The 110,875-nt window shown below is 63.0% G+C and carries 110 protein-coding genes, 1 tRNA gene and 1 pseudogene (2 of these 112 running past the window's edge); 64 read left to right on the top strand and 48 right to left on the bottom strand.

Annotated features, from left to right (window positions below):
* From NKH54_RS03255 to NKH54_RS03240, 4 genes are all read right to left on the bottom strand, one after another.
* Nucleotides 1-609, bottom strand: partial view of a glutamine amidotransferase gene (locus NKH54_RS03255; RefSeq protein ID WP_023670042.1) — the 5' portion only. It extends 153 nt beyond the left edge of the window; only the first 609 of its 762 coding nucleotides appear in the window; its start codon is at nt 607-609; its stop codon lies off the left edge, out of view.
* 79 nt (nt 610-688) lie between these two features.
* Nucleotides 689-1,690 (bottom strand): rhamnose ABC transporter substrate-binding protein, encoded by a 1,002-nt coding sequence (locus tag NKH54_RS03250; RefSeq protein WP_031203833.1) that lies wholly within the window; start codon nt 1,688-1,690, stop codon nt 689-691.
* 46 nt (nt 1,691-1,736) lie between these two features.
* Nucleotides 1,737-2,726, bottom strand: a complete 990-nt coding sequence (locus tag NKH54_RS03245; protein ID WP_353027707.1) for an ABC transporter permease — start codon at nt 2,724-2,726, stop codon at nt 1,737-1,739.
* Nucleotides 2,723-5,284, bottom strand: coding sequence for an ATP-binding cassette domain-containing protein (locus tag NKH54_RS03240; RefSeq protein ID WP_353027706.1), 2,562 nt, complete (start codon nt 5,282-5,284; stop codon nt 2,723-2,725). Before NKH54_RS03240 ends, NKH54_RS03245 begins: the two co-directional genes overlap by 4 nt.
* Before the next feature lie 242 nt (nt 5,285-5,526).
* Between NKH54_RS03240 and NKH54_RS03235 the strand changes: the two genes are divergently transcribed.
* From NKH54_RS03235 to NKH54_RS03205, 7 genes are all read left to right on the top strand, one after another.
* Nucleotides 5,527-6,759 (top strand): ROK family transcriptional regulator, encoded by a 1,233-nt coding sequence (locus tag NKH54_RS03235; protein ID WP_023701572.1) that lies wholly within the window; start codon nt 5,527-5,529, stop codon nt 6,757-6,759.
* Between the two features lie 265 nt (nt 6,760-7,024).
* Entirely contained in the window at nt 7,025-7,669 is a 645-nt protein-coding gene (locus tag NKH54_RS03230; RefSeq protein WP_023686131.1) for a 50S ribosomal protein L25/general stress protein Ctc, read from the top strand.
* Between the two features lie 21 nt (nt 7,670-7,690).
* Entirely contained in the window at nt 7,691-8,431 is a 741-nt protein-coding gene (gene pth, locus NKH54_RS03225) for an aminoacyl-tRNA hydrolase (protein WP_023701571.1), read from the top strand.
* 95 nt (nt 8,432-8,526) lie between these two features.
* Nucleotides 8,527-9,630: a redox-regulated ATPase YchF gene (gene ychF / locus NKH54_RS03220; RefSeq protein ID WP_023701570.1), complete on the top strand. Its 1,104-nt coding sequence runs from the start codon at nt 8,527-8,529 to the stop codon at nt 9,628-9,630.
* Nucleotides 9,631-9,839: 209 nt separating this feature from the next.
* Nucleotides 9,840-10,814: a magnesium/cobalt transporter CorA gene (gene corA, locus NKH54_RS03215; protein ID WP_023701569.1), complete on the top strand. Its 975-nt coding sequence runs from the start codon at nt 9,840-9,842 to the stop codon at nt 10,812-10,814.
* Nucleotides 10,815-10,892: 78 nt separating this feature from the next.
* A complete protein-coding gene (locus tag NKH54_RS03210; RefSeq protein WP_023670033.1) occupies nt 10,893-11,354 on the top strand; it encodes a MaoC family dehydratase in 462 nt (153 codons plus the stop codon).
* Entirely contained in the window at nt 11,351-11,815 is a 465-nt protein-coding gene (locus NKH54_RS03205; protein WP_023748156.1) for a MaoC family dehydratase, read from the top strand. The genes NKH54_RS03210 and NKH54_RS03205 overlap by 4 nt, the downstream gene beginning before the upstream one ends.
* Nucleotides 11,816-11,915: 100 nt before the next feature.
* On the opposite strand, the gene NKH54_RS03200 is transcribed toward NKH54_RS03205, so the two are convergent.
* The 5 genes from NKH54_RS03200 to petA form a co-directional block, all read right to left on the bottom strand.
* The gene (locus NKH54_RS03200) at nt 11,916-12,461 is read right to left on the bottom strand and encodes an adenine phosphoribosyltransferase (protein WP_013529989.1); all 546 of its coding nucleotides are present in this window, start codon (nt 12,459-12,461) and stop codon (nt 11,916-11,918) included.
* A 9-nt stretch (nt 12,462-12,470) separates the two neighbouring features.
* A complete protein-coding gene (locus NKH54_RS03195) occupies nt 12,471-13,616 on the bottom strand; it encodes an alpha-hydroxy acid oxidase (protein WP_023821603.1) in 1,146 nt (381 codons plus the stop codon).
* 186 nt (nt 13,617-13,802) lie between these two features.
* The gene (locus NKH54_RS03190) at nt 13,803-14,675 is read right to left on the bottom strand and encodes a cytochrome c1 (RefSeq protein ID WP_023670029.1); all 873 of its coding nucleotides are present in this window, start codon (nt 14,673-14,675) and stop codon (nt 13,803-13,805) included.
* Nucleotides 14,676-14,698: 23 nt separating this feature from the next.
* A complete protein-coding gene (locus NKH54_RS03185; protein WP_023683697.1) occupies nt 14,699-16,042 on the bottom strand; it encodes a cytochrome b in 1,344 nt (447 codons plus the stop codon).
* A gap of 16 nt (nt 16,043-16,058) precedes the next feature.
* Nucleotides 16,059-16,619, bottom strand: a complete 561-nt coding sequence (gene petA / locus NKH54_RS03180) for a ubiquinol-cytochrome c reductase iron-sulfur subunit (RefSeq protein ID WP_023670027.1) — start codon at nt 16,617-16,619, stop codon at nt 16,059-16,061.
* A 259-nt stretch (nt 16,620-16,878) separates the two neighbouring features.
* Between petA and NKH54_RS03175 the strand changes: the two genes are divergently transcribed.
* Genes NKH54_RS03175 through NKH54_RS03165 form a run of 3 tightly spaced genes read left to right on the top strand, consistent with a single transcriptional unit; the run spans nt 16,879 to nt 17,926 of the window.
* Nucleotides 16,879-17,154 carry a type II toxin-antitoxin system Phd/YefM family antitoxin gene (locus NKH54_RS03175; protein WP_023701566.1) on the top strand — a complete coding sequence of 92 codons (276 nt, stop codon included), beginning with the start codon at nt 16,879-16,881 and terminating at the stop codon, nt 17,152-17,154.
* Complete coding sequence (locus NKH54_RS03170) at nt 17,154-17,576, top strand: type II toxin-antitoxin system VapC family toxin (protein WP_352594782.1); 423 nt, start codon at nt 17,154-17,156, stop codon at nt 17,574-17,576. The genes NKH54_RS03175 and NKH54_RS03170 overlap by 1 nt, the downstream gene beginning before the upstream one ends.
* Before the next feature lie 5 nt (nt 17,577-17,581).
* A complete protein-coding gene (locus NKH54_RS03165; protein WP_023701564.1) occupies nt 17,582-17,926 on the top strand; it encodes a cupin domain-containing protein in 345 nt (114 codons plus the stop codon).
* Nucleotides 17,927-17,946: 20 nt separating this feature from the next.
* On the opposite strand, the gene NKH54_RS03160 is transcribed toward NKH54_RS03165, so the two are convergent.
* The 5 genes and pseudogenes from NKH54_RS03160 to NKH54_RS03140 form a co-directional block, all read right to left on the bottom strand.
* Nucleotides 17,947-18,255 carry a DUF6665 family protein gene (locus NKH54_RS03160; RefSeq protein ID WP_023701563.1) on the bottom strand — a complete coding sequence of 103 codons (309 nt, stop codon included), beginning with the start codon at nt 18,253-18,255 and terminating at the stop codon, nt 17,947-17,949.
* A gap of 1 nt (nt 18,256) precedes the next feature.
* Nucleotides 18,257-18,733 carry a GNAT family N-acetyltransferase gene (locus NKH54_RS03155; RefSeq protein ID WP_352594779.1) on the bottom strand — a complete coding sequence of 159 codons (477 nt, stop codon included), beginning with the start codon at nt 18,731-18,733 and terminating at the stop codon, nt 18,257-18,259.
* Between the two features lie 3 nt (nt 18,734-18,736).
* Nucleotides 18,737-20,620, bottom strand: coding sequence for an ABC transporter ATP-binding protein (locus tag NKH54_RS03150; protein ID WP_353027705.1), 1,884 nt, complete (start codon nt 20,618-20,620; stop codon nt 18,737-18,739).
* Between the two features lie 10 nt (nt 20,621-20,630).
* Nucleotides 20,631-22,525 (bottom strand): annotated as a pseudogene (locus tag NKH54_RS03145) (ABC transporter ATP-binding protein).
* A gap of 27 nt (nt 22,526-22,552) precedes the next feature.
* Nucleotides 22,553-22,960, bottom strand: a complete 408-nt coding sequence (locus tag NKH54_RS03140; RefSeq protein ID WP_353027704.1) for a hypothetical protein — start codon at nt 22,958-22,960, stop codon at nt 22,553-22,555.
* Between the two features lie 445 nt (nt 22,961-23,405).
* On the opposite strand from NKH54_RS03140, the gene NKH54_RS03135 reads away from it, so the two are divergent.
* Both NKH54_RS03135 and soxR read left to right on the top strand, forming a co-directional pair.
* On the top strand, nt 23,406-23,864 hold the full coding sequence (locus NKH54_RS03135) for a tRNA (cytidine(34)-2'-O)-methyltransferase (protein ID WP_353027703.1): 459 nt from the start codon (nt 23,406-23,408) through the stop codon (nt 23,862-23,864).
* Between the two features lie 146 nt (nt 23,865-24,010).
* On the top strand, nt 24,011-24,457 hold the full coding sequence (gene soxR / locus NKH54_RS03130) for a redox-sensitive transcriptional activator SoxR (protein WP_353027702.1): 447 nt from the start codon (nt 24,011-24,013) through the stop codon (nt 24,455-24,457).
* On the opposite strand, the gene NKH54_RS03125 is transcribed toward soxR, so the two are convergent.
* Complete coding sequence (locus NKH54_RS03125; RefSeq protein WP_023683688.1) at nt 24,454-24,711, bottom strand: hypothetical protein; 258 nt, start codon at nt 24,709-24,711, stop codon at nt 24,454-24,456. The genes soxR and NKH54_RS03125 overlap by 4 nt on opposite strands.
* A gap of 275 nt (nt 24,712-24,986) precedes the next feature.
* On the opposite strand from NKH54_RS03125, the gene hemF reads away from it, so the two are divergent.
* The 3 genes from hemF (at nt 24,987) to NKH54_RS03110 (ending at nt 26,819) form a co-directional block, all read left to right on the top strand.
* Nucleotides 24,987-25,901, top strand: coding sequence for an oxygen-dependent coproporphyrinogen oxidase (gene hemF, locus NKH54_RS03120; protein ID WP_353027701.1), 915 nt, complete (start codon nt 24,987-24,989; stop codon nt 25,899-25,901).
* Nucleotides 25,902-26,139: 238 nt separating this feature from the next.
* Entirely contained in the window at nt 26,140-26,400 is a 261-nt protein-coding gene (locus NKH54_RS03115; protein ID WP_352789604.1) for a DUF1344 domain-containing protein, read from the top strand.
* Between the two features lie 233 nt (nt 26,401-26,633).
* On the top strand, nt 26,634-26,819 hold the full coding sequence (locus tag NKH54_RS03110; protein WP_023670013.1) for a DUF1059 domain-containing protein: 186 nt from the start codon (nt 26,634-26,636) through the stop codon (nt 26,817-26,819).
* 6 nt (nt 26,820-26,825) lie between these two features.
* On the opposite strand, the gene NKH54_RS03105 is transcribed toward NKH54_RS03110, so the two are convergent.
* Genes NKH54_RS03105 through NKH54_RS03095 form a run of 3 tightly spaced genes read right to left on the bottom strand, consistent with a single transcriptional unit; the run spans nt 26,826 to nt 29,355 of the window.
* A complete protein-coding gene (locus tag NKH54_RS03105; RefSeq protein WP_353027700.1) occupies nt 26,826-28,097 on the bottom strand; it encodes a CCA tRNA nucleotidyltransferase in 1,272 nt (423 codons plus the stop codon).
* Nucleotides 28,094-28,726, bottom strand: coding sequence for a CoA pyrophosphatase (locus NKH54_RS03100; protein WP_023724971.1), 633 nt, complete (start codon nt 28,724-28,726; stop codon nt 28,094-28,096). Before NKH54_RS03100 ends, NKH54_RS03105 begins: the two co-directional genes overlap by 4 nt.
* Nucleotides 28,726-29,355, bottom strand: coding sequence for a DUF1285 domain-containing protein (locus tag NKH54_RS03095; protein ID WP_023670010.1), 630 nt, complete (start codon nt 29,353-29,355; stop codon nt 28,726-28,728). The genes NKH54_RS03100 and NKH54_RS03095 overlap by 1 nt, the downstream gene beginning before the upstream one ends.
* A 144-nt stretch (nt 29,356-29,499) precedes the next feature.
* Here NKH54_RS03095 and NKH54_RS03090 point away from each other — a divergent pair, with 144 nt between their 5' ends.
* The 4 genes from NKH54_RS03090 to NKH54_RS03075 are packed head-to-tail and all read left to right on the top strand — an operon-like array spanning nt 29,500 to nt 36,329.
* The gene (locus NKH54_RS03090) at nt 29,500-30,504 is read left to right on the top strand and encodes an AAA family ATPase (RefSeq protein WP_352534318.1); all 1,005 of its coding nucleotides are present in this window, start codon (nt 29,500-29,502) and stop codon (nt 30,502-30,504) included.
* Nucleotides 30,504-31,418: a DUF58 domain-containing protein gene (locus NKH54_RS03085; protein WP_023695816.1), complete on the top strand. Its 915-nt coding sequence runs from the start codon at nt 30,504-30,506 to the stop codon at nt 31,416-31,418. The genes NKH54_RS03090 and NKH54_RS03085 overlap by 1 nt, the downstream gene beginning before the upstream one ends.
* On the top strand, nt 31,415-34,240 hold the full coding sequence (locus NKH54_RS03080; RefSeq protein ID WP_353027698.1) for a DUF4159 domain-containing protein: 2,826 nt from the start codon (nt 31,415-31,417) through the stop codon (nt 34,238-34,240). The genes NKH54_RS03085 and NKH54_RS03080 overlap by 4 nt, the downstream gene beginning before the upstream one ends.
* Nucleotides 34,241-34,244: 4 nt before the next feature.
* On the top strand, nt 34,245-36,329 hold the full coding sequence (locus tag NKH54_RS03075) for a membrane protein (RefSeq protein WP_023741056.1): 2,085 nt from the start codon (nt 34,245-34,247) through the stop codon (nt 36,327-36,329).
* Nucleotides 36,330-36,373: 44 nt separating this feature from the next.
* Here NKH54_RS03075 and clpS read toward each other — a convergent pair whose 3' ends face one another.
* From clpS to NKH54_RS03055, 4 genes are all read right to left on the bottom strand, one after another.
* Entirely contained in the window at nt 36,374-36,679 is a 306-nt protein-coding gene (gene clpS / locus NKH54_RS03070) for an ATP-dependent Clp protease adapter ClpS (protein ID WP_023670006.1), read from the bottom strand.
* A gap of 133 nt (nt 36,680-36,812) precedes the next feature.
* Entirely contained in the window at nt 36,813-37,160 is a 348-nt protein-coding gene (locus NKH54_RS03065) for a hypothetical protein (RefSeq protein ID WP_023713954.1), read from the bottom strand.
* A gap of 155 nt (nt 37,161-37,315) precedes the next feature.
* On the bottom strand, nt 37,316-37,546 hold the full coding sequence (locus NKH54_RS03060; RefSeq protein ID WP_023670004.1) for a hypothetical protein: 231 nt from the start codon (nt 37,544-37,546) through the stop codon (nt 37,316-37,318).
* A gap of 39 nt (nt 37,547-37,585) precedes the next feature.
* Complete coding sequence (locus NKH54_RS03055) at nt 37,586-37,888, bottom strand: hypothetical protein (protein WP_023683677.1); 303 nt, start codon at nt 37,886-37,888, stop codon at nt 37,586-37,588.
* 258 nt (nt 37,889-38,146) lie between these two features.
* Here NKH54_RS03055 and NKH54_RS03050 point away from each other — a divergent pair, with 258 nt between their 5' ends.
* The 3 genes from NKH54_RS03050 to NKH54_RS03040 all read left to right on the top strand — a co-directional run bounded on the left by NKH54_RS03050 (nt 38,147) and on the right by NKH54_RS03040 (nt 40,767).
* A complete protein-coding gene (locus tag NKH54_RS03050) occupies nt 38,147-38,863 on the top strand; it encodes a response regulator (RefSeq protein WP_023670002.1) in 717 nt (238 codons plus the stop codon).
* Nucleotides 38,860-40,269 (top strand): ATP-binding protein, encoded by a 1,410-nt coding sequence (locus NKH54_RS03045; protein ID WP_023683676.1) that lies wholly within the window; start codon nt 38,860-38,862, stop codon nt 40,267-40,269. Before NKH54_RS03050 ends, NKH54_RS03045 begins: the two co-directional genes overlap by 4 nt.
* Before the next feature lie 93 nt (nt 40,270-40,362).
* Nucleotides 40,363-40,767: a YciI family protein gene (locus NKH54_RS03040; RefSeq protein ID WP_023691602.1), complete on the top strand. Its 405-nt coding sequence runs from the start codon at nt 40,363-40,365 to the stop codon at nt 40,765-40,767.
* A gap of 18 nt (nt 40,768-40,785) precedes the next feature.
* On the opposite strand, the gene NKH54_RS03035 is transcribed toward NKH54_RS03040, so the two are convergent.
* Both NKH54_RS03035 and NKH54_RS03030 read right to left on the bottom strand, forming a co-directional pair.
* Complete coding sequence (locus NKH54_RS03035) at nt 40,786-42,261, bottom strand: pyridoxal phosphate-dependent decarboxylase family protein (protein WP_023701549.1); 1,476 nt, start codon at nt 42,259-42,261, stop codon at nt 40,786-40,788.
* A 19-nt stretch (nt 42,262-42,280) separates the two neighbouring features.
* Entirely contained in the window at nt 42,281-43,366 is a 1,086-nt protein-coding gene (locus NKH54_RS03030) for a PLP-dependent cysteine synthase family protein (protein ID WP_353027697.1), read from the bottom strand.
* 202 nt (nt 43,367-43,568) lie between these two features.
* Here NKH54_RS03030 and NKH54_RS03025 point away from each other — a divergent pair, with 202 nt between their 5' ends.
* Nucleotides 43,569-45,599: a transcriptional regulator gene (locus NKH54_RS03025; RefSeq protein WP_353027696.1), complete on the top strand. Its 2,031-nt coding sequence runs from the start codon at nt 43,569-43,571 to the stop codon at nt 45,597-45,599.
* Between the two features lie 97 nt (nt 45,600-45,696).
* On the opposite strand, the gene choV is transcribed toward NKH54_RS03025, so the two are convergent.
* The 3 genes from choV to NKH54_RS03010 form a co-directional block, all read right to left on the bottom strand.
* Nucleotides 45,697-46,878 (bottom strand): choline ABC transporter ATP-binding protein, encoded by a 1,182-nt coding sequence (gene choV, locus NKH54_RS03020; protein WP_023669996.1) that lies wholly within the window; start codon nt 46,876-46,878, stop codon nt 45,697-45,699.
* Entirely contained in the window at nt 46,875-47,729 is an 855-nt protein-coding gene (gene choW / locus NKH54_RS03015) for a choline ABC transporter permease subunit (protein WP_023669995.1), read from the bottom strand. The genes choV and choW overlap by 4 nt, the downstream gene beginning before the upstream one ends.
* A 136-nt stretch (nt 47,730-47,865) precedes the next feature.
* The gene (locus NKH54_RS03010) at nt 47,866-48,801 is read right to left on the bottom strand and encodes a choline ABC transporter substrate-binding protein (RefSeq protein WP_023686157.1); all 936 of its coding nucleotides are present in this window, start codon (nt 48,799-48,801) and stop codon (nt 47,866-47,868) included.
* Between the two features lie 237 nt (nt 48,802-49,038).
* On the opposite strand from NKH54_RS03010, the gene NKH54_RS03005 reads away from it, so the two are divergent.
* The 10 genes from NKH54_RS03005 to NKH54_RS02960 all read left to right on the top strand — a co-directional run bounded on the left by NKH54_RS03005 (nt 49,039) and on the right by NKH54_RS02960 (nt 61,522).
* Nucleotides 49,039-49,650, top strand: a complete 612-nt coding sequence (locus tag NKH54_RS03005) for a thymidine kinase (protein ID WP_023683669.1) — start codon at nt 49,039-49,041, stop codon at nt 49,648-49,650.
* Between the two features lie 14 nt (nt 49,651-49,664).
* On the top strand, nt 49,665-50,843 hold the full coding sequence (locus NKH54_RS03000) for a glycosyltransferase (protein ID WP_023691608.1): 1,179 nt from the start codon (nt 49,665-49,667) through the stop codon (nt 50,841-50,843).
* A gap of 84 nt (nt 50,844-50,927) precedes the next feature.
* Nucleotides 50,928-51,311, top strand: coding sequence for a c-type cytochrome (locus tag NKH54_RS02995; RefSeq protein ID WP_023734985.1), 384 nt, complete (start codon nt 50,928-50,930; stop codon nt 51,309-51,311).
* Between the two features lie 321 nt (nt 51,312-51,632).
* Nucleotides 51,633-52,721, top strand: coding sequence for a hypothetical protein (locus NKH54_RS02990; RefSeq protein WP_023733373.1), 1,089 nt, complete (start codon nt 51,633-51,635; stop codon nt 52,719-52,721).
* Between the two features lie 27 nt (nt 52,722-52,748).
* Nucleotides 52,749-53,894 (top strand): hypothetical protein, encoded by a 1,146-nt coding sequence (locus tag NKH54_RS02985; RefSeq protein WP_023806017.1) that lies wholly within the window; start codon nt 52,749-52,751, stop codon nt 53,892-53,894.
* Nucleotides 53,895-53,953: 59 nt separating this feature from the next.
* Nucleotides 53,954-54,820, top strand: a complete 867-nt coding sequence (locus tag NKH54_RS02980; RefSeq protein ID WP_353027695.1) for a hypothetical protein — start codon at nt 53,954-53,956, stop codon at nt 54,818-54,820.
* A 21-nt stretch (nt 54,821-54,841) separates the two neighbouring features.
* Nucleotides 54,842-56,752: an ATP-binding protein gene (locus tag NKH54_RS02975; RefSeq protein ID WP_353027694.1), complete on the top strand. Its 1,911-nt coding sequence runs from the start codon at nt 54,842-54,844 to the stop codon at nt 56,750-56,752.
* 332 nt (nt 56,753-57,084) lie between these two features.
* Nucleotides 57,085-58,389, top strand: coding sequence for a DUF6638 family protein (locus NKH54_RS02970; protein WP_023823386.1), 1,305 nt, complete (start codon nt 57,085-57,087; stop codon nt 58,387-58,389).
* Nucleotides 58,390-58,405: 16 nt separating this feature from the next.
* Nucleotides 58,406-59,530 (top strand): DUF2333 family protein, encoded by a 1,125-nt coding sequence (locus NKH54_RS02965; RefSeq protein ID WP_023686165.1) that lies wholly within the window; start codon nt 58,406-58,408, stop codon nt 59,528-59,530.
* Between the two features lie 312 nt (nt 59,531-59,842).
* Nucleotides 59,843-61,522 (top strand): formate--tetrahydrofolate ligase, encoded by a 1,680-nt coding sequence (locus NKH54_RS02960; protein WP_023669985.1) that lies wholly within the window; start codon nt 59,843-59,845, stop codon nt 61,520-61,522.
* 74 nt (nt 61,523-61,596) lie between these two features.
* Here NKH54_RS02960 and NKH54_RS02955 read toward each other — a convergent pair whose 3' ends face one another.
* Nucleotides 61,597-62,235 (bottom strand): cysteine hydrolase family protein, encoded by a 639-nt coding sequence (locus tag NKH54_RS02955; protein WP_353027693.1) that lies wholly within the window; start codon nt 62,233-62,235, stop codon nt 61,597-61,599.
* Nucleotides 62,236-62,362: 127 nt separating this feature from the next.
* On the opposite strand from NKH54_RS02955, the gene NKH54_RS02950 reads away from it, so the two are divergent.
* Nucleotides 62,363-63,358 (top strand): helix-turn-helix domain-containing protein, encoded by a 996-nt coding sequence (locus NKH54_RS02950; protein WP_353027692.1) that lies wholly within the window; start codon nt 62,363-62,365, stop codon nt 63,356-63,358.
* Nucleotides 63,359-63,373: 15 nt separating this feature from the next.
* Here the strand turns inward: NKH54_RS02950 and NKH54_RS02945 are convergent, their stop codons facing one another.
* Entirely contained in the window at nt 63,374-63,931 is a 558-nt protein-coding gene (locus tag NKH54_RS02945; protein ID WP_352521370.1) for a sugar O-acetyltransferase, read from the bottom strand.
* A gap of 153 nt (nt 63,932-64,084) precedes the next feature.
* Between NKH54_RS02945 and NKH54_RS02940 the strand changes: the two genes are divergently transcribed.
* From NKH54_RS02940 to NKH54_RS02925, 4 genes are all read left to right on the top strand, one after another.
* Nucleotides 64,085-64,546, top strand: coding sequence for a membrane protein (locus tag NKH54_RS02940; protein ID WP_023669981.1), 462 nt, complete (start codon nt 64,085-64,087; stop codon nt 64,544-64,546).
* Complete coding sequence (locus NKH54_RS02935) at nt 64,543-65,934, top strand: FAD-containing oxidoreductase (protein WP_353027691.1); 1,392 nt, start codon at nt 64,543-64,545, stop codon at nt 65,932-65,934. Before NKH54_RS02940 ends, NKH54_RS02935 begins: the two co-directional genes overlap by 4 nt.
* 115 nt (nt 65,935-66,049) lie before the next feature.
* The gene (locus tag NKH54_RS02930; RefSeq protein WP_023683655.1) at nt 66,050-67,228 is read left to right on the top strand and encodes an MFS transporter; all 1,179 of its coding nucleotides are present in this window, start codon (nt 66,050-66,052) and stop codon (nt 67,226-67,228) included.
* Nucleotides 67,229-67,319: 91 nt separating this feature from the next.
* The gene (locus NKH54_RS02925; protein WP_023683654.1) at nt 67,320-68,375 is read left to right on the top strand and encodes a succinylglutamate desuccinylase/aspartoacylase family protein; all 1,056 of its coding nucleotides are present in this window, start codon (nt 67,320-67,322) and stop codon (nt 68,373-68,375) included.
* A gap of 1 nt (nt 68,376) precedes the next feature.
* Here NKH54_RS02925 and NKH54_RS02920 read toward each other — a convergent pair whose 3' ends face one another.
* Complete coding sequence (locus NKH54_RS02920) at nt 68,377-69,147, bottom strand: isocitrate lyase/PEP mutase family protein (protein ID WP_023683653.1); 771 nt, start codon at nt 69,145-69,147, stop codon at nt 68,377-68,379.
* A gap of 321 nt (nt 69,148-69,468) precedes the next feature.
* On the opposite strand from NKH54_RS02920, the gene NKH54_RS02915 reads away from it, so the two are divergent.
* Together NKH54_RS02915 and NKH54_RS02910 are read left to right on the top strand one after the other, a co-directional pair.
* Nucleotides 69,469-71,658 (top strand): anthranilate synthase, encoded by a 2,190-nt coding sequence (locus tag NKH54_RS02915; protein ID WP_023713961.1) that lies wholly within the window; start codon nt 69,469-69,471, stop codon nt 71,656-71,658.
* Between the two features lie 23 nt (nt 71,659-71,681).
* The gene (locus NKH54_RS02910) at nt 71,682-72,611 is read left to right on the top strand and encodes a cation diffusion facilitator family transporter (protein ID WP_196813681.1); all 930 of its coding nucleotides are present in this window, start codon (nt 71,682-71,684) and stop codon (nt 72,609-72,611) included.
* Between the two features lie 6 nt (nt 72,612-72,617).
* On the opposite strand, the gene NKH54_RS02905 is transcribed toward NKH54_RS02910, so the two are convergent.
* The 3 genes from NKH54_RS02905 to NKH54_RS02895 form a co-directional block, all read right to left on the bottom strand.
* The gene (locus NKH54_RS02905) at nt 72,618-73,004 is read right to left on the bottom strand and encodes a type II toxin-antitoxin system VapC family toxin (RefSeq protein ID WP_023724991.1); all 387 of its coding nucleotides are present in this window, start codon (nt 73,002-73,004) and stop codon (nt 72,618-72,620) included.
* The gene (locus NKH54_RS02900; protein ID WP_023724992.1) at nt 73,001-73,246 is read right to left on the bottom strand and encodes an antitoxin; all 246 of its coding nucleotides are present in this window, start codon (nt 73,244-73,246) and stop codon (nt 73,001-73,003) included. Before NKH54_RS02900 ends, NKH54_RS02905 begins: the two co-directional genes overlap by 4 nt.
* A gap of 65 nt (nt 73,247-73,311) precedes the next feature.
* Nucleotides 73,312-74,400, bottom strand: a complete 1,089-nt coding sequence (locus NKH54_RS02895) for a hypothetical protein (RefSeq protein ID WP_353027690.1) — start codon at nt 74,398-74,400, stop codon at nt 73,312-73,314.
* Nucleotides 74,401-74,500: 100 nt separating this feature from the next.
* On the opposite strand from NKH54_RS02895, the gene NKH54_RS02890 reads away from it, so the two are divergent.
* The 5 genes from NKH54_RS02890 (at nt 74,501) to NKH54_RS02870 (ending at nt 78,137) form a co-directional block, all read left to right on the top strand.
* Nucleotides 74,501-74,929, top strand: coding sequence for a DsrE family protein (locus NKH54_RS02890; RefSeq protein ID WP_023686179.1), 429 nt, complete (start codon nt 74,501-74,503; stop codon nt 74,927-74,929).
* A gap of 73 nt (nt 74,930-75,002) precedes the next feature.
* Nucleotides 75,003-75,782, top strand: coding sequence for an SDR family NAD(P)-dependent oxidoreductase (locus NKH54_RS02885; RefSeq protein WP_023686180.1), 780 nt, complete (start codon nt 75,003-75,005; stop codon nt 75,780-75,782).
* Between the two features lie 79 nt (nt 75,783-75,861).
* Nucleotides 75,862-76,170 carry a putative quinol monooxygenase gene (locus NKH54_RS02880; protein WP_023686181.1) on the top strand — a complete coding sequence of 103 codons (309 nt, stop codon included), beginning with the start codon at nt 75,862-75,864 and terminating at the stop codon, nt 76,168-76,170.
* 80 nt (nt 76,171-76,250) lie between these two features.
* A complete protein-coding gene (locus NKH54_RS02875; protein ID WP_353027689.1) occupies nt 76,251-77,339 on the top strand; it encodes an AbrB family transcriptional regulator in 1,089 nt (362 codons plus the stop codon).
* A 45-nt stretch (nt 77,340-77,384) separates the two neighbouring features.
* On the top strand, nt 77,385-78,137 hold the full coding sequence (locus tag NKH54_RS02870) for an SDR family NAD(P)-dependent oxidoreductase (protein WP_023733383.1): 753 nt from the start codon (nt 77,385-77,387) through the stop codon (nt 78,135-78,137).
* Nucleotides 78,138-78,288: 151 nt separating this feature from the next.
* Here the strand turns inward: NKH54_RS02870 and NKH54_RS02865 are convergent, their stop codons facing one another.
* Nucleotides 78,289-79,185 (bottom strand): LysR family transcriptional regulator, encoded by an 897-nt coding sequence (locus NKH54_RS02865; protein ID WP_352667083.1) that lies wholly within the window; start codon nt 79,183-79,185, stop codon nt 78,289-78,291.
* Nucleotides 79,186-79,331: 146 nt separating this feature from the next.
* Between NKH54_RS02865 and NKH54_RS02860 the strand changes: the two genes are divergently transcribed.
* The gene (locus tag NKH54_RS02860; protein ID WP_353027688.1) at nt 79,332-80,867 is read left to right on the top strand and encodes an MFS transporter; all 1,536 of its coding nucleotides are present in this window, start codon (nt 79,332-79,334) and stop codon (nt 80,865-80,867) included.
* Between the two features lie 10 nt (nt 80,868-80,877).
* Here the strand turns inward: NKH54_RS02860 and NKH54_RS02855 are convergent, their stop codons facing one another.
* The 3 genes from NKH54_RS02855 to NKH54_RS02845 are packed head-to-tail and all read right to left on the bottom strand — an operon-like array spanning nt 80,878 to nt 83,140.
* A complete protein-coding gene (locus NKH54_RS02855) occupies nt 80,878-81,192 on the bottom strand; it encodes a nuclear transport factor 2 family protein (protein ID WP_031192978.1) in 315 nt (104 codons plus the stop codon).
* Nucleotides 81,192-81,968 carry an esterase family protein gene (locus NKH54_RS02850; RefSeq protein WP_023741035.1) on the bottom strand — a complete coding sequence of 259 codons (777 nt, stop codon included), beginning with the start codon at nt 81,966-81,968 and terminating at the stop codon, nt 81,192-81,194. Before NKH54_RS02850 ends, NKH54_RS02855 begins: the two co-directional genes overlap by 1 nt.
* 5 nt (nt 81,969-81,973) lie before the next feature.
* On the bottom strand, nt 81,974-83,140 hold the full coding sequence (locus tag NKH54_RS02845) for an ATP-grasp domain-containing protein (protein WP_023804784.1): 1,167 nt from the start codon (nt 83,138-83,140) through the stop codon (nt 81,974-81,976).
* 482 nt (nt 83,141-83,622) lie between these two features.
* Here NKH54_RS02845 and leuA point away from each other — a divergent pair, with 482 nt between their 5' ends.
* The 4 genes from leuA (at nt 83,623) to NKH54_RS02825 (ending at nt 88,871) form a co-directional block, all read left to right on the top strand.
* Nucleotides 83,623-85,299: a 2-isopropylmalate synthase gene (leuA, locus tag NKH54_RS02840; protein WP_023683640.1), complete on the top strand. Its 1,677-nt coding sequence runs from the start codon at nt 83,623-83,625 to the stop codon at nt 85,297-85,299.
* Between the two features lie 193 nt (nt 85,300-85,492).
* Nucleotides 85,493-87,262 (top strand): tetratricopeptide repeat protein, encoded by a 1,770-nt coding sequence (locus tag NKH54_RS02835; RefSeq protein WP_353027687.1) that lies wholly within the window; start codon nt 85,493-85,495, stop codon nt 87,260-87,262.
* Nucleotides 87,263-87,365: 103 nt separating this feature from the next.
* Nucleotides 87,366-88,169 (top strand): alpha/beta fold hydrolase, encoded by an 804-nt coding sequence (locus NKH54_RS02830; RefSeq protein ID WP_023711105.1) that lies wholly within the window; start codon nt 87,366-87,368, stop codon nt 88,167-88,169.
* Nucleotides 88,170-88,253: 84 nt separating this feature from the next.
* Entirely contained in the window at nt 88,254-88,871 is a 618-nt protein-coding gene (locus tag NKH54_RS02825; RefSeq protein ID WP_353027686.1) for a hypothetical protein, read from the top strand.
* Here NKH54_RS02825 and NKH54_RS02820 read toward each other — a convergent pair whose 3' ends face one another.
* On the bottom strand, nt 88,872-89,798 hold the full coding sequence (locus NKH54_RS02820; RefSeq protein WP_023683636.1) for a metallophosphoesterase family protein: 927 nt from the start codon (nt 89,796-89,798) through the stop codon (nt 88,872-88,874).
* Nucleotides 89,799-89,869: 71 nt separating this feature from the next.
* Between NKH54_RS02820 and NKH54_RS02815 the strand changes: the two genes are divergently transcribed.
* Entirely contained in the window at nt 89,870-90,370 is a 501-nt protein-coding gene (locus NKH54_RS02815; RefSeq protein WP_353027685.1) for an NUDIX domain-containing protein, read from the top strand.
* Between the two features lie 16 nt (nt 90,371-90,386).
* On the opposite strand, the gene NKH54_RS02810 is transcribed toward NKH54_RS02815, so the two are convergent.
* Nucleotides 90,387-91,373: a glutathione S-transferase family protein gene (locus NKH54_RS02810; RefSeq protein ID WP_353027684.1), complete on the bottom strand. Its 987-nt coding sequence runs from the start codon at nt 91,371-91,373 to the stop codon at nt 90,387-90,389.
* Nucleotides 91,374-91,644: 271 nt separating this feature from the next.
* On the opposite strand from NKH54_RS02810, the gene NKH54_RS02805 reads away from it, so the two are divergent.
* From NKH54_RS02805 to NKH54_RS02780, 6 genes are all read left to right on the top strand, one after another.
* The gene (locus tag NKH54_RS02805) at nt 91,645-92,181 is read left to right on the top strand and encodes a GNAT family N-acetyltransferase (RefSeq protein ID WP_023686191.1); all 537 of its coding nucleotides are present in this window, start codon (nt 91,645-91,647) and stop codon (nt 92,179-92,181) included.
* Nucleotides 92,182-92,287: 106 nt separating this feature from the next.
* Complete coding sequence (locus NKH54_RS02800) at nt 92,288-93,049, top strand: 3-hydroxyacyl-CoA dehydrogenase (protein WP_023686192.1); 762 nt, start codon at nt 92,288-92,290, stop codon at nt 93,047-93,049.
* A 6-nt stretch (nt 93,050-93,055) separates the two neighbouring features.
* Nucleotides 93,056-94,222 carry a CaiB/BaiF CoA transferase family protein gene (locus NKH54_RS02795; protein WP_352838760.1) on the top strand — a complete coding sequence of 389 codons (1,167 nt, stop codon included), beginning with the start codon at nt 93,056-93,058 and terminating at the stop codon, nt 94,220-94,222.
* Between the two features lie 35 nt (nt 94,223-94,257).
* On the top strand, nt 94,258-95,028 hold the full coding sequence (locus tag NKH54_RS02790) for a HugZ family pyridoxamine 5'-phosphate oxidase (protein WP_352838790.1): 771 nt from the start codon (nt 94,258-94,260) through the stop codon (nt 95,026-95,028).
* Between the two features lie 153 nt (nt 95,029-95,181).
* Nucleotides 95,182-95,520: an ArsR/SmtB family transcription factor gene (locus NKH54_RS02785; RefSeq protein ID WP_023669951.1), complete on the top strand. Its 339-nt coding sequence runs from the start codon at nt 95,182-95,184 to the stop codon at nt 95,518-95,520.
* A 71-nt stretch (nt 95,521-95,591) separates the two neighbouring features.
* Nucleotides 95,592-96,386 (top strand): TrmH family RNA methyltransferase, encoded by a 795-nt coding sequence (locus NKH54_RS02780; protein ID WP_352838759.1) that lies wholly within the window; start codon nt 95,592-95,594, stop codon nt 96,384-96,386.
* A 38-nt stretch (nt 96,387-96,424) separates the two neighbouring features.
* On the opposite strand, the gene NKH54_RS02775 is transcribed toward NKH54_RS02780, so the two are convergent.
* Together NKH54_RS02775 and NKH54_RS02770 are read right to left on the bottom strand one after the other, a co-directional pair.
* Nucleotides 96,425-97,585, bottom strand: a complete 1,161-nt coding sequence (locus tag NKH54_RS02775) for a coiled-coil domain-containing protein (protein WP_023705954.1) — start codon at nt 97,583-97,585, stop codon at nt 96,425-96,427.
* 155 nt (nt 97,586-97,740) lie between these two features.
* Nucleotides 97,741-98,277, bottom strand: a complete 537-nt coding sequence (locus NKH54_RS02770) for a DUF1134 domain-containing protein (RefSeq protein WP_245259859.1) — start codon at nt 98,275-98,277, stop codon at nt 97,741-97,743.
* Nucleotides 98,278-98,668: 391 nt separating this feature from the next.
* On the opposite strand from NKH54_RS02770, the gene chpT reads away from it, so the two are divergent.
* Nucleotides 98,669-99,298, top strand: a complete 630-nt coding sequence (chpT, locus tag NKH54_RS02765) for a histidine phosphotransferase ChpT (RefSeq protein ID WP_023669947.1) — start codon at nt 98,669-98,671, stop codon at nt 99,296-99,298.
* 244 nt (nt 99,299-99,542) lie between these two features.
* A complete protein-coding gene (locus tag NKH54_RS02760) occupies nt 99,543-99,911 on the top strand; it encodes a response regulator transcription factor (protein WP_023669946.1) in 369 nt (122 codons plus the stop codon).
* 86 nt (nt 99,912-99,997) lie between these two features.
* Here the strand turns inward: NKH54_RS02760 and ctrA are convergent, their stop codons facing one another.
* Nucleotides 99,998-100,693, bottom strand: a complete 696-nt coding sequence (gene ctrA, locus NKH54_RS02755) for a response regulator transcription factor CtrA (RefSeq protein ID WP_006203583.1) — start codon at nt 100,691-100,693, stop codon at nt 99,998-100,000.
* Between the two features lie 449 nt (nt 100,694-101,142).
* Here ctrA and NKH54_RS02750 point away from each other — a divergent pair, with 449 nt between their 5' ends.
* Nucleotides 101,143-101,520: a flagellar export protein FliJ gene (locus tag NKH54_RS02750; protein ID WP_023669945.1), complete on the top strand. Its 378-nt coding sequence runs from the start codon at nt 101,143-101,145 to the stop codon at nt 101,518-101,520.
* Between the two features lie 109 nt (nt 101,521-101,629).
* Here NKH54_RS02750 and NKH54_RS02745 read toward each other — a convergent pair whose 3' ends face one another.
* Nucleotides 101,630-102,031: a winged helix-turn-helix transcriptional regulator gene (locus tag NKH54_RS02745; protein ID WP_023691645.1), complete on the bottom strand. Its 402-nt coding sequence runs from the start codon at nt 102,029-102,031 to the stop codon at nt 101,630-101,632.
* Between the two features lie 91 nt (nt 102,032-102,122).
* Between NKH54_RS02745 and NKH54_RS02740 the strand changes: the two genes are divergently transcribed.
* Entirely contained in the window at nt 102,123-103,052 is a 930-nt protein-coding gene (locus NKH54_RS02740) for an NADP-dependent oxidoreductase (RefSeq protein ID WP_353027683.1), read from the top strand.
* Nucleotides 103,053-103,118: 66 nt separating this feature from the next.
* Here NKH54_RS02740 and sciP read toward each other — a convergent pair whose 3' ends face one another.
* Nucleotides 103,119-103,394 carry a CtrA inhibitor SciP gene (sciP, locus tag NKH54_RS02735; protein WP_013529904.1) on the bottom strand — a complete coding sequence of 92 codons (276 nt, stop codon included), beginning with the start codon at nt 103,392-103,394 and terminating at the stop codon, nt 103,119-103,121.
* 257 nt (nt 103,395-103,651) lie between these two features.
* Between sciP and mnmA the strand changes: the two genes are divergently transcribed.
* A complete protein-coding gene (mnmA, locus tag NKH54_RS02730) occupies nt 103,652-104,842 on the top strand; it encodes a tRNA 2-thiouridine(34) synthase MnmA (protein ID WP_027049863.1) in 1,191 nt (396 codons plus the stop codon).
* A 63-nt stretch (nt 104,843-104,905) separates the two neighbouring features.
* On the opposite strand, the gene NKH54_RS02725 is transcribed toward mnmA, so the two are convergent.
* A complete protein-coding gene (locus NKH54_RS02725) occupies nt 104,906-105,865 on the bottom strand; it encodes a Gfo/Idh/MocA family protein (protein WP_023699712.1) in 960 nt (319 codons plus the stop codon).
* 236 nt (nt 105,866-106,101) lie between these two features.
* Here NKH54_RS02725 and NKH54_RS02720 point away from each other — a divergent pair.
* Nucleotides 106,102-106,178: transfer RNA gene (locus NKH54_RS02720), tRNA-Met, on the top strand.
* 309 nt (nt 106,179-106,487) lie between these two features.
* Here NKH54_RS02720 and NKH54_RS02715 read toward each other — a convergent pair.
* From NKH54_RS02715 to NKH54_RS02705, 3 genes are all read right to left on the bottom strand, one after another.
* Nucleotides 106,488-107,642, bottom strand: a complete 1,155-nt coding sequence (locus NKH54_RS02715) for a GNAT family N-acetyltransferase (protein ID WP_353027682.1) — start codon at nt 107,640-107,642, stop codon at nt 106,488-106,490.
* Entirely contained in the window at nt 107,639-108,631 is a 993-nt protein-coding gene (locus NKH54_RS02710; protein ID WP_023686296.1) for a sterol desaturase family protein, read from the bottom strand. The genes NKH54_RS02715 and NKH54_RS02710 overlap by 4 nt, the downstream gene beginning before the upstream one ends.
* Nucleotides 108,632-108,834: 203 nt before the next feature.
* On the bottom strand, nt 108,835-110,742 hold the full coding sequence (locus NKH54_RS02705) for a heparinase II/III family protein (RefSeq protein ID WP_353027681.1): 1,908 nt from the start codon (nt 110,740-110,742) through the stop codon (nt 108,835-108,837).
* 115 nt (nt 110,743-110,857) lie between these two features.
* Here NKH54_RS02705 and NKH54_RS02700 point away from each other — a divergent pair, with 115 nt between their 5' ends.
* A protein-coding gene (locus NKH54_RS02700; RefSeq protein WP_353027680.1) for a glycoside hydrolase family 5 protein crosses the window boundary here: on the top strand, nt 110,858-110,875 show its start. The gene runs 1,224 nt beyond the window's last position; 18 of the gene's 1,242 nt are visible here — the first part of the coding sequence; it begins with the start codon at nt 110,858-110,860; its stop codon lies off the right edge, out of view.

Here is a 110,875-nt window from a genome sequence, read left to right as displayed (position 1 = left end):
CCAGTCCGTGCCACGATAATGGCAGGTCGCCAGCAGCTGGGACGAGCCATCGCGCCTGAAATCGAGTTTGTTCATGCCGAGGATCGGCGGCAACGGGCCCGCGACACCGGCAAGGATTGGATGCGACGCCTGAAGGATCGACGGCTGCAGGCCTTGCGGCACTTCCAGCCCGTCCGAGAATGGCAGGCAGCGCACGGGCAGGATGTCCTCGACCGGGGTGTCGTGGAAACGCGCCGTGCCGAACATGCCCTGGAACCCCATATAGCCGCCGGCCAGCATCAGCCCGCCACCGCCTTCGACATAGGCCTTGAGGACGTCGAGGCGGTTGACGCCGATGCGCCCGGCGCGGGCCTCCGGCGTGACCAGCAAGGTCAGCGCGCCGACATCGGAGATCACCACCGCCTGGTATTCGGCCAGCGCGTCGAGGTCATACGGAAATTCGGCCGCGCAGCGATCGCCACCGATCTGCGTCACCGCTATGCCCTCTGCGGCAAGTGCGGCATTGAAGGCCGTCGCGCCGTTTACCCACGTCGCACTCGTCAGCACATCGCCGCCGGCGGCGACCGAGGTCGTCGCCGCGAAGGTCTCGCCTGCCAGCAAGAGTTTCATCGTCGCCCTCACGCTTTTCGACTGACAATTGAACGAGCGGGCGCCGGCTTGAACCGGCGCCCGCCGGGCCTTGGGAGGCTTAGAACTTAAACTCGGCCAGGTTTTCCGGCGTCACGATCTTGGCCGGGCCAAGGATCAGTTCGCCGCTGGCCCCGATCGTGTATTCGCCGAGCCTGCCCGCCGTGAACTTCTCACCTTCCTTGCCGGTGATCTTGCACTGCGCCAGCGCCTGGGCCGCCTGATAGGTCAGGTAGCCGAGATCGGTGACATTCCACCAGATATCCTGGGCAGAGCCATCCTTGATGTATTTCGAAATCAAAGTGGCCGGCGCAAGGCCGGTCAGCTTGACCTTGCCGATCATGCCGGCTTCCTCGAGTGCGCGCGCGGCCGCCGGAAGGCCAATGCCTGCCGGCACGATGATCACCTTGAGATCCGGAAACGCCTGCACCAGCGCCAAGGCCTGCTGCTGGTTGACCTGCTCGCTCTCCTCGCCATAGGCGACCTGCACCAGTTTCATCTTGGCGTATTTCGGCTCTGCCGCCATCTTCGCCTTCATGAAGTCGATCCAGGCGTTCTGGTTGGTCGCCGTCGGCGTCGACGACAGGATGGCGAACTCGCCTTCGCCGCCGCTGAGGTTGAATGCGCTTTCCAGCATCATTTCGGCCAGACTGTCGCCCTTCACCTGGTTCACGAACACCGCGCGCGCATCGGCCGCGACGTCGGAATCGTACGAGATCACCCGGACGCCTTGCTGAACGGCGCGCTTCAGCGCAGGCGCAACCGCATTGGCGTCGTTGCCGGCGATAGCGATGACCCCGACCTTCTGCGACACAAGGCTGTTGATGAATTCGATCTGTGCCTCGGCCGTCGCTTGCGACGGGGCAACCTGGGTGGCGGTGCCGCCAATTTCCTTCGCAGCCTCCTCGGCGCCGCCGAAAGCCACCTTGAAGTAGGGATCGGTGTCGAGCTTGGGCAGGAAGCCGACGGTCACCGGTTCCTTGGCGCATTCCTGGCTGTAGGCCAGCGAGGCCGGCGCAAGCAGAACCGCGGATGCGAGCAGGGCTATTCTAAACGCTTTCATTGTGTCTCCTCCGTCAGAATTCGGGCTTGAAGAAAGGGGCCCGAGATCACCCCTTGGTTTCGCGCAGGACGCGCGATCTTGACAGCCGCTCCTCCAGGGAGCGCCAGTAATTGCCGACCAGCAGCGAGCCGATCAGAAGCAGGCCGATGATCATGCCTTGAGCGTCGCCGCCGATCTGGTTGAGCGCCAGCACATTTCGGATGATGGCGATCAACAGCAGCGCCAGCATGACCCCCGTGAGCCGCCCCTTACCACCGAAGACGCTGACGCCGCCGAGCAGCACGATGGTGATGACATCGAGCTCCATGCCGAGCGCATTGTTGGCGCGGGCGTTGGAGAGGCGCGCGGTATAGACGATGCCGGCGATGGCTGCGACGACACCGGAGACGACGAATAGCCTCAGCACCATCTTGCGCGTGTCGATGCCGGAATAACGCGCCACTTCCGGACTGCCGCCGAGCGCGTAGATGCGCTTGCCGGTCGGCGTCTTCTGCAGCACCACCGCGAAGATCGGCGCCAGCAGCAGGAACGGCACGATGGTCCACGGGATTTGTGTGCCCGGCAGATTGCTGATGCCGAAATCGACGACCGCCGGCGGCAATATGTTGACCGAACCGGTGCCGAGCAGGATGTAGCCAATGCCCCGATAGAGCGCCATGGTGCCGAGCGTCACCACCAGCGACTGCAGCCCCAGCCCTGAAACCAGATAGCCATTGAAGGCGCCGAGCAGGCCGCCGAAGACCAGCGTCAGCGGAATGGCCGCCAGCGTCGGCACGCCGCCCTGGACGAGCAGGCCAAACACCACGGATGTCAGCGCCAGCACCGAGGCGATCGACAGGTCGATCTCGCGGGTGATGATGAGCAGCGTCATCGGCAGGATCAGCAACGCCTTTTCCGAGGCGCTTGCGGCCAATTGCGAGAGGTTGAAGCCGGAGACGAAATTCGGCACGAAGACCGCCGCATAGATAAAGACGGCGAGGCAGGCGGTCGCCAGCAGCAGATCCCAGAAGTCGATCGAGCGGATAAACTTTCTCATCTCGCCCTCGCCTGTCTCGCCTGTTCGGCGCGCCGCACGATGAAGGTGTCGATGCCGATGGCAACCAGGATCACCAGGCCATAGACGCCCTGCAGCCAGAGCGGATCGACGCGCACCAGCGTCAGCCCGTTCTTGATGACCAAGAGCGTGAGCGCGCCAAGGATGATGCCGAGCAGCGTGCCCGAGCCGCCGCGGATGGCGACGCCGCCGACCACCGCAGAGGCGATCACCGTGAGTTCGAAGCCGAGCGCGACGCGGGCATCGATGGTGGCGTAGCGCGAAGCCCACAGGGCGCCGCACAGGCCGCCTAGCAGGCCGGCCATGCCGAAGGCCAGCAGGATGCGCCGGTCGACCGGAATGCCGATCAGCCTTGCGCCGTCCGGGTTGGAACCGGTGGCAAACAGCTCGCGCCCGGTTGCGGTGCGATAGAGCAGCACATAGCCGGCGCACAGGATGACAATAGCGATGATGACGATCAGCGGCACGCCTGCGATCTTCAGCCCGGTCATGTCGAGCCAGGCTTGCGTGACTTCGTCGGCGCTGACCTGGTCGCCCGCCGCCCAGATCGAGTTGAAACCGCGGAAGATCGACATCGAAGCCAGCGTAACGACGATGGCCGGGATCTTTCCCCTGGTAACGACAAGGCCGTTGAGCAGTCCGGCAAAGCCGCCGACGGCGCAGGCGGTGATCAGGCCGATGCCGATGTCCAATCCGGGATAGGCCTGAACCATGCTGGCCGCCATATAGGCGGAGAGGCCGATCACAGCTGCGATCGACAGGTCGATGTTGCGGGTGATCAGCACCAGCATCTGCGCCAGTGCGGCGACAATCAGCAAGGCCGCGTCCATCGACACAGCGGTGAGGTTCGCCGCGCTCACCATGCGCGGGTTGATGATGGTGACCGGAATGGCGACGGCGAGCATCGCCGCAAGCAGGCCGAATTCCCGCCGCTTCAGAAAATCGAACGGTCCTTTTGCCTTTTCCTCCTCGGCGGCGCGTTCTATCTGCGCTGCCTGGCCGGCACGTTCATCGGTCCTGGTCGCCGATTCCAGTACCTTTTCCTGCGTGGCTTGCCCGCGCGAAAACTCAGCAGTCTGGCGGCCTTCGCGCAGCACGATAATGCGGTCGCACATGCCGATCAGCTCGGGCATCTCTGACGAGATCAGCAGGATCGCCATGCCTTGCGCGGCAAGGTCAGCGATCATTGCATGCACTTCCGCCTTGGTACCGACATCGATGCCTTGCGTCGGCTCGTCGAGGATGAGCACGCGCGGCTCGGTGCGCAGCCATTTGGCCAGCACCACCTTCTGCTGGTTGCCGCCGGATAACTCTTTCACCGGCTGCCCGTAGCCGGAAAAGCGCAGCTTCATGCGCTTCAGCCAGTCCGCCACCAGACCGATGGCGCGGTCGGTGCCGTAGAGACCGCGTTGTGCGGCCTTGTCGAGAACAGGTAGCACCGCATTGTCGAGGATGGAGAAATCCATCACCAGGCTCTGGCCCATGCGATCTTCCGACACATAGGCGATGCTCGCATCCATGGCGTCGCGCGCCGAGGCGAACTGCACGGGCTTGCCGTCGATCAGGATTTCGCCGGCGTCGGGCCGGTCGATACCGAACAGCACGCGCGCAATCTCGGTGCGTCCGCTGCCGACCAGGCCGCCAAGCCCCAGCACCTCGCCGGCGTGAAGCTTGAGGTCGATACCGGTAAAGCCGCCGGCGCGCGAAAGTCCCTTCCCCTCCAGCACCAGCGCGCCTGAGGCATGGCGCCGTTCGGGATAGAGGTCGGTGACTTCACGCCCGACCATCATGCTGATGGCGGCAGCACGGCCAAGCTCGGCCTTCGGCTTGACGCCGATCAGGCGCCCGTCGCGCAGCACCGCGATGCGGTCGGCGATGCGGAAGATCTCGTCCATACGGTGGCCGACGAACATCATCGCCACGCCGTGCAGCCTGAGATCGGCAACAACGGAAAACAGCCGCTCGACCTCGCGTTGCGACAATGCGGCCGTGGGTTCGTCCATGATCAGCACGCGGGCATCCAGCGACAGCGCGCGGGCGATCTCGACCAGTTGTTGTTCAGAGGTACGCAGTGTTCCCAGCCGCGTTGCCGCCGGCACATCGAGCCCGACGGTCGCCAGCACCTTGCGGGCGCCGGCCAGCATGGCGGCATTGTCGATGCCGCCAAAGCGGTCGCGCGGCATGTGGCCGAGATAGATGTTCTCCGCCACCGACAGATCGGGAAACAGGCCAGGATGCTGGTGCATGACCGCAATGCCGGCCGCCTGCGCGTCATGCGGCGAATGGAAGACGGCTGATTTGCCGTCAACCTCGACATGACCGCTGGTGGGAGAATGCACACCGGCCAGAAGCTTCACGCAGGTGCTCTTGCCGGCGCCGTTTTCGCCAAGCAGCGCCAGCACCTCGCCGGAGCGCAATTCGAAGGAGGCGTCCTTGAGCGCAATCGTGCCGCCGAAAGCCTTCGTCGCCTGAACCAGGGCAACAGGAACAGCCCGCACCACCGCAGCGTCGGCTTCGCTTTGTGTGCTCGAGTGCAGCACGTCTCCTCCCTGACTAGTTATTTTTTCAATTTGCTATATTAAATAGCGCAAAGGCGCAACGGCAAAATTGACTTCCATGGTTCCGACGCGCACTGTCGCCGCCAACATAGGCACCGCAGGGTGCGCTCGGCCGCAGGTGGTTTGCGGGCTTCGCGCCGGGAACGGGACATTTGGGGAGTGTGCGGGTTTTGTCAGGGAAAGGCAGCAATTCTGTCAAAGTTCGGCACTATAATGAGCGTTTCGTGCTCGACGCCATCCGTCGCCTCAAGGAAGCCTCCAAGTCCGATCTGGCGCGCGCGGCAAGCCTGACGCCGGCGGCCGTCGCTGCCATCGTCGACGGCCTGGAATCTTCCGGATTCGTAAAGCAAGTGGGAAAAAGGTTCGGGCAGCGCGGTTCGCCCTCCACGCTTTACCGGCTGACGCCGGAGCGCATCTACAGCGTCGGCATCAAGATCGGCCGGCGTGCGCTTGAAGCCGTTCTGGTCGACTTCGCCGGTGAAATCCGCGCAAGAGAGTCGCACGAATACCGCTTCCCCGATCCTGATTTGGTGCTGAAGGCCGGCAACATGGCGCTGGCCACCTTCGAAAAGCTGGTGGATGGGCTTGGCGATGCCAGCATCGTCGGCGTCGGCATTGCCTCACCCTATTTCCTCGGCGGCTGGAGCGAGGAACTCGGCTTTCCCGACGATCTCGGCAGCCGCTGGGAGGCGATCGACCTGACGACATGCTTTGCCACGCCGGCGAAGACGCCGGTGTTCGTGGAAAACGACGCCACGTCGGCGGCGCTGGCCGAACTTGTCCAGGGCGCCGGCGCCCGCTTTCGCGATTTCATGCACATCTCGATCGACACTTTTGTCGGCGGCGGCCTGGTGCAAGGCGGCAGGGTCCATACCGGGCCGCATGGCAACAGCGCTGCCCTCGGACCCTTGCCGGTCTCGCCCTCAAGCCTCGATTCGGTGGCGGCGAAGCCTGCGCGCTACCAGAGCCTGCTGCATCGCGCCTCGATCTATGTGCTGGTCAATCACCTGAGGTCGCGCGGCGTGGTGATCAATCGTGTGCGGGAACTCGATCCGTTGCCAGCCGAAGCGCGCGTGCCGCTGTTCGAATGGATCGACGATTGTGCGAGCGCGCTGGTCGAGGCGATCATCGCCATCACCTCCATCATCGACATCGAGGCCATCGTTCTCGACTCGATCCTGCCCAGGCCGATCCATCTCGAACTGCTGGCAAGGGTGCAGACCCAGTTCAACCAGGCCAGCGCAATCGGCATCGTGGCGCCGGAGATCGTGTCGGGGCAATTCGGCCCTGAGGCCTCCTCGATCGGCGCTGCCATGCTTCCGTTCTCGGCGCTGCTGGCGCCCGACAGCGGCGTGCTCATGATCGGCAAGGACCGGACGAAACTGCTGAGCGCTCTGTCCACGCTCGGTGGCGCCAAGGGAAACGGATCAAATCCGCCCACCGACCTGCCGGCCTGAGCGCAATGCGGCGCGCCCAACGCAGGCATCGGCCGCCCTTGCCCGCCATGGCTTGCACGCCTGCCCGCCTTCCGCTATAGAGCCGCCACCCGCGTAGACACCCTTGGAGGCAACGCGGCGGAAGGCTGCCTTCCCTTGTGATCCCGAACAAAGCTCCGCGTATGCGGTTTCTGGCATTCGGACATCCAGGCCTGGCGGCTTTCGACGTTTACGGTCCAGGCACACTGCCACCGCAAACGCTCCATAAAACGCGAAAGGAAATGCCATGAGCCACGATACTTACGAGCTCAAGGCCGAAGCGCGCGAACAGGTCGGTAAGGGGTCCGCCCGTGCAGTTCGCCGCAACGGTAAAGTGCCTGCAGTTATCTACGGCGACAGACAGCCTCCCCTGGCGATTGCGCTGAACTACAAGGACGTCTTCTACAAAATCCATGGCGGCGGGTTTTTGACCACGATCGCCACGATCGATGTCGACGGCAAGAAAATCCAGGTTCTGCCCAAGGATTTCCAGCTCGACCCGGTCAAGGATTTCCCGGTCCATGTCGACTTCCTGCGCATCGGCAAGGACACCGAGGTCAACGTCGACGTGCCCGTCCACTTCATCAATGAAGACAAGTCGCCCGGCATCAAACGCGGCGGCGTGCTCAACATCGTGCGTCACGAAGTCGAGTTCCACTGCCCGGCCAATGCGATCCCGGAATTCATCACCGTCGATCTCACCGGCGCCGACATTGGCGATTCGATCCACATCTCGGCGGTTACCTTGCCGGCCGGCGTCAAGCCGGTGATCTCCGATCGCGATTTCACCATCGCGACCATTGCCGGCTCCTCGGCGATGAAGCCGGAGACGGAAGAGACGGCGGAAGCGGCAGCCCCCGAAGCGGCGGCTCCTGCTGCCGAAGAGAAGTAATTTTCGGGCCCGGAGTTCACGATGCTTGTCTTTGCAGGCCTCGGCAATCCGGGCGCGAAATACGCTGATAACCGGCACAATGTCGGCTTCATGGCGGCGGACGCAATTGCCCGCCGCCATTCGTTTTCGCCCTGGTCGAAGAAGTTCCAGGGCCTGATCGCCGAAGGCACGATTGCCGGCGAAAAGATTCTTCTGATCAAGCCGCAGACCTTCATGAACCTGTCGGGACAGCCGGTCGGCGAAGCCCTGCGCTTCTACAAGCTCGGCCCCGAGGCGCTGACCGTCTTTTACGACGAGATCGACCTGCCGGCCGGCAAATTGCGGGTTAAGGTCGGCGGTGGCGCCGGCGGACACAACGGCATCCGTTCGCTCGACCAGCATGTCGGCAAGAACTTTCGCCGCGTGCGCATCGGCGTCGGCCATCCCGGCGTCCGGGAAATGGTGCAGTCCCATGTGCTCGGCGATTTCGCCAAGGCCGACCGCGAATGGCTGGACGTGCTGCTCGACACCATCGCCGACGATGCCGGGCTGCTGGCCAAGGGCGACGACAGTTCTTTCATGAACCGGGTGACGCTGGCCTTGCGCGACAAGCTAACGCCAACCGGCGACGACGACCGGCCGCCGCCAAAGGCGCCGAAGGCTGAGGGCCCGAAAGCTCAAAGCCACATCCGCCAGGCACGGCCACAGCAGGCGCCGGCCAAGCTGCCGGAAAGCGGCCCGATGGCCGCCATGCTGAAGAAACTGTTCGGCAAGAAGGACTGAGCGTCGACAGGATCGGGACCGCGGGGCTTGACGTTGCTCACTCCTATCGCCCATAGCCCTCATCAAATTTCTAGTTTCCCGATAGGACCGGACACATGGGTTTCAAATGCGGCATCGTTGGCTTGCCCAACGTCGGCAAGTCGACGCTTTTCAACGCGTTGACCAGGACGGCGGCGGCGCAGGCCGCCAACTATCCGTTCTGCACCATCGAACCGAACACCGGCGAGGTGGCGGTGCCTGATCCGCGGCTGCAGAAGATCGCCGCAATCGCCAAGTCTAAGGAGATCATCCCGACCCGCATCTCCTTCGTCGACATCGCCGGCCTGGTGCGCGGCGCCTCCAAGGGCGAAGGGCTGGGCAACCAGTTCCTCGCCAACATCCGTGAGGTCGACGCCATCGTGCATGTGCTGCGCTGTTTCGAGGATGACGACATCACCCATGTCGAGGGCAAAATCGACCCTGTCGCCGACGCCGATACGGTCGAGACCGAGCTGATGCTCGCCGACCTCGACAGCCTCGAGCGCCGCATCGTGCAGATCCGCAAGCGCGCCGGCAGCAAGGACAAGGAAGCAACCACCGTGCTGCCGATGATGGAGGCAGCACTCGAGCTCCTCCAGGCCGGCAAGCCGACCCGCATCCTGCTCAACGGCATTTCAGCGGAAGACCTGCGCATCCTGCAGGGACTGAACCTCTTGACCTCGCACCCCGTGCTCTATGTATGCAACGTCGCCGAAGCCGACGCCGCCACCGGCAACGAGCACACCAAAGCCGTGGAAAAGATGGCGACCGCGCAAGGCGCCGGCACCGTGGTGATCTCGGCCGCGATCGAGGCCGAAGTCGCCCAGCTCTCCGACGAGGAAGAGATGGAGTTCCTGTCCTCGCTCGGCCTCGACGAGCCTGGCCTCAACAAGGTCATCCGCGCCGGCTACGATCTGTTGCATCTCATCACCTATTTCACCGCCGGGCCGAAGGAGACGCGCGCCTGGACGATCCACAAGGGCGACAAGGCCCCGCAGGCGGCCGGCGTCATCCACACCGATTTCGAGCGCGGCTTCATCCGCGCCCAGACCATCGCCTACAACGACTACATCACGCTAGGCGGCGAAGTGGCGGCCAAGGAAGCCGGCAAGGCGCGCGACGAAGGCAAGGAATATGTGGTCCAGGATGGCGATGTCCTGCTGTTCAAGTTCAACACCTGAGACGCCGAGGCTCTCGCGGCTCGCGCGCTGACGGCGGCCGATCACGGCTTCGTCAAGTGGAGGAGCCGGCATGCCGCTTCGCTTGACTGCCCTTGGCACCGGGTCTATGGCCGTTTGCATGCGACTTGGCCGTCCCCGTGGGAACGGCGGCGCGTGCAAGACCCATCGCTATTAAACGAAACCTTGGGCTCAACCAACGGAGACCGGCGATGATCAAGGCCTTCGTCGTCGACAATGATCGCCTGCGCCTCGCCGACGATCTCGTGGCCAATGGCGATCAGGTCGTCTGGGCCGACCTTCTCAACCCGACCAAGGAAGAAGAAACAACGATCGAGACCTGGCTCGGCGTTGCCATCCCGACGCGCGAGGAGATGGAGGAGATCGAGATTTCGAGCCGCCTCTACATCGAGGACGGCGCCTACTTCATGACCGCCACCTTGCCGGCGCAGACCGAAATCGATGATCCCTTGATGTCACCGGTTACCTTTGTGCTTGCCGGCCCGAGACTGGTCACCATCCGCTATCATGAGCCGAAGGCGTTCAAGACCTTCCCCCTGCGCGCCGAGAAGGTGGCGACAGGCTGCACCACCGGCAACACCATCCTGATCGGCCTGCTGGAGGCGATCGTCGATCGCCTAGCCGATATTCTCGAACGCGCCGGCCGTGACATCGAGACGATCTCGCGCGACATCTTCGAGGCGCGGTCGACCAAGGTGAACAAGCGCAATCGCGATTTCCAGGAACTGCTCAAGGCCATAGGCCGCAAGGAAGACATTGCCTCCTCGATCCGCGACAGCCTGATCTCGCTGCAGCGCCTCACCGGCTTCCTTGCCCACGTCGCGACCCAGATCAAGATGAGCAAGGACGTCCGCGCCCGCATCAAGACAGTATCGCGCGACGTGCTGTCGCTCGCCGACCATGCCACCTTCCTGTCGCAGAAGATCTCGTTCCTGCTCGACGCGACGCTCGGCATGATCTCGATCGAGCAGAACGCCATCATCAAGATCTTCTCGGTCGCCGCCGTCATCTTCCTGCCGCCGACGCTGGTGGCTTCGATCTACGGCATGAATTTCGACGTCATCCCGGAGCTGAAATGGGAGCTCGGCTATCCCTTCGCCATCGGCCTGATGATCCTGTCGGCGATCCTGCCGTTCTGGTATTTCCGCCGCCGCGGCTGGTTGTAGGCCCAATAGAATTCGCTTGACCAAACGCCGCCCGGACGGCATCCGGATGCCCGGTGATCGTACAACCGGATTGAGATCATGACCGCAAAAAGCTGGGCCTACGAGGATTTCACCGAGGGCGCATCGATCGACCTCGGCGCCAAGCAGGTGAGTGCGGCCGAAATCATCGAATTCGCCACCGAATTCGACCCGCAGCCGATGCATCTCGACGAAGCCGCCGGCAAGGCCAGCATCCTTGGCGGCTTGGCCGCCTCCGGCTGGCACACCTGCGCGATCTTCATGCGCATGCTGTGCGACGCCTTCCTGCTCGACTCGACCGCGCAAGGCGCGCCCGGCATCGACCAGGTCAAATGGAAGAAGCCGGTGCTGGCCGGCGACACACTGGCCGGCAGCACCAGCGTGCTTGCCAGGCGCCTGTCGAAATCCAGGCCTCAGCTCGGCCTCGTCACCTTGCGCAGCGAACTGTTCAACCAGCGCGGTGAAAGCGTCTTCGAACTTGAGAACACTGTCATGTTCTTGACCCGCGAGGCCGGCGCATGAGCCTCGACGCGTTCTTCCGCATCGGCGATACCATCAACCTCGGTTCGCACACATTCGAAACCGAGGCGATCAAGGCGTTCGCCTGCAAATACGATCCACAGGTCTTTCATGTCGACGAGGAGGCGGCGAAGAAAAGCGTGTTCGGCCGCCTCTGCGCCTCAGGCTGGCACACCGCGGCCACCTGGATGAAGCTCAATCTCAAAAATCCTATGGACGCTTCTCAATGGACCGGACCCGGCCCGGTACCAGAATTCGGCCCCTCCCCCGGCTTCAGGAACCTGAAATGGCCAAAGCCGGTCTATGCCGGCGAAACCGTCACCTTCACCCGCACGGCCGTCTCCCACCGCCCGCTGGCCAATCGCCCCGGCTGGCGGCTGCTCGCGCTGCGCTCGGAAGGATTCGATTCGACGGGCGACAAGGTGCTGGAGTTCGACAGCGCGGTGCTGGTGAAGGCTGGGTAGGGCTAGGGTTTAGGCAGTAGGGATTAGGCAGCAGTGGGTGCTGCGCCTTGCACGGAATGCGGAGCTTCCTCCCTACTCCCTACTCCCTACTCCCTACTCCCTAATGCCCCTCAAACCCGATCAACGTCCGCACCGGCACGCCCAGCGCTTCGAGCTTCGCCCGTCCGCCGAGATCCGGCAGGTCGATGACGAAGCACGCGGCAAGAATATCGGCGCCGATCTGCCTCAGCAGCTTGACCGCCGCCTCCGCCGTGCCGCCGGTCGCGATCAGGTCGTCAACCAGGATCACCTTCTCGCCCGGCGCAACGCCGTCCTTGTGCATCTCCATCTCGTCCAGCCCGTATTCCAGGCTGTAGGCGACGCGTACCGTCTCGTAAGGCAGCTTGCCCTTCTTGCGGATCGGCACGAAACCGGCCGAAAGCTGGTGCGCGACCGCACCGCCGAGGATGAAGCCGCGTGCCTCGATGCCGGCGATCTTGTCGATCTTCTGCCCGGCATAGGGATGCACCAGCTCGTCGATGGCGCGGCGGAAGGCGCGCGCATTGCCGAGCAAAGTGGTGATGTCGCGAAACAGGATGCCGGGCTTGGGGTAGTCCGGAATGGTGCGGATCGCGGCGAGCAGCGTGTCTTCGAGCGAGGATTTCATGGGTCGAGATTACCTGAAACGGAGGTTGTTGCGCGACAATTGTTCGATCGAACTGCAGCCCATCAGCTTCATGCCGCGCTCGATCTCGATCCGCATCTGCTCCAGCGCCCGCTCGACGCCCGGCTGTCCGGCCGCCGCTAGCGGGAACAGGTAATAGCGGCCGACGCCAACAGCCTTGGCGCCGAGCGACAGCGCCTTCAGCACATGGGTGCCGCGCTGCACGCCGCCATCCATGATGACGTCTATTCTGTCGCCGACGGCATCGACGATCTCGGCCAACTGGTCGAACGCCGCCCGCGAGCCGTCCAGCTGCCGGCCGCCATGGTTGGACAGCACAATGCCGCTGCAGCCGATCTCGACGGCGCGCTTGGCATCCTCCACCGACATGACGCCCTTGAGACAGAACGGACCTCCCCACAGTCTGACCATCTCGGCAACATCGTCCCAGGTCATCGACGGATCGAGCATCTCGGTGAAGTAGCGGCTGATCGACATCGTGCCGCCGCCCATGTCGACATGCTCGTCGAGCTGCGGCAGCTTGAACCCCTCATGGGTGAAATAGTTGATTGCCCAGCCCGGCTTCAGCGCGAACTGCAGCATGCCGGCAAGGTTGAGCTTGAAGGGGATGGCAAAGCCGGTGCGCTTGTCGCGCTCGCGGTTGCCTCCGGTGATGCTGTCGACGGTCAGCATCATCACTTCGACTCCAACCGCTTTCGCCCGCTGCATCATCGCCCGGTTGAGGCCGCGATCCCGGTGGAAATAGAACTGGTAGACCTGCGGGCTGCTGGTGATCTTGCGCGCTTCCTCAAGACTGACAGTGCCGAGCGAGGACACGCCGAACATCGTGCCGAATTTGGCCGAAGCCTTGGCCACCGCGCGCTCGCCTTGATGATGGAACAGCCGCTGCAAGGCGGTCGGCGAGCAATAGACGGGCATGGCCAGCTTCTGGCCCATCACCGTCACCGACATGTCGATCTCGCTTACCCCGCGCAGCACGTTGGGAACGAGGTCGCAGCGCTCGAAGCTCTCGGTGTTGCGGCGATAGGTGACCTCGTCGTCGGCCGCGCCATCGATGTAGTTGAAGATTGGCCCAGGCAACCGCTGCTGGGCCATGCGCCGGAAATCGGAAAAGTTGTGACAGTCGCGTAGCCGCATCATCGATCCCAAATGCCCCTTTAGCCCGCGATCCGCCGGGCGCGCGTGCAATACCAATCGCATGGCGCCGTGCCAACGGACTTCTTACTGGACGGCTGCTGCGCCAAGATGCGAACCATGCCCGGTTTGGCAAGCAAAAAGGGCGTCCGAAGACGCCCTTTCCATTTCCGAGGAATAAGATGCGGCTTAGTGCGCCACGCCTTCCCACACCTTGCGCTTGGTCAGATACATCAGCGCCCCGAACAGAAGCAGAAACACCAGCACGCGGAAGCCGGTCTTCTTGCGGTCTTCCATATGCGGCTCGGCCGCCCACATCAGGAACGCCGAGACGTCGCGCGAATACTGGTCGATCGTCTGCGGCGAACCGTCATCGTAGGTCACCTGGCCGTCGGAGAGCGGCTTGGGCATCTTCAGCGACACGCCGGACATGAAGTATGGATTGTAGTGGGTGCCTTCGGGGATCACCATGCCGGCAGGTGGCGTCTCGTCGTAGCCGGTCAGCAGCGAATGGATGTAGTCCGGGCCGCCCTGCGCATATTGCGTGAAGATATCGAAGACGAAGCGCGGGAAGCCGCGCTCGACGCCGCGCGCCTTGGCTAGCAGCGACATATCCGGTGGGGCAGCGCCGCCGTTGGAAGCGGCAGCCGCCTCCTCATTGGCGAACGGCGCCGGGAAATGGTCGGACGGCTTGCCCGGGCGGTCGAACATGTCCCCGGCATCGTTGGGTCCATCATGGATGGTGTACTCGGCCGACAGGGACTTGATCTGCGCTTCCGAATAGCCGAGGTCCTCCAGCGTGCGGAACGCCACCAAATTCATCGAGTGGCAGGCCGAGCAGACTTCCTTGTAGACCTTCAAGCCACGCTGCAGCTGCGCCTTGTCGTAGGTGCCGAACGGACCGGCAAAAGTCCAGTCCATCTCCTTCGGCTCGTGGATCGGGAAATGCGTCGGTGCCGCCGCGTTGTGCGCCTCTTCAGCGGCGATCGCCACACTGCCGACGGCTCCGATGCCAGCGGCAAACACGCCTAGCAGGGCGAGCGAGGTGAGAATCTTTTTCATGCCAAATCCCCTTAGATTCTCACTCAGCCTTTGGTTTCCGGCGCGGCGGTCGCACCGGCCGGATGTCCCCCTCCGGCACCCTTGTTCTTCTCCAGCACCGCCTCGGTGATCGAATTCGGCAGTCTGCGTGGCGTCTCGATCAGGCCAAGCACCGGCAGGATGACGAGGAAGAAGGCGAAGTAGAACAGTGTCGCCGCTTGAGCGTAGCCAACGTAGTTGCCCGAGACCTCACCTATCAGGAGGGTCAACAGACCGCCACCTTCCGCCGGCTGCGAGCCAAGCCAGCCAAGCAGGACAGCGTCGGCGACGAACAGCCAGAAGAACAGCTTGTACCAGGGCCGGTAGACCGCCGAGCGCACCTTGGAGGTGTCGAGCCACGGCACCAGGAACAGCATGACGATGGCGCCGAACATGCACAGCACGCCACCGAGCTTGGAGTTGATCGGCCCGATGTTGAAGGTGATCGCGCGCAGGATCGCGTAGAACGGCAGGAAGTACCATTCCGGCACGATGTGGGCCGGCGTCTTCAGCGGGTTGGCGATCGTGTAATTGTCCGGATGGCCGAGAAAGTTCGGCAGGTAGAAGACGAAATAGGCGAAGAAGAACAGGAACACGATCATGCCGAATGCATCCTTGATGGTCGCATAGGGCGTAAAGGCAACGGTGTCGGTTTTCGATTTCACCTCGATGCCGGTCGGGTTCGACTGGCCGACCACATGCAGCGCCCAGACGTGCAGCACGACGACGCCGGCAATCATGAACGGCAGCAAATAGTGCAGCGCAAAGAAGCGGTTGAGCGTCGGGTTGTCGACGGCGAAACCGCCGAGCAGCAGTTCCTGGATCCAGTTTCCGACCAGCGGAATGGCGCTGAAGAAGCCGGTGATGACGGTGGCGCCCCAGAAGCTCATCTGACCCCAGGGCAGCACATAGCCCATGAAGCCGGTCGCCATCATCAGCAGATAGATGATGCAGCCGAGGATCCACAGCAGCTCGCGCGGCGCCTTGTAGGAGCCGTAATAAAGCCCGCGGAAGATGTGGATGTAGACGGCGACGAAGAAGAACGAGGCGCCGTTGGAATGCATGTAGCGCAACAGCCAACCGGAATTGACGTCGCGCATGATCTTCTCGACCGAATTGAAGGCGAGATTGGTGTCGGCGGTATAGTGCATGGCGAGCACGATACCGGTCAGGATCTGCGCCACCAGCATGATCGTGAGGATGCCGCCGAAGGTCCACGCATAGTTGAGGTTGCGCGGCACCGGATAAGCGATGAAGCTGTCATAGATCATGCGCGGCAGCGGCATGCGGGCGTCGAACCAGCGTTCGATACCGGTCTTGGGCGTATAGGTCGAGTGTCCCTCGCTCATCGAAATATCCCCTGCCTCAACCGATAAGGATTTTGGTATCGGAAATGAACTTGAATACCGGCACGGCCATGTTTTCCGGCGCCGGGCCTTTACGGATGCGGCCGGCGGTATCGTACACCGAACCGTGGCACGGGCAGAACCAGCCGCCGAAATCGCCTTCCTGGCCAAGCGGAATGCAGCCCAGATGCGTGCAAACCTGCACCATCACCATCCAGGCTTCCTTGCCGGGCGTGGTGCGGTTGGCGTCGGTCGCCGGCGCATCGGCGGGCAGATTGGCGTTGCGGGCAATAGGATCCTTGAGGTCGGCAAGGTTCACGGCCTCGCCGTCCTTCATCTCCTGCTCGGTGCGGTTGCGCACCACGACCGGCTTGCCGCGCCATTTGACGATCAGCGACATGCCAGGCGTCAGCGAGGCGACGTCGACCTCGACCGAGGCCAGCGCCAGCGTCGAGGCATCGGGGCGCATCTGGTCGATGAAGGGCCAGGCAACGGCGCCTGCGCCAACCACTGCGGCCATGCCGGTGGCGACGTAGAGAAAATCACGACGGTTGGGATCCTGGGTGTCGGTTGCGCTCACGGGTGCCTGATCCTTTCGCCTCTTCCGAGCCGGCGGCCGAGCTTTGTCCCCGCTCCATCGCGCCGGCCCGACAGCGCATGGCGAACAAGCTAGCGAATTCCTCCGGCATTTGGATTTCGGTTTATGCGTGAAGCCCGTTTTTGTCCAGCGGGCTGAGGCCACAAGGGCAGATTGTCGCGGGCGTTCCGCACGAAGAGAAATTTGACGAGCTTGGCCGAATGTAGCAATATGTCTACATCTTCCGGATGGAGGTGTTGATATGAATATCTCGACGAAGACGATAACCATCATGTCGAGCCGTGAATTCAACCAGGACACGGCGCATGCCAAACGGGCAGCCAAGAACGGGCCGGTCATCATTACCGACCGCGGCAAGCCCTCCCATGTGCTGATGTCGATGGAGGAATATCAGCGTTTAGAGAAGAAGCCGAGAAGCCTCGCGGACGCGATTGCCGATGATCGCCCCGAAGCAGATTTCGACTGGGAACCACCTCGCCTGGAAGGACCGTTTTTCAAGATTCCCGAACTCGACTGATGTTCATTCTTGACACCAATGTCGTTTCGAATCTGCGTCGTCGGGACAAGGCCGATCGCAACGTTTTGGCCTGGTCAGAGACCCACGACATCGCCAGCTTTTTCATGTCGGTCATTTCGATCCTGGAACTCGAAATCGGAACATTGCTCTTGTCGAGGAAGGATACTCGCCAGGCCACCACGTACCGTGAGTGGTTGGATCAGACACTCATTCCACAGTTTGACGACCGGATATTGAGCATAGACACGGCTGTTGTCGTGCGTTGCGCAAACCTCCACGTTCCCGATCCAAAGCCGGAGCGCCACGCCCTCATAGCCGCTACCGCGCTCGTCAAAAACTTGACAGTCGTGACTCGCAACACCAAGGATTTTGAAGGCACCGGCGTGAAGCTTTTCAACCCTTGGATACCGACGAAGGGTTAGAGGCTATGGCACACATCATCGACCGCGAGACCTGGACCAGGACGCCCGGCCGCTGGCAGGGCGAACTGCAATGCGGCGCCTACGGCTCCAACTCCTGCCTGATTTTCAACTATCAGGAAGAGATTGGCGGCGGCCCGCGCCTGCACACGCATCCCTATTGTGAGATATTCATCATCCGGCAAGGCACCGGCCTGTTCACGATCGGCGACCAGCAGATCGAGGCCACGGCCGGCCAGATCCTGATCGTGCCGCCCGATACGCCGCACAAATTCACCAATCTTGGCCCAGGCCCGTTCGAAACGACCGACATCCACGAAAACGGCAGCTTCATCACCGAATGGCTGGAATGAATTTTGCCGGCTGATGACCTCTAGCTTGCACCGAGCCTGACCAGCACGGCCCTTGGGATATCGTATTCGCGGATGACCGACTCATGCCGGCGCAGGCCGCAGAGTTCACGCTGGATGAAATAGGCGTGCACCGCTGCGGCAGCCTCCTTGAGCAGCCGCGGTCGCTGCTCCTCGTCGTCGTTGTTCTGACGGAGCTTGGCCAGCGTTTCCTCGACCCGTTGGCCGGCACGGCCGAGCGCTGCGGCCTTTTCAGCCAGTATCTCATGGCCGAGGGCGTCGAACGCGGCTTCGGCAGCCGAGGCGCCTAGGGATGGCGGATGCAGTGACATCTCAGCCTCCTTTTCTGTCTTGAGAGAGCATCATGCGGTGCGTGACGAATTCTTCGCTCACCACCGGCTGGAAACCAAGCCGTTCATAGAACCCAAAGGCTTCTTGTGGCGCGCGGGTATTCAGCACGGCAAAATGCTGACGTGCCCTGTCAATGACGGTCTCGACCAGCATGCGGCCAATGCCGCTGCGGCGATGACGCGCGCTGACGAACAGGTGCCTGACCCGGCCGTGGTCCCTGCCTTCGAAATAAGGATCGATGTTCAACCCGCACACACCAGCGAGTTCTCGGCCATGCCATGCGCCAAACAGCGCCTCGCCTCGTTTCAGGAACTTGTCGCGGCCGCCCGCCCAGCCATCCGCCAGCCGCACCAGCATCCAGTAGCCCTCCAGCCGGCTCTCCTCCTTCAGCGCGTCGAAGGCCGGCGCGGTTGGCCGCAGCCGCTTGAGGACGTAGCCGACATCAGGCGACCCTGCCATGCCCTACTCCGCCGGCCGTGTCTCTTCCAGCACGCTTTCCTCGTGGTAGAGGAAGCCGCCGGACTGCCGCTTCCACAGCCGCGCATAGAGCCCGTCGAGCGCCACCAGCTCGTCATGCGTGCCCTGTTCGACGATGCGGCCTCCGTCCAGCACCACAAGACGGTCGAGCGCGGCGATGGTCGACAGCCGGTGCGCTATGGCGATGACCGTCTTGTTCTCCATCAGCCTGGCCAGATTCTCCTGGATCGCCGCCTCGATGTCGGAATCGAGCGCCGAGGTCGCCTCGTCGAGGATCAGGATCGGCGCATCCTTGAGGAAGACGCGGGCGATCGCGACGCGCTGGCGCTGGCCGCCCGACAGTTTCACGCCGCGCTCGCCGACAAAAGCCTCGTAGCCGGTACGGTCCCGGTTATCGCGCAGGCCCAATATGAACTCGTGCGCCTCGGCCTTCTTCGCCGCCGCGATCACCTCGGCGTCAGTTGCATCCGGCATGCCGAGCTTGATGTTGTCGCGTAGCGAGCGGTGGAACAGCGCCGTCTCCTGGCTGACCACGCCGATATTGGCGCGCAGCGAGTTCTGCGTCACCTCGGCGACGTCTTGCCCGTCGATCAGGATTTTGCCGCTCTCGAGGTCGTAGAGGCGCAAGATGAGGTTGGCGAGCGTCGTCTTGCCCGCGCCCGACGGCCCGACCAGCCCGACCTTCTCGCCAGGCTTGACCACAAGGTCGATGCCATTCAGCACGCCAAAACCCTTGCCGTAGTGGAACTCGACATTCTTCACCTCGATGCGGCCGCCGGCGACGACAAGCTCTTTCGCATCCGGCGCATCGACAAGGCCAAGCGGCTGCGAGATCAGCGCCTTGGAGTTTTCCAGGACGCCGAGATTTCGCAATATGCCGTTGAGCTGCATCATCACGCGCCCGAGCAGCATGTTGAGCCGCAAGACCAGCGACAGCGTGAACGCGACGGCGCCGACGGTGATCGACCCTTCGACCCAGAGATAGACGGCAAAGCAGCCAATCGCGGTGATCATGATGCCCGACAGCGTCGTCAGCGCCATGCGCACGCCGGTCAGCCGGCGGGTGAAGGGCCGTAGTGCATCGAGATAGATGTCGAAGCCGTTCTTGATGTAGCGGTCGTCGCCGTCGGCCGAGAATAGCTTCAGCGTCTGCACGTTGGAATAGGAATCGATGATGCGCCCATTGATCATCGAGCCCGCTTCAGCCGTGGCCTCGGCATGCCTGCGGATCGAGGGCAGATAGAGCTTGGCCAGCCAGGCGAAAGCGAGAATCCAGATCACCACCAGCACGGCCAGGCGCAGATCCAGCCCGGCGACCAGCGCCAAGGTCGTCACCGTATAGATGAGCATGAACCAGATGACCTCGATGAAGCTCTCCATCAGGTCGCCGGTCGCCTGCCCCGCCTGCCAGACTTTTGTCGCGATACGGCCGGCGAAATCGTTCTGGAAGAAAGTGTAGGACTGGCGCGATACGTGCCGGTGCGCCTGCCAGCGCACCAGATTGTAGAAGCCCGGCGTAATCGTCTGTTCGTTGACCAGCGCCGACAGGCCGACGACGACGGTGCGGATGACCAGCACCACTGCGATCATGAAAACAAGCTCAGGCCCGGCGGCGGTCCACAGCGCGTGCCAGCTGCGCTCGCCAGGAAGCTGGTCGAGAATATCGACCAGCCGCCCGACGAAGTAGAAAAGCCCGGCCTCGATCAGCGGCGCGATGCCGCCGATGACAAGCATGGCGAAGAAGGCGAACTTCGCCTGGCCGACATAGTGCCAGAGGAAGCCGCCGACGCTTGACTGCGGCCGAAGGTCCGCCGGCTCCCTGAACGGATAGACCCAGTTCTCGAACCAGCGATAGACGGCTGTCATCATGCTGACGTCATCACTCTGCGGCTTCACCCTTCACGCCGATGTCGTTGGCAACAGCGTCATTGGCGGCATCGACCGGACCGTCGTCGAGCAGGAACCCGCCCGACTGGCGCTGCCAGAGCTGCGCGTAGAGCCCGCCGCTGGCGACGAGTTCCTCGTGCGACCCCTCCTCGATGACACGGCCCTTGTCGAGGACGACGAGCCTGTCCATCGCCGCGATGGTCGACAGCCGGTGCGCAATGGCGATGACGGTCTTGCCTTGCATGAGCTTGTAGAGATTCTCCTGGATGGCGGCCTCGGCTTCGGAATCCAGCGCCGACGTCGCTTCGTCAAGGATAAGTATCGGTGCGTCCTTCAACATAACGCGAGCAATGGCGATGCGTTGCCGCTGGCCGCCGGACAATTTGACGCCGCGGTCGCCGACATGAGCGTCGAGCCCTTTACGTCCGGTGTGATCCGAAAGCCTGCCGATAAACTCCAGCGCCTCGGCCCGCCCGGCTGCCTCGACAACCATTTCCTCCGTCGCATCGGGCCGCCCGTAAGGATATTGTCGCGCACAGAACGATGCAGCAGCGAAGTGTCCTGCGTCACCATGCCGATCTGCGCGCGCAGCGAATCCTGCGTCACCGAAGCGATCTCCTGGCCGTCGATCAGGATCCGGCCGTTCTCGAGGTCGTAGAACCGCAACAGGAGATTGACCAGCGTCGACTTGCCCGCGCCCGAGCGCCCGACAATGCCGACTTTCTCGCCGGGCTTCACCGTCAGCGACAGGTTCTCGATGACGCCCTTCTGCTTGCCATAGTGGAAACGAATGTCGTCGAAGCGGATCTCGCCCTTGGTGACGGCAATGTCCTTCGCCCCCGGCCGGTCTTCGACCAGGCGCGGCAGCGAGATCGAGGCGATACCGTCTTGCACCGTGCCGATGTTCTCGAACAGGCTCGACATTTCCCACATGATCCACTGCGACATGCCCCACATACGGAGCACGAGGCCGATGACCACGGCGACGGCGCCGATCGTCACCGCCTGGCCGAGCCACAGCCACAGCGCCGTCGCCGTCACCGAAAACAGGAGCAGCGCGTTGAGGATATAGAGCAGGCCGTAAAGCACCGTCACCAGCCGCATCGACCGGTAGACCGTGTCGAGGAAGCCTGCCATGCCTTCTTTGGCGAACGTTGCTTCGCGCCGTGCATGGGAAAACAACTTGACCGTCTGGATGTTGGTGTAGCTGTCAACGACGCGGCCGGTCATAGTCGAGCGCGCATTGGCCTGCGCCTCCCCGACCTTGCCCAGCTTCGGGATGATATAGCGCAACAACCCGATATAGCCGAGCAGCCAGACGCCGAGAGGTGCCGCCAGCCGCAAGTCGGCCGAGCCGACGATGAACAGCATGCCGAGGAAATAGACGATTACGTAATTGAGCACCTCGATCACCTTGATGACGCATTCGCGCACGGCGAGTGCCGTCTGCATCAGCTTGGTGGCGATGCGGCCGGCGAATTCGTCCTGGTAGAAGCTCATCGACTGCTTCAAGAGATAACGATGCACCTGCCATCGGATGCGCATGGGGTAGTTGCCCATCAGCGTCTGCTGGTTGAGCAAAGAATGCAGCCATACTGTACCTGGCAGCGCGAACAGCACGACGAAGGCCATGCCGGCGAGCTTCCAGCTCTCGGTCTGCAGGAAGGTTTCGCGGTTCTGCCCGGACAGCCAGTCGACGATGTGGCCCATGAAGCCGAACATCCACACTTCCGCGATGGCAATCGCCGTCACCAGCACCGCGTCGAGGATGATGTATGGCCAGGCGCCGCGGGTATAATGCACGCAGAAGGCAACCAGCGTCTTCGGCGGCTCGACCGGTTCCGCTGCGGGGAACGGATCGAGCCTTCTTTCAAACCAGCTAAACATAGTGATGCTCACAACACTTTTGTCCGCTCATGCGGCGCGGGAAAAATCCCCGGGGCGCTCCGCGTCCCCAGACCGTACGTCGGCGGGGACCGACGGCCCGGAATCACCCGGGCCATCGGTCCTGCTTCGCGCAATATAGGGATTTGCGGGCTTTTCACCGACAGAAGCCTTCGACTGAGCTGACGGCACGCCGCCGCCAGTCCGGTTTTTCGCGCCCGGCCGGATCAGCCGGATGATCCGGCGCACCAGCGACGGCCGGCTGTGGTCGGGAACCGCACGCGAGAAATCGACATCCGGCAACATGCCGCGATGCGGACGCCGGCGCGTCTCGGCATGAACCGCCGACGAATAGGTCTCGCCGACTAGCAACGCCCAGGTCGCCGTCTTGCGTTCGTGCAGGCTTCTTGAACCAGGTATCTTATAGGGATCGAACATCGGTCCGTCCTCCGTGTGAAAATAGACATAAAAAGGCGAAGCAATGTCGTGCGCCGGCCTTCGGCCGGAGGCACGGATTGCATCCGTCGGGACACGAGGATAGGCCTCGGTCGCGACATGCTCAGCTGGGGCGCTTGGCCCCTTTGACCGTTTGAAAAACATCGCAGGATTCCTTCGAGAGCCGAAAATTGGGTTCGGCGGGAATCGGTGCGATCAGATCTAAGAGATCAGGTAAATCGTCGTACCGAAACCGCCAGCAGGCAGGTAAGCCCACGGGAGGGGCGCTGGATGTGCATGGTCATCATGAAATACCCCTCCATCGGTTCGGGTTGACAATGCGTGCGGTATAATCGACTTCGCAGAAAATGGCCACCCGCAGGTCCAGCAATTTCCAAAACCAGCCACCCGCTGTGGCCGATCTGCCACTTATTAGAAAGACGCGGAAATGAACCACCGTCTCCGCATCGCCCTCTACCAGCCTGACATCGCCGGCAACACCGGAACTATCCTGCGCTTCGCCGCCTGCCTCGGCCTTGGAGTCGACATCATCGAACCAGCCGGGTTTCCGCTCTCCGACAAAGCGCTCAAGCGTGCCGGGATGGACTACCTCGAAACGGCTGCCCTGACCCGCCATGTCGACTGGAACGCCTTCGAGGATTGGCGCAAGGGCCAAGCCTGCCGGCTGGTGCTGCTCACCACCAAAGCCGCGACCCCCTATACGGGCTTCAGCTTCGCCCAAGGCGACATCCTGCTGTTCGGCCGCGAATCCGCCGGCGTGCCGGATCCTGTCCATCAGGCGGCGGATGCGCGGCTGACGATCCCGATGCAGCCGGGCACGCGCAGCATCAACGTCGCGCTGTCCGTCGCCATGGTCGCCGGTGAAGCCATCCGGCAGCTCGGCTAGAACCTTCAACGCGTTGTCGTCATCGCCAACGGCCCTTGCGTCTTGCATCATTCTCACCCAGGCGCACATCGCCTTCTCCTCAATTGCCCTATCGACATTTCCTGGCTACAAGCTCAACTTAAGTTGAGGTCAAGCGGAAAATCGAGATGGCTCCGGTAAAGGAATTGACGGTCGGCCAGTTGGCCATGCGCAGCGGCGTGGCGGTGTCGGCGCTGCATTTCTACGAGGCGCGCGGGCTGATCCGCAGCCACCGCACGTCGGGCAACCAGCGGCGCTATGGCCGCGACGTGCTGCGGCGGGTGGCGATCATCCGGATCGCCCAGGAGGTCGGCATCTCGCTGGCCGAGATCGGCGCCGCACTTGAATCGCTGCCAGAAGGCCGTACCCCGACGCGCGAGGACTGGAAGCTGTTGTCGACCGGCTGGCGCGACGACCTCGATCGCAAGATCACTCAGCTAAAGAAGCTGCGCGACGGCCTTACCGACTGCATCGGCTGCGGCTGCATGTCGATCGACAAATGCCCGCTGCGAAACAGGGAAGATCGCTTGAGTGCGCAAGGGCCGGGCGCAAGGCGACTGCTTGTGGAATCCTAATCCGCCGCGGGCAGCCGCCGTATGGTGAATTCGATTACGTCGCCCGGCCGCTCGAACCAGCTTTCGATCTCGGTCCAGTAGGCCTGCTTGGGAAAACGCTCGAACCATTCCTTGGCCTTGAGCCGCGCATCGGGGCGCGGCAAGACAAAGGTCTCCCGCAAAAACCCGTCACGCGGCATGCGCTCGCGCTCGGCGCGTGAACGATCGAGCCTTTTCTTCAGGCCATGCAGCGGCGGTCTTGCCGGCGTGCGCATGAAAGAACTCCTGGGCCGGACCAGATGACACTTGACCCTTGCCCCTAAGAGATTAGGGATCGCGCCCGGAAAAGGCTAGTGCTCCGATTCCAACATTCGCCTTCCTAATCCCCAGTCGCCGTTGCGAACGTTGGAATCACAAGGACCACTAGCAAGTTTATGTTTCTGGTGGAGTTTTCGAATTTGACATTTGCGCCGTGCCCTGCGCCACGCTGTGTGCAAATGTCAAATTCACTCCACTAGGTCCTTTGTCGGCTGCGACCGGAGACAGCATTTTGGAACGACCAGAAATACCGGCAGGCCTGCCAGCCGACATCGAACAGAAGAAAATGAAGGCCAGGCTCTGGTTCGAGACGCTGCGGGAGCGCATCTGCACCACCTTCGAGCAGATCGAGCAGGACTTGACCGGTCCGCTGGCCGAATGGTCGCCCGGCCGCTTCGAAAAGACGCCGTGGGAACGAGACCATGGCAAGGGCGGCGGCGGCGCCATGTCGATGATGCGCGGCCGCGTCTTCGAGAAGGTCGGCGTCCATACTTCGACCGTCTATGGCGAATTCTCGCCCGAATTCAGGAAGCAGATGCCCGGCGCCGAGGAAGACCCGAGCTTCTGGGCATCAGGCATTTCGTTGATCGCGCATCCCTGGAACCCCAACGTGCCGGCCGTGCACATGAACACCCGCATGGTCGTGACGTCGCGCCACTGGTTCGGCGGCGGCGCTGATCTGACACCGGTGCTTGATCGCCATCGCACCGAAGACGACCCCGATACCATCGCCTTCCACCGCGCCATGCAGTTCGCCTGCGAGAAGAATGCCGCGGTCGCCGACCACCCGAAGTTCAAGGCCTGGTGCGACGAGTATTTCTATCTGCCGCACCGCCACGAGCCGCGCGGCGTCGGCGGCATCTTTTTCGACTGGCTGCATTCGGGCGAGGACAAAGGCGGCTGGAATGCCGATTTGAACTTCGTCCAGGATGTCGGGCGTTCTTTCCTTGTCGTCTACGGCCACCTGGTTCGCGCCCATTTCAACGAGAACTGGACCGACGACGACCGCGACGAGCAGCTCATTCGCCGCGGCCGTTACGTAGAATTCAACTTGCTTCACGATCGCGGCACCATTTTCGGCCTGAAGACCGGGGGCAATGTCGCCTCGATCCTGTCCAGCCTGCCGCCGGAGGTCAGGTGGCCGTAAACTATCGGTGAGCGCAACGTGAGCCGCATTGACGTCCCATTCGCCGAATCTGGGCGGCCAATGTGGCATCGCCATTATCTTTTTCGTCTAATAGGCAATTGAAATAAAAAGACTATTTGTCGTTTCGGGCCGGGAAGCGCCGGCGGTTCAGTCCCGAACCGCGACACGACGCTACCGGACGGCCCTGAACAAGGCGGAGCATTTTCCAAACGGATGCCCGCATTTCCAGGAGTATTACATGCGAAAGCTCATTGTTTCGGCAGCCGCCGCTGCCCTTCTCGCTTCCGGTTCGGTCGCCTTTGCCGCGGTCAAGCACACCACCGGTACGGTCAAGACCTATGATGGCACGGCCATGAGCCTTGTTCTGGACGATGGATCCACCTTCACGCTGCCCCAGACCTTCAAGGATCCAGGCTTGAAGGCCGGCGAAAAGGTCCGCGTTTCCTGGGACATGAGCGGCAAGAACAAGGTTGCCGAGTCCGTCAAGATCGTGAAGTGATGGGGACAAGACCGAACGGTCTCGCCTTGGCTTAGCCTGACAAGAGGGGGCGGAGCAGCGCTGCTCCGCCTTTTTCGCACCCACGGCAACTAAAATGGTCGAACCGTGTTATGCTAGCTCCCCCGTGCGCGCCCCCGAAACCGACTGCTGTGACAGGGCGCGGAACAGGAGATGGCGGAGCTTCGTGTGCCCATGAGAGGCACATGCTCCAAGGAGGAAAAGGAGAAAATCCCATGAAGGAATTCCATTGCGGCTCGCTGGTTCCCGGCTGTGAGTGGCACACGCGTGCCGGTGAGGAAGCCGAGGTCATGCGCCGCGCCGTCGACCATATGCGCGAGACACATGGCGAAACGGTCATTCGCGAGACGATGATCGAGGCGATCCGCTCGCGCATCGAGAAAGTTCGCGACGCGGCCTGAGCAGTCCTATCTGGCCTTCAGGGCTTCCGCGGCGCGCTCCAGCAGCGCGTCGCGATCGAGCGCAAAGCCGGACCCGATCCATTCCTTTTCCAGGTTTTTCAGGATCGCACCGAGTATTGGCCCCGGCGACGCGCCAAGCGCCGTCAGATCGCCGCCCTTGACTGGGAACACCGGTTTTTCCCATTTCAGCGCAAAAGCGAGCAGGCGCGAAAACCCGCCGGCCTGAACCAGCGCGTCATTGTCCTCGAGAGCCCGCGCTCGCGCCGACGCCAGCGACAGCCGCAGCCGATCGAGAAAACCCTGGCGCTCGCCGGAATAGAGTTTCTTGGCCAGTTCCGCTTCGCTTGTCTTGGGCTCGACGGCAGCCGTCAGGGCCCAGTGGCGCAGGCGCTCCGCCTCAGTGGTCGAAAGTTTCAGCCGCTCGGCCAGTGTCTTCATCCTCTCCGCATCGGGCGGCACGATCGCCTCCAGCCTGAGCAGCGGGTCCGGCGCCCAGCCCAGATCCTTTTCTGTCTTGGTCAGCCCATGAATGGCATCGATGCCCCATTTCTCGCTTTCCGGCAGGGCGCTGGTGAGCACGCCGGCCTGGCGCATCCACAGCAAGGCGCGCGACGGATCTGGGGCCGATAACAACTTCTTCAGCTCGGACCAGATGCGTTCGGCCGAGAGATGGGCGAGACCGTCCTTGAGCCGGGCGCAGGCCTTCAATCCCTCGGCATCGGGCCGACCCTCGCCATACCAGGCGAAAAAGCGGAAGAAACGCAGGATGCGCAGATAGTCTTCGCCGATCCGCTGCTCGGCATCGCCAATGAAGCGCAGCCTTCGTGCCTCGATATCGCCGACGCCGCCGACCAGGTCCACGACCGTCCCGTCAGCCTCCGCATAGAGCGCGTTGATGGTGAAATCGCGCCGTTCGGCGTCGGCCTTCCAGTCGCGGCCGAACGACACTTTGGCGCGGCGGCCATCGGTCTCGATGTCGGCGCGCAGCGTGGTGACCTCATAGGGCGCGCCGCCGGCAATCACCGTGATCGTGCCGTGCTCGATGCCGGTCGGCACCGCCTTGAAGCCCGCCGCCTCGGCGCGGCGAACGGTTTCCTCGGGCAGGCAAGTGGTAGCAACGTCGATATCGGCGACCAGCTGCCCAATCAGCGCATTGCGCACCGCGCCGCCCGCGATGCGGGCTTCCTCGCCGCCCTGCGCCAGCACGGCAAGCAGCCGCTGCAGATGCTTTTCACCCAGCCAGTCGGCTCTGCCCGCCAGCGATATCGGATCACTCAAGCATAGAGCCTTTCATAGAGCGTGCGGATGATGCCGGCGGTGACGCCCCAGATGCGCTGGCCGCCATAGGGCATATCGTAGAAGAACCATTCCAGGTCGTTCCACATGCGGCTGTCCCTGGTGTGGTTGGCCGGATCCATCAGGAACGAAAGCGGCACTTCGAAGGCGGCGTCGACCTCGTCGGAATTGAGCGACAGCGTAAAACCGGGCTCGACGATCGCCAGCACCGGCGCGATGCGATAGCCGCTGCCGGCGACATAATCGGGCATGCGGCCGATGATCTCGATGCGGTCCTGGCCGAGCCCGATCTCCTCGAAGGTTTCGCGCAAGGCCGCTGCTTCCGGGGTCGCATCGGTGGGATCAATGGTGCCGCCGGGAAAAGCCACCTGCCCCGAATGGCTGCGCAGTTTTTCCGCCCGCTTGGTCAAAAGCACGGTCGCATCGCGTCCATGATCGACGACCGGGATCAGCACCGCGGCGTCGCGCAGCGCTTTGAGCTGCGTCAACCGTGGATGGCCGGGGTTGAAGCGATGATCGCCATAATCGTCGCCGGCATGGGCTTCAGCTTGCGCCGCGACCCGCGCGCGAAAATCCGCTGTGGAAAACGGCGGCGGCCTCACCTGATCCATCATGCGCTCAGCCGCTTCAGTTTTTCCGCCGGCATGATCGGATAGATTTCGCCTTTCGAGCGCACGGCAAACATCGTCTTGCCGCCGATATCGATCTCCTCGCCATGCTCGACCAGTTCGTACATCACCGGCCGCGCCACCAGCGCTTCCAGCCGCCCGCGCACCAGCACATAGGGTTTTAGCCCGCCGGTCTCGTTCTCGTCGACGAAGCGCAGCGGATGGCCAGGCCCGGCCTCGACGACATCGCCGACATTGGTGCGGAAAGTGATGGTCTGCTCGGCGCCGGCGCCGGAAACATCCATTTCAACCGCGATGAAAGGCGCGTCCACGACGCGGATGCCGACCCGTTCGACCGGCGTCACCAGATAGGTCCTGCCATCCTCGTCCTTGCGCAGCACGCTGGAAAACAGCTGCACCAGCGGCATGCGGCCGATCGGCGTACCGAGATAGAACCACGTTCCGTCCTGTTTGATCTCCATGTCGAGATCGCCGCAGAAGTCGGGATTCCAGCGCTCCACCGGCGCCGCGCCCTTGCCGGCGCGAGCCGCACGCGAGATCAACGCTTCGAGACCGCGCGCCTCGGTTGCGGCAGCAAGGCTGTGTTCGCGATGTTCGGAGCGTTCCGTCATGGTCACGAAATAGTCACTGTTGTTCCGCTTGTCAGCCTAAGTCTGTGATTTAAATTCATTCGTAGGCGCCAGGCGAAGCCGAATCGCGGCATTCTAAGGCACTACAGTGCAAGCCGGCACTTCCAGCACAAGGATCGATGCGGCATGAGCGTAATGGTCAAGGAAAGCCCAATCAGCGAAAAGGACATGATCGCCCAGGCCGAGACGGCGCTGGCCGATATTTCCAGGGTGCGCGACGGCGTCGGCCGCGTCATTTTCGGCCAGGAAGTGGTGGTCGAGCGCACGCTGGTGGCGCTGCTTGCCGGCGGCCATGCGCTGCTGGTCGGCGTGCCCGGCCTTGCCAAGACCAAGCTGGTCGAAACGCTCGGTGTCGTGCTCGGCCTCGATTCGCGCCGCATCCAGTTCACACCCGACCTGATGCCGTCGGACATTCTCGGCTCAGAGGTGATGGAACAGGACGAGGCCGGCAAGCGCTCCTTCCGCTTCATCTCCGGCCCGATCTTCGCGCAATTGCTGATGGCCGACGAGATCAACCGCGCCTCGCCGCGCACCCAGTCGGCGCTGCTGCAGGCGATGCAGGAATATCACGTCACCATCGCCGGCATTCGCCACGACCTGCCCGCGCCCTTCCATGTACTGGCGACGCAAAACCCGCTGGAGCAGGAAGGCACCTATCCCCTGCCCGAAGCGCAGCTCGACCGCTTCCTGATGCAGGTCGACATCCTTTATCCCGAAATCGAGGCCGAGCGGCGCATTCTGCTGGAGACCACCGGCATCGAGGACGCCAAGGCGCAAAACGTGCTGCAGCCGGCGCGGCTGAAGGAAATCCAGACGCTGATCCGCCGTATGCCGGTGCCCGAAAGCGTCGTCGACGCCATCCTCAAACTGGTGCGTTCGGCGCGTCCCGGCCAGGGCAATGCCGAGACCGACAAGCATGTCGCCTGGGGTCCCGGCCCGCGCGCCAGCCAGGCGCTGACGCTGTGCGCCCGTGCGCGCGCGCTTTATGACGGGCGGCTGGCGCCGTCGGTCGACGATATCCGCGCGCTGGCCGAACCAGTGCTGCAGCACCGCATGGCGCTGACCTTTGCCGCGCGCGCCGAGGGCACGACCGTGCGTGACGTGGTGGCGAAACTGGCCAAAGGAATCTGATGGCGCGTATCGGCGAAGTCCAGGCACCGGCAGCGACGCGCGACGCGCTCGCCAGGGGCCGGTTGCGGGCTTCGCTGGTGCCCGACCTGCTGGTCGAGGCGCGCCGTATCGTCAATACGGTAATTGCCGGCTGGCATGGCCGCCGCAAGCGCGGCATCGGCGAGAATTTCTGGCAGTTCCGCCCCTATGTCGAAGGCGATTCCTCGCGCATCGACTGGCGCCGTTCGGCCCGGGACGACCACACCTATGTGCGCGACCGCGAATGGGAAGCAGCCCACACGGTGTGGCTTTGGGCCGACCCCTCGCCCTCCATGCTCTACAAATCGACTGGCGCCAGCGTTTCCAAGGAATCGCGCGCGCTGGTGCTGGCGCTGGCCATGGCCGAACTTTTGTCGCGGAGCGGCGAGCGCATCGCATGGCCCGGCCTGACAGATCCGTTCACCGCCCGCAACGGCGCCGAGCGCATCGCAGCGCAATTGATGCACGCCGCGGACCTGCCAGCAAAGCCTGACCTGTCCGCCATCCGCCGCTTCTGCGACATCGTCGTCGTGAGCGATTTCCTCGACCCGGTCGAGGAGACCATGGAATGGCTCGATGTGCTGGCGCGGCATGGCGTGCGTGCGCATCTGATCGAGGTTGCCGATCCGGCGGAGGAGACCTTTCCCTATGCCGGCCGCACCGAATTCACCGATCCCGAGACCGGCGACAAGTTGACCGCCGGCCGCGCCGAAATGCTCGGCGACGAATACCGCCTGCTCTACACCGCCCGCCGCCAGGAGCTGGCCAGCTGGTGCAAGCGCCTCGGCTGGAGCTACACCGTCAACCACACCGATCGCCTCGCTTCCGAGGCGCTGGTGCGCATCCACATGGCGATGACCGCCGATGGCGCATTCGTGGGAAGGGCCGGCGCATGAGCTGGCTGCCGCTCTCCTTTGGCGCTCCCATCGTGTTGTGGGGCCTGCTGGCGCTGCCGGTGATCTGGTGGCTGCTCAGGCTCACGCCGCCCAAGCCGCAGTCCGAAATCTTTCCGCCGCTGAAGATCCTCGCTCGCGTGCTGAAGCGCGAGGAAACGCCGCAGCAGAGCCCGTGGTGGCTGACGCTGCTGCGGCTGCTGATGGCAGCCCTTGTCGTCGCCGCTTTGGCCGAACCCGTCTTCAATCCGCGCGAAAAATTGCCGGCCGAGGGCGCCGCCCTGGCGCTGGTCATCGACAATGACTGGGCGAGTGCCGCCGACTGGGGCAAGCGCGTCGCCACCGCCCAGCGGCTGATCGCCGATGCCGGTTCGAACGGCGTACCGGTCGTCATCGCCTTCACCGCCGAAAAGCCGAACGCCGAGATCGGCCCCTTCGATGCGGCGGCTGCCCTCGACCGGCTGCGCGCCGCCAAGCCGAGGCCGATCCCGACCGACCGACCCGCTGTCTATGCCCGCGTCGCCGGCGTGCTGGAAGCCTTGCCCGGCGCCAGCGTTGCCGTTCTCGCCGACGGTCTTGCGGCAAAGGGCGACGAGGCCGCCTTCAACACACTGCTGTCGAAAAACGCCGCCCGTGTCGTCTGGGCCAATTCCGACCGGCTGGCGCTGACTGGGCTCACTGGCGCCGAAAATCAGGTCGACGGCTTCGCCCTGACCGCCATCCGCGCGCCCGGCGATCCGGCGCCGGCACAAGTCACCGCCGGCGCCTTCGACGATAAGGGCCGCCGCATCGCCGACGCGACGCTGACCTTCGCGCCGGGTGAGACTACTGCCACCGGCACGATGGCGGTGCCGTTCGAACTGCGCAACGACTTCGCCTCGATCGCGCTCGACGGCGAACGCCAGGCAGGTGCGGTGCGCGTGCTCGACGAAAGCTCCAAGCGCCGCCGCGTCGGACTTTTATCGCAGGCCGAGGCCGACCAGGCGCAGCCGCTTCTGTCGCCGCTCTATTACATCAGGCGCGCGCTGCAGCCTTTCGCCGATCTGGTCGAACCGTCGAGCGTCGATCTCGCCGACGCCATCCCGCAGCTTCTCGACCAGAAGCCGGCGATGATCGTCATGGCCGATATCGGTACCATTCCGCCGCAGGTCCATCAGCGGCTGGTCGACTGGGTCGACAATGGCGGCACGCTGGTGCGCTTCGCCGGTTCGCGGCTGGCCGCCGCCGGCAATGACGACGACCTTCTGCCGGTCAGGCTGCGCACCGGCGAGCGCTCGCTTGGCGGCGCGCTGTCATGGACGACGCCGCAAGCGGTGACCGAATTCCCGAAGAACGGCCCGTTCGCCGACCTCGCACCGCCGGCCGAGGTCACGGTGAGCCGGCAGGTGTTGGCCGAACCGACGCCGGACATCGTCGAGCGCACCTGGGCAACCCTTGCCGATGGCACCCCGCTGGTGACCGGGTTGAAGAAGGGCAAGGGCACGCTGGTGCTGTTCCATATCACCCCGGAAGCGACATGGTCGACGCTGCCGATCTCCGGCAGCTTCGTCGAGATGCTGCGGCGCATCGTGCAGCTGTCGCGCAACCAGGGTGCGGCGGTTGCCAACGCCGAAGCCGCTGCTACGTCGCTGGCGCCTTATCGCATGATAGCCGCCGACGGCACTTTGGTGCCGCCGACGCCGGACGCACGACCGCTGGTCCCTGGCGCCGGCTCGCTGCCGGTGACGTTCGAGAACCCGCCCGGCCTCTATGGCTCGGAAACCGGCGTTTTCGCCCACAATCTGCTCGACCCGGCCACCGCCTTCGCGCCGCTGGTGCGCCCGCAATTCACAGTGCCGGTGACCAATATCCAGTACGCTTTCGATGAATCGCGCGACCTCAAGGGATCGCTGGTCACAGCGGCACTTGTGCTTATGCTGCTCGACACGCTGGCGGTGTTCTGGATGGGCGGGCTGATGTCGCGCCGACCGCGCCGCGCCCGATCGGCCGCGGCAACGACGGCTGTGCTGCTGCTTGGCCTCGGCATGCTGTTTGGCCATGCCGACCTCGCCCGCGCCGACGACGCCAAGCCCGGCGATGCCGCCGCTATCGAGGACATTGCCAAGACCCGCATCGCCTATGTGCTGACCGGTGTGCCCGGTGACGATTCGATCAGCCGCGCAGGGCTCGAAGGCTTGACCCGCTTCCTGATCGAGAAGACCGCGCTCGAGCCGGGCGCGCCGGCGGGCGTCGATATCTCGAAGGACGAGCTTTCCTTCTATCCGCTGATCTACTGGCCGATCGATCCCTCCGCGCCGATGCCGAGTCAAGCCGCGATCGCCCGCATCGACGCCTATATGCAGCAGGGCGGCACGGTGCTGTTCGACACGCGCGACCAGTTCGCCAACGGCATCGGTGCGGATTCGGCGAGCCCGGCGACGGAACGGTTGCGCGACATTCTCGGCAATCTCAACGTGCCGCCGCTGGAGCCGGTGCCCGCCGACCATGTGCTGACCAAATCCTTCTTCATCCTGCCCGAATTTCCCGGCCGCTTCTCCGGCAGCCCGCTCTGGGTGGAAGCCTCGCTCGAGGCCAGCAATGCCGAGAATCGGCCGGTACGCGTCGGCGACGGCGTCTCGCCGATCCTGATCACCGCCAATGATTTTGCCGGCGCCTGGGCCGTCGACGAGAATGGTGACCCGCTTTTGCCGACCGTGCCATCGGATCCGATGCAGCGCATCTATGCGCTGCGCGCCGGCGTCAACATCATGATGTACATGCTGACCGGCAACTACAAATCCGACCAGGTGCACGTGCCGATCCTGCTCGAACGGCTGGGGCAGTAAGCCTATGAACTGGTCGATTTCCTTCGAACCGCTGCTGTCCTGGCCCTTGCTGGCTTTGGTGCTCGCACCGCTGCTGGTGCTGGCGGCTGTCGGCTTGTGGTTTCGCCAGCGCGGCGCGATCTTCCGCTTCGCGGCGCTGATTGCGCTGGGCGCAGCACTCCTCAATCCGGTCTTCCTCGATGAGGAGCGCGAGGCGCTGAAGAGCGTCGTTGCCGTCATCGTCGACCGCAGCCAGAGCCAGGATATCGGCGACCGGACCAAACAGACCGACGAAGCGCTTGCCGGTTTGCAGCAGCGCCTTGGCCGCTTCAAGCAGTTCGACGTCCGCGTCGTCGAGGCCGGCAAGTCGGAAGCCGCCGACGAGCGCACCGAGACCAAGCTTTTTGCAGCGCTTGAAGGCGCTTTCCGCGACGTGCCGCCCTCGCGCATCGGTGGCGCCATCATGATCACCGATGGCGAGGTGCATGACGCACCGGCCGCCCCCGACTTCAATGCGCCGCTGCACGCGCTGATCACCGGCAACGAGCACGAGAAGGACCGCCGCATCCGCTTCGAGAACGCGCCACGCTTCGGCCTCGTCGGCAAGCCGCTCGACATGACCTACCGCGTCATCGCCACCGACGGCGAAACCGGCCCGGTCGATGTCCGCGTCTCGGTCAATGGAGAGCAGGTCGCGGTCGAAGAAGCGACCATCGGCCAGGCGATGCCGTTGCAGGTGACCATCCCCGGCGCCGGCCGCAACATCGTCGAACTCTCTATTGACCGCGAGCCGGGCGAACTGACCGACGCCAACAACCGCGCCATCGCGCTGATCGACGGCATCCGCGAGAACTTGCGCGTGCTTTTGGTTTCCGGCGAACCGCATGCCGGCGAGCGCACGTGGCGCAATCTGCTGAAATCCGACGCCTCGGTCGATCTCGTCCATTTCACCATTCTGCGGCCGCCGGAAAAGCAGGACGGCACGCCGATCAACGAACTGTCGCTGATCGCCTTCCCGACCCGCGAGTTGTTCGTCGAGAAGATCAAGGATTTCGATCTCATCATCTTCGACCGCTACCAGCACCGCGACGTGCTGCCGATCCTCTATTACGACTACATCTCCGAATACGTCGAAAAGGGCGGCGCGCTGCTGATCGCCGCCGGGCCGGAATATGCCGGCGACTCCTCGATCGCCCGCACCCCGCTAATGTCGTCGCTGCCGGCAATGCCGACCGGCGAAGTGATCGACAAGGCCTTCTATCCGCGCCTCACCGATCTCGGCCAGCGCCATCCGGTGACGCGCGGCCTCGACGGCTCGGCGACCGAGCCGCCGCGCTGGAGCCGCTGGTTCCGCACCATCGGCGTGCAGAACCCCGAAGGCGAAGTGGTGATGAAGGGCGCCGACAACCGCCCGCTGCTTCTGCTCGATCATAAGGGCGAAGGCCGCGTCGGCATGCTTCTGTCCGATCAGGGCTGGCTATGGGCGCGCGGCTTCGAGGGTGGCGGGCCGCATGTCCAGCTTTACCGCCGCATCGCCCACTGGCTGATGAAGGAACCTGAACTCGAGGAAGAGCGGCTGACCGCCGACGGCCGCGGCATGATGCTGGAAATCCGCCGCCAGACGATGAGCGACGATCCCGGCCCGGCGCAGGTGATCACCCCTTCGGGCAAGGCGCTGATCATCAAGCTGGAGAAGTCCGAACCCGGCGTTTTCCTGGGCAGCATCGAGACCAAGGAGATCGGCCTCTACCAGATCGGCAATGGTGACCTGACCGCACTCGCCCATGTCGGCCCGGTCAACGCGCCGGAATTCTCCGACGTCGTCTCTACCGAGGACCGGTTGAAGGCTCCGACTGAGGCCACCGGCGGCAGCGTGCGCCGGCTGGCGGCCTCCTCCACCCTTGGCCAGCTCACCGGCAGCGTCACCCTGCCCTCCATCGTCCCGGTCCGCGCCTCCGGTGCGGCCTCGGGCGCAGACTGGATCGGCCTGCGCAGCACCGACGACAGCGTGCTCAAAGCCGTCTCGCGCGTACCCCTGTTCGGCGGCTTCCTCGGCCTTTGCCTGCTGCTGCTGGCCATGGGCGCGATGTGGTACAGAGAGGGAAGGTAAGGATCCCTTCTCCCCGTCACTATACGGGGAGAAAGACGCTCAACCTACTCCTCCGGCTCCGTCGTAAACAGCAGCGGGTACCCCTTGGCCTTGGCCGCGTCGACGGCCCGTGTCGCCTTGGTCTCGGCGACATCCCTGGTGAAGACGGCAACGACGCAAACGCCGAGCCGGTGCGCGGTGATCATCACCCGGTTAGCCTGGTCTTCGCTGAGCTTGAACTCGCCCTTCAGCACCGTCACCACGAATTCGCGCGGCGTAAAATCGTCATTGATGAGGATGACCTTGTAGAGCTTCGGCCGCTCGGTCCGCGGCTTGGTCTTGGTGCGGGGTTTGGAACTGATTTCAGGCATCGGGAACCGGTATCGCGCGAGGGGTCGCTCTCACTTTGTCATGGGGGAAAGCCGTCGTCCATTTTGATCGGCGCGCCAAACCGGCTTCCCGGAAGTGCTGCCGTTCACAAATTTAGGAAGTGTATGCTGCGGTTCAACGGCCCTGGCGATTGGCGACGCGACGAGCCTGGAATTGCCGTGCGCTGGATGCCGCATCCGGCCTTGATCCGGCCGCCTTGTATTCGACCCAGGCGACCGCGAGCCAGCCGAAGAAGCAGGCCAGCGCCGCGCCGGTGATCACGGTAAGCAGCAGGCTTTGCCATGGTGTGATGTATTGCCAGCTGCTGGAGATTGCCGGTGCAAACAGCGACGGCTCTGTGCGCCCGCTCACCGGATCGGGCACCGGGCTGGCGGTGAACTGGATCAGCACCCTGACCATTGCCGAGGCCACAAGGCCGCCGATGGCCATCGAGCGCAGAATGGATGAAAGCCGCTTCTTCATGCGGGCTATCCTACCGGACCGGCATTGCAAACGGGTTAAAGTCCTGGGTGGCCGGCACCCATCAACGGGTAATCATGCACTCACACGACAAGGCCGCTCCAGCCGGGGGGGTGCTGGAGCGGCCTTGTTACAGACAAGCCTGTTGGCTGTCTGGATCAGGCCTTCGGGGCGTCCGTCTTGACGACCTTCTTCGCCTTCTTGTGCTTCTTGACGGGCTTCTTGGCGACGACCTTCTTCACCGGGGGCTTGGCGGTCGTGGTCGCCGGAGCGGTGGTCGTGGAAGCAGCCGGAGCAGCGGTCGTGGTGGCAGCGGCATTGCCCAGAGCCGGCATTGCGAAAGCGAGAGCGACGGCGAGACCGGTGGCGGAGAGGATGGACTTTTTCATGGCTTCATTTCCTTCTTTGTGCGGGTCGAGTTTCGAGTGTCACTGAACCGGGTCGATCGGTGTCACTCCAAGCAGCTTCAAAGCGTTCGCGAGCATCCGGATACCCTGTGCCTGTTTCTTGTTGGCGCAGAACCGGTTTCCCTTTCTTTGCAGTGCTTTCGCCGCGGTGACCTGCGTTGCCGCGGCATGGGTTTCAAGGGCTTCGTCTACCTGGCGATTGAGATCGATGCAGCGCTCGCTCCTTGTGATCGGCGTCACCTTTGCGGTTGTGGCTCCGACCGCGGCTGTGACGAGCGGAATGCTGAGCAGCGCACCCATCAAGCTGATCGTGAACCTGTGCATTGGTGATGTCCGTTACTCCGGAGACTTCGCGTCGCAGCCGATGTCCTGACCGCCACGGCACCCTTTATGCCCTTGATTTTTTTCGGGAGTTTTTCCGGACTATAGAATTTTGTTTCTGAATTGTTTCTGGCAAATCGGCTTTGCGGGCGATCATCGCCGCTGGCCAACATGTGGCCAGAATTCTATCGTGTGGGTGACGCCACAGAAGCAGACTCAGAAGGCAGCCGCCGACCGGCCGCCAGCAATGACAGGATCGCCGTGAAATCCGATGCGCACATACTGATCGTCGACGACGACAAGGGCATTCGCGACCTGCTTCAGGAATTCTTCCAGAAGCGCGGCCTGCGCACCACGGTTGCCGCCGACGGCGTCGAGATGGAAGACATACTGCGCCGCACGCAGGTAGACCTGATCGTGCTTGATGTGATGCTGCCAGGAAAGAGCGGGCTGGAGCTCTGCCGCGACCTGCGCGCCAGCTACTCGACGCCGATCATCATGCTGACGGCGGTGACCGAGACCACCGACCGCGTCGTCGGCCTGGAAATGGGCGCCGACGATTATGTGCCCAAACCCTTCGATCCGCGCGAGCTGCTGGCCCGCATCCGCGCCGTTTTGAGGCGCAATGGTGCTGCTGAGCCGAAGCGCGCCACCACCAAGCAGATCTATCATTTCGCCGGCTGGACGATGGACTGCTCGCGCCGCCGGCTGATGGCGCCGGGCGACGTCAGGGTCGAGCTGACGATGGCGGAGTTCAACCTGTTGCAGACCTTCGTCAAAAGCGCGCAGCGAGTGCTCACCCGTGACCAGCTCATCGAGCTTTCCGGCGGCGACAGCGACTATTCCTTCGATCGCAGCATCGACATCCTGGTCAGCCGCCTCAGGCGCAAGATGGAAGACGACCCCAAGACGCCGAAACTGATCCTGACCGTGCGCAGCGGCGGCTACCAGTTCCTGCCCGAGACCACCTCCGAATGAGACGTTTCTTGCCGCAAACCCTGCCGGTCTGGGTTTTGCTCATCGTCATTGCCGGCCTGCTGATCAGCCAGGTCGCTACGCTCTATATCGTCTCGCGCGATCGCGCCGTCGCCAATGACGAGGTCGATCTCTACCGACTTAACGACCGCGCCTATTCGCTGGTGCAGCTGATGCATGACGACACGCCGGAGCAGCGCAAGCTGACGGCCTCCGGTCTGTTCAACGCCACCTATGCGCTCACCGTTTCGGACACGCCCGCGGTCACCTCGTCGATCGCCGGCGACGACGAACTGGCCGAACTCGAGGACATTCTGGTCGGGCGGCTGTCGAAATTCGGCATCACCGACGCCCGCGTCCGGCGCGATCCGGCAACCCAGGCAGCCAACGCGCCTGGCGGTGTGGCCGTGACCAAGGATGTCGGCGCGGTGGAGCGCGACCTGTTATCGCTGGCGGCCAGCTTCGCCCAGAGCGACAAGCTGACGGCATCTGTCCGCTTCGCCGACGGCCAATGGCTGAATTTCACCGAGCCCAACACGCCGGTCGGACCGATATTGAGCTTCGACAGCCTGCCGCTCTATTCGCTGATCGCGGCCCTGGTGGTGATCATGTCGATCTGGTCGCTGCGCCGGCTGACGGCGCCCTATCGGATGATGGAAACGGCGGTCAACCGGATCGGCACGGATCTGAAGAGCCCGCCGATCGCCGAGACCGGCAGCCGCGAAATCCGCGCCGCGGCCAAAGCCGTCAACGCCATGCAGGTCCGGCTGCGCGACTATGTCGAGGACCGCGAACATCTGGCCGCCGCGCTCGCCCACGATCTGCGCACGCCGCTGACCCGCATGCGGCTGCGCCTCGAACTGTTGCGCAGATCGACGGCGCGCGAGGCGCTCGCCCACGACCTCGCCGACATCGAGAGCATCGCCAGCTCCGTCATCGACTTCGCCACCTTCGAAGTCACCGAGGAGAAGAGCGAGCGGATCGATTTCTGGTCGCTGGTGGAATCGATCGCCGACAGTTTCGAGGACGTCACGTTCGACCATGACGGCGCCAGGCCGCGTGGCATGATCTGCATCGCGCGACCGGTGGCGCTGAAGCGCTGCGTCAACAATCTGGTCCAGAATGCCGTGACCTACGGCAAGAAAGCCCATGTCAGCCTGCGGCAGTCGGACGGCACGGTCACGCTGGTCATCCGCGACGAGGGGCCGGGCATACCGCAGGCGCAGCTCGACCAGGTGTTCGGTTCCTTCGTGCGGCTGGAGCAATCGCGCAACCGCCAGACCGGCGGTCTCGGCCTCGGCCTGACCATTGCCCGCAACATTGCGCGTGCCGCCGGCGGCGATGTCAACCTGTCCAACCGTCCCCGCGGCGGCCTGCTGACGGAGCTCAGCCTGCCGCTGGCGGCATGAGGCAGCAGACTAGCGTCTCGATGGGCACCGGGGGTGGATCAGCCAACCCAACCTTGCAATAGTGCAGCCGCTCGAACAGGAGGAGATCGCCGCATGTTTTACGCCATCCTGGCCTATCACGTCGAACAGACCATCCAGTCCCTGACGCCGCAGCAGGATGCGGCGCTGATGCACGACCTGCTCGAAGTCAACGCCAGGCTGACCCGCGAAGGCAAGCTCGGGCCGGCGGCAAGACTGGGCGCGACCGCCGACGCCGTGACGCTGCGCGGTCCGGGCGAAGGCATCGTCATCGACGGGCCGTTTGCCGAGACCAAGGAACAATTGCTGGGTCTTTATGTCCTCGACTGCGCCACGCAGGAGGCGGCGATTGCGGCTGCGCGCGACTTGCGCCGCGTGAATCCCTCGGCAGTCTACGAAATCCGGCCGATCACATTTTACCTTCCCGGCGTGACGTTTCCCGCTACGGAGGGCGATTTAAAGGAGGCCGCCAGCGGCTGAGAACTACCCCATGGCCGGTCAGGCAGAAGCGATCTCGTTGACCAGGCGGACCGTTTCGGCGACGAGAAGGTCGAGATCCTCGCGCCGGGTCCGGTGGTTGTTGATCGCCACCCTGAGGCAATGCCGGCCTTGCACCGTGGTATCGGAAATGGCGGCGGTTCCGTCTTCCTGCAGCCTCAGCATGATCTCGGTGTTGAGCGCTTTCGCGCGCTCGCCATCGAGACCATCCGCGCGATAGCGGAAGCAGACGATGTTGATGCTGGTCGGCGCCGTCAGTTCGAGCGCTGGTTCGGCCGCGATCAGCCCTGAGAGATACTGCCCCTGCGCAATGTTCTGGTCGATCAGGCGGCCGAATTTTTCGACGCCGTGTTCTCGCAACGCCATCCACACTTTGAGTGCCTTGAAGCCACGTGTCGTCTGCAGGCCATAGTCGTGCAGCCATTGGCCGGAGGCCAACCCGCGCGGTGTCGATTCCAGATATTCCGGCGTCACCGCGAAGGTCTTGCGATGCGCCGAGGCATCCCTGACCAACGCGCAGCCTGCCTCGAACGGCGCATGCAGCCATTTGTGCGGATCGAGCGCGATGGAATCGGCCCATTCGATGCCGGCGACGCGATGTGCATTCTCAGGCGCGATCGCGATCAGCGCGCCGATGCAGCCGTCGACATGGAACCAGAGGTCCTCCTCATGCGCCAGCTTGGCCAGCGCCTGCAGATCGTCGATGGCGCCGGTGTTGACAGTGCCGGCGTTGCCGATGATGCAGGCCGGCTTGAACCCGGCCGCGCGATCTTCCGATATCGCAGTCCTCAAACCTTCAATGTCGATGCGCAGGCCGGCGTCGCTGGCAATGCGGCGCAGCGCCTTGTTGCCGAGACCGAGCGCTTCCATCCCCTTGCGGTGACAGGAATGGACCTGGTCCGAGCCATAGAAACGCAAAGGCTTTTCGATTGCTCCAACGCCGTGCTCGCGCACGTCGATGCCGGCCTTGGTGTTGCGCGCCACGGTGAGCCCGATGATGTTGGCCATCGAGCCGCCGCTGACCAGCGTACCGCTGGCCGAAGCCGGCATGCCCATCATCTGCTTGCACCAGTCGACCACCTGGCCGTCCATCAGGGCGGCGGCATGGTTGCCGCCGCCGAGATTGGAGCCCTGGATTGCCGCCAGGAAATCGCCGATCGCGCCGGTAAAATTGCTCGACCCCATATACCAGGACCAGAAGCGCGGATGGATGTTGCCCATCGGATAGGGCATCACCTTGTCCACGACATCGCCATAGATGTCGGCAAGCGGGGTCGGCGATTGCGGCAGCGAGGCGGTGAAGAAATCCCTCACATCTCCAGGCATCTCCTGCCACACCGGCCGTTGCCTGACATCGCGCAGGTAAGCGACGGCATCGTCAACGATCCGATGCGACAGGCTTTGCACATCGGCCCAGTCCGAGGGGTCAAGCGTTTCCTCGGCACTGGTAGCCGAGTGTCCAGGCATCGCGTCCATGCAATTTGCTCCCGCGTCATCATGCCGGGAACTGGCAACCGGGCGTCGAGCGCGAGAGAGCAAGCTCTTCCGCATTCATCTCGGCCTCGATGCCGTCGAACAAAGGCGTGGTCATGTAGCGTTCACCGGTATCGGGAAGCATGCACAGGATCACCGATCCGGCCGGTGCCGTGCCGGCGATCTGGCGCGCCACGGCAAAAGCCGAACCGCCGGAAATGCCGGTGAAGATGCCTTCCTGCTGCGCCAGCGCCTTGGCCCATTTCATGCCCTCCGGCCCGGCGATCGGCATCACCTCGTCATAGAAGTTGCCATCGATGGCCTCCTGCAGGACGTGCGGGATGAAATCCGGCGTCCAGCCCTGGATCGGGTGCGGTTCGAAGGACGGATGGCTGGCGGCCGGCGCTCCGCCGGCGCCACGCATCTGCGGCTTGCCGCTGCCGACAAGCTGCGCGTTGGCCGGTTCGGTGAGCACGATCCGGGTCTCAGGCCGCTCGCGGCGCAGCACCCGCGCCACGCCGGCGACGGTGCCGCCGGTGCCGTAGCCGGTGACGAAATAGTCGAGCCGCGAGCCGGCGAAATCGTTGACGATCTCGCGTCCCGTGGTTGCTTCATGGATGTCGGCGTTGGCCTTGGTCTCGAACTGGCGGGCCAGGAACCAGCCATTGGCTTCGGCCAGTTCCACCGCCTTCTTGTACATGCCGAAGCCTTTCTCGGCGCGCGGCGTCAGCACCACCTTGGCGCCCAGCATCCGCATCAGCTTGCGGCGCTCGACCGAGAAACTGTCGGCCATCGTCACCACCAGCTTGTAGCCCTTCTGCGCACAGACCATGGCAAGACCGATGCCCGTGTTGCCGCTGGTCGCCTCGACGATGGTCTGTCCCGGCTTGAGCGCGCCGGTGCGTTCACCTTCCTCGATGATGTTGAGCGCCAGCCGGTCCTTCACCGACGCAGCCGGATTGAAGAACTCGGCCTTGACGTAGATGGTGGCGTGCGCCGGTCCGAGATTATTGACGCGGATGACTGGCGTGTCGCCGATGGTGTCGAGAATGCTGTCGAACAGGCGGCCGCGGCCGGCCGTGGTTCTGATTTTCTGCTGATGCAACATGGTAGACTCCTGGTTCTTGCTCACGGGCCGGTTACACACCGGCGGTTTGGGCGGCGAGATTTCGACACCTTGCCGCACTACAGGTCCTTGACGTGCGGCAGTGTGGTAAACACCACATTCGGCGCACAAATTTTGCGAGCCGGGTGCACTTTGTCGTGCTCGGTGGTAAAGCAGGGGCCGGCAGGTCAGCGTGGGAGCAGGCGTGGTATCTGGCGTGGAATCGAGCCTGGCGAGCAGCCATCAAGGTGTTGTCGTGCGCCTGTTTGGGCCGCCGACAATTGCGCGCGACGGCGTCCCGGTGGTCTTGCCGGCATCGCGCAAGCTGCGCGCGCTGCTGGCCTATCTGGCGCTGGCGCCCCATCCGGTCGGACGTGGCAAGCTCTGCGAGTTGCTGTGGGATGTTCCAAATGATCCCAGGGGTGAGCTGCGCTGGTGCCTGAGCAAGCTGCGGGCCGCGCTCGACGAACCGGGCCGCTGCAGAATCGAAACATCGGGCGATACGATCGCGCTCGATCTCGACGGCATCTCAGTCGACGTGCTGGATGTCGCGGCGGCGGCTGCCGCAGGCATCGAAACGCTTGAGCCGATGCGACTGCAGTCGCTCTCCGGCCTGTTCGTCGGCGACTTCCTCGAAGGGCTGGAGATCGACCGCAGCCCTCTCTTCAACAGCTGGCTGACCGCGCAGCGCCGCCGTCTCGGTTCCTGCCACGCGGCTATACTGGAACATTTGGTCAAGACGCTGCCGGCCGATTCCGAAGCCGTCTCCGCCCATCTCGAAAAATGGCTGGAACTGACCCCGTTCGACAGCAGCGCCCATGTCGCACTCCTGGTGAGGCTGGCGCGGCGCGGCCAGTTCGGCGCCTGCGAAGACCATCTTGCCGCTGCGGCGCAGTTGTTCCAGTCGGAAGAGCTGGATTTCGGCCCGGTGCGCGAGGCATGGCTGTCCATCCGCAGCGAACGGCCCTGCGCGATTTTGCCGGCACAACCGGCAGCTCCGCCCGGGCCGAACCAGGCGTCAGTCATGCTTGCCGGTTTAGAAGCCGCGACGCCGCACAAGGCTTCGCTGGCCGTGATGCCATTTGCCGAAGACGCCGGTAGCGGCGTTCGTGGCGGGCTGGCCGATGGCTTGACCCACGACATCATTACCCGCCTCGCCAAGCTCAGGGACTTCTTTGTCATCGCCCGGGGCTCGGTCTTTGCCCTGGCGGAAAGGAACATCGCGCCGGAAGATGCCGGCCGAAGGCTGAATGTCGACTATGTCGCCACCGGCACGGTGCGCAGCGCGACGGGTCGCCTGATCGTCACTGTCGAGCTTGCCGAGGTTCGCACGGCCAGGATCGTCTGGGCCGAGACCTTCGAGCGCAAGGCCGAGGACATCTTCATTGTCCTCGACGATATCGGCAACAGCATCGTGGCCTCTATCTCATCCGAGATAGAGATGGTCGAGCGCAACCGCGCCATGCTGAAGGCGCCCAATTCGCTCAATGCCTGGGAGGCCTACCATCGAGGACTCTGGCATATGTATCGCTTCACCCGCAGCGAAAACGAGCAGGCCAGGCATTTCTTCGGCATCGCACTGCAGCAGGATCCGACCTTTACCCGCGCCTATGCCGGCCTGTCCTTCACCCATTGGCAGAGCGCCTTCCAGCGCTGGGGCGACCGCGACCAGGACAGCGCGCTTGCCTTTGAGGCGGCCGGCCAGAGCGTTTTGGTCGACGATCATAATCCCGCCGCGCACTGGGCGATGGGCCGGGCGCTGTGGCTGCGCGGCGAGGGTGATGCGTCCGTGCTAGAACTGCAAAGAGCCGTCGACCTCAGCCCGAACTTCGCGCTTGGCCACTATGCGCTGTCGTTCGTGCATTCGCAGTCGGGCGACCCGCAAGCGGCGATCGGGTCGTCGGATCATTCGCGCCATCTGTCGCCGTTCGACCCGATGCTGTTCGGCATGCTGGGCGCACGCGCCATGGCGCATGTCCGCCTCGGCCAGTTCGACGAGGCAGCCGAATGGGCGCTGAAAGCGGCTGCCCGCCCCAACGCCCATGTCATCATCCTGTCGATCGCCGCTCACTGCCTGGCGCTGGCGGGGCGACTGGACGAGGCGAAAACTTTCGCCGCCGCCATCCGCAAGACGCTTCCGGGCTACCGTGCGGACGACTTCATCCACACCTTCCGCTTCGACGGGGATGCCACAGCCCTGTTCAAGCTCGGCGCCACGCGCATCGGTCTGGCTTAGAGCATGATCCCAAAAAGTGGGTACCGGTTTTTGGAAAAGATCATGCTCCAACAAAGGGTTAGATCATGATGAGATTTCAACCAAATCTCATCATGATCTAGCGCCGCAACACCGCGCTCAGCACGTCGCGTATGCCGATCGCGCCGACAAAGCGCGACTGATCGTCGAACAGGGCCACGGGCGCCGTCTGCGAGCGGTGCATGGCCAGCATCACCGTCTTCAGCGAGGTCCCGGGATTGGCCCAGAACACTTGCGCCGTCTCCTCCGGCTGCGCCTCGACATCGGCGCATGAAACCCATACCGCCGGTTTGCCGTCGCGTTCCGCCGCCGCCACCAGCCCGTGCTCGTCGATCTTAAAGCGCGTCGTCTTGCGCCGGTCGAGCCACACCCAGCCATTATCGCCGTGCTCGAGGTCGCGGCTGTCGCGCATGACGTTCCAGGCGGTCAGCACCGACAACGGATTCACATTGGCGATGAAGTCGCGGACATAGTCATTGGCGGGCTTGAGCACGATGTCTTCCGGCGCCCCGGTCTGCACGATGCGACCGCCCTCCATGATGGTGATGTGGGTGCCGATCTTCAGCGCCTCTTCCAGATCATGGCTGACGAAGATGATGGTCTTCTTCAGCTCCGCCTGCAGCTGCAGCAATTCGTCCTGCAGCTTGGTGCGGATCAGCGGATCGAGCGCAGAGAACGGCTCGTCCATCAGCAGGATCGGCGCCTCGGTGGCGAAGGCACGGGCCAGGCCGACGCGCTGCTGCATGCCGCCGGACAGCTCATGCGCGTATTTCTTCGACCACTGGTCGAGATTGACCAGTTTCAGCTGGCGTTGCACGCGCTCCTTGCGCTCTTGCTCCGGCACGCCGGCGAGTTCGAGGCCGAGGCCGACATTCTCCTCCACCGTACGCCAAGGCAGCAGGCCGAACTGCTGGAACACCATCGCCACCTGCTTCTGGCGCAGCCGCCGCAGCGTCGCCTGATCGCAGGTCACGACATCGACGATATTGTCGCCGTCCTTGACCAGCACCTGGCCGCGCGACACCACGTTGAGCCGGTTGACCGCCCGCAGCAGCGTCGACTTGCCCGAGCCGGACAGGCCCATCAGCACCGAGATTTCGCCCTCATGCACGGTCAGGCTGGCGCCAGCGCAACCCAGCACATTGCCGGTCTTTTCGAGGATTTCGGCGCGCGTGGCGCCGCCGTCGATCAGCGCCAGCGAACCGGCCTGGTCGGACCCGAAGACGATATCGACATTCTTGAAGTCAACGGCGACGGTCATTTCTTGCCTCCAACGCCGATACGCGTCATCCGGTCGAGCACGATGGCGAGTACGACAATCGCCAGGCCCGCCTCGAGCCCGAGATCGATGCGGCGCGAGCCGAGCGCGCGGTTGATTTCAGTGCCGAGGCCGCCGGCGCCGATGAGTGCTGCAAACACCACCATCGACAGCGACAGCATGATCGATTGCGTCAGCCCGGCCATGATGGTCGGCAGCGCTGAGGGCAATTCGACCTTCCACAGCAGCTGCTGCTTGGTGGCGCCAAACGCCTCGCCGGCCTCGATGATCGACTTCGGCACCGAGACGACGCCGAGATGGGTGAGCCGGACCGCGGTCGGGATGACAAAGATGATGGTGACGATGAGGCCGGGCGCGTTGCCGAGACCGAACAGGGTCAGGACCGGGATCAGGTAGACGAAGGTCGGCAGCGTCTGCATCAGGTCGAGCACCGGCAGCATGATGCGGTAGACCTTCGGCTTGTGCGCGGCCCAGATGCCGAGCGGCACGCCGATGGCCATCGCCATGGCGGCGGCGGCCACGACCAGCACCAGCGTCTGCACCGTCTGCTTCCAGAGGTTCTGGTTGATGATGAAGATCAGGCCGAGAAAGACGCCTATGGCCAGCGGGCGCGAGCGCTGCAGCAGCCAGGCGATGATGGCGATGATCAGCGCCAGCAGCACCGGCGGCACCATCAAAAGGATGCCAACCAGCCCGTCGAGCAGGAAATTGAGGCCATTCGAGAAGGCTCTGAACACGGTGTCGAAATTGTCGGTGAGGAAACCGAAGAACGCCTTTCCCCAGGCGCCGATCGGTATCTTGTGATCGACCATGAATTTCGAAATCGGATCCATATCGCCCCTCTCATGCGAGAGACCGCCTGCTTCCGGCCTCCGCTCTCATTAGGTCATCTTCTCACAGGATATGAAAAAGGGCAGCCTTTTCTAGATTGGCTGCCCTTCCTGGTTTGGCTTTGCCGAATTAGTCGGCTCAGCTTCCGAGCGCGGTCTTGACCGCCGCTGCCGCATCGCCGCCATCGAAGGTGGTGACGCCGGCAATCCACGGCGCAACCGCGTCAGGGTGCTTCTTCAGCCAGTCGGCTGCGACCGTGTTGGCGTCGCCGCCCTTCAGGATCGCGTCCATCATCTCGCCTTCCATGTCCAGGTTGAACTTCAGGTTGGCGATGAACTTGCCGGCATTCGGGCATTCGGTGGTGTAGCCCTTGCGCACATTGGTGTAGACGGTGGCGGCGCCGAAGCCGCTGTCGCCCATGCCGTCGAGATAGGTGAGCTTCATGGCGCCCATCACCGGATGCGGCGTCCAGCCGAGGAAGGCGATCCACTCATTGTTCTTGATCGACTGCTCGGCCTGCGTCAGCATGCCGGCTTCCGAGGACTCGACCAGCTCGAAGCCTTCGAGATTGTCCTTCGGGTTCTTGATCATGTCGAGGATGATGCGGTTGCCGTCATTGCCCGCCTCGATGCCGTAAATCTTGCCGTTGAACTTGTCCTTGAACTTGCCGATGTCGGTCAGCGACTTGACGCCGGCCTCCGCGACATAGGTCGGTACGACGATGCCGTAGCCGGCGCCGGTCAGGTTGGTGCCGATCGTCTCGACCGAACCATCGGCGGTGTAGTCCTTGATGTCGTTGGTCATCGACGGCATCCAGTTGCCGAGGAAGACGTCGAGATCCTTGTTTTTCAGCGACGCCATGGTCACCGGTACCGATAGCTGGATCGTCTGCGGCTCGTAGCCGAGCGCGGTGAGCAGCACCGAAGCGACGCCGGTGGTTGCCTGGATGTCGGTCCAGCCGACATCGGAAAGGCGCACCGCCTTGCAGCTCTCCGGATCGCCGGCAAGTGCAGCGCTCGTGGACAGAAAAGTCGCCAGGCCGAGGCCGGCGACGAAGGTGTTCATACGCGACATTGGCAGTCTCCCATTGTGATTCTTTGGCGAAGCGTAGTTACGGTTTCTCTGCCCGCCTTGTTTCGTCAGCCAAACACCATTCTGGTGTGGTTTCAAGCGCTAAGACAATCACGATCAACGGCGCGGACTGGCCAAACAGCGACACGCCCGCCGCTTTTTCGATTGCAGATGGCTTTTCCCATGAAATGCAGCGGTGCCCTCTCCCCGCGCCGCGCCAACTCGGCTTAAAAGGACGGCATGGCCAAGCTCTACTTCCACTATGCGACGATGAATGCCGGCAAAACGACAATGCTGCTGCAGGCGTCCTACAATTATCGCGAACGCGGTATGACGACGATGCTGTTCGTCGCCGGCCACTACAGAAAGGGCGATACCGGGCTGATCTCGTCGCGCATCGGCCTGGAGACGGAGGCCGAGATGTTCCGCGACGGCGACGATCTCTACGCTCGCGTCGCCGAGCATCACGAACATACGACGGTGCATTGCATCTTTGTCGACGAGGCGCAATTTCTCGAGGAAGAGCAGGTCTGGCAGCTCGCCCGTATCGCCGACCGGCTGAACATCCCGGTGATGTGCTACGGCCTGCGCACCGACTTCCAGGGCAATCTGTTTTCCGGTTCGCGAGCGCTTCTGGCCATCGCCGACGATCTGCGCGAAGTGCGCACCATCTGCCGCTGCGGCCGCAAGGCGACGATGGTCGTGCGTCTCGGCGCTGACGGCAAGGTGGCCAGACAAGGCGAACAGGTGGCGATCGGCAAGGACGTCTATATCTCGCTCTGCCGCCGCCACTGGGAAGAGGAAATGGGCCGCGCCGCGCCCGACGATTTCATTGGCTTCACCAGAGGCTGAACGGCCGGGACAACATGAAAATTCTGCAGTTCACAGTTGATTGCCCGTTTCCGCCGGTCTCCGGCGGAGAGATCCGGAACGCCGCCAATGCACGAGCCCTGGCATCGATGGGCGAGGTCCTGACGGTAAGCCTGACTGGCGCCCCGGCACCCTCCACACCGCCGAACATCCGTCACCGGATCATCGAGGCAGCGCGCGGCAGGGCGCCTTGGGGCAGGCGCAGCCCGCACCCGACCGTGCATATGATGCCGGACGACGAGCTGGCCGAAGCCGACGCCATCTGGAGGGAATTCGCGCCCGATCTCGTGGTGATCGAGGAGATCGTGCTTTCGCAGCTGCTGACGCTGGCGCCGAAGCATCGCGCGCGCACCGTCCTTGACCAGCACAACATTGATTCCCGGACGGTGTCCGACCGGATCGCCGGCCTGACGCTGTGGCAGCAAATTCGAGACTGGCGCCAAAACAGGCGAAGGAAGGCAGAGGCGCGCGAAGCCGACAGGTGTGCGGCTGCCCTGGCCGACCAGGTCTGGGTTTGTTCGCGGGCCGACGAAGCGCTTCTGTCCGCTCTCGGCCCCGTCAACGACGTCAGGTTCGTCGCCAACCCCATTCCAGACGAGAGCGTGCTTTCCCTGCCAATTGCTGCCGAGCGCTTCAGTGAGCTCAGCCTGTGCTTCATCGGGCATCTCGGCTACTTCCCAAACATCGACGCCGTCAAGCAGATCGGCCGCGCGATGGCGCCGCGCCTCGCCGCCTCCGGCCGGCCCTGGTCGATCACCGTCGCCGGCAGAAACCCGCGCGATGTCGTGCGCGGTCTATGCACCAGGCATGGTCTGCGGTTGATCGAGAACCCACCGCATCTGCCGGAATTGCTTGGGCGTGCCGGCTATGCGCCGATCCCGCTGCGCTTCGGCGGCGGAACCCGCATCAAGGTGCTGGAGGCGATGGCGGCGGGCCTTGTCGTCGCCGCCACCGAAAAGGCCGTCGAAGGGCTTGGCCTGCAGGCGGGCAGGCATTTCCTGTCCAGCGACGATGCCGGCAAGTTGGCATTGAAAATCATCGATCTCGCGACACGCCCGCAAGCGGCCGCCGAGATGGCGGAGATCGGCCGCGCTTTCGTGCGCGACAATCATTCGTCGGCGGCGATTGAAAAGCAGGTCAAGCAGGCGGTCGCGGCGATCCCGCGCACGGATTGAGCCCGGCTGCTATCCACCGGCATACGGCGTTTGTTAAGGCCTGCAGCCTATTTTGCCCTCAGCCAGAGCCAGCCGGGAACCGCCATGCTTCGAGCCATTTCATCAGGCCTTGTCATTTACTTGGCCGGTATCCTCGCCGCGCTGGCCGACGGCGATGCAGCACTTGGCAAGAAAGTGTTCTACCGCTGCATGGCCTGTCACGAGGCGGCAAGCGACCGCGACAAGGTCGGCCCGCATCTCCTCGGTATCGTCGGCCGCATCGCCGGCACCGCCCAGAACTTCAACTATTCGCAGGCCATGAAGGACGCCGGCGCGGCCGGCCTGGTCTGGGACGAAGCCAACCTCAAAGCCTATCTCGGCGCTCCCAAGCTGAAAGTACCCGGCAACAGGATGGGCTTCTCCGGCCTGAGCAGCGACGAGGACATCGCCAACGTCATCGCCTATCTGAAGGCCGATCCGAAGCCTTGAACGGCGCGATGCGTAGCGTGATGGCGACGGCTTCCGCCAGCTGTCTCGCGCTTGCAACTCATTGAGCCCTCTGTCGAATTCAGCACACCCACACTGTCCGAGATCGACTTCTTCGCAGCCGTCAAAGTTCAATGACAATTGAACAATACTTGGCCGGCTGGTTAATCACGCCATGACCCCGCCTTCATTGCCTTTCAAGACGACCAGGCATTTTTTTGTTTTCGGGGCGGGTCTTGTCTTGCGTCTTTCAATCCCCTGATACCCCACATATATTCGCCGCTGTTCGCAGCCAGCGACCGGAAGCCGAAGCGGGAGGCCCCTATGGCGACATTGCAGAATTTCGATGCCGAAATTGCCAAGACCAGGCAGGTCGTGCAGGACATGCGCTCCAAGATCGAGCAGTCCGGCACCGTGCTTGATACGCTGGCCACCGCCGACAAGAAGATCGGAGACGCCAATTTCGACATCGAGAATGCCCGCATCGAGGACGTGCTGAAGCAGCAGAAGGTGATGGAAGGCAACATCGCCGACCTGATCATCGGGCTGGAAGACGCCACCAACGTCTTCGGCACTGAATTCGAGAGCATGAAGAACTACACCGGCTGGGAAAGCTTCGTCGGTATCTTCTCGGCGCAACGCAAGCAGCGCATGCGCACCGACCGCGTCCGCAACATGTCGCTGGCCGGCAATCTGCAGGAGCTTCTGGTCAAGTCCGACACCATCGTCGGCATCCTGAAAGCGCAGAAAGAGGTCCTCGACCAGCGCTACAAGACCTCGGAAAACAGCCTGTCGCAGGTGATCGAGCGCCGCAAGGTCACCATGACCAACCTCGAGGCGGTGCAGAAGCGCATCGAGGAGGTCAATCCGCTGCTGCTCGACATCGAAAACAAGATCGCCGCTTCTACCAGTCAGAAGGAGCGCACGCAGCTTGAGGGCGAGCGCTCGAAACTGGCGACCGAATACAATGAAAAGCAGGCCAAGGAGCAGGAGCTTCTGGCCGAAAGCCAGACGCTGGAACGCTACACCTCGATGTTCCAGACCTTCGTCGATTCGCTCAACAATCAGATCGCAGCGCAGTCGACGCTTATCAACAAGCTGACCATCGATACCGAGCAGCGCATCGTGCTCTACAAGGCACTGGAAGATTCCTTGAAGACCGCCGCCCAGCAGGATGTCGCCCACAAGATCAACACGCTGGGCAGCCAGGTCGACAACACCGCCGAAGAGACCATGGCCGGCATTGGCGCCGCCTCGCAAAAGCACATCGGCGATCTTCTCGAAATGCACGAGAAGAACATGGTCGCCAGCTCCGACATCCAGCGCCGCAAGAAGCTCGCCGACGACGCCTTCGCCCGCCGTTTCGACGACGTGATGAAGAAGCACAATTCGGCCAACTACGTGCAGTCGTAAGGAGCGGCTGCACGCGGGCACACCGGCATGACTCCCGAAAACGAAGCGGCGGCGCGCTATTTTTCCGCCATCACGGCGGCACTCAGCGGCCTTGAAGTGTTCATGCGCGACGACCGCTCGCCGCTTTACCGGCACGGCATCGTCGCCAAGATTGTCGCCGAATACATTGCCCGGCTGGACAAATCGTTTTCCTGCTGGCGCAACCGGCTCGGCTTCATGGACACGTTCCGCATTTCGCGCGCCGACAGCGGCTATCCCGTCTTCCAGAACCTGCTCGAACTGGAAAACGACCGCCGCCAGGCCGAGGCGCGGCTGGCCAACATTCCGCTGGCCGGCGAATTGCGCGAGGAAATGGCCGACTTCATCCTGCGCCACAAGGAATTCCCCGAAGCGCTGCAGAAGTCGATGGCCGAGCGGCTCTATCTCGAGGACGTCAAGAGCGAACAGACTTTTGGCCCGTTCTCGCTGGCGCAGACGGCCAAGGTCTCGGTCAATCCAAAGACCGGGCGCCCCTATTACCTCGTGCACTGGGCGAGCTTCGACGGCAGCGCCAACCTGCCGCTGGTCTACATGGTGACGGTGGAGGATTCCTCCGAAAGCATGATCCGGCAGCTCGTTGACAGCAGCGGCAAGCTCAATGAACGGGTCGACATCCCGCTGCCGGTAGACGGTCTGCTCAACCCCGAACTCGCCCATCGTTTCGACGATTTCACCGAGAAGAATTCCGCCTACACGCTTTCGCCCGCAACGATTGCGGTCAATCTCGACAAGGATTTCGAGCCGCTGCACCCCAAGCAGCTGCGCCGCGTCGTGCTCGGCCCCTTCTATTCCGCGGGCATTACCGACAACAATTCGACGGTGGCCGAAGTGCTGGCCAAGGTGCGCAAGCCGGAAAATGCCTGGCTGCTCACCTGGACCATCCAGGAGATCTACTCCAAGGGCGAGAAGCCCGGCCGCAAGGGGCTGTTTTCGAGCGATAAGACGACGCAGGAATTCTTTATCAACACCGACGATCTCGAAGCCGCGCGCCAGGGTGTGTCGAGCTACGAGAACCACGCCCTGATCCCGCACGAAGCCTATCAAGCACTCTACGCCGCCGGCGAAGCTCAAAAGATCTTTTCCGGCTACAAGGTCCATATTCTGTCCAACGGACAGGTGATCAGCGATGTGTGAGGTGGCATTTTTGGTGGGCCTGACAATCTCCGGGGCGCGGTCAGGGGCAGAAGGCGATTGTGATCGAAACGGATAACCTTGCTTCCCGCAGTAATGAATCGCCCTACCGGGTTCTCGCTTGGTGGGATGTCGATATGCATATCGGTGCTTACAAGAAACACAAACTGACCGCCCGACCATTGCGTAACCTTGAGCGCATTCTCGGACACCGGGTTCACGTTGAAAGTCGGTGGCGTCATCGAGGATTACCGGATGGGGTGCGGAAGCTTGAAGCTTTCAATTATATCGATGTTGCAGACCCGGCGCTTGCCGCGTTTTTTGTTCTTCAACAAATTTCCGGCTTATCCGAATGGTTTTCCGGGTTCGGCTACAGACCGGTTACTTCGCGGTCTGAAGATGAAAATACAGACGGTGACACGATCTGTACTTTCTATTGGTACGAATTGGATCAATATGAAGCATACCGTCACATTCGATCCGGAGGCGTCATGCTCGTTCCGGTCGAAAAATTACCTGTCCGAACACGTAATTCATCCCGTCCGATCATTGGAATAAGACAGAGTCGGCAACCAAGATATAGCTACAATGTAAAAATCGTGATTCAGTTCTTTTGCGGCAATAGACAAAAGCTTGTCGAATATCACTGGCCAAGATTGATGAAAAGATATGCATTTGAGCCAGAAGACCGTGTTGAATTCGGACCGCCATCTAACAACGGAAAACCGAATCAGATTTGCGTTAGCGCGATGTTAGCGGACCTAACTGAGTACCAGGCTGTCGCTTATTGTCTTGCACGGACTGAGCGTTGCCGTTTCAAGCTTGGAGGGCCGGGAGAGGCCATCTTTCAAGCCGAACGCTTTCCCGATCACGAACCCTTTGACGGGATGTTTTCAATTTTGCTCACGCGAGGGCAGGCACAAGAGTGAGTCGCGAGGAGGATTGATACGATGGACACCGGCCTGACCACCATCCCGGAAGCCGCAATCGAAAAGCACCGCGCCACGGCGCAGAGCTTCATCACCCGCGTCGTGGTTCTGGAAGACCCTGCGCGCGAATCCGGCACAGCACTTGCCGGCACCAATCGCCGCTTTGTCTCGACAGTCTCGGTCGGCTCGGTGCGCCGTACCCGCGAGGTCGAGCTTACCAAGACCGTCGCCGCGATCCATCCCGACGACCAGTTGATGAGCATCCCGCAGCACACGCTGCTGTTCCGCGCCCGCCGCGGCCTGGCGATAGCGCTCGCCATCTCCGACGTCTTCGCCGAGGGCTCCGACCTCGAAAGCCTCCAGGCCAAGAACACCCGTGCGCCTCTTGAGGGCGATGAGGCGGCGACCTTCAAGAAGCTTCTGTCAGCCTCTGCTTACGTTTCGGCCTTCAGCCTTGCCTCCTATCTGTTCCAGCTGATCGACAGCGATGGCGAGGCGCCCAACGATATCCCCGAACCCGACTTCCTGTTCGACACGCCGCAGGACGCGGTGAAGTCGATCGTCGCCGGTCTCGACAAGGCGATTGCGGACTCCAAGGACGATGGCGACCTGACGACGCGCGCGCGAGCTTTTGCACGGGTCGCCATTGATGGGCTGCTGGCCCGCAAAGGCCGCTTCGACGGCATCGGTCCGTTCGAGAACGCCCACATCCGCATCGACGCCGACGATTTCACCCTCGACGGCTTCGACGTCGCGCCCGGCAAGCGTTCGAAACCGCTGGTGATGACCTTCAAGAAGCCCGAAGAGGTCGTCGGCAACCACATCGCCAAATACCAGTCGGTTAAGCTCGCCAAGATGCTGATGGCCTATGATTTCGAGCGCGAGCTGAACCCGTTCGTCGAGCTCGGCGGCTTCCTCTTCACCTTCATCGGCGATGGCGCGCCGGGCACCGGCAAGACGACGCTGATCCAGATGATCGCCGGCCTCGTCAACAATTATTGCCAGGTTGCCGGCTATCCCTTCGCCTATGAGAATTTCGGCGTCGACCAGATCTCGTCCTACCAAGGCAAATCCGGCCAGAATTGCCGCCAGTTCATCAACAATGTCTTGAACCCACGTGTCATCGGTTTCGGCACCGTCGACGACATCGACCAGGTGGCGGCCCGCCGCTCCGACGACCGCGCCTCGGCCGGCCAACAGGAAATCACCGGCGTCTTGATGGACGCCTTTGCCGGCGCCGGCACGGTGGTGCGCGGCAATTGCTCGTTCGGCATGTTTTCCAACTATCCCGAAAATGTCGACGATGCGCTGCGCCAGCGCGCCGGGGCCCGCTGGCTGGTCGACGGCCCACAGAGCCGCGACGACTATATCGACATCTTCGTCCTGCTTGCCGGCAAGAACCACAAGATCCCACTCGGCGACCACAAGCTCTACGCCGCGCAGGAGATCCAGCGCGCGATGACCGAAGCCTATGAGGAGCACGAGAAGCCTCAGGAAGACGGGCTGATGAAGGTCTATGAGCGCTACATGAAGGAGAATGGCGCGCCGAAATCGATGGCCGACATCGGCACCTATCTGCACCTGATCAAGGATGCCGAGCCGCGCTTCACCGGCCGAGCCATCAAGAACGTCACCGACGCCATCAAGATGCGCGCCATGGACATCGAGCTGCCCGACGACTGGTTCGAGAAGCCGGAAGCCTTCATGCACAAGGGCTACGACGAGAAGAAAGCCATGATCGAGGAACTGCGTGGGCCGTTCTCGATGGACATGGTCATGCAGGAGATCAACCGCTACGCCGACTCGGAGTTCCGCTATTCCGACAAATCCGACGACGCCGCGGTGGAGAAGCTGCTGCGCGACGCACGCCTGCGCGAACGGGCGGGGCGCGAGATGGAGGAGATGAAGAAGAAGGGGCTGTGGAATGCGTGAGCTTCCTTCGCTGCCCGCGGGTGCTGAAAGGCTTGGCGCTAACGCTGACGCCCCCCTCTCCCCGTCCTTCACGGGGCGAGGGCAAGGGTGAGGGGCGGCGCATGCGTGGACCAGAGATCGCTACGACCATACTGGCAGCTATCGAACAGCGCCTCGATCGGCACATCCGGACCAATGATCTTCGATTTTTGCCGCCAAAGGCCATGGGGAGACATGTCCTTGAATGCTAGCGCTGCCCCTCACCCTTGCCCTCTCCCCGTGCAGAACGGGGAGAGGGAGGCGTCAGCGTTGGCGCTTCGCCACAACAGGCAACGCCACTCGGAACGTTCTGCATGAGCCACGCCAAAAAGCCCGACCTTCTCCGCGACAATGAGCTGATCTACGGCCGCTTGCTCACCGTCGACGAGCCGCACCTCATCCAGCGTTACAACAAGGCGCTTGTCGCCTTCGGCCTCAAACCGACCAAGCTGAAGAGCTTCCAGATCGACCGCACCGGCTTCTCGCCCGAAGTGGCCGAGGAATGCGGCGACTACGACTATCTCGATCCCAACGAGGTCAACCGCCGCTTCGTCATTCTGACGCCGTCGCAGATCGATCTGCCGGTGGTGCACACCGCCTTTTCCAACACCTCGCAGCTGATGTTCGAGTTCATGTCCAAGAACCAGCGCGCCATCGATGCGCTGACCATCAAGGATGTCATCTACGGCGAGATCGAGGATTCCGTTCCCCTGGTCAACGACATCGAGGATCTGCTGTCGATCAGCCAGGTCGAGTTCAGGGTGCTTTCGGCCGAGGACGTGCTGGGCAAGGCCGCCGAACTCGGCAAGCTGGTCGACCGGCTGAAGCAGGAGCCCGATGCCTGGCGCGACAACACCATGCTGAGCCGTATGGTGGAGCTGGCGAAGGTCTGCGGCGATATCCGTGAGAATGCGCTGGTGCCCGACCAGGTGATCTTCCGCCACAACGCCTACTGGACCAGCCATTTCGGCGGCGTCTACGTCTTCGTCGATCCTGATATGACCACCGTCATCGGCGACCCGGCCGCCCCCGGCTTTCGCCGTTCGCGGCCCTGGCAGGTCAGCTATCTCTCGATCAACGATGCCGACAAGGTGTTCAAGTTCCTGGCCAGCACCGGCCGCATCGAACTGCCGCGCGCGTCATGGGTCGAAAGCTCGGGCTATCTCGAGCATCGCGCCGAGATGGTGGTGCGCGCTCTCATCCGCGACACAGAGCCGAACCGCAATTTGACCGAGGTCGACAAGGTCTGGCTGCAGACCTGGATCCATGGCCATGCCGATCTGATCACCAAGGACGGCAATTTCCCCTTTCTCAACGCCGCCAAGCGTGAGATCGCCCAGCTCGGCCATCTCAAGATCGAGGATGTGTTTCCGCAACAGCGCTTCCTGGTCGTGCGTGGCAAGCCCGACCATCCCGACGCCTGGCTGACCAACCAGCTGATCTCGGATTTCGTGCCGCAGGACTTTGTCTCGCGTTACGTCTTCAACAAGCCGGGCTTCTACAAGGACTATGACGGCTACAGCGACGCCTGGCGGTCGCATGTTGTGGACGTTCTGAAAACCACATATTTGAAAGACAAAGTGGCGTTTCGCACGCGCCTTTACGGCCTGACTGACTGAGGGGTGAACGAGAGCCATGCTTGATCCGATCGTGAATTTCTTCACCCGCATCTTCCAATGGATAGGCCGCGGCATCGGCCTCGTCATCGGCGCGATCCTGTGGCCGTTCCTCTGGGCTGGGCGCTGGTATACGCAGCGCGGCTGGATCCTGAAGGCTGTGGTCGGCCTCGCGCTTCTGGTGTTGATCGGCCTCTACGCCAATTTCTTCTACGCCACCCAGTGGTGGAACAAGTTCGATCCCAACTACGTCGACAAATACACCTTCGAGAACCGCAACATTTCCGCCGGCGAACAGGTCGCGGCCGGCGCCGGCACCGACACCGCCAAGACCTGCGGCAATTCGGGCATCGCCCAGGTGGCGGCCGACCTGACGGACTTCAACGTCAACCAGAATGCCTGGATCTCGTCGATGATCCTCTACAAACTCGGCCTGTTCGGCATCGACTGGGACAACACGCCGTTCATGGACAACAAGGCCTCGTTCCAGCGCGGCATCAACCAGGCGGTGCGGCGCACCGCCACCGAGCTTGCCGACAATCTCGGCCGTGTCCGCACCACATCGCAGATCGACGGCGACCTGCAGGATGCGCGCGGCAATCTGCAGTTCGACGAGGAGACCTGGTATTTCGGCCTCAACCCGTTCGGCCCCAAGACGCCGACGCCGAGCTATTATCGCGATGCCGTCACCAAGCTGCGCTCCTTCAACGCCCGCCTCGGCAGCTGCCAGGCGACGTTCGATGCCCGCGCCGACAATCTGAAGCAGTATATCGACCGCATCTCTTCCGACATCGGTTCGACATCGGCGATCCTCAAGGAGCGCGCCGAAAACCATAACAATGGCTGGTTCGACTTCCGCGCCGACGACCGCTTCTGGTTCGCCTATGGCCAGCTCTATGCCTATTACGGCCTGATGAAGGGCGCCCAGGCCGACTTCGAGGACGTCATCAAGGAAAAGCATCTCGGCAATCTGTGGGACACGATGGATGCGCAATTCGTCTCGGCCCTGCGCATCCAGCCCTTCATCATCGCCAATGGCCGCGAGGATGGCTGGATCATGCCGACGCACCTGACGACGATGGGTTTCTACGTGCTTCGCGTGCGCTCCAACATGGTCGAGATCAGCAACGTCCTGACTCAGTAGCGTTCACTGCTTTCCCGGCGAGCGATGGGGAATTTGCGCCGTCGCCTCTGTCGCATTCCGTGCATTGGGCGGCTGTTTTGAGACGGCGGAACGTCGCGTCCTCTGGCTTCTATACGGCGCGGCAACGGAGCCAGGAAGAACCGGCGACAGGTCGGCCGGCCGCGGAGACACTTTCTTCATAGGAAACATAGTTGCATGCAAGTTGACGCCGCGGGAGCGACAGGGTTAGAACATGCCCGCGCCCGGGTTCAACATGCCTGCGAGTGAGATCAAACCCGTCCCCTCCACCGTCCAATCCGAAGGAAAGCCGTCATGGCCGAAGTGAAGTCCGACATCGAGATCGCGCGCGGCGCCAAGAAAAAGCAAATCCAGGAGATCGGCGCCAAGATCGGCATCCCGACCGAGCACCTTTTGCCCTACGGCCACGACAAGGCGAAGATTTCGGCCGAATTCATCAAATCGGTGAAGGGCAACAAGGACGGCAAGCTGATCCTCGTCACCGCCATCAACCCGACGCCGGCCGGCGAAGGCAAGACGACCACCACCGTCGGCCTTGGTGACGGTCTGAACCGCATCGGCAAGAAGGCGATCGTCTGCATCCGCGAGGCTTCGCTCGGCCCGAATTTCGGCGTCAAGGGCGGTGCCGCCGGCGGCGGCTACGCGCAGGTCGTGCCGATGGAGGACATGAACCTCCACTTCACCGGCGACTTCCACGCCATCACCACGGCGCACAATCTTTTGTCGGCGCTGATCGACAACCACATCTACTGGGGCAATGAGCTCGGCATCGACACCCGCCGCGTCGCCTGGCGCCGCGTCATGGACATGAACGACCGGGCGCTGCGCGAAATCATCTGCTCGCTCGGCGGCGTCGCCAACGGTTATCCGCGCGAGGCAGGCTTCGACATCACCGTCGCCTCTGAAGTGATGGCGATCTTGTGCCTTTCCACCGACCTCAAGGATCTGGAAAAGCGCCTCGGCGACATCATCGTCGCCTACCGCCGCGACAAGAGCCCGGTCTATGCCCGCGACTTGAAGGCCGACGGCGCCATGGCGGTGCTGCTGAAGGACGCCATGCAGCCAAACCTGGTGCAGACGCTGGAGAACAACCCTGCCTTCGTGCATGGCGGCCCGTTCGCCAACATCGCGCATGGCTGCAACTCGGTGGTCGCCACCACCACGGCGCTGAAGCTCGCCGACTACGTCGTCACCGAAGCCGGCTTCGGCGCCGACCTCGGAGCCGAAAAATTCTTCGACATCAAGTGCCGCAAGGCGGGTTTGAAGCCGGCGGCTGCCGTCATCGTCGCCACCGTGCGCGCCATGAAGATGAATGGCGGCGTCAAGAAGGAAGACCTCGGCAAGGAAAACATCGAGGCAGTCAAGAAGGGCTGCCTCAATCTGGGCCGCCACATCGAGAATGTGAAACAGTTCGGCGTGCCTGCGATCGTGGCGATCAATCATTTCACCACCGATACCGAGGTGGAAATCCAGGCGATGAAGGATTTCGTCGCCTCGCTCGGCGCCGAGGCGATCCTGTGCAAGCATTGGGCCAATGGCTCTGCCGGCATTGAGGAGTTGGCGCGCAAGGTCGTCGAGATCGCCGAATCCGGCGCCTCGCAGTTCGCGCCGCTCTATCCCGACGCAATGCCGCTGTTCGAGAAGATCAACACCATCGTCCAGCGCATCTATCGCGGCGACGAGGCGATCGCCGACAAGTCGGTGCGCGACCAGCTGCATGCCTGGGAGCAGGCCGGCTACGGGCACCTGCCGGTCTGCATGGCCAAGACCCAATATTCCTTCTCGACCGACCCGAACCTGCGTGGCGCGCCGACCGGCCACACCGTGCCGGTGCGCGAGGTCAGGCTTTCGGCGGGCGCCGGCTTCGTCGTCGTCATCTGCGGTGAGGTCATGACCATGCCCGGCCTGCCCAAGGCGCCGTCCTCGGAAAAAATCTTCCTCAACGAGATCGGCCAGATCGAAGGCCTGTTTTGAAAATTTCGAGATCGTTGCGAGATCCAAGAAGGGCGGCCACTGGCCGCCCTTTTGCTTTTCGGGGACAGATTTGCCTATGCAGCGTTGCGCGCCAGCGCGCGCTGGTTTGACGCATAGGGTGTGTCGCGTTCGGGCAAAGCACCGGTCTTCAGGGAATCGATCCATTCGGCGGTCTTGAGCACGGCCGCAAAGCGCGACTGCAGGATGATGGACACCACGCGGTGGATCTCCTCGGCCGAGGCGTAGCCGGCGCTGTTGGCGTAAGGCAGCGAACCGGTGGCGTCGGACAGGAACTCGACCGCAAAGCCGACATGCGCGGCGTGGATGATGGTCGACAGGTCGCAATTATGCGTCATGTAGCCGATCACCGTTATCGTATCGATAGTATTGGCGCGCAGCCACGCCTCGAGGTCGGTGCCGGCAAAGGCGCTAGGCAGTGACTTCTCGACATAGTGGTCGCGGCTTCGCCGGGCGATATCGGGATGCAGTTCGCCGCCATGGCTGCCCTTGGCGAAGACTGGCGAGGTCTCGGGCGCCATCTGCTTGACGACCACCACCTTCACGCCGGCCGCAGCGGCGGCATCCATAGCGCGCGCGACATTGACGACGCTGTCGCGGAACGGCGGACACTGGATGGCGAGGTTGCCGCCATCATAATCATTCTGGACATCGATGACGATGAGTGCGCGGCGCGGCGTGATATTGGCGGACATGGTGTTCTCCTTCGGGCTTGAATGGGACAGGTCGAAAATAGGCGAATCCCCCGACTGCCAAAAGTGGCCCGATTGACATCATTCGAAAGAATTGGGACAATCCGCTTTTCGCTTGCTGGAAACACGCATGGCCGACCCGATCATTGCCGTTCTCGCCTTTGACGGCATCAGCCCGTTCCACCTCTCCGTGCCGTGCGTGGTGTTCGGCACCGACCGCACCAAGCTTGGCCTGCCGCGTTTCGACTTTCGCGTCTGCGCGCTCGACGATGGAGCGATCCACACCGATGCCGGGCTGACCATCGCGGTGCCGTATGGCCTTTCCGCATTCGACGATGCCGACATTGTCATCATTCCGAGCTGGAAGGATCTCGAGGCCCCACTTCCGCCGCCGCTCCTGGCAGCGCTCACCCACGCGCACCGGCGCGGTGCGGTGATCGTGGGCCTCTGTCTCGGCACCTTCGCCATTGCCGCCGCCGGGCTGCTTGCGGGCCGGCGGGCGACGACACACTGGGCCTCCACCGACCGGTTGCAGGCATTGTACCCGGACATCGAAGTCGACGCCGACGTGCTCTATGTCGACGACGGCGACATCGTCACCTCGGCCGGCGTCGCCGCCGGGCTCGACTGCTGCCTGCACATTGTGCGCGCGCGCTATGGCGCAGAGGTAGCGCTGCGGCTGGCAAGGCACATCGTGCTGTCGCCGCACCGGCAGGGTGGGCAAGCGCAGTTCATCGAGCGCCCGCTGGCGAAAACCCCGGCCACCGACCGCGTCACCCTGGCGCTCGACACGGTGCGGGCAACGCTCGGACAAACGCACAACCTCGACCGCGTCGCGGAGGCCGCGGGCCTGACCCGGCGCACTTTCACCCGCCGTTTCCAGAAATCGAACGGCACCAGCTTTGGCGAATGGTTGGCCGGCCAACGCATCGAACTGGCGCAACGGCTGCTGGAGGCGACGGAAAAATCGATGGACATGGTGGCCTTCGAAGCCGGCTTCGGCAGCGCCACCTCGCTGCGCCAGCATTTCGCCGCACGGCTCAAGACGTCACCGGCCCAATACCGGCGTGAATTCTCGCGGCGAGCCGGTCCGGACGAGCGCATGGCACGCACGGCTTCATACTGACCGCCCACGACGAGTTCAGCCCCGCTTGACGGCCCGCGCCGGATTGCCGACCACCGTGGTGTTGTCAGGGACGTCGCGCGTCACCACCGCGCCGGCGCCGACTATGGCGCCATCGCCGATGCTGATGCCGCCGAGGATGATGGCGCTGCCGCCGATCCAGGCGTCATTGCCGATGGTGACCGGCCGAGCAATCTCCAGTCCCGCCTCACGGCCCGCGGCCTCCTTGTGGTGCTCGGCGCAGTAGATCTGCACATTGGGGCCGAGAAGCGTCCGCCTGCCGATACGCACCGGCGCGGGGTCGAGGATGGTGCAGCCGGCATTGAGGAAGGCGCCGTCGCCGAGATGGATGTTGAAACCGTAGGCGCAGTGGAACGGCGCCTCGATCCGGGAGCCTGCGCCCGCGCTGCCGAGCAGCGCCAATAGCGTCGGGCCGATATTGCCGCGTTGCTGGGGCGGCAGCGCATTGTGCTCGAACACCGCATCTCGCGCGATCACGCGGAGCGCCTCCAGTTCGTCGTCGATGCAGGTGTACCATTCGCCTGCAATCATCCTTGTGCGTTCGCTTCCGGCCATCACAGCGACTCCGTCCCTTCGTCGTGTTCGACTGGTTACCAAAGTACAATGCTCACTGATGGAAGAAGCACCATCGCCTACTCTCGTCAAACGTAGGACCTATGCTAGCTTGCCTCGTGGGCCAGTCCCGGGCCTGCTTTCGAGGGGATCTAAATGCTCTATTTGCTTGCACTTCTGATCGGCGTCATTGCCGGTCTTCGCGCCATGACCGCGCCGGGCGCGATCGCCTGGGGCGCGTATCTCGGATGGCTGCCGGTGGCCGGCACCTGGGCAAGTTTCATGGGCCATTGGGCCGCCGTCGGTATCTTCACCATCCTCGCCATCGTCGAACTGGTCACCGACCAGCTGCCCTCGACGCCGAGCCGCAAGGTGCCGCAGCAATTCGGCGCCCGCATCCTGCTTGGCGCCTTCAGCGGCGCGGTGATCGGCGCCACTGCCGGTTCCACCATTGGCGGCCTGATTGCCGGCGCCATCGGTGCCGTCATCGGCACCTATGGCGGCGCCGAAGCGCGCGGCCGGTTGGCCGCCGCCTTCGGCAAGGATTTGCCTGCCGCCCTCATCGAGGACGCGGTGGCGATCATCGGCGGCCTGCTGATCGTGGCGGCGGTGGTATGACTGCCCAAGCCTCAGACGCCAAGACATACGACGCCATCATCATCGGCGCCGGACAGGCCGGCCCTCCTCTCGCCGGCCGGCTGACGTCAGCCGGCATGAGCGTGGCGCTGATCGAGCGCAAGCTGGTCGGCGGCACCTGCGTCAACACCGGCTGCATGCCGACGAAGACCATGGTCGCCAGCGCCTATGCCGCGCATCTGGCGCGGCGTGCCGCGGACTATGGCGTGACGTTCTCAGGCCCTGTCGGCGTGGACTACAAGAGGATCAAGGCGCGCAAGGACAAGGTCACCAATGACTCCCGCACCAATCTGGAGACCTGGATCGCCGGCATGAAGGGCTGCACGCTCTATCGCGGCCATGCCCGCTTCGAATCCGCCAACACGGTGCGCGTCGGCGACGAGCTTCTGACTGCCGAAAAGATCTTCCTCAACACCGGCGGCCGCGCCTCGGTGCCCGACCTGCCCGGCGTCAACGACGTCGACTACCTCACCAACTCCTCAATGATGGACCTCGAAATTCTGCCGCGCCACCTCGTCATCGTCGGCGGCAGCTATATCTCGCTCGAATTCGCGCAGATGTTCCGCCGCTTCGGTTCGGAAGTCACCGTCATCGAGAAGAGCCCGCGCCTGACCGGCCGCGAGGACGAGGACGTCTCAGCGGCCATCCTGTCGGTCCTCGAGAATGAAGGCGTAGCGGTCCATGTCGGCGCCGACAACATCGGCTTTGCCCAACAGGGCGAGGACATCGCCGTGACCTTCTCGAACGGCAAGCCGCCGGCTGTCGGCTCGCACGTGCTCCTGGCGCTCGGCCGCACCCCCAACACCGACGATCTCGGTCTCGACAAGGCCGGTGTCGCGGTCGACCTGCGCGGCTTCGTCACCGTCGACGACCAGTTGCGCACCAGCGTGCCCGGCATCTGGGCGATGGGCGACTGCAACGGCAAGGGCGCCTTCACCCACACCTCCTACAACGACTATGAGATCGTCGCCGCCAATCTGCTCGACGACGATCCGCGCAAGGTCAGCGACCGCATCGAGGCCTATGCGCTCTACATCGATCCGCCGCTCGGCCGCTGCGGCATGACCGAGGCGGCGGTGAAGAAATCCGGGCGCAAGGCGCTGGTCGGCCAGCGGCCAATGACCCGCGTCGGCCGCGCCATCGAAAAGGGCGAGACGCAAGGTTTCATGAAGATCCTGGTCGATGCCGACACCAGGCAAATCCTCGGCTGCTCCGTGCTCGGCCCCGGCGGCGACGAGGCGGTGCACTGCGTGCTCGACCTGATGTACGCCAAGGCGCCGGTCGATACGCTGGCGCGCGCCGTGCATATCCACCCCAACGTCTCGGAGCTGTTGCCAACCATCGCCCAGGAGCTGAAGCCGCTCGCCTGACATAGCCCCGCGTCAAGCTCGGCGCTTTCTGCATTGGTGCGTTGCAGCAATGTGCATTGCGCGCGGCAAGGCTTCTCGTTCAGTCTGAATTGAACCGATTCAGTCTGGATTTTCCATGCCTTTGCCGATCCTTGCGCTTGCCATTGCGTCTTTTTGCATCGGCACCACCGAATTCGTCATCATGGGCCTGTTGCCGGAGGTTGCGGCCGATCTCGGCGTGTCGATCCCCTCGGCCGGCCTGCTGGTTACCGGCTATGCGCTGGGCGTCGTCTTCGGCGCACCCATCGTCGCCATGGCCACCGCGCATCTGCCGCGCAAGCCAGTGCTGGTCGCGCTGACGGCGATGTTCGTCGTCGGCAATCTGCTCTGCGCCATTGCGCCCAATTACTGGCTTCTGATGGCCGCGCGCGTCTTCACCGCGTTCGGTCATGGCGCCTTTTTCGGCATTGGTTCCGTCGTTGCCGCCAGCCTGGTGCCGCGCAACAAGCGCGCCAGCGCCATGGCGATGATGTTCGCGGGATTGACGCTCTCCAACATTCTCGGCGTTCCTGCCGGCACCGCGCTTGGCGAAGCCTTCGGCTGGCGCTCCACCTTCTTTGCCGTCGTTGGCATCGGCCTGATCTCTGTTGCGGCCATCGCCTGGCTGGTGCCATCCAATGTCGCCGAACCGAGCGGCGGCGGCCTGCGCAGCGAACTGCGCGTGCTGGGCAAGCTGCAAGTCTGGCTCGCCATGCTGATCGCCTCGCTGGCCTCGGCCAGCCTGTTTGCCGTCTTCACCTACATCAAGCCCTACCTTGCCGATGTCTCCGGCCTGTCGACCTCCGCGGTCACCTGGGTCCTGCTGCTGTTCGGCGCCGGCATGACCATAGGCAACATCATCGGCGGCCGGCTGGCCGACTGGAAATTGATGCCGACGGTGATCGGCACGCTGCTTTTGATGGCGGTTCTGTTTGTCGGCTTCATGCAGTTCGGCGCTATCGCCAGCGTCGCCATCGGCGTCGTCTTCTTGTGGGGACTGCTGATCTTCGTCGTCGTGCCGCCGCTGCAGATCCGCGTCGTCGAAGCGGCTTCGGAAGGGCCGAACCTCGCCGCCACGCTCAACCAGGGCGCATTCAATATCGGCAATGCCAGCGGGGCCTGGATCGGCGGCGTGGCTCTGTCGGCCGGCGTTTCCTATGCTCATTTGCCGCTGGTCGGCGCGGTGCTGGCCCTGCTGGCGGTCAGCGTAGCCGTTGTCTCGCAGGCGCTCGAAGGATCGGCGCCGATAACGACGGTTCCGGCCGCCGCCGAATAATTCCATTGCGCCCATGGCGGCGCGAACTGGACCAATCGACAGCCCTTCGGCAAAAGTGCATGTGTTCTGCCTCTTATCCTGGAGGCATCCCATGCAGAAATCGATCGAACGCATCGCCGGCGACACCGAAGGCGTTTCCTACGAATTCCCGGTGTTCCGCTTCGCCGGCACTGATAAGGCCGCACCCTCGGCCTATCTGCAGGCGGCACTCCACGCCGGCGAACTGCCTGGTGTCGTCGCCATCGACGCCTCGATGCCGGCGCTGAACAAGGCCGAAGCTGAAGGCCGCATCAATGGCAACATCACGGTCGTGCCCTGGGCCAATCCGATCGGCCGCGCGCAATATCATTTCGGCGAGCACGAGGGCCGCTTTCATCTCGGCACCCGCAACAATTTCAACCGCGGCTTTCCGTTGCTCGCAGCACCGGACGCCAAGCTTTTGCCCGACACCACGCTTGGCACCCCCGACCAGCGATTGAAGACCCGTTTGGTGCAGCTGTCGCTCGGCCACGACATCGTGCTCGACCTGCATTGCGACGACGAGGGCCTGGCCTATCTCTACGTCCACACCAGCCTGTGGCCGGCGATGGCCGATTGCGCCGCCGCCATGGGCATCGACGCGGTGGTGTTGTGGAGCGAGGACACGGACGGCACCTTCGAGGGCGCCACGATCATGCCCTACCAGAACGTCCCCGCCAACGTGGCGAAGCTCGACCGCCGCGTTGCCACCACGGTAGAATACCGTGGCATGCTGGATGTCGACGGCACGCTGGCAAATTCCGATGCCGAAGGCCTCTACCGGCTGCTGGTAGCGCGCGGCGTGATCGCCGATGCCGCCCTTCCCGAACCCGGCCCGTTCAAGGGCCTCGTCGCGCCGCTGGAGAACATCGACATGATGCCGGCGCCCCGGGCCGGCGCCATCCTCTACGACGTCAAGCCCGGCGACCGCGTCGCCAAGGGCGCGCGCCTCGCCACCATCGTCCACACACCGGGCGAGGCCGGCGGCCGCACCGAAGTGCTGGCGCCGCAGGACGGCGTCATCCTGACCCGCCGCTCGCGCCGCATCATCCGCGCCGGCGAGGATCTCTTGAAGCTGGTCGGCGACAAGAAGAGCGCCGACGCGAGGTCAGGCACGCTGGAGGACTGAGCTAACCCGAAATCGCCAGCCGCGCCTTGGCCTCCAGCCATTCGGCCATCTGCCGGTACGGCACCGGGCCGTGGCTGACACGGGCGACACCAAGCTCGGCCAGGCGCTGGCGCGGCGGCACATGCGCCAGCGCGATGATGTTGACCGGCAATGCCGTCGCCTTGCACAGCGCCTCGATCAGACCCTCGTCGCCGAGCCCCGGCGCAAAGAAGCCGCTCGCTCCTGCCTTTTCATAAGCGTGCGCCCGCTCGATGGCCTGGTCGAGCAGCACGCTGTCATGCGCATCCGGCTTGGCCTTGAGGAAAATGTCGGTACGGGCGTTGATAAAGGCGGGAATGCCGGAAGCCTTCACCGCCGCCGCTGCCGCCTCGATGCGCTTCACCTGTATGGCGATGTCGTGCAGACCGGCGCCGCCGACGATCTGGTCCTCGAAATTGAAACCGATGGCGCCGGCCTGCAGGGCACGTGTCACCGTCTGGGCGACAGTCTCCGGCTCGACGCCGTAGCCGCCTTCGAGGTCCATGGTCACCGGCAGGTCGACTGCCGCCACGATGCGCCTGATGTTGTCCAGCGCTAGCTCCAGCGGAATTTTCTCGCCATCGGCATAACCAAAAGCAGCCGCGACCGGCCAGCTTCCGGTGGCGATCGCCTTGGCGCCCGCCTTCTCGACGATCTTGGCCGAGCCCGGATCCCAGGCATTGTAGAGAACGATCGGGTTGCCCCTGACGTGGAGCGCATGGAACCTGCGTGCGCGCTCGATCTGCTCGGTCATTGCTGTCTTCCCGTCTTTCCGATGTTGGACGAACAGTCTAGGCAGGACCCCAAGCCTTGGCGATGTGCCATGGGCTGCGGAAGCGGCGGCCACAAACAGGCCTTTCAAACCTGTTGCGCATCCGGCTTTTCGCCGCTATGGATTTCGCCCATGAACATGCGCTCGATCAAGACCATTTGGTGGTGGGCTCGCTGACAGCGGCCTGTTCGAACGCGTGCGCGTGAAAATAGAGGGTGGCCGCAACGGAATGTCCGGGCGGCCATTTGTTTTTTCAAAGCCAGTCCCGGGTCCGTTGCCCCAACAAGCCATATGGAGACGGCAATGACGATCAAGGCTCTGGAAAACGGCGCGGAAAGCTTCGTGACCGCAGGTGGTGTCACCATCACCCGCGAACGCCACGACAAGCCTTACGCCGGTGCGATCGATGCCTATGTCGATGGCTTGAACTCGCGCCGTGGTGCGGTGTTTTCCTCGAATTACGAATATCCGGGCCGCTACACACGCTGGGATACGGCCATCATCGATCCGCCGCTGGTGATTTCCGCGCGTGGCCGCGCCATGCGCATCGAGGCGCTGAATGGCCGTGGCGAAGTGCTGCTGCCGGTGATCGGCAAGACGCTGGCCGGCGTTGCCGAGGTGACGATTGCTGAAACCTCGAAAAAGCTGATCCGCCTCGATGTCGCCAAGCCCGGCCGCGTCTTCACCGAGGAAGAGCGCAGCCGCGTCCCCTCTGTGTTTACTGTGCTGCGCGCCATCACCGCTTTGTTCAAGACCGATGAAGACGCCAATCTCGGCCTTTACGGCGCCTTCGGTTACGACCTCGCCTTCCAGTTCGATCCAGTCGACTACAAGCTCGAGCGCAAACAGAGCCAGCGCGATCTCGTGCTGTTCCTGCCTGACGAGATCCTGGTCGTCGACCATTATTCGACCAAGGCCTGGACCGACCGCTACGACTATTCCGGCGACGGTTTTTCAACCGAGGGGCTGCCGCGGGACGAAATTACCGAACCGTTCAAGACCGCCGACCGCATCCCGCCGCGCGGCGACCATGAGCCGGGCGAATATGCCAATCTGGTGCGCAAGGCGATGGACAGTTTCAAGCGCGGCGACCTGTTCGAGGTCGTGCCCGGGCAGATGTTCTACGAACGCTGCGAGACGCAGCCTTCCGAAATCTCGCGCAAGCTGAAGTCGATCAACCCGTCGCCCTATTCCTTCTTCATCAATCTCGGCGAAAACGAGTATCTGATCGGCGCCTCGCCCGAAATGTTCGTGCGCGTCAACGGCCGCCGCGTAGAGACCTGCCCGATCTCCGGCACCATCAAGCGCGGCGACGACGCCATTTCCGACAGCGAGCAGATCCTGAAGCTGCTCAATTCCAAGAAGGATGAATCCGAGCTGACCATGTGCTCGGACGTCGACCGCAACGACAAGTCCAGGGTCTGCGATCCGGGCTCGGTGCGCGTCATCGGCCGCCGCCAGATCGAGATGTATTCACGCCTGATCCACACCGTCGATCACATCGAAGGGCGCCTGCGCGAAGGCATGGATGCCTTCGACGCCTTCCTGTCGCATGCCTGGGCGGTCACCGTCACCGGTGCGCCGAAACTGTGGGCGATGCGCTTCATCGAGCAGAACGAAAAGAGCCCGCGTGCCTGGTATGGCGGCGCCATCGGCATGGTCAATTTCAACGGCGACATGAACACCGGCCTGACGCTCCGCACCATCCGCATCAAGGACGGCATTGCCGAGGTGCGAGCCGGCGCCACATTGCTCTTCGACAGCATCCCCGAGGAAGAAGAAGCCGAAACCGAACTGAAGGCATCCGCCATGCTCTCCGCCATTCGCGACGCCAAATTGGGCAATGCCGCAGGCGCCGAACGCACCACCGCGCGCGTCGGCGACGGCGTCAACATCCTGCTCGTCGACCACGAAGACTCCTTTGTCCACACACTGGCCAACTATTTCCGCCAGACCGGTGCCAATGTCTCGACCGTGCGTTCGCCGGTGCCGGAAGAAGTCTTCGAACGGCTGAAGCCCGATCTCGTCGTGCTGTCGCCCGGACCGGGCACGCCGAAGGATTTCGACTGCGCCGCGACCATCAAGAACGCCCGCGCCCGCGACCTGCCGATCTTCGGTGTCTGCCTTGGCCTGCAGGCGCTGGCCGAGGCCTATGGCGGCGAACTCAGGCAGTTGCACGTGCCGATGCACGGCAAGCCGTCGCGCATCCGCGTCTCCAAGCCCGGAATCATCTTCTCCGGCCTGCCCAAGGAAGTGACCGTCGGCCGCTACCACTCGATCTTTGCCGATCCGGTGCGGCTGCCCGACGATTTCATCGTCACCGCCGAGACCGAGGATGGCATCATCATGGCCTTCGAACACCGCAAGGAGCCGATCGCCGCCGTCCAGTTCCATCCGGAATCGATCATGACGCTCGGCCACAATGCCGGCATGCGCATCATCGAAAACATCGTTGCGCATCTGCCGCGCAAGGCCAAGGAAAAGGCCGCTTAGAAACGATGGCGGCGACGGACAACATGGCGGCGATCGCAGCGAAGGCAGCGGCCAGGCAAAGGATCGCCAGCCTTGCCTTCTGGTCGATTGTCATCGCCTGCGTGGTGCTCGCGCTCAAGCTTGCCGCATGGTACGTCACCGGCTCCGTTGCGCTCTATTCGGATGCGCTGGAGTCGATCGTCAACGTCATAGCCTCGGCCGCCGCCTATTGGGCGGTCCTGGTCAGCTACAAGCCGGCCGACCAGGACCATCCGTTCGGCCACCACAAGGCCGAGTATTTTTCGGCGGTGCTGGAAGGCGTGCTGATCGTGCTCGCCGCGCTTTTGATCCTCAACGAGGTCTGGCGCTCCTGGCAGACGCCGACCCCGCTCGAACAACCCTGGGAGGGCCTGGCGATCAACGGCGTCGCCACCGTCATCAACGCCTTCTGGGCCTGGACGCTGATCCGCGCCGGGCGCAGCGCAAAATCACCGGCGCTGGTCGCCGACGGCCGGCACATCATGACCGACGTCGTGACCTCGGTCGGCGTCTTCGGCGGCCTCGTCGGCGCTATCCTGACCGGTTGGCAGATCCTTGATCCGGCGCTTGCCGTCATCGTCGCGCTCAACATCCTGTGGCAGGGCTGGCACGTCATCGGCTCGTCGATGAACGGGCTGATGGACCGCGCAGTGGACACGACCGAACACATGCACATTCGCGACATCATCTCGGCCAATTGCAAGGGCGCGCTGGAGGTTCATGACCTCAAGACCCGAATCGCCGGCCGCGCCACCTTCATCGAGTTCCACCTGGTCGTCGACGCCGACATGACGGTCGGCGCCAGCCACGTCATTTGCGACCGCATCGAGGACGCGCTGAAGGCTGAAATCCCCTCCGTGCGCGTCACCATCCATGTCGAGCCGGACGACGAGGCGAAGCTGCCGAAAGGCACGACGGCGGTGCCGTTCGCGTGAGGCGAGTTACCACGTTTCGATAGTGAGATCTTTGATCCGCTCGAATTCCCGGATATTGCGGGTTATCAGCGTGAGGTCCCGAGCACGTGCCTGCCCGCCAATCAGCGCATCGTAGGGACCAATCGGGGTTCCCAGTGCCGCAAGCCCAGCACGAATCTCGCCGGCATGTCTCGCGTCGTCTCGGTCGAATTCAAGTACCGGGAACTGCAAAGCTTCGATGCGCGCCAGATTTTGGACCTTTCGCTGGCTCTTTTCAGCGCCGTAGTACAGCTCATGCAAAACGACCGCCGAGAGAGCAAAGTCTTGTGGTGCATGCCGTTTGAGCAAAGCCAGCAGACCCTCGTCGCCCGCGATGATCGCTATGACGGCATTCGTGTCGAGCAGGTAGGTCACTTAAAGAGGTCATCCAAAGCAGGTCGATCCTGACCATCCTGACGCTCCAGCGCTCCCTGGACGAAATCGTCGTCAACCGGTCCGATGACCTGGTCGAGCCATGCCCAATCCTGCGCAAGCGGCTCCAAGATGACAGTTTGCCCATGACGACGGATCGAAACCTCGTCTGCCTCGAACCGAAACTCCTTAGGCAAGCGCACAGCTTGTGACCGGCCTGACCAGAACACCTTTGCCTTGTCCATGTGCTATCCTCAAATGAGATATAGCAAAGATATATACCATGGTAGCGTCATAGACAAGATCGAACTCAACGAGTGCAGGCCGACTGCGGCATAGCCTCCAAACGGTAGACCTTGTCATCGGACTTGGTCTTGCCATCCGCCGAGCACAGATCGACAATCGCCAGGCTGCTATTAGGGTTGGCCAGCATCAGGGTGCCGTTGGCGCCGCGCTTGAGGAAGATTTCCTTTTGCGCGATATCGCAGGAAAAGTTGCTCATCTTCGAACTGGCCGCGCAGCGCCATTGATCCGCTTCGCCCTGGCAGGAATAGGTCTGCGTGACCTTCGTCCCGTTCTTCCTGGTGGTCACCGAAACGGCGACATCGGAGCCGTCGGGCCAGTTGGCGACATCGCCTGAGGCAAAGGAGGCGAGTTCGACCGGCCCGCGGAAGACCCGGATCGACTGCGTCACCTGGTCGGGATGCGAGGAGAGATGCGCGGCATCGTAGTCTCGCCCGAAACAGAAAGGCTGGTCCGGCTTCAGTCGCTCGCGCAAGGGAGCCCCAAGCGCCGGATCGATCGGGTCGATCTTGGCGAATTCAGCCTGGCAGGTTGCGGCCGGCATCGGGTCGAGGCGGAAATTGTTGTCCTCCGAGCCCAGAGCCTGCCGGTCATATTCGGCTTCGCCCAGTTCGTCTTCCGATCCGGCGTCGAGATAGAGATCGGACGAGACGTCGGTGAGGATCAGGCGGCCTTTGTCATCGAGCTTCAGCGACGCCATGGTGCGGTCGCAGTCCATGCCGCAGCGGATCGGACCTGACTTGCCGTCCTCGGACTCGTGATTGCACCAGCCGCCGGCCCATTGCGGCGCCTTGGCGCCGCGCACCATGGTGGTGAGAAAACCGTTGTAGGAGGTGTCGGCGTTTGCCATCGGCTCCTCGTTCGGATGGCTCACCGGATCATGGCCATAGAGGAAGAAGATCCGCGCCACCTTCTGCTTTGGATGCGCCTTGAGGTGCGCCGCATCATAGACGCGGCCGAAACAGGCATCGGCGCCATTCGGGCTGAGTTCGGGTAATTTAAGCACATCGTCGGCCGCGGCCGAACCCGCAAGCGCGCCGAGCAGCACGGCGCCAAATCCAGCGCTGGCAACAACCTTCCACTTCCTGAACGCCATGTGACCCCCTCCTCGCATCGACAGGACGTAACGTGAATCTATGCTAGTATCATGGCCGCAGCCACGCAATTTGCGGGGAGCGCCAAGCCGAGAGGATGCCATGCGTCGACGCGACATGTTCCGGGCCAGCCTTGCCGGTGCCGCCGGCCTGTTCGGGCTGAGCCGGGCCGCCGCCGCTGAAGACAGACCGAAGGTCGCCTATCACCTCAGCGACCTCGATAAGGTCAACTTCGTGCTCGGCAACATCAAGAACCACTATGAAGGCACCGGCGGCAATGTCGACATCGTGTTGGTCGTGCATGGTCCGGCCCTCGCCGGCTTCAAGTCGAAAGGCATATCGGCGGCGATCTCGGGACGCTTTGCCGGCCTTGTCCAGCAGGGCCTTGAGCCGCATGCCTGCGGCAACACCATGCAAGGCATGGAGATCACGCTTGCCGACCTGCTCGAGGGCTTCCACGCCGCCGACAAGGGCGGCGTCGTCAAGCTCGCCGAACTGCAGCGCCAGGGCTACGCCTATCTCCGGCCCTGAGCCGCCACGGGCTTGAACGTGAAGGCCATGAGAGCCTACGAAGGGTGGCCAAACAGCCCGAAGGAAAGTGCTCATGACCGCGACCACCCTCGTCATCCCCGATCTTGCCGGCAAGGCGGTGCTGGTCACCGGCGCTTCGACCGGCATCGGTGCCGCCCTTGCACTGGCCTACGCCGCCCAGAAATGCCGGGTCGCCCTGCACTACAATTCGAGCCGGGAGGCCGCAGAAACGCTGGCCAAAAACATCCGCGACAGCGGCGGTGAGGTGTTCCTGACACAGGGCGACTTCTCACAGGCAGCCGATGTCGAGCGGGTAGTCGAGGAGAGCGCCGAAACATTCGGGCGGCTCGACGGGCTGATCAACAATGCCGGCGGCATGCTCGGCCGCGTACCTTATGCGGAGCAGACCGAGGCGCACTACGACGCGGTGATGGACCTCAACGCCCGCTCGGTGCTGACGGCCTCGCGCAAGGCGATGCCATGGCTGAAGAAGCAGGGCGGCTTCATCGTCAACACCTCGTCGATCGCGGCGCGCAATGGCGCTGGCGGCGGCGCCGGGCTGTACGGTTCGGCCAAGGCCTTTGTCTCCAATGTGACGCGCGGCATGGCCAAGGAACTGATCGGCTTCGGCATCCGCGTCAACGCGGTGGCGCCGGGCACCATCGCGACACCCTTCCATGAGCGCTATTCCACCGACGAGCAGATGAAGGGCATGGTCGCCACCATTCCTCAAGGGCGTGCCGGCACGGCCGAAGACTGCGTCGGCGCCTATCTCTTCCTGTCCTCCGATCTCCTGAGTGGTTACATCACCGGCCAGGTGATCGAGGTGAACGGTGGCCAGTTGATGCCGTGAGCCGGCAATTGCATACTGCGTCTCGCAACCATGCATGTCGTGCGCACGTTTGCTGAGGTTGGAAGAAAGGGGAGAGGCAATGTACGGATTGATCGGAAAGATGCGGGCGTCGCGCGGCCAGCGCGACGCGATCATGGATGTGCTGCTCGCCTCGACCGGCGCCATGCCGGGTTGCCTAAGTTATGTCATCGCCCGCGACCCGGCCGATGCCGACGCGATCTGGGTGACCGAAGTGTGGACCGACGCCGCAAGCCACAAGGCTTCGCTGCAGCTGCCGGAGGTCCAGGCAGCGATCGCCAAGGCCCGGCCGATCATCGCCGGCTTCGAATTCCAGGTCGAGACCCATCCGGCCGGCGGTTTCGGCCTGCCCGCCATCAAGAACGAGTGACATCCCAACGCGGGGTCGGGGTCGTGAATTTCGTCCGAGACAGCGTTCGCATTTTTCTCTTCCAGGTCTAAGACCCAAACATGGACTCTTCGCCAGACCAACCGGCCGTCGAACGCATGGCGCGCATGCGTCCGGTTCGGCAGTGGCTGGTGCTGCTGATCGTCTCGCTGCTGTTCGCCGGCGCGCTGGAATACGCCGCACTGCCGGCGGCGCTGCTGATCGGCCCGATGTTGGCGGCGATCCTTGCCGGCACCAATGGCGCCACGGTGCGCGTGCCGCGGCCGCTGTTCGCCGCCGCCCAGGCCTTGGTCGGCTGTCTGGTCGCGGCGTCGATCTCCACCGACATTTTTTCGGTGTTCTACAAGGAATGGCCGCTGGTCCTTGTCGTGGTGCTGGCGACCCTTGCGGCGTCCAGCCTGCTTGGCTGGTTGATCAGCCGCTGGCGCATCCTGCCCGGCACCACCGCGGTCTGGGGCTCGTCGCCGGGTGCTGCCACTGCCATGGTGCTGATGGCCGGTGCCTTCGGCGCCGATCAGCGCCTCGTCGCCTTCATGCAGTATCTGCGCGTCATCTTCGTCTCGATGACGGCAGCACTCGTCGCCAAGATGTGGGTCGACACTTCGGGCATCGAGGTACCAGCCATCGTCTGGTTCCCGCCGATCGAACCGGCAGCCTTTGCCGCCACGCTCGGCGTGGCGCTGGTCGGCGGCCTGCTCGGCCGGTTGTGCCGGCTGCCGTCACCCTTCTTCCTCGGCACCTTCATCATCGGCACCATCGTCCATCTCGGCTTCGGCGCGGAGATGCAATTGCCGCCATGGCTGCTGGCGCTCTCCTATGCGATGGTCGGCTGGTCGATAGGGCTGAATTTTACCCGGGCGATCCTGCGTCATGCGACACGGGCGCTGCCGCAGATCGTCGGCTCTATCGTCGTGCTCATCGCCTTTTGCGGCGGGCTAGCCTGGCTGATCAGCCACGTCCTTGGTATCGATCCGCTGACCGCCTATCTCGCGACGAGCCCCGGCGGCATGGACAGCGTCGCCATCATTGCCGCCGCCGCCCAGAACGTCGACATATCCTTCGTCATGGCCTTGCAGTCGGCCCGCTTCCTGGTCGTGCTCATCGCCGGGCCGAGCATAGCGCGGCTGGTGGCGAGAGCCGTCAGGGACTGAGATTCAAATATGCAGGGAAGAGGAAAAGTGCCCATGAACCGTCGTGTGAATGCCGTCGATCTCTCAGGCCGGGTCGCCGTGGTGACCGGCGGCGCGCAAGGCATCGGCCTTGCCGTCGCCCGGCGACTGCTGTCATCGGGTGCCAGCGTCGCCATCTGGGATGTGGACGAGACCGCCATGGCGAAGGCCGTTTCCGAACTCGCCCCGCTCGGCCGGGTCGAGGGTTTGCTGTGCGATCAATCGCTGATCGAGGCCGTCGACAGCGCCGCGACGGAAACCGAGCGCTCGCTTGGTCCGGTCGATCTGCTGGTAAACAATGCCGGCATCGCCGGACCGGCAGCGACGGTGGCGGATTATGATCCTGCCGCCTGGCGCCAGATAATCGACATCGACCTCAACGGCGTCTTCTACTGCTGCAAGCGCCTGGTGCCCGGCATGATCGCGCGCAGCTACGGCCGCATCGTCAACATCGCCTCGGTCGCAGGCAAGGAAGGCAATCCGAATGCCGCCGCCTATTCCGCCGCCAAAGCCGGCGTGCTCGCGCTGACAAAATCGCTCGGTAAGGAACTGGCCGGCCACGACATCGCCGTCAACGCGCTGACCCCATCGCCCGCCCGCACCCGCATCCTCGAACAGCTCACTGAGGCCCAGGTCGCCTACATGCTGGGCAAGGTGCCGCGAGGCCGGTTCGTCGAAGTCGAAGAGGCGGCTGCGATGATCGCCTTCATGCTATCGGACGAAAATTCCTTCACCACCGGCGCAACGTTCGATCTCTCCGGCGGCCGCGCCACCTACTGAGAAGCGTCGCTGTTCCTTGCTGTCGCCGTCGCTGTCGGCGCCGCGAAGGACTAGATCATGATGAGATTTCGTTGAAATTTCATCATGATCTAACCCTTTGTTGGAGCATGACCTTTTCCAAAAACCGGTACCCACTTTTTGGGATCATGCTCTAAGAGCCGCCCAGCGTCGCGGCAAGCCGGTCGGGAAGGAAATCGACGAAGGCGCGAACCTTCGGCGACAAATGACGATTGGACGGCCACAGCAACCGGAACTGGCCGCGGCCGTCGACATGGTCGTCCAGCACCGTGCGCAGCAGGCCGTCACGCAGCGCCTCGCGGACCAGGAAATCGGGCATCGAGCTGATGCCGAGCCCGGCCATCGTGGCGCCCTTCAGCGCCTCCGTGTTGTTGCAGGTCAGCATCGAGCGGACCTGCGGCTCGGCGCTGCCGCCGATGAACGGCCAGCCTTGCAGCTTGCCGCTGTTGGGAAAGCGGAAGCGGATGCCGTAATGGTTCACGAGATCGTCCGGACCGCTCGGGTTGCCGTGCTGCTCGATATAGGAGGGTGCCGCACACAACAGCAGCCGGAAGGGTGCAAGCGGCCGCGCCACCAGGCGCGAATCCGGCAGGTCGCCGCTGCGGATCGCGATGTCGACGCCTTCGTCGATGAGGTCGACGATGCGGTCGTTGAAGTCGATGTCGAGTTCGATTTCGGGATAGCGCGCCATGAACTCCGACAGCACCGGGAACAGCAGGTGATAGGTCACGATCGGCGTCGAAACGCGCAGCCGCCCATGCGGTGTTTCGCGGCTCCGCGACAGCATCGCCTCGGCATCGTCGATGTCGTCGAGGATGCGCCGCACCCGCTCGTTGAACAGCTTGCCCTCTTCGGTCAGGCCGATGCGGCGCGTGCTGCGCTGAAGCAACCTTACGCCGAGATCCCGCTCGAGCCTGGCGACGCTCTTGCCGACGGCCGATGCCGAGATGCCGAGCGTGCGGCCCGCAGCGATGAAGCTGCCGAACTCAGCCGTGCGGGCAAAGGCCAGGAGCCCATTGAGACGTTCCATCGCATCTCTCCATTCGAGCGTTTCAGTCCGATATATCTGGAGATTTAACACTATTTTTCTCGAAGTGTCGCGGGCCTATCTTCCCGTTACGACCGGCGCAGCAAGCTTGCGGCAGGCCGGCGGATCCTGGTTCAGATAGGAAATCCATGACCTCGAAGACCACAAACGGCGCGGTCGCGCCATGGCTTGTCCTGTTGTCGGTATGCCTTGCCGCCATGACAATGCCCTTGACCTTCACCGGCCCGGCCGTCGCGCTTTCCCGCATTGCGGCCGACCTCGGCGGCAGGCCGATCGCGCTCAACTGGGTGACCAACGCCTTCATGCTGACCTTCGCCGCCACCTTGATGGCATCAGGCGCGCTGGCCGACAATCATGGCCGCAAGCGGCTCTTCCTTGTTGGCCTCGCCACCTATGTGCTGGCATCGCTGGGATCGATGTTTGCCCCTGATATCGTCTGGTTCGATGTGCTCAGGGCTGCGCAAGGGCTCGGCAGTGCCGCCGCCTTTGCCGGCGGCGCCTCCGCTCTTGCCCAGGAATTCGATGGGCCATTGCGGCTGCGCGCCTTCTCCTTCCTCGGCACCAGTTTCGGCATCGGCCTCGCTTTTGGGCCGATCGCGTCGGGCCTGCTCATAGATGCTTTCGGCTGGCGATCGATCTTCGTCTTGGTGGCAGTGCTCGCGATTGCAGCCGCTTTGCTCGGCCTGCGCACCATCAGGGAATCGCGCGATCCGGATGCGACCGGCCTCGACTGGGCGGGAGCCGGCACCTTTACGATCGCGCTGGCATCGCTGACCTACGGCGTGCTGCAAGCGCCGCAGAGCGGCTGGACCGATCCCCTGGTGATCGCGCTTCTCGTGGCGGCCGCCCTTTGCTTTGCCGCTTTCGTCGTCGTCGAGCGGCGCGTGCGCCGGCCGATGCTCGATCTCTCGCTGTTCCGCTTTCCCCGCTTCGTCGGCGTCCAGTTCCTGGCGGCCGCTCCCGCCTATGGCTTCGTCGTCCTGCTGGTGCTGTTGCCGATCCGCTTCATCGGCATCGAGGGGATGAGCGAGATCAAGGCGGGGCAGTTGATGATCTGCCTGTCGGGACCGCTGTTGATCCTACCACTGCTCGCCGGCCAGGTAGCGCGCTGGATCGCTCCGGCAACGATCTGCGGTGTCGGCCTGCTTGTGGCCGCCGGCGGCCTTGTCTGGCTGAGCCTGACACCGCCTGTCGCCGCAGCGCTGGTGGCGCCGCTGATCCTCATCGGCGTCGGCATCGCCTTGCCCTGGGGGCTGATGGACGGACTTGCCGTCGGCGTCGTGCCGAAAGAGCGTGCCGGCATGGCGGTCGGCATCTTCAACACCACCCGCGTCGCTTGCGAAGGCGTGGCGCTGGCGATCGTCATGGCAGTCCTGTCGGGTTTCACGGCAGCCCAACTGGCGGCTCAGGGAACGGCGTCTTCCCTGGATGCAACCGCCGCCGCGCAGCTGCTGGTGACCGGCAACATCGGCGAAGCGGCACCCCGCTTGCCGGGTGCCGGAGCCACGGTCCTGGTCCAGGCCTATGAGATCGCGTTCGACAGGCTGCTGATCGTGCTGGCGGCAATCACCATCGTCACCGCCCTTGTCGTCTTTCTCGGCTTGCGCCGTGGATCGGCGGTGGAACACGAGACCATTGCTCTGCCGGTTTGCCAGGAAGGGTAGCTGAGCCGCGTCAGGAGATGACGAGGCTCGCTATGCGGTGGCCGTCCAGCACGAAGGTCATGTCACCCTCGCCGTTGAAGCCATTGCCTTTCACGGCAATGCGGACGCGGTAGCTGCCCTCGACCTCGGCGATGCGGACAATGCGAAGATTGGACTTCACGCCGATATTGTCCGACTGGTTCCAGCGCGCGATCTGCTGGCGGCCTTGGAAGGACCGCCCCCAGTCGGTCAGGGACGCGTCGGCTGTGAACGTGTGGAGAACGGCTTCGCTATCACCCGCATTGGTGGCCTCGATAAAGCGGCGGATAGGTTCGGGTGTGGTCATCAATCGAGCCGGTGCATCAGATCATCATCCAGCCAGCGGCCGAAGAAATAGACCAGCTGCTTGTGCCACCATGGCCAGTCATGACTGACATCGCCGCCCCAATAGTCGACCCAGGCGGGAATGGATTTGTCGCGCAGGATCTGTTCCAGCCTGCGGGTCTCGACCAGCATCCGCTCTTCCCAGGCGCCCTGCCCGCAGCAGAAGATCATCCTCAGCGACTTCAGCCGGGCAAGCAGCTTTGGGTCTACGGTGCCGGGCAGATAGTCGAGCGGTGAATTGTAGAAGATATCACCTTCCAGCGCCTTGCCGAAGAAGTCGCCCGCCGAATAGACGCCCGACAGCGCGATGACGCCGCTGGCGAGTTCGGGAAAGCGAAAGACGAAGTTCGTGGAATGATAACCGCCCATCGAACAGCCGGTGAACAGCGGCTTTAATTTGCGCCCGCCATTGGCTTGCTCGGCGGTCGCCAGAAACTCCGGCAGCGCCTCCTCGCGCACATATCGGAAATAAGCCTCGTGGCGACCGATGCGGTGGGCGACGCCGGCATGCTTGTTGAAGAACGATTCCGAATCGACGCCGTCGACCGCAAACAGCTGGATGCGGCCGGTATCGATGAATTCGGCCAGCGCTCCAACCCCGCCGGAATCCTCGAACTGGTAGAACCGCCCCTGCGACGTCGGGAACACCACCACCGGCCGGCCGGCATGGCCGTAGCGCTTGTATTCCATGTCGCGGCCGAGATTGCCGGAGAAACCCTTGTGATAGGAGATGTCCATCGCGTCTAAGCCTTTTCCGCGTGGATGTAGGCGACGGCCGCGCGCAGCTCTCTCTCGTCCTTCGAGCGCATCTGGTAGGCGTAATTTCCCATGGCGCGGCTGAAAACATTTTCTATCGGCTGATGATGGACGATCTTGTCGCGATGCGCGGCTAGCACGTCCTCATGGCTGTGCAAATAGTGGAGGTGCTGCTTGCGGCTGGCATAAGCGGTGAAATACTTGCCCTCATAAGGACCACCGGCGGCATCCTTCACCACCATGTCGGCCCAGGCCGCGTAGACGTCGATGTCGAACGTGTAGTTGATCGCATCGGTCATCCAGGCGCCGGGCGGCCGCATGTTGACCTCAAGCGCGATGACGCGGTCGTCCTTGGTTTCGAACAGCTCGATGTGGAAGAAGCGCTCGCGCACGTCGAACGCTTTGAGGATCTTGCGGCCGGCCTCTTCGATCGCCGGTCGGACCTTGGGAAAGCAGGTGTAGCTCATGTGGCGATCCTTGTTGACCACTTCCATGATGCTCTGGTCGTAGCGGTGGCTGGCCGCCAGCACCACCTCGCCGTCACGGTTGACCAGCCCATCGAAGGTCACCACCAGCCCCTCGATGAATTGCTCCATGACGAAGGTCACGTCCTCGGGCTTGTCTCTGAAAAACTGGTCAAGCTCCCTGGCGTTGGAAATCTTGAAGGTGTTCGAGGCGCCGGACCCGGAATCGGGCTTCACCACCACGGGATAGCCGACGCGGCGGATGAAGGTCATGGCGCCGGCCCGGTCGGAGCATTTGCGCTGGGCGATGGTGTCGACGCCGCTCTTGCGGAAGAATGCACGCATGCGGCTCTTGCGCTTCAAATTCTTCACGAAATCGAGCTTGGTGCCGTAGATGTTGAAGTCGGTGCGGATGTTGGCTTCCAGCTCCAGCCAATGCTCGTTGAGTGACTCGAAGCGCTCGATCCGGCCCCATTTGTGGATGAAATGACCCATGGCCCGGAACACCGGATCGTAGTCCTCCATGTCGGCGATGCGGTAATATTCCGACAGGGCCACCTTCAGCTTGCCGTCCAGCGCCTCATAAGGCGCATCGCCAATGCCCAGCACCGTAGCGCCGGCCTTTTTCAGCCGGTCGCAGAAATCGGCGCCGTTGGCGGGAAAATGCGGCGAGAAGAAAACAAAATTCACGGATGATCCCTCCGACGGCGAAGCATTGCGGGCTCGGCTACACGCAAGTCTGGCGCATTTGCCGCGCATGGGGAAGAGTGCTCGCGAGTGGTGGAATGGCAGCCCACTTGCCTGTCCATGGCGGCTCCTGTATGAACCCCGCCATGAACACGCGCGTCTCCTCCGTCGCTTCCCGTCCGACCGGCTTTGCCGGCGAGACCGTGCGCGCGCTGGCATCGACCCTGCTTCTTCTCGGCCTTATCGGCGATCGCCGGGTTCGCTGAAGGAGCGCCCGGCGGTCGAACCGCCGCTTACGCGCACGCTCCTTGGCCAGTTCAGAAATTGGCAATTCACATCAAGCGAACGAAAATCTGATAAGGCGCTGCTCGCCCTGGAATCCGTCCGAAGACCGATCCGCGAGCCGCCGGGAGAACAAGACGATGAACGCACGAGAAGACATCCGCGCCGGCGAAGCCGAAAGCGTAAAACGCGCGGCCGGCCACATGCCGGGCGCGGCCCGAAAATACCAGCCCTACCCGACGGTCGGTCTCACCGACCGCACCTGGCCCAACAAGGTCATCGACAAGGCACCGGTCTGGTGCTCGGTCGATTTGCGCGACGGCAACCAGGCGCTGATCGATCCGATGGGTCATGAGCGCAAGGCGCGCATGTTCGCCCTGCTGCTCGACATGGGTTTCAAGGAGATCGAGATCGGTTTCCCCTCGGCCTCGCAGACCGATTTCGATTTCGCCCGCTGGTGCATCGAGGAAGGCAATGTGCCGGCTGATGTTTCGCTACAGGTGCTGGTGCAGTGCCGTCCCGAACTCATCACCCGCACCTTCGAATCTCTGAAGGGCGCCACCAACCCGATCGTGCATTTCTACAATTCGACCAGCGAGTTGCAGCGTCGCGTCGTCTTCGAGAAGGATGTCGGCGGTATCAAGCGCATCGCCACCGACGCGGCCAAGATGATCACCGACATGGCGGCCAAGGCCGGCGGCGGTTATCGCTTCGAATATTCGCCCGAAAGCTTTACCGGCACCGAGCTCGAAGTCGCGCTGGAGATATGCAACGCCGTCACCGAGATCGTGAAGCCGACAGCCGACAACAGACTGATCATCAACCTGCCGTCGACGGTCGAGATGTCGACGCCCAACATCTATGCCGACCGGATCGAATGGATGTGCCGCAACCTGGACGACCGCGAGAACCTGCTGATCTCGCTGCACCCCCACAACGATCGCGGCACCGGCATCGCCACCACCGAGCTCGGCCTGATGGCGGGTGCGGACCGCGTCGAAGGCACGCTGTTCGGCAATGGCGAGCGCACCGGAAATGTCGACATCGTGACGCTGGCGCTCAACATGTACACGCAAGGCGTCGATCCCCATCTGGATTGCTCCGACATCAACCGGATGAAGGACGTCTACGAATATTCCAACCAGCTGAAGATCTCCGAGCGCCATCCCTATGTCGGCGAACTCGTCTACACCGCCTTTTCCGGCTCGCACCAGGACGCCATCAACAAGGGCATGAAGGCCTTGAAGAAGGCCAACACGCCGGTCTGGGAAGTGCCCTATCTGCCGATCGATCCGGCCGATGTCGGACGCAGCTACGAGGCGATCATCCGCATCAACTCGCAGTCGGGCAAAGGCGGCATCGCCTATGTACTGCAGGCCGATTACGGCCTCAATCTGCCGCGCAACCTGCAGATCGAGTTCAGCCAGGAGATCCAGGCGATCACCGACGCCGAAGGCAAGGAAGTGCCGGCAAAACGCATCCATGACCGCTTTATTGAAACCTATGTCGACCAGCCCGGCGCACGACTGAAGTTCCTCGACCATCACACCTATCCCGATACCGAGAAAAAGGGCCGGCGCGTGGTCGAGGCGGTGATCCTCGACAACGGCAAGGAGACGACAATCGCCGGCTCCGGCACCGGCCCGATCGACGGCTTCGTCGATGCGCTGTCGCGTCATGTTGGCGTCGACATGTCGGTGCTTGATTATTCCGAACATTCGCTCCAGCGCGGCTCGAACGCCTCGGCGATTTCCTATGTCGAGATGGAATATCCCGGCGGCAAGCTGTTCGGCGCCGGCATCAACACCAACATCGTCGCCGCCTCGCTGGAAGCCGTTGTTTCGGCCGCCAACCGGATAATCGGCCGCAAGGCCGGCTGATATTTTCCCGGGCGCCGAATGTCCGCGGCGCCCGGAAATCCCCCATTTGCCGAGGGAAATTCCGGTCTTTTGTGTCAACCACCGGCAACTATCCGGTGTGTTACGCGATCGCATAACATAAGCATGCTTGTATGGAAGTGCAGGCTCTATATGATCGCGCCTCAACCTGTGCCGACTTCGAGAGGATCGACACTTGCAGCATGCCACGCCTGCCGCCCCCGCAGTGCGCGAGACACTGGAGCGACTGCTCGCCAGCGAAACGTTCGGACGTTCCGAGCGCGCGCGCAAGTTGCTGCGCTATCTTGTTGAGCGCGAGCAGGCCGGCGAAGCCGACAGGCTCAAGGGTTTCTCCATCGCCATGGACGTCTTCGGCAAGGACGGCGATTTCGATTCGTCGACCGACGCCGTTGTCCGGGTGCAGGCAGGCCGGCTGCGCGAACTTCTCCAGCATTATTTCGCCAATGAAGGCATAGCCGAACCGGTTCGCATTGCCATTCCGCGCGGCGGCTACGTGCCGTCCTATGAGCTCAACGCCATACGCCTGCCGGTTGGGCAGGAGCCGCTTGCGGCGGCGGTAGCCACCTTGCCCGGACCGCCCGACCAGACGGCTCTTGACGCCGTTCCCGCTGGCGCGACGGCCGCGGGGGTTACAGAACCTGGGCCTTCGCTGGCGCGCCATCTCCAGTTCTTCTGGGTCGCCATGACGCTGGTCATCCTCATGCTGGGCGTGCTCATCCTGCGCCAGGGCAGCGGCGCATTGCTTGCCAGCAGTGATCCGACCTCGGTGGTCGAGACCGCTGGCGTAACGAGCAGCATCGCATCGCCGTCGATGGAGGCCCTGCCCCTCGTCTACATCGCCGTGAAGGCCACCGGCCCCGAGGCCGGCCGCGTCGCCGCTTCGCTGCGCGCCGGCCTTGCCGGTTTCGACACCATCGACTTCATCGGCCGCGACGCCGACAGCAAGCGCGACCCAAGCACCGACCCGACCAGCTTCGTTTTCGATGTCCTGCCGGGACCAATGGCAGGTGACGTGACGCTCGAACTGCAGAGCGTGGCGACCGGCCGCGTGCTTTTGTCCCGCAGTCTGACGGCCGCCGACAGCGCACCTGGCACCGTCGAGGATCGTATCGCCGCCATCCTCAGCTCGACCATTCCCGCCTCCGGCCCGCTCTACAGCTACATCGAACAGAACGGCATTCAGACCGGGCTGACGAGCTGCCTGATCCTCAACGACAGATACTATCTCGACCAGAGCACCAGGACGCACGAGGCCGCCTATCGCTGCCTGGACAACCTCGCCGGCCAGGGTGCGAAATCGTCGTTGGTCTATTCGGAACTGGCCTCCCTGACCCTTGAGGCCGCCACCGATCATTACGCCTATCCGCCTGGCGCGACGGTCGAACAGGCAATGTCTTTCGCCCATCGCGCCATCCAGATGGGACCGACCAGCCCCTATGCGCACCGCGCCTATGGCTACCTCAACTCGCGCCTCGGCAACACCGAGGAATCGATCCGCTGGATGCGCAAGGCCTATGAGCTCAACCCCTACGACCTCGGCATGGCTGCCGCTTACGGCTATGGCCTGATCTTTGCCGGCAAATATGCCGAGGGAACACCGATCCTGACCCATGCCGTCGAGACGTTCAGCGGCCATCCGACATGGTGGGATTTTGGGCTTTTCGCCGGACAGTTCATGCTGGGCGACATGAACAAGGCCGCGATAGCCAGCGAGTCGCTGCGCACGACGGCGATGAAATCGCATTATCTGGCGGCGCGGCTGATCGGCGCCAAGGCTGCCGGCCGCGAACAGCTGGCAGCCAAGCTTCTGGATGAGCTGACCACCAAATTCCCGAAATTCGCCGCCGATCCGCGCGCGGCCTTCGCCGAGCGCAAATATCCCGCCGATCTGACCGACCGGCTGGTTGAGGCGCTGCGCGCCGCGGGCCTCGGCAACGCCAGCTAGTCTTTCCGGATCGCGAAAACTTTACTGGCCATCGGTCTGGACTGGGAGCAATCCAGCCTCGATTCGAATTTCCTCTCCAGTCTTGCAATAATCGCACATTTTCATGGTCTCATCCCTCTATGTTGCCGAGCGGGGCGCCGGGCCGAAGACGGTCGTCCTGCTGCATGGCTTCGGTGGTTGCCATGATATCTGGCGCGAGGTGACCGCGTCGCTAGGGCCCGATATCAGGACTTTGGCCTACGATCTTCCGGGACACGGACTGTCTCTCGAATTCCCTGGCAGCGGCCCGGCCAAAACAGCGGCGCGAGCGGTTCTCGCGGATATCGCCGCACGCGGGATAGCAAGGGTGCATGTCGCCGGTCATTCGATGGGCGGTGCGGTCGCCTCCCTGATGGCGCTTGCCGAGCCTGACAGGATAGGCTCGCTGACGCTTCTGGCGCCGGGCGGTGCTGGGTCAGAGATCAACGGACCGCTGTTGCGCCGCTACGCCGCGGCCGCCGACAGACGGGAAATCCGCGCCTGCCTTGCCGCCATGTCGGGACCGCGAAGCCCGCCGCCCGAACGCATCGTTGGCGTCCTGGCGGACCTACGCCGTCGCCCCGGCCAGTTGCGCAAGCTGATTGAGATATCGGCCGTCATGACCAGGAACGAGCGGCAGGGGGTCATACCCCGCGAACAGCTGGACACCCTCGACATGCCGGTGATGGTGGTTTGGGGAACGGACGATCCGGTGCTGCCCTTTACCCAGGCTGATTGTCTGCCGGCGCATTTTCATATTCATCACGTGCTCGATGCCGGCCATATGCTGGTCGAGGAAGTGCCTGATGTGGTCGCCCAGGCCGTGCGCCGAAACATGGCACGCCGCGGCAGGCGCCTGCGTCCGACATTCGAGGCCGCGGCGAGCTAACTTACTTGCGCCCCGCATCTCGCCAGTGCATTTTGCCGCCGCCTGTGTTAACTCGCAATTAACCATATCAGCGAGGCGACGCCGATGAAGGACACTGGCGAAAACATCACCCCCATCGACACCTCCCGCAAACTGTCCGACGCCGTTCGCGATGTGAAAAATGCCTTCGCCGATCGCGACGATGTCGTGGTCGACATGCGCGAGGCGCACCGGATGCGGCTTGATCTGCTCGCCGCCGAGCTCGCCCCGGTCTTTGCCGACGTGCCCGCCGACATGGACAATTTCGACTTCGTCGTCTCCTCCGGCCTGCAGCCCCGCCTGTGGATCGACGCCGTCAGCCATGTCGCCATGGGGCGCGACCGCCGCACCTACCGCTTTATCAGGGATACCCGCATCGGCCGCGTCGTGCTCGCCGAATCGACCGATATGAAACCGGTCGCCGATCAGGTCACGCGCTATGTGGCGGAGCGTATCGTCGAGCGCCAGCGCATGATGGAGGGCGGTGTCGAGCCGGCCGTCGCCGACCTGAAACGCGCCGCCGTGCCGGAAGCTGAGCCGCCCTTGCAAGCAGCCGTGCCCCGCAGGGGCTGGTCGACGTTCCTTTCCGGTCTCGGCTTGGTCGCCGCCGGCGCGCTTGTTGGCCTGGCGGTGGCGGCCGCGCTGTTTTGGGATCGCCTGATGGCGATGAAGATCAGCTTCTGATCAACGATCTGGAGGCCTCGGTGTCTGCGCGCCGAGTTCAATGACCTGCAGGTCCGATGGCGGCAAGGCCGGCCCGGTCAGGCCGCGCCGCGTCAGGCGAATCAGCCAATTGCCCTTCTCCCCGTCAATATCGAGCAGATTGTACTGTGCCGCCGGGTTCTTGCTGCCTGGCGACTGCCCGGCGGCGGCGACGCCGACGACCGGAATCCTGGCGCCGCGCCCGCCGATGAAGAACAGCGACGGCAGATGCGAATGGCCGTGCAGCACGAGTTCGGCGCCATGCCTATGAACGGTCTTGTGGAAGCGGGAGATGCCGAACAGGCGCTTTTGCTGGGCGACGGCGCCGCGCACCGGCGGATGATGGATCATGATCACCCGCAACAGGCCGCGTTTGTTCGTTGCGTCGAGCACTGTCGCCAGCCTTTGCGCCTGACCTTCGAGGAAGAAGCCGTTGGCCATGAACGGCGCCGTGGCGCGCGCCGTCGAAACGCCGATCAGCGCGACATTGCCGCGTACGCGCAGATAGGGAAAAGCGTTGCGGTCGATCGGCGCAGTCACGCCGTCGCCGCTCATCCACGCCGCCCAGGAGCGGCAGACCTTGTCGAAGGCGCCCGGCACATAGGCGTCGTGGTTGCCCGGCACCACCGAGACATCCTCCGGAGAACCCAGCGTCTCAAGCCAGTGCTTGGCCATCTCGATCTCGCCGTCGAGCGCCAGATTGACCAGATCGCCGGTAACGGTGAGGTGGTCGGGTGTGCTCGCCTTCATGTCGGCGACGATGGTGTCGATGACGGCATCGTGCATATGGCGGCGGCGGTTGCGCTGCCAGTTGACGTAGCCGACGACGCGCTTGGACGCGAGTTCGCGATAGGTTACACCGGGAAGCGGCCCCAGATGGACATCGGAAATATGCGCGAGCCTGAACATCCTTCCTTCATAGGCGACGCGCTCCCCGCTTTCCACTCACTGTTTCCTGCCCATCCACGGTTTCGCTAGTCATGGCTATATCGGACCCGGAGCAGGCGTTTCGCCAGACCGGCTGGGCAGGCCTCAGGGCAAGGCTGTTCCATCTCTATTTCCTGCTGCGGCGGCCGATGACGCTGGGCGTGCGCGGCCTGATCCACGATCGCGCCTCGAACACCGTCTTCCTCATCCGCCACACCTATGTCCCCGGCTGGCAATTGCCGGGCGGCGGCGTCGAGGTCGGCGAAACGCTTGGCGAAGCGCTGGCGCGGGAACTGGCCGAGGAAGGCAATATCGCGCTCACCGCCCCGCCGGTGCTGAAGTCGATGCATTTCAACCGCCGCTCCAGCCGCCGCGACCATGTCGGCCTCTATCTCATCGAAACCTTCAACCAGACCGCGCCGAAACTGCCGGACCACGAGATCGCCGAAGCAGGCTTCTTTCCGCTCGACCGCTTGCCGCATGGCACGACGCCGGCGACGCTGCGGCGGCTTGCCGAGGTTTTTGAAGGCCAGCCGGTATGGCCGTACTGGTAGGCTGTCAATCCGATGCTCACGCCGCCTGCCTGAACCGCGCCCGGTCGTGCGGCGCGCCATAGTCGAGCCCAGGCCCGACCGGCACGATGCGCGTCGGGTTGATGCTCTCGTGGCTGCCGTAATAGTGCATTTTGATGTGGTGCAGGTTCACCGTGCCGGCGATACCGGGCACCTGGTAGAGGTCGCGCAGATAGTTCGAAAGGTTCGGATAGTCGGCGATGCGGCGCAGATTGCATTTGAAATGGCCGACATAGACCGGGTCGAAACGCACCAGCGTGGTGAACAGCCGCCAATCGGCCTCGGTGACACGCTCGCCAATGAGATAGCGCTGTTTTGACAGTCGGCCCTCCAGCGTGTCGAGCGCCGCGAACAGCTCGCCGAATGCCTCTTCATAGGCCGCTTGCGTGGTGGCAAAGCCGGCGCGGTAGACGCCGTTGTTGACGGCGGGAAAGACCAGCGCATTGACCTTGTCGATCTCGCCGCGCAGGCCTGGCGGATAGGAATCGAGAGCGGCATCGCCCCACTCGTCGAAGGCCGAATTGAGCATGCGGATGATTTCGGCGGATTCGTTGGAGACGATGGTCTCTTCCTTCTTGTCCCACAGCACCGGCACCGAAACCCGGCCCGAATAGGCTGGATCGGCCTTGGTGTAGATTTGGTGCAGGAAGTCGAGGCCGTAGAGCGTGTCGCCGGTGGCGCCATCCTCGGCCAAAAACGTCCAGCCCTCAGCACCGAGGAAATGATGCACGACTGAAACCGGGATGATGTCTTCTAGCTTCTTCAGCGCGCGAAAGATCAGCGTGCGGTGCGCCCACGGACAGGCGAGCGAGACATAAAGATGGTAGCGTCCGGGCTCGGCCTTGAAGCCGCGCGTACGACCTTGCGCCGGCGCGCCGTCGCGCGTGATCCAGTCACGCCACTGCGTCTCGGCGCGGATGAACCTGCCGCTGCTATCGACATTGGCCGGACGGTCCTGCCATTTGCCTTCGACCAGCAATCCCATACGAAATCTCCTTGCGTGCCTTGGCCAATGTAGTCGCAAGGCGGCAATGCCGAAGCCGTCATCTGCTGAACAGAGCGTCACTCGTATGAAACGCCGGATGAAAACAGCCGATTGCAGCCGCCGGAAATTGATGCTAGCGGACACTCCGCATGTTCGATCTTGGCTTGATCCGGTTTGACCGACGACGAAAGGGCGCCCGCGCTTAGAAAGCGCTGACTGGCGAACGCTGCCGCTTGCAGCAACCTTTCCTCTTTATCGGACCGCGAAGACCATGAGCCTTGCCGACGTGAAATACCTGCCGGAAACTCCGGCGCATGATCCCGAAATCGAAGCCATCAACGACGAAGCCTTTGGCCCCGGCCGTTTCGTGCTGGCCGCCTACAAGATTCGCGAGACCGGCGGCCACGAGCGCTCGCTATCCTTTGTCGCCATGGATGGCGACATCGTCGTTGCTTCGGTGCGCATGACCCGCATCGCCGCCGGCGCCGGACGCGCGCTGATGCTCGGGCCGCTCGCCGTGCGGCCCGCCTTCAAGAATCTCGGTATCGGCCGCCGGCTCGTGGCGATCGCGCTGGAGGCGGCCGCCAAGGCCGGCGCGCCGGCGGTGATCCTTGTCGGCGACGAGCCTTATTACGGCCCGCTCGGCTTCAGAAAGATCCCCCGCGGCCAGATCTCCATGCCGCGCCCGGTCGACCTCGACCGGCTGCTGTCGCACGAGATCGTGCCCGGTGCCGTGGCGCGGCTCTCCGGCGAGGTCGGCCATGCCAGCCTTGCCAGGATCGCGGAGCAGGCACCAGTGATGGCCTGAGCTCCAGGATCGGTCGCGGCACCGGTCGCGATGGATCCCCATTGGTCAGGTTGCACCATGGCGGCGACCTCCGTAGCATGACCTGGAACAGCACGGAGCATGCAGCATGAACCCGAACGGCCAGATTGCGATCGTAACCGGCGGCGGCTCCGGCCTCGGCGAGGCAACCGCCCGCGCGCTGGCCGACAAGGGCGCGCGCGTCGCCATTTTCGATATCGGCATCGACCGGGCATCGAAGGTGGCGGGCGACATTGGCGGCGCCGCCATCCAGTGCGATGTGAGCAGCGCCGACAGCGGTGCGGCCGCGGTCGCCGAGGTGGAAAAGAGACTTGGGCCAGCGCGCATCCTGGTCAATTGCGCGGGCATTGCCATCGGCGTGAAGACGATCGGCAAGGATGGTCCACATCCGCTCGACCAGTACCGCAAGGTGATCGAGATCAATTTGATCGGCACCTTCAACATGATCCGCCTCGTCGCCGACCGTGCCGCCCAACTCGAACCGCTGCAGGGCGGCGAGCGCGGCGTCATCGTCAACACCGCGTCGGTGGCCGCCTATGATGGCCAGATCGGCCAGGCCGCCTATGCCGCATCCAAGGGCGGCGTCGTCGGCATGACGCTGCCGGTTGCCCGCGACCTGGCGCGCTCCGGCATTCGCGTCTGCACCATCGCGCCCGGCATCTTCAAGACGCCAATGATGGCCGGCATGCCGCAGGAGGTGCAGGATTCGCTCGGCGCGGCCGTGCCCTTCCCGTCCCGCCTCGGCGAGCCGTCCGAATATGCCGCGCTCGCCCTGCATATCGTCGAAAACCAGATGCTCAACGGCGAAACCATCCGCCTCGATGGGGCAATCCGCATGGCGCCGAAATAGACGGCCATGGCGGCCGGCGCAGTGAAGACCGGTCCGCTGGCCGGCCTGAAAGTCATCGAGATGGCTGGGCTCGGCCCGGTGCCGCTGGCGGGGCTGATGCTGTCGGACATGGGCGCCGAGGTGCTGCGCATCGAGCGCACCGGTTCGGACCAACCCCTGCTGCCGCTCTCCGATGCGCACAATCTCGACCGTCACGGCCGCTCCATCCTGCGCGTCGACCTCAAGCAGGCCAAAGGAACGGAACTGCTGCTGCGCCTTGCCGAAAAGGCCGATCTGTTTGTCGAAGGCTTTCGCCCCGGTGTGATGGAGCGGTTTGGTCTCGGCCCGGATGCTGCATTGGCGCGCAATCCGGCGCTGATTTACGGCCGCATGACCGGCTTCGGCCAGGACGGGCCGCTCGCAGGTCGCGCCGGCCACGACATCACCTACCTCGCCTATTCCGGTGTGTTGCATGCCATAGGCCGGGAGGAAGGCCGGCCGGTGCCGCCGCTGAATCTGATCGCCGACAATGGCGGCGGCGCCATGATGCTGATCGCCGGGGTGCTTGCAGCGCTGTTCGAGCGCTCGCGCTCCGGCAAAGGCCAGGTGATCGACGCGGCGATGGTCGAGGGCGCTTCGATGCTGGTGGCCCCCATACACGCCTTCATGTCGGCAGGTCTGTGGAGCGACCGGCGCGGCGCCAACCTGCTCGATTCCGGTGCGCCCTTCTACGACACCTATGAGACGGCGGACGCACGCCACGTTGCGGTCGGCTGCCTTGAGCCGCGCTTCTTCGCCGCATTCGCAAGGCTGCTGCCGCTCGGCGAGGATTTTGTCCGCGGCCAATACGACAAGGCGTTGTGGCCGGACATGCGCGCGGCCATTGCCGACCGGTTCCGGCAGAAGACACGCGACGACTGGGACGCGCTGTTTGCCGCAAGCGATGCCTGCGTGGCGCCGGTTCTGTCGCTGGCCGAAGCCAGGGATCATCCGCACAGCCGGGCGCGTCACGCATTTGTGAAGGCCGGTGCGCTCGAGCGCCCCGCGCCCGCGCCACGCTTCTCGGCCTCGCAGCCGGCGCTTGCCGGCATGTCTGAAGATGACGATCAGCTGCCCCAGACCGTGCTGGCGCGCTTCGGCTTTTCGACAGCCGAGATCAAAGCGCTTGTCAAAGCCGGCATGATTGGCCAATAACTGGATTTAGAAAATCAACTTACCTGGTGAGCATTTTGGACCAGCCGAAGAAGGACGTCATTCGCGCGACGGACGCCGAGGCGATCAGGCTGGCCGCAACGCTGATCCGCAGCGCCCGTTTCGGCGCCCTCGCGGTGATCGAGCCCTCGACCGGCGCACCGCTGGCCTCCAGGGTCGGAGTCGCCACCGACATCGATGGCACGCCTCTAATCCTTGTCTCGGCGCTGTCAGCCCATACCGGCGCCATCCTTGCCGAGCCGCGCTGCTCGCTGCTTGTCGGCGAACCCGGCAAGGGCGATCCGCTGGCGCATCCCAGGATAACGCTGGTCTGCCGGGCGCAGCCGCTGGAACGCGGGTCGAGCGCGCATGCCCGCGCCGAGCGGCGCTATCTCAACCGCAATCCCAAGGCAAAGCTCTATGCCGAGCTCGGCGATTTCTCGATCTTTCGGCTCGAGCCGGAGCGCGCCAGCCTGAATGGCGGCTTCGGCAAGGCCTACCTGCTCGACCGTGCCCATCTCATCACCGAGGGGCCGATCGTCGACGAGCTGGCAGCCAGCGAACAGTCCGGTCTCGACCACATGAATGCCGACCATCTCGACGCCATCGCCGTCTATGCCCATCATTTCGCCAGGGTTGAAGGTGATGGTTGGACCATCACCGGCTTCGATGCCGAGGGCATGGACCTGGCATCGGGCGACACCGTTTGCAGGGTCAATTTTCCGCAGCCATTGAAGAGCGCGCGCGACCTGCGGCCGGTTCTGGTCGACCTGGCCAAAGCCGGTCGTGCGCCAGCTACGCAAGGATAATCGTCATGAATCAAAAGCACGTCTTGAGATTTGGGCGAAATGATCTACGATTCAGGCGACGCTGAATCAGCAGCGTGATCCATAGCTGAATTATAGCAGCCAACGCTATTTGCCCCCATAGCGTTTGGATGAGCAGGAAAACATGGGGCATCGATGGTCTCGACCAAACTAATCGCCAATGCCGAATCGGCGGCGACATTTCTGACCCTTATGGGCAACGAAAAGCGGCTCTTGATCATGAGCTATCTGGCCGACGGTGAAATGTCGGTCGGCGCCATCGCCGAAAAGGTGATGCTCAGCCAGTCCGCTTTGTCGCAACATCTGGCCAAGCTCAGGGCGCTCGATCTTGTCGAGACCCGCCGCGACCGGCAGATGATCTACTATTCCTGCAAGTCCGAAGCCGTGCGCGAACTGTTGCGCATGCTGGACGGCATTTTCGGGATAGGCGACTTGTCCCAAATGGCAACGCGTCTGCGCCGCGCCGGGACTTGACCTGCAGGGCTTGACTGGCGGCTCCGATCGCTCCTTACCTCGCTGACGATTTTTCGCCGGCCGAGGTATTGATGGATCCGATCCAGATCGACGACGCGCGCGATCCGCGGGTCGCCGCCTATCTCGACATCCGCGAGCGCGATCTCACCGGCCGCCATGGCCGGTTCGTTGCCGAAGGCAAGGTGGTGCTGGACGTCCTGCTGTCAGCCGGACGCTTTGCTGCGGAGTCGGTCCTGGTTCTCGAAAACCGCCTGGCCGGGCTCCACGACATACTGCGCAAGGCCCCTGCCGACCTGCCGGTCTACGTTGCGGCAAGCGCCGTCATGGACAGGATCGCCGGCTTCCACATGCATCGCGGTATATTGGCGATCTGCAGCAAGGGCACGCCACAGCCCGCCGAGGCCTTGCTCGACACCTTGCCTGCCGAAGCGTTGATCGTCGTTCTCATCGGCATCGCCAACCATGACAATATCGGATCGATCTTCCGCAATGCCGCCGCCTTCGGCGCCGATGCCGTCTTCGTCGACGCCACCTGTTGCGACCCACTGTATCGCAAGGCGATCCGTGTCTCCGTCGGCGCCGCGTTGAAGGTGCCCTTTGCGTCCTTCGGCGACACTGAAGCTTTCATCGCGAAGCTCGGCGAGTTGGGCTTCGGCCAGGTCGCTTTGTCGCCGCGTGGTGAGGCTGACATTCGCGATGCCGCGCGACCGAAACGACTGGCGCTCTATCTCGGCACCGAAGGCGAGGGCCTCCCGGAGAGCCTGCTTGCCCGCCTGCGGACGGTGCGGATCGCGATGTCGGAAGGGTTCGACAGCCTGAATGTTGCTGCCGCGTCAGCCATTGCGCTGCACCATTTTTCGCCCTGATAGGCGTAGTCAGGCAATTTCAAGCCGGGGCTTGAAACTCAGCTCGGCAAATCTGCCTTCTGCAACGCCCGGACGCGATCGGCGAGGCTGGTGGTTCCTGACCGCGTTTCCTGCGGCGCCGCCAGCGCCTTGGCGATCGGTGAATCCGGTCCTTCGAGCTTGGCCGTCAAATGGACGACCTCAGCCGCCAGATTGTTCATCTGTTCGCGCAAGGCAGAACCGGTATCATTGCCATTGCCGGGGCCATTCCCGGGCTTCGCGGATCCAGAACCGCCAAGCTCCGCCTTCATCCGCTTGTTTTCGCGGGCCAGCGTCGTCAGCCTGGCTTCGAGCCGCTCTCGGTCGCCTTCGAGCTTGGCGAGCGTCTTGTCGATGTCCTCGTTCCTGGCGCGGGCACTGTCTTGCGCACCAACCAGGCCAGCAGCCGCGGCGGCTCCCGCAGCCTCGCCCTTCACCCGTTCGCGAAGCCGGGCCAGTTCCTTTTCGCGGCGATCGAGCTTGTCCTCGCGATCGGCAAGCGTGGCGAGCAGACGCTCGAGCTTTCTGTCGAGGTCGGCGGTTCTTTTCTTTTCGGCCTTCAAGGCATCGCGCGTGGCCTTGGCCTCGGCGACGACTTCCTGATGGCGCCTGTCGGCCTCCTTGCGCTGGCCGCGCAGCACTGAAATGTCGTTGGCAAGTTTTTCCAGCTCGGATTCGCGCGCCACCAGTTCGATCTGACGATTGCTGGAGGAGAAGGACGCGTCGTCGTACATATGTTCGAGCTTTTCCAGCTCGAGCGCGCGCTTTTCCATCATGCGCTCTGTTTGTGCAAGCCTGTCAGACAGCTGTTGTATCTGCTGCTCGCGATGCAGGAGCAATTCGTTTTTTTCCCCGAGCTCCGAAAGCGCCTGCTTCTTGTCCTTGCGCTCGACCGCCAGGCCCTTCAGCGCCTCGCGGCCGCGATTGATTTCGACGAGTTGCTCATTCGCCTGCTCACGCAGCGTCTTGATGCTGATTTCGAGCCGGCGCGTCGTCATGGCGAACTCGGCCCGCAAGCTGTCCTTGTCGGCCTGGATCTCGGCCAGCGTTCGCGGCACCGACGCCTCGACACGCTTGCGTGTCAGCACAACCGCCCGCCGCCAGATGGCCGGCGCGACCAGCAGCGCCAGAAAGCCTGCGCACAGAAAGCCGAGGGCGAAGAACAGGATCGACTGAACCAAGGTGACTACCCGTTACGGGCGGGCCGCTATCCGGCAACCGCCAAGTCTGGACTTTGCCATGTTCGCATGACGCAAATCCAGCGCTGCGGCAAGGGTTTGCCGCAGCTGCACCGGGTCAGAATCTGTTGATCGGGTCGAAGTGTGGTCGGAATCGCTCAGAAGGGATTCCAGGTCGGCCTCTGCGTCAGCTTCAGATAGCCGAGATTGACGCCAAGCCGCGCGCCGACGCCGGTGCGGATCGGCACCAGCAGCACCCTGTTGTTCTGCAGCACGTTGAAGCCGACGCCGGCCACGACATAGGCCGAACCGGCAACGCCGCCGAACCGATTGTAGAGATTGCTGACGTCGTCGAGGTTATAGACGAGCATCATCACCCGCGATCCCTCGCCGCCGAAATCCCAACCGAGCGAAGGCCCTTGCCAGAACACCTTATGGTCGCCGGCATTCTTGGTGTAGAGCGTACCTTCGCCATAGGTCAGGCCCCCGATCAGCGCGCCGGATCCCTCTTCGCCGAGCAGATAGCCATTGGGCAGGCCGTAGGAGGCAAAAATCTTCTCGACGACGGTTGCGAGACCGCCCGACGTCGCGCCGAAGAACTTGTGACCGGAATCGACGATCTCCTGAGCGGTGTATTCCTGTGCCCGCGACGCAGAGGTTGAGAAAGCGAGAGCGCCCATGAGGGCAATCGCCATGAAGAAGACGCGGACAAACGTCCGGTCGTAGAATCGGGAAACCATGCTTCCAATCTCCGTCAGGGAGCACTTTCGCCGACGCCTCGCACCCCGTCCGGCTCTTTAGGCGGCCGTTAAGGATGACTGTTACGGGCAAACTATGCCGTAATCCTTTTTCAACCATTAACCTCCCACATGAACATGGCGGTTCGAAGGCTGTTTCTGACTGTCTGCACGGGCTCCCATCCTGTGCAAAGATGCCGTTTTTCTCACAAGAATTGTGGATTGTTGCTGCACGCTCGGGCGCTGTGTATTCAGAATGCCTGGGGGGAGAGAGCGTGATTCGGGTGGTGAGCGTGGCTGTCGGCCGCGCGGCCACCAGGATGTGAATTTTAGCAGGGATTTTTCGCCGATGGCTGAGCTTTTCTCTCTCTCCGCACCCGATCTCGCAGCCTTGTTGTGCAGCCGAGTCTGCCACGACATCATTTCGCCGGTCGGCGCCATCAACAACGGCCTTGAACTCCTGGACGAGGGCGGCGCCGACGAAGACGCCATGAAACTGATCCGGCAGAGCGCCAGAAACGCTTCGGCCCGCCTGCAATTCGCCCGCATCGCCTTCGGTGCCGCCGGTTCGGCGGGCATGATGATCGACACCGGCGATGCCGAGTCCGTCGCCATCGCCTTCCTGAAGAACGAGAAGCCGGAATTGATCTGGAACGGGGTTCGCGCCCTGCTGCCCAAGAACAAGGTCAAGCTGCTGCTCAATTTGCTGCTCGTCGCCAATGCCGCCATCCCGCGCGGTGGCAGATTGGTGGTCACGCTGGAAAACCTCGACACCGAGCCGCGCTTTGCGCTTGCCGCAAGCGGCCCGATGCTGCGCGTGCCGCCGAAATTCCTCGAGCTCCATTCCGGCAACAAGCCCGAGGAGCCTATCGACGCCCATACCGTCCAGCCCTACTACACGCTGCTGCTGGCGCGTGAGGCCAACATGACGATCTCGATTCATGCGACCGCCGAAGAGATCGTGCTGTCCGCGGCTTGAGCGAAGCCGTTCGGCAGGACGTCCGAGCATCAAGAACAATCAAGTATCTTTTCCCGCTGATATTTGCGGCAATTCAGAACAGGAAAGTTTCATTGCCGGCAATGCCCCTGCCGAATGGGGCTGCAGACGACATGTTTGTAAAAACTTTACCTAACGGCTTTTCTGCTTCTTTACCAGATCGGCCTAGTGTGCATCCCGATACCCGGATGCCGCCGGTTCGCCCCATGGCAAAGAGGACCCGGAAATGAAGCGCTGCATGTTTGTCGACGATTCGAGCGTCATCAGAAAGGTTGCAAAACGGATTCTTGGCGGCTCCGACATGGTGGTGATCGAAGCGGCAACTGGACTTGATGCTGTTGAGATGTGCGCTGCCGAGATGCCTGATGTGATTGTCGTCGACGGCGCCCTGCCGGACATGCAAGCGGTCGACGTCATTCGCCAGGTTCGCGCCATGGAGAGCACGATCAAACCGCAGATTCTGATCTCGCTGGTCGAGGTCGATGTTGCCTCGATCATGAAGGCAAAGCGCGCCGGCGCCCAGGGTTATCTGTTGAAGCCGTTCAACCGGCCGCAACTGCTCGAACGTTTTCGTACCTTGAAGGTTGCCGCCTGATTCGGCTCGTTTTCGGCCAAAAAAGGACAGCAAAAAACCCGGCCTGAGCCGGGTTTTTTGCATTGATTCAATTGGATGATGTTCGCTCAGGCGCTGACGCGGATGTCTTCCGGCTCGCGCAGCACATAGCCGCGACCCCAGACCGTCTCGATGTAGTTCTGGCCACCGGATGCTGCGTCGAGCTTCTTGCGCAGCTTGCAAATGAAAACGTCGATGATCTTCAGTTCCGGTTCGTCCATGCCGCCATAAAGGTGGTTGAGGAACATTTCCTTGGTCAGCGTGGTGCCCTTGCGCAGCGAGAGCAACTCCAGCATCTGGTATTCCTTGCCGGTCAGATGCACGCGCTGGCCGCCGACTTCGACGGTCTTGGCGTCGAGATTGACCACCAGGTCGCCGGTGGTGATGACCGACTGGGCATGGCCCTTGGAACGGCGCACGATGGCATGAATGCGGGCGACCAGCTCGTCCTTGTGGAACGGCTTGGTCATATAGTCGTCGGCGCCGAAGCCCAGGCCGCGCACCTTGTCCTCTATACCGGCCATGCCGGACAGGATCAGGATCGGCGTCTTCACCTTGGACAGGCGAAGTGTCCGCAAGACTTCGTAGCCGGACATATCGGGAAGGTTGAGGTCGAGAAGAATGATATCGTAATCATAAAGTTTACCGAGATCGACACCTTCTTCGCCGAGGTCGGTCGTGTAAACATTAAAACTTTCAGATTTGAGCATCAGCTCGATGCTCTGAGCGGTTGCACTGTCGTCTTCTATCAGCAGAACGCGCATTTCATTCCCCTTTTCTGCCGCCGGACCATGTCACGACCCATCCGGGACCGGAGCAGTGATTGCCTGAACAGAGGCTGCCATCGAATGGTTAACAAAACCTAATTCCGCACCAAGGACGGTACCAGATTTTTTAACCCCTTTCTACACCCTCTTGAATCTAATGATGAATCACAGAACCAAATCGCTAATGCAACACATTAATAAGTCGGACTAAGTGACTCAAGGGACTCGCTGGCCGGCTTCCGTATCGGGAGCCGGAATTTTTACCCGGCCTTAAGTCCTCGCCCTTATGATTAACAATGCGCGTAAACGAATGGTTACCGCCGGCAAAAAACTTTAGGGATTTGTTTCCCATAGTTCGGGGAATGCCGGTGGATACGGGCGGCGCCAGGCCCTGGCGGGCGGATTGGACGATATGTGCAGGTGTGCGTTTCCGGGAGTACCGAATCATGAAGTCACGTGAAAACCTCGTTCGGCTGAAGCAATTTCAGGTGAATGAGAAGCGGCGGCAGCTGCTGCAGCTCGACATGATGATCGCCGAGTTCGAGCGCATGGCCGTTGAACTGGAGCTTCAGATCACCGCCGAGGAGAAGAAGGCCGGCATCACCGACATCAATCATTTTGCCTATCCGACCTTCGCCAAGGCGGCGCGTCTGCGCCGTGATAACCTCAGAAACTCTCAAAGCGACCTCGCCCAGCAGCGAAGCGCTGCCGAATCATTACTCGGCGAAGCTGAAGCGGAGCTTTCCAAGGCCGAGATGCTGGAATCGCGCGACACCAAGATCCGCGACGCGGAACTCGGCGGTCGCAGCGCCATGATCGGCTGACGGCAGAGTTTTAACCCGACCGGCGCCGCCTGACGCCGCGCTTTGCTTTGCGTGTAGCGCGCCAAAAGGCTCCGGCGCTGCTGATCCGGCCCGTAAGGCGGCCGCAGCTTCAGGCCCGTGCCAAATCCCTGTCCAGGTTCGCCGCCGCCCTCGCCCGCGCTTGCTTGATGTCAGGCACATGCTCTTCCGACCAGGAGCGTATCTGGGTGAGCAGCCCCGCCAGGTTCTGGCCAAGTTCGGTCAATTCATATTCGACCCGCGGCGGGATCACCGGAAAGATTTCGCGCCGCACAAGCCCGTCGCGCTCGAGGACGCGCAGCGTCTGCGTCAGCATTTTAGGCGTGATGCCTTCGAGCTTACGCGCCAGTTCGCCGTTGCGCATCCGGCCACGGCGCAGCGCACAAACCGTCAGATAGACCCATTTGCTGGCCAGCATCTCGAGCACGGCGTGCGAAGGACACGTCCGCTGGAAGGCGTCATAGCCGGAGCCGCAATCATTATCACTATCCATGAGGTGCCTATATATGGAAAAGGTACATACTGGACAAGGGAATATTACTATCCAAATGATAGTGGCACAGAAACCCCAGCAGGAGCCTCCCATGCGTGCCGTTGTCCAGAATTCAGTCGGCGGACCCGACGTCCTCGTCATGGCCGATCGCCCCGCGCCCTCGCCCAAGTCAGGCGAAGTGCTCGTGCGCGTGCATGCCGCCGGTATCAATCCGGTCGATGGCTCGGTGCGCGCCGGCTACTATCCATTGCTGGGCGAACCGCCCTTCACTTTGGGCTGGGATATTTCAGGTACGGTCGAGGCGGTAGGCCCAGGCGTCGATGGCGGCCTCAGGGTCGGTGACGCCGTGTTCGGCATGCCGCGTTTTCCCAAGCAGGCCGCGGCCTATGCGGAACTCGCTGTCACCCCGGCCGATGAAATCGCACCGAAGCCGCAAGGCATTGACCACAATCATGCCGGCGCGCTGCCGCTGGCCGGTCTGACCGCCTGGCAAGGCCTTGTCCGCCATGGCGGCCTGAAGCGCGGCCAGCTCGTGTTGATCCATGCTGCGGCCGGCGGCGTCGGGCATCTGGCGGTGCAGATCGCCAAGGCGCACGGCGCTTATGTCATCGCCACCGCCAGCCCGAAGAAACTCGATTTCGTCCGCTCGCTCGGCGCCGATGAAGTGGTCGACTACACCAAGGGAGATTTCGCCGCCGAGGTCAGCGACGTCGACCTGGTGCTGGAGCCGATGGGCGGCGACCATGCCGACCAATCGCTGACAGTCCTGAAGGACGGTGGGGTCCTGGTGTCGCTGCTCAATGTCCACGACACCACCCGAGCCAAGGCTGCTGCGCGTGGGATCCGCGTCGAGCGCATGTCCGTCGTGCCCGACCGTGAAGGCCTCGTCGAACTTGGCAAACTGGTCGATGCGGGAAAGCTTGCGGTCCATGTGGCAAAGAGCTTTCCGCTCGAACAGGCGGGCGCCGCGCACGCTTTTCTCGCCACCAGGCCGATCGGCAAGGTGGTGCTGACGGTCTGAGCAGCAGGCATTACCGACAGGCAAAAGGGCGCGGTTACCGCGCCCTTTTCTATTGTGGTCCTGGCTCTAGTGCCGGTATTGCTGGATGCGCGTCGTGCGCAGCCCGGCAAGGCCGTATTCGTCGATCGACGCTTGCCAGGACAGGAATTCCTCGGTGGTCAGCTTGTAGCGCTGGCATGCCTCGTCGAGGCTCAAAAGCCCGCCGCGGACCGCAGCAACCACTTCCGCCTTGCGCCGGATAACCCAGCGACGTGTATTCGTCGGCGGAAGATCGGCAATCGTAAGAGGGCTGCCGTCAGGCCCAATAACATATTTGACTCGCGGTCTAACAAGATCGGTCATCGTACTCTCTACTAAAAACTCAAAGACCCAATCCCCACCACATTACCGCCACAGCTTTAAAAATTGCCTAAGCGAACCCTAATGAGTAGGTAAGGATCATGAACGCCGCGTTAGTCTTTTCGTCGGCATTTGAGGCAACGGCGGGCAGGCGCGCAATTTTCCCGCAAAATCGGCACCGCCGCAAAGCTGGCGCCGCTGGTGTGGTTGACCTATATTCGCGCCACTGCCATTGAAGCGCCGCGCAGAACGAAAGAACCATGAACAGCCTCGACCTTCCCGCCAGCCCGCAAAACACCCGCGTCGTCGTCGCCATGTCGGGCGGTGTCGACTCGTCCGTCGTCGCCGGTCTGCTGAAGCGCGAAGGCTATGATGTCGTCGGCGTCACGCTGCAGCTCTACGATCATGGCGCCGCAACGCACCGGGCCGGGTCGTGCTGCGCCGGCCAGGACATTGACGATGCCCGCCGCGTTTCCGAGACATTGGGCATTCCGCATTACGTGCTCGACTATGAGGAGCGCTTCCGCAAGGCGGTCATCGACCCGTTTGCCGAGAGCTACGTTGCCGGCGAAACGCCCATTCCGTGCGTCTCTTGCAATCAGACGGTGAAGTTCGCCGACCTTTTGGCCACCGCCAAGGACCTTGGCGCCGATGCGCTCGCCACCGGCCATTATATCCGCTCCGGGGCCAATGGCGCCCACCGCGCGCTATTCCGGCCCGTCGATGCCGACCGCGACCAGAGCTATTTCCTGTTTGCCACCACGCAGGCGCAGATCGACTATCTGCGCTTTCCGCTGGGTGGGCTGTCCAAGCCTGCGGTGCGGGCCATCGCCGAAGAAATGGGGCTGACCGTTGCCGCCAAGCAGGACAGTCAGGACATCTGCTTCGTGCCGCAGGGCAAATATTCCGACATCATCGCCAAGCTGAAGCCAGCTGCCGCCAACCCAGGCGACATCGTCCATATCGACGGCCGCGTGCTCGGTCGCCATGACGGCATCCTGCGCTATACGATCGGCCAGCGCCGCGGCATCGGCATCGCCTCGGGCGAGCCGCTTTACGTCGTCCATCTCGACGCCGACCGGGCCCGTGTCATCGTCGGCCCGCGCGAGGCGCTGGAGACCCACAAGATCTATCTGCGCAACATGAACTGGCTGGGCGATCGCGCGCTGTCCGACATTCCGGCCGCCGGCATGGAGCTGTTCGCCAAGGTCCGCTCGACGCGGCCGCCGCGCCCGGCCGTGCTGCATCACCGCGCCGGCAGCACCTTTGTCGAACTGGTCGACGGCGAGTCCGGCATCGCGCCGGGACAGGCCTGCGTGCTCTATTCCGACGACGGCAACGAAGCCCGCGTTTTCGGCGGCGGCTTCATTGAGCGCTCCGAGCGCGGCGCCGAGGCCGAAGCCATGCTCAGCCGGCTCGCAGCCAGGCCGGCGCAGATTCCCGCAGAGTAAACACTACCCTCTCGGAGGCAGTTTGGTTTCGATCTGCCTTAAGAGCAGGGTTTCGAAACGGTCTCAGGACTTTGTGTGCGTGACTGTACCCGCCGTCAGGATGCGCAGCACCCTGATGGCTTCCTCGCCGCTGGTGCGCGGCTCGGCCCGCGTCTCGATACACTGGATGAAGTGCTCGAGCTCGCGCGTCAGCGGCATCCCCTGGCCGACCGCGACATAGGACGGCTCGTTGGTGGTGAAGGCCCACTGGCCGCTGTCCTGCCACACCGCGTGGCGGTAGACGGCCAGCTTGCGCTCCCATGGCTCGACATCGTCGAACACCGCCATTGCCTTGGTGCCGACCACGGTCAGCCGCCGCTCGCGATAGGGATTGAGCCGCGAGGTGAAGAGATGGCTGCGCAAGCCATTGGGAAAACGCATGTGCAGATGCGCGAAATCGCTGAGATTGTCGAGGAGTGCGGCCCCCTCGCCCCTGACGTCGATCGGCTCGGTGCCGGTGATGGCCAGGATCATCGACAGATCGTGCGGCGCCAGATCCCACAGTGCGTCGTTCTCGGTGTGGAATTTGCCGAGGCCGAGCCGGTGCGAGTGGATGTAGCGAACCTCGCCGAGCTCGCCATTGTCGATCAGCGCCTTCAGCGTCTCGAAGGCGGGATGGAATCGCAAGACATGGCCGACCATGAACACGCGGCCGTTGTCCCTGGCCGCCTGCACGGCGCGCTCGGCGTCGGGCACGGTCAACGCAATCGGCTTTTCCACCAGCACGTCCTTGCCGGCCTCAGCGGCGCGCACGGCAAGATCGGCATGGAATTGCGGCGGCAGCGCCATGACGATGGCGTCGATATCGTCACGCACGAACAGCTGGTCGGGCTCGATCGCCAGGCAGTCCTGCTCGCTGGCAAAGCCTTCGGCCCGCGCCCGATTGGCATCGGAAACCGCATGCAGCGCGCCGAGCGCCTTGAGGGTGCGGATGTGGTTGCTGCCCCAGTATCCGCAACCGAGGACTGCAATGCGCGGCTTCATCAGCTTCAAACTCTAATTTCTTGGCCGAGACATAGCGGCGTGCCCCGTCGAACTCAACCCCGGTGGCTTACCGGAGATGCCAGCCCGGCAAAGCTTTTACCGGCGACAATATGCCGGCGCCCCTCGCGCATCGATGCTTGACAGGCTCGCCCTCCCAACCTTATATCCGCGCGACCTTGGCGAACGCCTCGAAATGCCTTTCGATTTAAGGCGGATTTCGGGCCTTTCGCCGCCCTGGCGGGGTAGCTCAGTTGGTTAGAGCACGGGAATCATAATCCTGGGGTCGGGGGTTCAAGTCCCTCTCCCGCTACCAGCCTACCTAAAGTGTTGAATCACAGTAAAACGCGGACCTATGGTAGGCGCCCTGTCCGAAAAAATCTTCAATGATTTTCAGGACCTAGCCTGCTGCCGTTGTGACGCCAACGAACGTGTTGCGACGCTTCGCAGACGACAAACTGCGCCTCGAGAGACGTGATTTGCGAGAATTGGCTGAAGCCTCCACCTGCGGACCCATTCGGTCCCGATTCCGAGGCGCAATAGACGCGGATTTTCGAATGGCGCGCCCATCTCGCACGCCAAGCCCTCAACGCTCGGCGGCTTATGCCCGAGTTATCCAGCTAAATTAAGCAGTCTCATCGGGCGGGCGCTCTGGATTCGCCGACGCCAATCCGCGTGTGCGTACGCGGATCGTCTGACAGATACGATCAGCGAGAGAAGCGAGCGCGCCCTGCACAGTGCGTGCCCCAAGAACGGATTGGAGGGTAACGGCCTGTGTTGCAAACCTATGTTTGAAGGCCTCTCCGCCACAGAGGAAATCGACCAATCCCAAGCCGTGATCAAACGACCACTGTATATACTCCGTAATCAGGACCGCACCCGGCGACGCTCGGCTAAAATCAGGGTCGTAGGTGGTAACGAATGCCATCATGACGTTGTGCTGGACGATGTTGATGGAAACCGCGACCATCGCACCATTGCATTCAAGTACGAAAATGCGCAGCACACCGGCGCGTGACAGCGCGTCCACCAGGGCGGCAAGAACCGGCTCGCCCTCTTCGAAAAGGTCGGATTCACGCGTGTGCTTTTCCAGCCATCTGCGCTTCAGCGCCGATAGTCGCTCCAGCAATGGCTGCAGCGGCTCGTCGGCCGACAGGAGGCGGAATTTCACTTCGCCTGTTTCTTCCAGTATCTTGATGCCGCGCCGATAGTTCTGGCGCATCTTTTTCGGCTGGTCCGCCAGCCACGCTGCTCCGCTGGCCCACTGTCCAGCGACGCGATAACTGACTTCCTCCCGGTGATTGGCGCGAAGCTTGACGCCGCTGGAAGAGGCCGGTGTAAAAATCCTGCGGGCTGCCGCATCCGGAGACAGACGATTGATAAAAGCAAGATCGAAGCCACCCGCCGAACAGATCCGGTTCCAGAGGTTCTGGAGGGCCGATAGGGAGCATTCCGGCGCGACAAGAATATCACCATAGTCCGTATAGCTATTGGCGGCCCATTCGAGGAGCCGAAGTCCTTTTCGTCTGCCGATCGCCAGGGGAATGACAGCGACCAGCCTGTCATCGCTCCATACCAGGCCGATCCGCAGCGAGCGCCGGTCGCGGTCACGCACGGTGCTCCACCATGCCGAAACCCAGGCATGGCTCTGAAAGATCAGTGCATGGGTACGATGCCATAGGTCTACCCATTCGGCTTCGATGGCGGCCAGGCGATCCGTCGAACTGACGATTTCCAGTCGCTCCGCACCAACAGCGTCAATCGAAGCCATTTTGTTCATGGTTGGAGACGGTCCTGCGGCTGCGCGACATCGATGCGCTTTTGAAAAAGTCGCATGATATGGTTTGCCATTTTCTTGAGCGGCAGCACGTAAAGTCCGAAAAGCGACTGATAGTCGCGTACGTCGCGATCTATCAGTCCAAACTTGAGGTCTTCGTCCGGATCCGGGATGAACTGCGTTCCGAATATGCGATCCCAGAATGAAAAAAGCAGCCCGAAATTCTTGTCGTAGTGGCGAGGGTCGACACTGTGATGCACCTGGTGCCAGTGCGGACACAAGATGACGCCGTTCAACCGGCCGAAGGAAATCTTCAGATGCGTGTGGCGAACAAAGTCCATCATGAGAATGTTGCGAATGACATAGACGTTGATGCCAAATATCGCGATCTCGACCGGATCAAGCGCAATCAGGCTCCACAAGCCGAAACTGATCCCCGGTATGACGCCGTCCCAGATCCGGTTCATCAGATCGTCCAGGGGGTGAACCCGGTCCTTGGTGATCCCAACCATCACTTCGGCCGAATGATGCACCTTGTGCAATTCCCACAGGAACGGGAAACGGTGCTGGGCAACGTGATATAGGTAGTAGGAGATATCGTAAGCAACGAGCATGGTTGCGGTGAAGAGGATGATCGTCACTGGGCCGGCGGGGCCGGGTATCAGCGGTTGCGAGATGCTGAAGAGCCAGCCGACTGCCTGGTTTGTTGCATATCCCGTGGCGGCAACGAAGGTGACACCGGCGGGAATGAGCAGGAAGGGCATCACCAGCCTTTTCGTGATCCAGAACAATGCGTCCGCTCGCGCCGATGGGTGCATGATGACTTCCGCGGGAAAGGCGAAGTCGAAAAAGTCCCGGAAGGATTTCTGTTCGACCGTTCGCCAGTAGGCGACCACCGCGCTCCCCAGCGCCGTGAGCAACAAGAGACCGAGTGTCAGCAGATCGATGTGTGAGAGTTTTTCCACGATCACCCTGGCGAATTCCGAAAACATCGATGCAGTGGCTCCTAGGTGGTGAAATGGTGATCCGGCTCGTCGCGAAGCACATATTGCCAGGCCCATCATATGCTGCCCGCAACTGTGTATCGGGATGCGACTGGCAGAACAATCATGGCCAAATTAGCAGATCAACGGTGTCAAAACCGCTAAATATCTGAACGTAATTAATGTCGAACGCTGCGCCTGCAACCTGCCCGTTATCGGGTCTGCGGCGGACTTGGCGCGAGCCGGATGACTACTCCCTTTTCGCCTACTTGGCCACGCCATGCGAGGCGTTCGGCTGGCTGCCTTGCACCAAAACGCGGCGAAACCCAGCCGCCCTGGCCCGGTGTGTCGCCGCCGGAACGGATGTGGATCGCTGCGTCTGGAAAGTGGATAGTCATCAAAGGTTCAGCGCCGCGCAATACCGTGACAATGTTTCCATCCCTGTTGGCGTGGAGGTCGGCGGCGAGTTGGAAGACGATCTCAGCGACGCGGCTGCCGCCGAGCAGTTGGTCGGTCACGAGGATGCCGTCGCCATCGCGTGTCACGGCGCGTTGATGCACAACGCCGAAGCGGCCTTTGTACCCGTCATGTCGGGCACACAGCCTCCAGTGCGGCCCCGGCTCGCTCTCCACCAATGTCGCAACCGCCTTGTGCGACCAGTTGAACGCCCCGGAGATGATGCTTTGGCTTTTACCCTCTAGGTTCAGCGTGTTGTGCGCCGGCGTCGAGCGGAACCAGTCGCGCCAGCCTCCCCCCGAACCATAGAGCCATGTGCCGGGGTCGACCAGCACCGGATCGCCGTCAATGCACAGGGTGAGCGACAGCGCGTCGGCATGACCGTGCGCCGCTATCGAAAGGTAGCCCAGCGGGCCGTGGTCGTATGTCAGATGGACGTTGCGACCATTCATCTCGCCGCGCCAGACGGAGAGCCCGCCTTGCGTGAATGTATGCAATCCATCCGGCACCGGCGCCGGCCGCGGTGGCGCGCCGAAGAAAAGCGCACGAAAATCGCCAGGCTCCGGTGCGCTGCCCGGCATCCGTAGAAAACCATGGATGGCGGCCGCGACCGATCCGACATAATCGGTTTCGCCCCCCAGCGTGATCACGCGGCCTTCATCATTGTCGCCGAAGCCGCTGGTTTTCGGCGGGAGCCAGCCTGCGAAGTTGGCGAAAGCGGCCAAACGCGCTTCGACGGGCTGGGGAAAAGGCAGTCCGGCCTGGCGCGCCGCCGCAGCGCACAGCAGGAAAAGTTCGGCACTGAAGGCGGCGTAGGTCGGGGTCTGCTCGGCCCCGGCGCCATCGGCCAGGATCTGTTTGAGCACCTCAGCCAGGAGCGACTCGCGAGCCACCTCGGCCCCGAAAGCCAGACCGATCAAATATTCGCCAGCCAATTCCGCGACGAGATGGTTGTTGGCGGACGAAAAACGGGAGGGAAACCGCGGCAGCCAATAGGCGCTTGCCGCCAGTATTTCACCGACTTTTTCTCGCGTCGCCGCGCCAAGCCGGTCGCCGACGAGGTCGAGCGTGACAATCAGGCTGATGGCTCGTAGCGCGACCTCGATGCCCGAGGCCCAGCCAACGCCCCGAAATGGTGGGTTGGCGAAATGCCAGCTCTCGATCGCCGCCTCGATGGCCGCACGGGATTGATCGTCGCCGGTGAGAAGCAGATGGGCAGCCAGTGGCGGCAGTTGCTGCAGCCGGTTGATTTCCCAGACATATTTTACATCGCCACGGCCGGTAGCATGGCGAAAATCGATATCGAAAGTATGGGTCTTGGGGCCTGGCCAAAGCCGGCCGGTCACCGGATCAAGGCGCCAGAGCTCGGGTGGAAAGAGAGTATAGGGGTCTCGCTGTGGCCAGGTCTGCCCAAGTGCTGAAAACTGGCCCCGAAGAGTGTTTTGCGCAGCCGCCTTGATAGCTTGCCGCTGGGCTGGTGTCGCAGCGGCCGGCACAGCATTCCGCAATCCGTGCAGCACCGGGTGCAACTGCGGCGACGCATAGCGCTGCCAGCCGTTGTCGCGGCGGCGCGAAACGGTCCTCCGGCGCTGCTCGTCCAACCGATGCAATATCTCGGCCAACTCCATGCTGCGCAATCGGTTGAAATACCACTCGACCCTCATCCGCGCTCCGCCAAGATTTTGATCCTCATACACCATCCCGTCGAAAAAGCGTGTGGCGGCATCCTCTTTTCCGTTCCCGCGGTTAATATCTTCGGCCATGACGCGGAGTTTTGCGATGAGAAAAGTTGTCTAC

It is taken from the genome of Mesorhizobium sp. M1004 (assembly GCF_040318795.1).
GTDB lineage: Bacteria > Pseudomonadota > Alphaproteobacteria > Rhizobiales > Rhizobiaceae > Mesorhizobium.
The sequence above is the reverse complement of the archived record's forward strand: the minus strand, read 5'-3'. Positions and strand labels throughout refer to the sequence as shown.

Excerpts from the sequence above, each read along its gene's own strand:
- NKH54_RS03250 (WP_031203833.1), bottom strand. The coding sequence starts at position 1,690 with ATGAAAGCGTTTAGAATAGCCCTGCTCGCATCCGCGGTTCTGCTTGCG.
- NKH54_RS03245 (WP_353027707.1), bottom strand. The coding sequence starts at position 2,726 with ATGAGAAAGTTTATCCGCTCGATCGACTTCTGGGATCTGCTGCTGGCG.
- NKH54_RS03230 (WP_023686131.1), top strand. The coding sequence starts at position 7,025 with ATGAGCCACGATACTTACGAGCTCAAGGCCGAAGCGCGCGAACAGGTC.
- pth (WP_023701571.1), top strand. The coding sequence starts at position 7,691 with ATGCTTGTCTTTGCAGGCCTCGGCAATCCGGGCGCGAAATACGCTGAT.
- ychF (WP_023701570.1), top strand. The coding sequence starts at position 8,527 with ATGGGTTTCAAATGCGGCATCGTTGGCTTGCCCAACGTCGGCAAGTCG.
- corA (WP_023701569.1), top strand. The coding sequence starts at position 9,840 with ATGATCAAGGCCTTCGTCGTCGACAATGATCGCCTGCGCCTCGCCGAC.
- NKH54_RS03210 (WP_023670033.1), top strand. The coding sequence starts at position 10,893 with ATGACCGCAAAAAGCTGGGCCTACGAGGATTTCACCGAGGGCGCATCG.
- NKH54_RS03205 (WP_023748156.1), top strand. The coding sequence starts at position 11,351 with ATGAGCCTCGACGCGTTCTTCCGCATCGGCGATACCATCAACCTCGGT.
- NKH54_RS03200 (WP_013529989.1), bottom strand. The coding sequence starts at position 12,461 with ATGAAATCCTCGCTCGAAGACACGCTGCTCGCCGCGATCCGCACCATT.
- NKH54_RS03195 (WP_023821603.1), bottom strand. The coding sequence starts at position 13,616 with ATGCGGCTACGCGACTGTCACAACTTTTCCGATTTCCGGCGCATGGCC.
- NKH54_RS03190 (WP_023670029.1), bottom strand. The coding sequence starts at position 14,675 with ATGAAAAAGATTCTCACCTCGCTCGCCCTGCTAGGCGTGTTTGCCGCT.
- NKH54_RS03185 (WP_023683697.1), bottom strand. The coding sequence starts at position 16,042 with ATGAGCGAGGGACACTCGACCTATACGCCCAAGACCGGTATCGAACGC.
- NKH54_RS03175 (WP_023701566.1), top strand. The coding sequence starts at position 16,879 with ATGAATATCTCGACGAAGACGATAACCATCATGTCGAGCCGTGAATTC.
- NKH54_RS03170 (WP_352594782.1), top strand. The coding sequence starts at position 17,154 with ATGTTCATTCTTGACACCAATGTCGTTTCGAATCTGCGTCGTCGGGAC.
- NKH54_RS03165 (WP_023701564.1), top strand. The coding sequence starts at position 17,582 with ATGGCACACATCATCGACCGCGAGACCTGGACCAGGACGCCCGGCCGC.
- NKH54_RS03160 (WP_023701563.1), bottom strand. The coding sequence starts at position 18,255 with ATGTCACTGCATCCGCCATCCCTAGGCGCCTCGGCTGCCGAAGCCGCG.
- NKH54_RS03155 (WP_352594779.1), bottom strand. The coding sequence starts at position 18,733 with ATGGCAGGGTCGCCTGATGTCGGCTACGTCCTCAAGCGGCTGCGGCCA.
- NKH54_RS03150 (WP_353027705.1), bottom strand. The coding sequence starts at position 20,620 with ATGATGACAGCCGTCTATCGCTGGTTCGAGAACTGGGTCTATCCGTTC.
- NKH54_RS03140 (WP_353027704.1), bottom strand. The coding sequence starts at position 22,960 with ATGTTCGATCCCTATAAGATACCTGGTTCAAGAAGCCTGCACGAACGC.
- NKH54_RS03135 (WP_353027703.1), top strand. The coding sequence starts at position 23,406 with ATGAACCACCGTCTCCGCATCGCCCTCTACCAGCCTGACATCGCCGGC.
- soxR (WP_353027702.1), top strand. The coding sequence starts at position 24,011 with ATGGCTCCGGTAAAGGAATTGACGGTCGGCCAGTTGGCCATGCGCAGC.
- NKH54_RS03125 (WP_023683688.1), bottom strand. The coding sequence starts at position 24,711 with ATGCGCACGCCGGCAAGACCGCCGCTGCATGGCCTGAAGAAAAGGCTC.
- NKH54_RS03115 (WP_352789604.1), top strand. The coding sequence starts at position 26,140 with ATGCGAAAGCTCATTGTTTCGGCAGCCGCCGCTGCCCTTCTCGCTTCC.
- NKH54_RS03110 (WP_023670013.1), top strand. The coding sequence starts at position 26,634 with ATGAAGGAATTCCATTGCGGCTCGCTGGTTCCCGGCTGTGAGTGGCAC.
- NKH54_RS03100 (WP_023724971.1), bottom strand. The coding sequence starts at position 28,726 with ATGGATCAGGTGAGGCCGCCGCCGTTTTCCACAGCGGATTTTCGCGCG.
- NKH54_RS03095 (WP_023670010.1), bottom strand. The coding sequence starts at position 29,355 with ATGACGGAACGCTCCGAACATCGCGAACACAGCCTTGCTGCCGCAACC.
- NKH54_RS03090 (WP_352534318.1), top strand. The coding sequence starts at position 29,500 with ATGAGCGTAATGGTCAAGGAAAGCCCAATCAGCGAAAAGGACATGATC.
- NKH54_RS03085 (WP_023695816.1), top strand. The coding sequence starts at position 30,504 with ATGGCGCGTATCGGCGAAGTCCAGGCACCGGCAGCGACGCGCGACGCG.
- NKH54_RS03080 (WP_353027698.1), top strand. The coding sequence starts at position 31,415 with ATGAGCTGGCTGCCGCTCTCCTTTGGCGCTCCCATCGTGTTGTGGGGC.
- NKH54_RS03075 (WP_023741056.1), top strand. The coding sequence starts at position 34,245 with ATGAACTGGTCGATTTCCTTCGAACCGCTGCTGTCCTGGCCCTTGCTG.
- clpS (WP_023670006.1), bottom strand. The coding sequence starts at position 36,679 with ATGCCTGAAATCAGTTCCAAACCCCGCACCAAGACCAAGCCGCGGACC.
- NKH54_RS03065 (WP_023713954.1), bottom strand. The coding sequence starts at position 37,160 with ATGAAGAAGCGGCTTTCATCCATTCTGCGCTCGATGGCCATCGGCGGC.
- NKH54_RS03060 (WP_023670004.1), bottom strand. The coding sequence starts at position 37,546 with ATGAAAAAGTCCATCCTCTCCGCCACCGGTCTCGCCGTCGCTCTCGCT.
- NKH54_RS03055 (WP_023683677.1), bottom strand. The coding sequence starts at position 37,888 with ATGCACAGGTTCACGATCAGCTTGATGGGTGCGCTGCTCAGCATTCCG.
- NKH54_RS03045 (WP_023683676.1), top strand. The coding sequence starts at position 38,860 with ATGAGACGTTTCTTGCCGCAAACCCTGCCGGTCTGGGTTTTGCTCATC.
- NKH54_RS03040 (WP_023691602.1), top strand. The coding sequence starts at position 40,363 with ATGTTTTACGCCATCCTGGCCTATCACGTCGAACAGACCATCCAGTCC.
- NKH54_RS03035 (WP_023701549.1), bottom strand. The coding sequence starts at position 42,261 with ATGGACGCGATGCCTGGACACTCGGCTACCAGTGCCGAGGAAACGCTT.
- NKH54_RS03030 (WP_353027697.1), bottom strand. The coding sequence starts at position 43,366 with ATGTTGCATCAGCAGAAAATCAGAACCACGGCCGGCCGCGGCCGCCTG.
- choV (WP_023669996.1), bottom strand. The coding sequence starts at position 46,878 with ATGACCGTCGCCGTTGACTTCAAGAATGTCGATATCGTCTTCGGGTCC.
- choW (WP_023669995.1), bottom strand. The coding sequence starts at position 47,729 with ATGGATCCGATTTCGAAATTCATGGTCGATCACAAGATACCGATCGGC.
- NKH54_RS03010 (WP_023686157.1), bottom strand. The coding sequence starts at position 48,801 with ATGTCGCGTATGAACACCTTCGTCGCCGGCCTCGGCCTGGCGACTTTT.
- NKH54_RS03005 (WP_023683669.1), top strand. The coding sequence starts at position 49,039 with ATGGCCAAGCTCTACTTCCACTATGCGACGATGAATGCCGGCAAAACG.
- NKH54_RS03000 (WP_023691608.1), top strand. The coding sequence starts at position 49,665 with ATGAAAATTCTGCAGTTCACAGTTGATTGCCCGTTTCCGCCGGTCTCC.
- NKH54_RS02995 (WP_023734985.1), top strand. The coding sequence starts at position 50,928 with ATGCTTCGAGCCATTTCATCAGGCCTTGTCATTTACTTGGCCGGTATC.
- NKH54_RS02990 (WP_023733373.1), top strand. The coding sequence starts at position 51,633 with ATGGCGACATTGCAGAATTTCGATGCCGAAATTGCCAAGACCAGGCAG.
- NKH54_RS02985 (WP_023806017.1), top strand. The coding sequence starts at position 52,749 with ATGACTCCCGAAAACGAAGCGGCGGCGCGCTATTTTTCCGCCATCACG.
- NKH54_RS02975 (WP_353027694.1), top strand. The coding sequence starts at position 54,842 with ATGGACACCGGCCTGACCACCATCCCGGAAGCCGCAATCGAAAAGCAC.
- NKH54_RS02970 (WP_023823386.1), top strand. The coding sequence starts at position 57,085 with ATGAGCCACGCCAAAAAGCCCGACCTTCTCCGCGACAATGAGCTGATC.
- NKH54_RS02965 (WP_023686165.1), top strand. The coding sequence starts at position 58,406 with ATGCTTGATCCGATCGTGAATTTCTTCACCCGCATCTTCCAATGGATA.
- NKH54_RS02960 (WP_023669985.1), top strand. The coding sequence starts at position 59,843 with ATGGCCGAAGTGAAGTCCGACATCGAGATCGCGCGCGGCGCCAAGAAA.
- NKH54_RS02955 (WP_353027693.1), bottom strand. The coding sequence starts at position 62,235 with ATGTCCGCCAATATCACGCCGCGCCGCGCACTCATCGTCATCGATGTC.
- NKH54_RS02950 (WP_353027692.1), top strand. The coding sequence starts at position 62,363 with ATGGCCGACCCGATCATTGCCGTTCTCGCCTTTGACGGCATCAGCCCG.
- NKH54_RS02945 (WP_352521370.1), bottom strand. The coding sequence starts at position 63,931 with ATGGCCGGAAGCGAACGCACAAGGATGATTGCAGGCGAATGGTACACC.
- NKH54_RS02940 (WP_023669981.1), top strand. The coding sequence starts at position 64,085 with ATGCTCTATTTGCTTGCACTTCTGATCGGCGTCATTGCCGGTCTTCGC.
- NKH54_RS02935 (WP_353027691.1), top strand. The coding sequence starts at position 64,543 with ATGACTGCCCAAGCCTCAGACGCCAAGACATACGACGCCATCATCATC.
- NKH54_RS02930 (WP_023683655.1), top strand. The coding sequence starts at position 66,050 with ATGCCTTTGCCGATCCTTGCGCTTGCCATTGCGTCTTTTTGCATCGGC.
- NKH54_RS02925 (WP_023683654.1), top strand. The coding sequence starts at position 67,320 with ATGCAGAAATCGATCGAACGCATCGCCGGCGACACCGAAGGCGTTTCC.
- NKH54_RS02920 (WP_023683653.1), bottom strand. The coding sequence starts at position 69,147 with ATGACCGAGCAGATCGAGCGCGCACGCAGGTTCCATGCGCTCCACGTC.
- NKH54_RS02915 (WP_023713961.1), top strand. The coding sequence starts at position 69,469 with ATGACGATCAAGGCTCTGGAAAACGGCGCGGAAAGCTTCGTGACCGCA.
- NKH54_RS02910 (WP_196813681.1), top strand. The coding sequence starts at position 71,682 with ATGGCGGCGATCGCAGCGAAGGCAGCGGCCAGGCAAAGGATCGCCAGC.
- NKH54_RS02900 (WP_023724992.1), bottom strand. The coding sequence starts at position 73,246 with ATGGACAAGGCAAAGGTGTTCTGGTCAGGCCGGTCACAAGCTGTGCGC.
- NKH54_RS02895 (WP_353027690.1), bottom strand. The coding sequence starts at position 74,400 with ATGGCGTTCAGGAAGTGGAAGGTTGTTGCCAGCGCTGGATTTGGCGCC.
- NKH54_RS02890 (WP_023686179.1), top strand. The coding sequence starts at position 74,501 with ATGCGTCGACGCGACATGTTCCGGGCCAGCCTTGCCGGTGCCGCCGGC.
- NKH54_RS02885 (WP_023686180.1), top strand. The coding sequence starts at position 75,003 with ATGACCGCGACCACCCTCGTCATCCCCGATCTTGCCGGCAAGGCGGTG.
- NKH54_RS02880 (WP_023686181.1), top strand. The coding sequence starts at position 75,862 with ATGTACGGATTGATCGGAAAGATGCGGGCGTCGCGCGGCCAGCGCGAC.
- NKH54_RS02875 (WP_353027689.1), top strand. The coding sequence starts at position 76,251 with ATGGACTCTTCGCCAGACCAACCGGCCGTCGAACGCATGGCGCGCATG.
- NKH54_RS02865 (WP_352667083.1), bottom strand. The coding sequence starts at position 79,185 with ATGGAACGTCTCAATGGGCTCCTGGCCTTTGCCCGCACGGCTGAGTTC.
- NKH54_RS02860 (WP_353027688.1), top strand. The coding sequence starts at position 79,332 with ATGACCTCGAAGACCACAAACGGCGCGGTCGCGCCATGGCTTGTCCTG.
- NKH54_RS02855 (WP_031192978.1), bottom strand. The coding sequence starts at position 81,192 with ATGACCACACCCGAACCTATCCGCCGCTTTATCGAGGCCACCAATGCG.
- NKH54_RS02850 (WP_023741035.1), bottom strand. The coding sequence starts at position 81,968 with ATGGACATCTCCTATCACAAGGGTTTCTCCGGCAATCTCGGCCGCGAC.
- leuA (WP_023683640.1), top strand. The coding sequence starts at position 83,623 with ATGCCGGGCGCGGCCCGAAAATACCAGCCCTACCCGACGGTCGGTCTC.
- NKH54_RS02830 (WP_023711105.1), top strand. The coding sequence starts at position 87,366 with ATGGTCTCATCCCTCTATGTTGCCGAGCGGGGCGCCGGGCCGAAGACG.
- NKH54_RS02825 (WP_353027686.1), top strand. The coding sequence starts at position 88,254 with ATGAAGGACACTGGCGAAAACATCACCCCCATCGACACCTCCCGCAAA.
- NKH54_RS02820 (WP_023683636.1), bottom strand. The coding sequence starts at position 89,798 with ATGTTCAGGCTCGCGCATATTTCCGATGTCCATCTGGGGCCGCTTCCC.
- NKH54_RS02815 (WP_353027685.1), top strand. The coding sequence starts at position 89,870 with ATGGCTATATCGGACCCGGAGCAGGCGTTTCGCCAGACCGGCTGGGCA.
- NKH54_RS02810 (WP_353027684.1), bottom strand. The coding sequence starts at position 91,373 with ATGGGATTGCTGGTCGAAGGCAAATGGCAGGACCGTCCGGCCAATGTC.
- NKH54_RS02805 (WP_023686191.1), top strand. The coding sequence starts at position 91,645 with ATGAGCCTTGCCGACGTGAAATACCTGCCGGAAACTCCGGCGCATGAT.
- NKH54_RS02800 (WP_023686192.1), top strand. The coding sequence starts at position 92,288 with ATGAACCCGAACGGCCAGATTGCGATCGTAACCGGCGGCGGCTCCGGC.
- NKH54_RS02795 (WP_352838760.1), top strand. The coding sequence starts at position 93,056 with ATGGCGGCCGGCGCAGTGAAGACCGGTCCGCTGGCCGGCCTGAAAGTC.
- NKH54_RS02785 (WP_023669951.1), top strand. The coding sequence starts at position 95,182 with ATGGTCTCGACCAAACTAATCGCCAATGCCGAATCGGCGGCGACATTT.
- NKH54_RS02780 (WP_352838759.1), top strand. The coding sequence starts at position 95,592 with ATGGATCCGATCCAGATCGACGACGCGCGCGATCCGCGGGTCGCCGCC.
- NKH54_RS02770 (WP_245259859.1), bottom strand. The coding sequence starts at position 98,277 with ATGGCGATTGCCCTCATGGGCGCTCTCGCTTTCTCAACCTCTGCGTCG.
- chpT (WP_023669947.1), top strand. The coding sequence starts at position 98,669 with ATGGCTGAGCTTTTCTCTCTCTCCGCACCCGATCTCGCAGCCTTGTTG.
- NKH54_RS02760 (WP_023669946.1), top strand. The coding sequence starts at position 99,543 with ATGAAGCGCTGCATGTTTGTCGACGATTCGAGCGTCATCAGAAAGGTT.
- ctrA (WP_006203583.1), bottom strand. The coding sequence starts at position 100,693 with ATGCGCGTTCTGCTGATAGAAGACGACAGTGCAACCGCTCAGAGCATC.
- NKH54_RS02750 (WP_023669945.1), top strand. The coding sequence starts at position 101,143 with ATGAAGTCACGTGAAAACCTCGTTCGGCTGAAGCAATTTCAGGTGAAT.
- NKH54_RS02745 (WP_023691645.1), bottom strand. The coding sequence starts at position 102,031 with ATGGATAGTGATAATGATTGCGGCTCCGGCTATGACGCCTTCCAGCGG.
- NKH54_RS02740 (WP_353027683.1), top strand. The coding sequence starts at position 102,123 with ATGCGTGCCGTTGTCCAGAATTCAGTCGGCGGACCCGACGTCCTCGTC.
- sciP (WP_013529904.1), bottom strand. The coding sequence starts at position 103,394 with ATGACCGATCTTGTTAGACCGCGAGTCAAATATGTTATTGGGCCTGAC.
- mnmA (WP_027049863.1), top strand. The coding sequence starts at position 103,652 with ATGAACAGCCTCGACCTTCCCGCCAGCCCGCAAAACACCCGCGTCGTC.
- NKH54_RS02725 (WP_023699712.1), bottom strand. The coding sequence starts at position 105,865 with ATGAAGCCGCGCATTGCAGTCCTCGGTTGCGGATACTGGGGCAGCAAC.
- NKH54_RS02715 (WP_353027682.1), bottom strand. The coding sequence starts at position 107,642 with ATGAACAAAATGGCTTCGATTGACGCTGTTGGTGCGGAGCGACTGGAA.
- NKH54_RS02710 (WP_023686296.1), bottom strand. The coding sequence starts at position 108,631 with ATGTTTTCGGAATTCGCCAGGGTGATCGTGGAAAAACTCTCACACATC.
- NKH54_RS02705 (WP_353027681.1), bottom strand. The coding sequence starts at position 110,742 with ATGAGGGTCGAGTGGTATTTCAACCGATTGCGCAGCATGGAGTTGGCC.